Below are 115,343 nucleotides of genomic sequence, written 5' to 3' on the forward strand. Positions count from 1 at the left end.
TGAATGGGACCAAAAACGTGTCGGGTTGGTTTTTGGATGCGAGCGGAGTAGCAAATATTGATGTATTGGTGGACGGGGCTGTGGCAGGTCAGGCGTCCTATGGAGATGCCAGAACGGATGTCCAAAAAGCTTTTCCTGAATTCAACAACGGGAACGCAGGCTTTCATTTTGCTCTCGACACAACCAAATTTAGTGATGGACAACATATTGTTGCGATCAGGGAAACTGGAACGAACGGCCATGTTACTACATTGCCTGGAAGTACTGTTATGATTGCAAATGTCAAAGGGTTTGTGGACAATCCGGTTTCTGGCACAACCCTGAATGGGACCAAAAATGTGTCGGGCTGGTTTTTGGATGCGAGCGGAGTAGCAAATATTGATGTATTGGTGGATGGTACTGTTGCAGGTCAGGCGTCCTATGGAGATGCGAGACCGGATGTCCAAAAAGCTTTTCCTGTCTTCAATAACGGGAATGCAGGCTTTCATTTTACTCTCGACACAACCAAATTTAATGTTGGACAACATACTGTTACGATCAGGGAAACTGGAACAAACGGCCATGTCACAACATTGCCTGGATGTACTGTAACGTTCAAGCAACAAGGAACAGTATTTTTAGACCCGGGACATGGTGGGTCTGACCCAGGTGCAATGGCTGGTGGTTATAAAGAAAAAGACTTGAATTTGGCTGTTGCGAAAAAAGTTCAATCATTATTAGTAAACCGTGGCTATACAGTCTATATGTCTCGTACTGATGATACCTTCGTACCATTGCTGGATCGTTCTCAAATGGCGAATGATTTACATGCAGATATTTTCGTTAGTATTCATACTAACGCTTTAGGAACAGGAGAAACTTCTGCTAATGGCATTGAGTCTTACTTCTATCAAAATGATCCAGCGGACCCTCCAAAAATCAATGCTGGTATGGCTACTAACCCGGATAGAATTGCAAAGAGTGTGAAACTTGCAAACATAATTCAGGAAAAAATGGTTGCCTATTCAGGTGCGAATGATCGTGGAACTGTTGGGGAAGATTTTTCAGTCTTACGAGAATCAGCTATGCCTGCAACTTTAACAGAGATTGGTTTTATTAACAATTCAAGCGAACGTCAAAAATTAATTACAGATTCTTATCAAAATACATTAGCAAAAGCAATTGCTGATGGAATTGATACATACTTTGCAATTTATTAATTCATTTTTCAATCCGTTTGATAAAAATGAACAAAATTAAATAAGTGAATACGTATCAAATTTTAGGACTAGAAATCAAAAGTAGATTTCTAGTCCTTTTTCAGTATTTTAGAGAAAATGAAAGTAACATAATATAGATTTTGTTACATAAAAAATCCACCTGTGAAATAAATACACAGGCAGACGCTAGAAATATAACACTTTGTTAAATTCAGTTTTTAACACTTACATGTTCAATCATACGCTTCATTGCCTGAATTTGCCCCATATGAGCTGCTTCATGATTTAATGTTAAACCTGCAAGCTCTCCAACAGTCTTACACCCTAGGAATGGTGTATCCAAATTTTGATCTAGCTGTTCAGTAGGAATTTGTTTTAAACGAGTTAATTGATCTTTCAACTGTACAATAAGCTGATCCATAGCAGGTATATTCTCTGTCCAATCAGCTGGTTTTGTACCATTTCCGAATAATTCCAAATAATTCGTAGGAAGGTGAGTTGTTACATTAGGGAAACCAAACATAGTTTGTTCAGTAATTGTCAAAACGTGACCTGTATGCCAATGAATTGTGTTATTAAAACCATCTGGCTGCACATCACTTTGTTCCTTAGAAACGGACTCTACAGTCTTGATGAAGTATTCTCTTGTCATTTCAAATTGCTTGAATACAAGTTGATTCATCTTTTTCTCCCCTCTCGTTAACAAAATCATTCATATTATACTACTAAAAATTGGTAAAATATATAGTTAAAACGATTTTTTATGTAAACTCGTTATTGGGAGAGCTTGAAGTCTGTCAAAAATGAGTCCTTATGTATTCTTAAGTAATCGTACCGACAGCTCTCTTGAAAAATTGAGTCAGTTTAAAAATTACAACTTTTAGACTGACCTTTTTTTGAAATTGCGCGGATTCTTTCCTTTCCCCTTCACTTTCGAGTATAAGTTATGACACCTTTTTAAAGGAAACGGGTAATGTTCTACGATTCTGTTAGTTATTACGCTTCCAATGGTGTCAAAGGTTGTAGTTTGTCAGGACAATATGCCTCATTTCGTCGAGCTATTCCCACAAAAATCAAATCTAAAGATAAATAAATTACATAAAACGGTAATTTTGTAACTTGTTAGGCAATAAATGAAATCGTTACTATAGGTTTGTAACAGAAGACAATAGATACAGTTATTAGGAGGGACTGTTGGGAGATCCAATGTTACGAATCTTTATCTAGGAGGGATTTTCTTGAAGAAAATAGTTAGCGCATTACTGATTTTTGTTTTGATGATTCCTATTACTGCTTTTGCTGCTACGACACCAACCTCAGTTTCAAAACAAACGCCTTCAACACATAGTATGGTCCAATTAAAAGACTTGCCCGTTATGATTAATGGTGTTAAATATACACAAGACGATCTGCATGTTAAGAAGGTAACCCGGTTTGTTTTCGATGACGCAGCAAAGGCAGAGGGAGTAGTCTATGGGTTTACAAGTCAAGACCGCTTAAATGCTTATTTGCAGAGTGCTGTTACTGCGCGTAAAACGGACACTATAAGTAATACGATTACACCCCAAGCCGTTTACTATAATTCGTATTTTTATGAAGATGCTAACTATGGAGGAAATTACTTCGGATCTTCCAGTAATATTAGCTGGGTGGGCTCATATTGGAACGACAGAATCTCTTCGTTGACAGCGGGTTACAATCATAACTGGACAGTTATGTGTTGGGATATTAACTACGGAGGGGCAGAATTCTGGGTGCAATCTGGCATCATGTCGAGCAGTTTCCCTTTAAGGTTAGCTCCTTTACCAAATAATCATGAAATTTTGTCTTCACGCTTCATTTTTATATTTTTTCCGTTTAGTGTGCAGAAATCTCTCCCAAACGGTCTGGTTTCTTTGTTCTCCATTTCATCATCGAGAGGTTCAAGTTTTCTCCCAGTCTTTCGTTCAAACGCCTTTTCAATTAAGTAATCGGCAATTTTGGGATTTTTAGGTAGAATGGGACCATGAAGATATGTCCCAATTAGGTGATGGTAATGAAGACCCTCTTCTCCGCTTTCTTCATTATTTCCATATCCATTAATGACTTTTCCAATTGTCTCAAAATGATGGTAAGTTTTTCCCCCATGATTCTCAAATCCAACCACTTTCCCAAATTGTTTGGACTCTACTAAAAGGTTGGTCATGAGTCTATCTTCACCTGCCTTTGTGTAAAAAGGCAGAATACCCATTCCTTTTAATTTTTCTCCATTTTTCATTTCATAATAATCCCCTAAAAATTGATACCCTCCACAGATGGTAAGGGCAGAGACCCCATCCTCTATCCACGCCCTGATTTCCTTAACAAGGGGGGCAAGTCTTGATGTGACTATGGATTGTTCCCGATCGCTGCCGCCGCCAATCATAAATAAGTCACTGCCAGTCTTTCTCGCATCATCAGGGTTCTTGATTTCTTCGATATGAAGAGAGATTCCCCTCCATTCGCACCGCTTCTTTAAGCAAATAATATTTCCTCTGTCCCCGTAAAGGTTTAAAGTGTCTGGGCAAAAATGGTATAGTAAATGTTCCAAAATACCCATCTCCTTTTTTTAGCATTTCTTCTTCCCCCGTAAGAGTGGTAACTAAAGGTGAAAGACATGTATACGTAGCCATGATATAAGCAGGAAATCCCATCCGTTTGGCATAAAGAACTGCTTGTTTCAAGTTTGTCAAAATGATAATTTTTTTTTCATCAATACCGGCATATTTCAATCTAAGCGCAACATCATATGCTCTTTTACCGCTTGCAATAAACACCTCTACCTCTTCTTGGTTCGCCAATTCCATGTCGATATCCCAGATCCACGAAATGTCTTCCCCATCAGCAAGAAGGTCGTTTAAGCAAAAAATCAGTTGTTTCTTTTCTTTTGATTGAAAAAATTCTGCAAGCGTAACGTTCCCTCCAGCAGGATTCTTCACAAGATTGAGTTTCCATGTTTCATTACCGATGGAAAATTCCTGCATTCTTCCATCTGCTTTTTGATAGGACATTAACCCTTTCCGGATTGCTTTTGATTCCATTCCCAAAGCTTTACACACACTGATGGCGAATATGGCGTTATATGCATTATACTTTCCCATTAGGGTAGTGGGATATTTCTCCCCATCTAAAATGAGGTGAATCCCTTTTTTGCCTTGAAAAACCTTTTCTGCAGAAATGGTAGGCTGAGGGCGTTGAAACCCGCAGCTGCAATAATAATGTCCCAACTGGCCAAAATGTATATAGCTGTATGAGAGCTCTCTCTGGCAATTTGGGCAATATTTCGATTCTCCCATATTATATGAATGAAATCTGCAAGCATTGGCACTTAATCCGACATATATCATCTCTTTTCGAAGGTCAGAAAACCGATGAACAAACGGGTCATCCGCGTTCAAAATGAGCTTAACATTAATGGATTTCAGACAATCTTTCATTTTTTGAATTAAAATGTCAATTTCTCCGTACCTGTCCAACTGATCTCGAAAAAAATTGGTCAAAATCAGATAATCAGGCGGGCACTCCAACACAGCTTTAGGAAGGCTTGCTTCATCTACTTCCAAAACTGCCACATCATTCATCATCCATCCAATAATAGGAGCATTGCGAACCATAGTTGCAGAAATCCCAGTAACCATATTAGAGCCCTCGCGGTTGGCTATAACCGTTTTTCCAGAAGATTCTAGTAGATGAGTAATCAAATTCGCGGTAGTCGTTTTTCCATTGGTTCCCGTAATATAGATGATTGATCTGGCATTTTTTCTTAAATGGCGCAAAAACTTACCATCCAATTTCCTTGCCACAACCCCAGGGATGGTACTCCCTCCATAACCCATAATTTGACTCAATGTTCCTGCTGTCTTCCCTGCCCAAATGGCTAATTGTGTTTTCATGTCTATTCCTCCACAGGTTGTCACAATTTAATTTTAAACGAAACTAGCCATTCTACAAGAGTATTTCGATTATATTTATATTTCTAAATTTTAAGTAAATAAAAACAAAAAGTTTCAAAACGAATACTTTTCCTTTTCTCTTTAATTTTTTCTATTATTTTATATTTCCTAACAAATTCTATAACCATTGGAAGCAATGTTATAAATTTGGTTATTAATGGATTTTGTTGTTTATCAAAAATGAAAGTGGGAATTTCTGCCAGCTTTAATAGCAGACATTGACTCTTTCTTGTCATCATACATTTTAAGTTTTAAAGGTTAATAGTTTTTTGAATTTTTGCTCATATTTTCGTAATACTTTTTTTAATTATCTAGGGATACTTTAAATTGTTTCATGCCCTCATATAACACAAAAATTGAATAGACAGTATCTTGAATTAATAAAAAAATACATAAATAAAGCCGAATAAAATAATTTCCGGCTCTTTTTACATTTTATTTATTACTAGCAGTCAATGAATTTATATTTTTAGCCACCTTTTCACTATAAGAGTAATCACCATAACAATATGGATACCGCGATTTAAAAAGACTTTTTTTACAAGTATATATCTTAGGGTGCTTTTGAACTTGTAATAGGGAAAAATCTTTGGCTAATTCCTCTCTATGTTTTCCTCCATGTTCTGCTACATAATTAATGTAACCAATTCCCATATTATAAGCTTGAATAATGGTCGCGAAATCCACCTGTTTTTCCTGACCGTAAGTAAGGACTTTTCGAAAATGTTTTACTCCTATTTGGATACTTTCATTTGGATCTTTTATCGAATTCGGAGGTAATCCTATCGATTCAGATGATTGCATGGGGTCTCCACCTTTACCATGACTTTCTTGCTGCATTAAAGCAATGAGAACTGGGGTGTATTTTTCAAGATGGTACTTTGCTAATTCATTATGAATAAGCGAAGTATATTTTTTAACTTTTACAAATGGATCCCGTTGAAAATAAGGAATATCATTGTCCCAATAACAGTAAGTGAATAATACAACTAATGCAGAGAAAGACACAAGCAAGACGAAGCTGGATTGATTCTTATTCAGCCTTCGTATAATCATTTTTATTTCTCTCCTATTTTCTTTCCTCTATTAATTATAAGGGATGATTTCTCGATAGTATCTAGAAAAAACCTTCTTATTATGTCAAAATTAGGCGTCCTGTATATTCACTGAAAAACTAACATATGAAAGCACTCCCAGGTCGTAAAACAGATGTCAAAGATGCAGAGTGGATTCGAGAAAAAGATGAACTTGAGATCGCTCTTAAAGGGTATGTAAACCCCCATCAACGATTAATGTTAAAAACTATTTTAACGCACATTGATTTCCTAAGTGAACAAATCGAGATGTTAGATTAAGAGGTAGCCCAAAGAGTAAGTTCCTATCAAGAAGATATAGAACGGCTCGATTCAATTTCTGGCATTGCCACACGGATGGCTGAGCAAATCCTAGCTGAATTCGGAACAAATATTAAAAAACAGTTTCCTAGTTCTTCACATTTATGTTCTTGGGCAGCATTAGTACCAGGACATAATGAAAGCGCAGGTAAAAGGAAATCATCCAAAACAAAAAAAGGGAACAAGTATTTAAAATCCGCATTAACAGAAGCAGCTCATTCAGTTGGAGCATCTAAAAACTACCTTGGTGAACTGTATAGGCGCGTACAGCCTCACGAAAAGGAAGAAAACGAGTTGGAATTGTGGTCGCTCACGCCATGTTGAGAATTGCATATTCGTAAGGACTCGTTTCCGTTTTGTTTTTCGACCTTAATCCTTTTACATCTGCTAAATGCAAGGATGCCAATACACGTTTTGCATTATGCCACCTTAACCTTATATCACTTTTAGAGGGACAAATTATCGCTTCAAGTACATCGTTTTGTCTTAAACTCTCCATTACCAACACCTAACTATAAATTTAACATTTTCTTAAACTGCCCTTTAACTGTTTAAAGACCAAGAAAAATGGACTGCTGAAACAGTCCATCGTTGTTCAATTCTTGCGCCCGTTTGTTGAACAAAAATAAAATACTATTCTTAAATCGTACACACTATCGCAGATAAAAGATGTATTAGTATTTGAATCAAACCGTTTCATTGGCATGCTGGCCTGCCTTTTTACCGAAAGTTAAGAAGTAAAGCAGTATGCTGGATAAAACGACTAAGCTTAAAATCAGAATAAGATTTCCATACACATATGCACTCCCGTTTGATAGCAATGGATGCAGTTTGAATGCAAACAGCTTTTTCTGAATCGATTTTGCAACTAAAGCTGTCACTACCGCGCCAGATAATGTCGACATCATATTAAAAAAGCCCATACCAACACCTATTTGTTTTTCAGGCAGCACTTGTGTGATACTTTCTGCCAGTGCTGTCTGCATGAATGAAAATCCGATATACATCAATACCAGAGCAGCCCCGATAAACCACACCCAGAGTCCAATATATGAAGATTGGAGCAGTAGACTAATCGCAATTAAACCGAGCCCCAGATACATAACAAAATGACTTCCTCGTTTGACCGTCATATTACCAGCGACTCTTCCGAATATTACCGCACTAAAAGCTCCAGGAAACATAATAAGTCCTATCGTTTCAGTGTTTAATCCGTATATATTATGGAACATAAGAGGAATCACAAACATGACAGACATCACTGTTCCAAAGATAAGAAAACCAATAATAATACCGTTTCGGTATAGCGAATTTGCGAAAAGATTAGGTTCTACAAAAGGTTCCTTCACACGTCGAATGTGGAAAATAAATAAGACTAGTGCGATTAAGGTTACCAGTAAATATAGCCATTGCGATTCTGTCGAATACAAAACCAGCATTGTCACAAATATACCTAACAGAACTGCTCCCATGATATCAAGTGAACCTTTCTTGCGTTGTTCTTTTGGCAAATATTTTTGAAAAAATGGGATAGCAGCAAGGATAGGGAGTGGAATGAGAAACAAAAAGGACCAGTGCAACGATCCTGCGATATAACCACCTAGTACCGGTCCGATGCCAATCGCAAAAGATACTATCGATGTGATCATTCCAAACATTTTCCCTCTTTCTTCTGCTGTAAAAAATCTTGCCACCATAACAAAAACCAAAGCAGGAATTGCCGCACAGCCAGCCCCTTGAAGTGCTCTTGCTATAATAACTGTCGAATACCAAACATGTGAAACAAACCCCAAAATGGATCCAATGCTGTAAAGGATGATCCCCACTATTATTAATTTTTTGACACTGTAAATATCAGAAAGTTTTCCGAAAATCACCATTCCCAAACCTATGGTAATAAAAAAAGTGGTAACCACCCAACTAACTCCAGAAGCATCCAGATTAAATTGATTAGCGATATTTGGAGTGGACACATTAAAAACAGATTCGTTCAGTACGGCAAAAAAAAGCACGAAATAAATCCATGGCACACTCTTCTTAATTTCAGAATGAATTGGAGCTGAACTAGTTTGACTCTTGAAGTTTTTCATTACTTATGATCCCTTCCTTCCCTACTCCCTAGATAGATATTAATATGACCATGGCTGCAGAAAAATACTTTATTCCAGTAATGTGAATCCGTAGATTAAACCTCTGGTTCAAATTGATCAAAATATTTTATCTAATTATCGGTCTTCTTTAACTACGCATATATGTTCTTAGAACCCAAGGGAGTTCATGTACTTTAGGAATGTCATTACACATAATACAAACGTACATTCGCATTCAATGTATCATAAAAAGTTATCTTCCGCAATTGTAGCCCTATTAGGGGTAGCGTCAGGAAAATGCGGAATTACAACGTTAAGGAATTTTCAATATTAAAAAGCCCTAATTTCTCAATTTAATGCTGAGAAATTAGGCTTTTTTGTTACTACATAAACGCGCCCTTTACTGAATAAGTAAAATTTCTATGTTAGCGCCTATTTTAATAAAATTAAATTAGTGTTGCCGGCGGCTAACCATTTTAGTCAGTTCCGCCTCAAGTCGATCAAAGTTCTGTTCATTGGCTTCGTAACAAAAACTTCTCATTTTTTCGCATTCATTAACTGATTTGAAGAGCATTTGCCATATAAGTTCGGTTTTGCCTTCTTTCTCACCAAATGTAATGGTTAATAAAAATTCATGTATTGTCTCCAGATGGTGGATAACAATCTTTTCAGGTTCCATTATTTCTGAAAAGATGGATTTATTCTCATAATCTACACCATTGGGTCCATGCATAATGAAACGCCAAATACCGTTCGGTCGCATATCGAACTCATGAAACGTATTAGTAAAGCCCTCAGGTCCCCACCATTTTACCAAATGATTCGGGTCACTGAATGCTTTGAAAATGATTTCACGTGGCAAATTGAAGATACGTGTGTTGACAATCTCACGATCAGAGATTGGCTCAGAAGAGTTAATAATCTTCGATACCCCAGAGGATACTATTAACTCTTGGATATTTTTCAACTGTTCACCAAGCTGATCCAGCAAAATATTTGTCCCGTGCTCACGATCTGCTGCTGTATCATGGCCGTCTAGGAATGCGCCTTGCTCGGTAAAAATCAGGTGCGTTCCTTCATCAATTTGTTTAAACTCGACCGTTGCTACAGAAACGGAAATCCGCGTTTCATCGAGATCCATGGTGTAGGAATAGACAATGCGATGGTCAGGAATGATCTCCTGATAGTGAGCCTTAAATGTGTAAACAGGACCTCCTGGAGGGCCACCATGATTTTTCTCTTGTCCGCCCACTCGAAAATCAAACTCTTCCGCCTCAGTGAACCATTTTGCTTTAAGCTCTGGGTCCGCCCATGCAGCGAATACCACTTCAGGTGTGTAATTATACACCTTTTCAATGACAAAGGTATCATGTGTTACAAAGTGTTTTTTCATTCTCACTTCCTCCTTTTTTGATGAGACGGATTATTAGAAAGGAATTCGCCAAGTCGGTCAAATTGGCGCTCCATATTCTTTTGGCGCCCGTAAAAATAATTTTCATGACTTTTTTTCATCATTCCAATTGAATTTGTAAAATCTTCAACCGTCAATGTCTCTTTCGTTTGCAAAATTTCAGATACATTTTGCAAATCTTTTAACAGCTTCTGTTGAACTCTAATATTTTCTCTTAAACGTTCTATTTGAAGAGTCACCACTTCAATAGGGTTATACGTATCGTCAGCCAGGATCGATTTAATTTCCTCGAGCGTTAACCCTAAATCTTTTAAACTAAGAATTTGCTGCAACCGCGAAAGATCTGTTACGTTATATAGGCGATATCCTGCTTCAGAATAGTCTGATGGTGAGAACAGTTCAATTTGGTCATAATAGCGCAAGGTCCGAATCGTTAAACCTGTTAACTTTGCAAGTTCTCCTGTCTTCCATTTCTTCTTACCTGAAACTAAAATAACCATCCCCTTATTTCGCGCAAATTTTTACCGGTATCTTCACTATAAACCGTTACGTCACGTAAGAGTCAAGGGAAAATAAATTTTTTTGAATCCTGAGAAAATCTATATCCACCCCGTTCGCTTAAGTGTAACTTTTCACAAACAATCTTTAACCAGTATGTTTACAGTTCATGATTCCTCAACAATCTGGCACTTTAATGGACGGCACCCCATTCTTTGCATTTAAGTAAAAAATTATATCTACTATATTACATAATTACATAGCTTACCGATATTCTCTACTTTCACAGATACGACGGCCCCTGACTTCATTGGACAACTACCCGAAGGCGTACCAGTAGCCAAAACATCCACCCGGGCTCCAAAGTCATAACTTTTGAAATCCAACTGATAAGGAAAGGAATTGAGAGTGTCATCTGATTAGTATTACCTTCCTGAACAACTTTGCGTGCAAACCTTTAAGGCAGCTGAAACTTCAGTATATGCATCTGTGTTTTGCGTTGCATCAACAAGATGATTAGCCCCCCTTAGCGGTAACAAACTGATTTCAGCTAAGTGCTTCACAACCTTTTTAATATAACACGGGTCGGCATTTAATCCTGTTCCAACCGCTGTTGCCCCCATGTTTACTTCAAATAAATGCTCACGAGTTCCCTTAATCCGTTTTATATCCCGCTTAATTACTTATGATACAGTTTGTTGTTTAATAGATTCTGAATAATTTTTCGCTTTTTCCTTATCAAATAAGCCTACTGATTTTGACATAACGATGGAAGCTAATGCATTGCCAACAACATTCACAGCAGTACGAAGCATATCTAAAACGCGGTCAATACCAGCAATAAATGCCATACCTTCAAGTGGGAGTCCCATTGAACTTAAGGTTGTTAACACAACGACTAGTGAAGCACCAGAAACTTCGATAAATTTGTCTTTAAAATAAAAAAACAATAATCCGATTGACACATCATTCGGTTTATTGTTTTTCAAACATTTTATTTTTTAAAAAATCCATAAAAACAGATTTAGGTTTACCTTTTAAATAAATAAAGTCAATACTAATATTCGTTTTCACTGGAGGAGTCATTTCTACTCGAAATAACTCTTCATTTTCTAGTTCTTTTCTTACACAATGCTCAGGTAAAAAGCTAATGCCTAGACCTTGCAATACCAAATTTTTAGCCGTTTCCATATGATCAACTTCTACATATATATTCGGATTTACACCATTACTTAGAAAGAGACGATGAATGATAAGCCAATCGATAGATCCATAATCAAAAAAGATTAGAGGCTGTTTACTTACATCCTCTACTGTTACTCTTTCTTCTTTTAAAAAAGAATGATTTGAAGGGACGAAAAGGCTAATAGGATCATTGTAAAGACGAATTGATTCTACTTGAGGGTGAGTTTCTGTTCGTATTATACCAAAGTCGACTTCTTTGTTAATGACCTTGTGTAAAATGTCTTTAGAATGCCCCGTTAAAATTTTTATTCTAACGTCCTTAAACTTAGATTTAAAAGCCGGCAAAATATCAGGGAGAACGTTGTTGGAAATTGACAAAACACTCCCAAGGACTAGCTCATAAGGTACAGTTACTTGTTGTAATCCGTACTTTGCTTCCTGATAGGATTGAAGAATTTTTTGTGCATGTGGAAAGAAATATTCTCCCTTTTCAGTTAAGGAAATTTTGTTTCCATTTCGATGAAAAAGCTTTAAATTAACTTCACGTTCAAGGGATTGAATACGTGCCGTTACAGAAGGTTGAGTTAAATAAAGAGCCTCTGCTGCTTTATTGAAACTACCTAGTTGACAAACATAGATGAAGGCTTCAATATTTTCAATATTCATTTCGAACTGCTCCTTATTTTGGGTCACCTTTGCGTTTATCTACTATAACACATCAATAAATTTAACTTTATAAAAGTGAAAAAAGATATCGCTATCTCATTACATCTACTTTCATTTTTTAATTTACACCAATTGTATTTGCTGATACAGTATCAGAAGCTGTTTTAATTACGGTTTTAGCTAAAATTTCTGTTGGGTCAATGACACAAATATCTTGGGATGATTTAAGTACAAGAGGAATCTCTGTACAACCTGCTATTATAGCTTCCGCCCCTCTATTTATTAATTTATTAGCTACTTTTGAAAGATATAAACGCCCTTTCTCTAAATCACTCCCTTTAATAGCATATATTCCTTCCATCACTTCTTTTTGCATTTGTATATCAGGTTCTATGACATTAATATCATTGGCTTGACAACTATGTTGATACAGTCCTGTATTTATTGTTCCATCAGTAGCTAACAAACCTACTCTTCTAAGATTATTTTCATGTAAATAGCGAGCTGTTTCTAAAGGCATATGTAGAATTGGGATACTAACGGAATTTTTTATTGATTTAAAGTAAAAGTGAGCAGTATTGCATGCAATTGCCAGAAAATCCGCACCAGCATTTTCTAGTCTTTGTGCTGATTGTATAATAAATGGGGCAGGATCTGTACCTTTTCCCAAAATAGCTGTTGTTCGATCAGGTATTTGTGAATAATTGTCCACGATAATATGGATATGATCCTGGTCCTTCTTTGCAGGTGTATAAAAAATAATTTTATTCATTAGATCAACAGTTGCTAATGGGCCCATTCCACCAATAATCCCAACTACTTTTTGCATTTTCTTCACCACTTTATAATTAAATTTTTACAAATAGTTTTTTGAGTACTTTACTATATTGTAATTCTTATACCAGGTGGAGAATTATAGAAATAATCTATACACTAATAGAAACTATATATTGATAACCTTGTTTCATCGTTTCGTATTGTTAAAAACCTTCCTAGGCTGAAGTAAATTAGGGCTGGTGCAACAATAAGGGTTCCCCATTTTGCCGTAATCTCTCGTTTGTTCTGTTAGATTACAATAAGTGCTTATAGGTAATTTTTTTAGTTTAAGTCTCTGTTTTCAAACTGTTATCTTTCATTAACTAAACTGTAAACAAGCTATGATATGTTAGATACACCAAGGTATTCTCTAGCAAAAAGCCGACAATCCTTTATTAAGAGGAAAGTCGGCCCATTAAAAATATCGATGAATTAATTATATTAGCAAACAAAGCCTGTCAATAATTTTTTGTGTACTATATTTTAACCCATTGCAAGAAGGAAATCTGAAGTTCATCCAATGTAACAAAACCTCTATTATGTTACATTCGTTTTCTTTACCTGGTGGTACCCCATGTAGACTAAAAAGGATGAAATATAGGACGTGCTTTTATAAATATTTATTTATAGTTTACATAAAATACGGTTATCGGAAGTTACATGACTACATCCGTTCTTCTTGTCTTTTTAAATCTTACAACCACTAAATAAATAACAATACTTACTATCATCAAACAAAAGGTAACATTTTGCGAAATACCAACAATATCCCTCCAACTGCTTGCCCCATTTACAAATAACTGCAAGATTAACCCTACAAGTAAACTTAGTAATACATACGGTGTTTTTTTTATTAAAAATCCCACACTTCCACCAAGGGCACCACCGATAGTTGATGCCCCGTACCAGGTCGTATAAATGATTGCCTGTTCTTTAAACGATATCGTTACTGGTGGTACATCTTCATAAAAATGTCCAATCACGAAATAGAATGTAATGGCAGTGATTGTATAAATGGCACCAAGTAATACAGCGTTCTTAATATCCTTTGCAAATATATAGCCAACAAGCATAGCGAGTATAAACCAAACTGGTAAGGAATTAATCATTGCAGCTACATACGAAATGACGAATTCAAGAACTGTTACACCCTCGCCCAAATACGGTAAGTTATCAGAAACAACTGAAAAAATACCAACAATTAAACCAACGATACATGTAAAAATAATAAACCTTCTCCAATGTCCTCTATATTCTGGGTTCTCTTTCAACAAAATACGCTCCCTTTTTTCCTAATTGTACCATTTGGGAGAGGCGATTTGTTGCGTCTTTTTTGGATGTATATGGTATACATGTGAAGTTAACATAACATCTCAGTTCATGTCTCCTAAAAAGACAGAAACGGCAAAGGTTTTCTCCCCTTGCCGTTTTTCTTGTGTATGCACGTTTTAATACAGCCTCGTCATAGCAGCGTTTAACGGGACTGACAGTTCCAGCAGCCTGCATAAAATTTTGTATATCCTTACCGTATAATATCCGCGTTTTGCCGTCGGTACCCCAGGTATGGGTTCTATACTGTTAAAAAGTGACAGCAGATGAATAAAACTGTACTATCCCTTCTTACTTTTCTCTTTTTACTTCTGCAAAAGAAGAAATAATTAAATCAATGATCATTATTTAATCGAATTACACGAGAACTAAGTTTTTTCTTCCGTAATACACTAAAAATGTAACCACATAACCCGCCTGCAATAGCTGGAAGTAGCCAACCTAACCCTATATTATACATTGGGAGGAACCGAGTGAAAAAATTATTAATTACTTCAATTTGTATTCCAGCTGCGTTTAAACCATCAAATAGACTCACAAAAAATGTTAATATCAAACTACCTTGATACACTTCTGACCTACCATTAAATGTAGATTGTAAAAACGTTAAGAAAATTAAGCATATAGCAATTGGATACAAGGTCTGTAATACAGGGATTGAAATCGCAATTAGTGCATTTAATCCTATATTTGCAACAATTGTACTAAAAACAGACAAAATAATAGCAAATTTTTTGTAAGAGATATTCGGAAATAATTTATGGAAAAAAGAAGAACACGCAGTGATAAGTCCTACACTTGTCGTCAAACATGCCACTGTGATCATTAATCCCAATAAAATTTCACCATAAGAACCAAAATAATAGTCTGAAACTTTTGCTAAAACCTCAGCACCATTATCTAAACGACCTAATTTTTCAACACTAGAAGCACCCATATACGAAAGGGCAGTATAAATAAGAGCTAAGAGTGTGGCAGCAATTAACGTTGCTTTTGCACAAATAGTCATAATTTGCTTTTTAGTATTGGCCCCTTTGTCCTTAACTGCATTCACAATGATAATTCCAAAAACAAAAGCAACAAGTGCGTCCAGTGTTAAATAACCTTCTTGAAAACCTTTAAAAAATACATTTGCAGTGTAATCTCTAGATGGTGCTTGAAAGTTTCCAATTGGATGAATAACAGCTATTACTACAAGTGTTCCAATAAATGTTAATTTAATAGGCGTTAGGATTTTCCCAATTATATTGACAATTTTAGTAGGATTAAGTGACAAAAAACATGCAATAGTAAAAAATAAAATTGTAAATATAAATAAAGGGATGGAACCCGCATGATTAGATAGGAAAGGTTTAACACCAATGACAAAAGACACATTACCAGCCCTAGGTATAGCAAAAAAAGGGCCAATTGCTAGATAAAGTACAACCGTAAATACAATACCAAATAACGGATGTGCATGACTAGTAAAAGATAGTAAATCATCTTTACCTGAAAAAACAAATGCTGTGACACCTAGTAATGGTAACCCAACTCCAGTAACTAAAAAACCTGCATTGGCTATCCATACATTCGTACCAGCTGATTGCCCAAGCATAGGTGGAAAAATTAAATTTCCTGCTCCGAAAAACAATGCAAATAGCATAAAACCTAAAATTATTATAAAAGAAAAAGGAATTTTTTGTGACACTACAGCCCCTCCAATTTTGTATAAGGTCTTCATTTTGTATTGGAATAATATTAAAAATTGGGCTTCCCCTGCGTAGTGTATAGCTCCTAATAAAGCTATTTCAAATATACTCTAATTAATCAGTATTTCTCCTATGCTAGTTTCTAACCCAACTCTTGACTATCCTAACGATGATGTTATTAAATCTTTACTCTTACTCTTTTTCAACATGTTCCTCAAGTTCAATAAAATAATGATCCTTACGATACGACACTGCCTCCATGGTTGCTTATAAATTTGTTCGTAGTATTTTTCCTAAATTTGATTTTCAACAATTTTCTTTTTCACTATTACCTACCCCTTTAATTTGTTAAATGTTTTACTACTTAACCAGCATCGAAATGCACTAAAACAAATGTCGTGCATTCACCATTAAGGTTAGAAAAAGGGCGTTAATCGGATTAAACGCAACAAGCAATAAATTCGCTGCAACAAACTCCATTGATCCTGCAAATATTGTTAAACTCATCAGAATTGGGTAAATTGCACTGAAACCTAATGAATTCATGTAGATTCCATAAGCAATTCCCAAGAATACAAATCCTGCAAAAATGGGGACTGTATATGGGAAAGCCGTACGAAATGCAATCCATATTTGATTTCTCTTTTCATATGATTCACATCCTGAATGGCTAAATTTATTTTAATTTAACATATAAAATCCATACAAAAAACAAGATAATTATATGGATTACAATTATCTTAATATAGAATAAAATTCTCCCATTTTATCAAAATGGGGGTTCTGATAGATGTTTTTCTACATATATAAAACAACTCGTTAAGCCACCTTTTAGAACGTGATAAGAACATTTCTACGATTAAAAAAGAATTAGCGGTCATAAAGACAATAACATAGAAAACAATAATAAAGATAACATAAATTATAAGTTATATATCGAATATATGATATGACATATATGTTATATATATTTTAAAACTATTATTAAATTTAAGTAAGTGGTATCAAGGTGGAGTTGTAAAATAATACGAAAAATAAAATGGCCCCTTAGTGCTGAGCCATTTTATTATATTTATTTCAATAGCTTTTTTCAACAAATGCCCCCGTTTGTTTAAGTGCAATCCTTCATTATCTTTAATTTTATAAAGTAGTTCATCCTTATCTTAGTACAATTTAGTCGTTTGTCTGACAACAGCAAAAGTATTGCTATTGTTTTTAATGATTTTTATATAGTTTGTTTAACTTTTTCAACTTTTACTCCTGCCCATTCTTCGTAGCACTTAATGACTGCGCTCATATCTTCTGAACCATATCCTTTTGCTTTTGCCATTTGGAAGATTTCTTTTGCCAGGGCCAGCACCGGCGTTGAAATTTCTAATTCTTTTGCAACATTTGATGCAAGTCCAAGGTCTTTATGGATAAGTTGCGTCATAAAGTGTGGGGTAAAATCACGGTTGAATACTTTTGAAGCCTTATTATCAACCTGTCCGCTTCTTGCTCCACCGCCGCTCACAACATTTACAAAAATTTCCGGATCGATTCCAGCTTTTGTTGCCATTGTGACTCCTTCTGTAAAAGACAAGAGATTGATCGCAGCCATCGTGTTGTTTGCCAATTTTGTATAAGAACCTTTTCCATTTTCACCCATAAAATAGGCTGCTTGTCCCATTGCTAAAAACAGTGGCATGCATTTTTCATATAAATCTTTTTTTCCGCCAACCATAAAAGTTAAGATCCCTTGAATGGCTTGCGGTTCGCTTCCTGTAACCGGTGCATCCAGCATGTCAACTCCATGTTGGGAAAGTGCAGCTGCTAATTTTTTACTTGTTGAAGGAGATATTGTGCTTGAATCAACCACTATTAATCCCGAATGAACCCCATTTACAATCCCGTTTTCGCCAAGCACTACTTCCTCGACAGCTGCATCTGCTGTCAACATCGTAAAAACGATTTCACTTCGCAATGAAACTTCTTTTGGAGAATTGGCGACGGCTGCCCCCTGCTGTTTTAAAAGTTCTGTTTTTTCTTTTGTACGATTGTAAATTGTTAATTCATATCCCTTTTTAAGCAAATTTTGTGCCATTGGATGACCCATGGTGCCCAAACCAATAAACCCAACTTTCATCAAACATTCCTCCTCAAATACCGAAAATTGAAAAACTATGAATATTATTACTTAAATGGGATGTAATTACATTCTTGAATAACTGGCACCCAATCTTTTTTCGATTACATCACACCCTTTTTCTCCAAAATTCAACTTTTTCAGGATATTGTGCAAATTCATATTAAGCCATACCAGCCACCATCTATAAAGGAAAACAAATAGTGTATCTATCCTTCATTTGCCTTCTTTTTTATTATTTGGCTTTGTTAAACTTGTCTGTTGATTGGCCGAAATAAGCTGGCTTTCCATAGTTCTCTTTCATGCGTATTCCCCCTTAGCTGCATGTTAAATCTGTCATTTTATTGATAAAAAAATGACTGCATTCAACCATTTATCTGCCTTTTGAAATAACTGAGTTGTTTGGTGTTAACAGAGCAGTCTGTGGTTCGCCGTTGATAAAAATCAGGTCACTAGGGTCCAATAGCACCTCAATATTCGAGAGAGATTGCGCTTCGGAAAGCAGCGGTTCACTTATAATTATTTCCGATAATTCCAAGGTGTTTTTAATCCAAACAATTTTATGTTCAAATGGCTTTACACGATTGCACATTTTTACAGCCATTCTTAACGCATCTTCAGATGTTGCAGCAACCATAGGTATTTTAACAGTAGCTGCCTCAGTACTGGTAAAGGCATTCATATACATATATACAAAATTAGTTTTATCGAACAGCTTTCTTGTAGTTACATCAGCCATCCCAACACCTAGCGAATTGCCATGAGATTCTTCTGTGACGTCAAAGATGACACTTTTCTTAAACTCGGGTCCGCCGCTCATATGCTTTCCGAAAAAGAGACCTGTCACGTTCGGGTCTTGGCCGTCACCGCTAATGTTTTTGCCAATTTCTTCAATAACCAGAACATCAAATTTTGGAAAGGGAATGCTGGCCATAATATGCTTTGCTTCCTCCAGCAGGTCCTTTTCCCGTTCCATCGAGATTATATCAACTTTTGGAAGAACTTCGACTTTATATGTTTCATCAAACGCATTTTCTATCACTGAAACTGCGAAAAGCACGTTTGTTTTTTCAGCAACCATACACCCAGCTTTCGGTATCACCTCATGAAAACGAGCAAATCCTTGCATATGGAGGGAGTCAGCACCAATCTGTTTCCCAAGCCCAATACAAAGCATTTTCAGAACTCCACTTTCTATAGGCCCTCGGAAAGCAGTGTGCGGCTTGATTCTTGGAATAATCACGATTCCATCTGCTTCAAGGGCGCTTTTGCAAACATAAATTGGAAATCCCGACTCCAATTCCGCGATTGGCTCAACATCCATAGATGCATAAATAGGAACACCCATTGTTTCTTCGGAAATTCCAAAGCCTGCCAACATTTTCGCTTGACCTTCCGGAGTTGCCCCGCCATGACTTCCCATGGCAGGAATAATAAACGGAAATGCGCCTGCATCCTTTAATGTTTCTACTACTGTTTTGGTAATAAGGGCAATATTGGCTATTCCCCGGCTGCCTACACCGACAGCAATTCGTTTTCCAGCCAAGTTTTGCAAATAAGGTTCCATCTTAGCTCGAACCTCAGCGGGAATGTCTTCTACCTTTTGGGTGTTAAAATGTTGTTTAATTTTTAGAAAACGAGGTAACTCAATTTTGGGAAATTTGCTTAAATCTAGTGATTCCATTATTTTACGCCTCCTCATTTCAATCTGATAGTTAATCCTCAATACATCCAAATCGATATTGTCTTTCATCTTATCGTAGGTTTGTTTATTTGTTTTTCTTTTTCATTTACTATGTATACCGAAGATCCCCCACATTTAAGGCTTCAACTGCAACAGCAACGGAATCTTTTGGATGAATAAGGAGTGCATTCGTCTTAGGTTGGATCTTTCTCTTACTAATTCTAGAAGTCTGTTTTTTGTAAACGTTTAATTTTTTAGTTTATTATATTTAATAAAAGTACGGTGCAAAGTTAATAATCATTTGCACCGTTCCGTCGACTGTTGGGTTTTATTTCATTCTATTATTTCTATTGTGTTTAGTGGTTTTGCTGCACTGACCGTCTATCTAAAAAGGCTGATTTCTTTTGACCATGAGTACCGTTAACAGTGGCTGGAAGTGTAAACACCATCAAGGCACCAGCGACTGAGAAAAGAACTAAAGACCATGAACCTGCATCCTGATTGACGTATTGGACAAGGAAACCAACCATATATGGCCCGACAAATCCACCCAAGTTACCTAAAGCATTAATTAAACCGCGGCCAGTTCCTGCAATTTCTGCTGGTAAAAGCGATGGAGCCAGTGTCCAGAACGGGCCTGAAGGCGCTTGCAAGAATGTTCCAACAAGTACCATAAATGCGTAAGAAACCCAAACGTTACTCCTAGTGAGAATCGCCAATGAAAGGAACACGGCTAATCCAAGTATAGGAAGAGATGTGTAAAGTCTGCGGTTCCCTGTTTTATCACAAAGCGTTGCAAAGATGAATTGCCCAATAATACACATGATATATGGGAAGATACTTAAGAAACCAATCATGCCTATCCCGCTGCCAGTATTAAGATTTTTCAACAAAGTTGGTAACCATAGAGAGAAACCGTAGAAGCCTACTTGCATCAAGAAATAAACAAGAACTAATTTCCAAACATTGATGCTTGCGAAAACTTCTTTCATTGTTACTTTTTTAACTTCGCCAAGTGCTTTAACTGCTGCCTGTTCCGCTGCTAAGTTGGACTCAATATAATCCAATTCTTCTTTCGTGATCCATTTTGCCTCGCGGGGACGGTTGCTGATTAATGGTAACCAAACTGCAAGCAATGCAATAGAAATTACACCTTCAACGATAAATAAATTTCGCCAGCCTGCATATTGAATGAGTAAACCTGATAAAGGTCCATTAATAATATTAGCGATCGCTATGTTCATTGCGAACGCAGCATTTGCACGTGCACGCTCCTTCTCAGGGAACCAGTAGCTGATGATGGTAAGAATAGCAGGATATACCCCACCTTCTGCAACACCCAGTAAGAAACGAATCGTTAATAACTGCCATGTGGAGTGAACAAAACCTGTTAGGGTTGCGGCAAGACCCCAGAAAACGATCGTCCAGGCTATAAACTTTTTCGCGCTGCCGCTTTCAGCGGCATGCCCTCCAGGTATTTGCAAAGCCAAATAACCAATAAAGAAAATACCGGCTGCTAAACCGGATACACTGGCTGCCATCCCAAGCTCTTTACTCATACCTCCGGCAATGGCAAAACTGATATTCGAACGGTCAAGGAAAGCTACAATGTAAACAATTATCGTGGCAGGAATAATATGAAGCCAACGCCCATTAGGAACTTTCGTTTGAGTATTCGGCATAAATTTACCTCCATTATTGGAAAAGTTAATTTTTTTAAGCTTTGTTAATGTGTACTGTTAAAAATTCGGTTTGTAAATGTGCCAACTATTTATTTCATTCAGCATGAAAACCTAATGTCACATTCACTAAAGACTAACAATATAAAATTGGTTTTATCTTCTTTGCTATAATCCCGACAGTACACAGCGCAAATCTATCACCTGCTCCAACCGGAATATAGTCTACAATCTTACTAAATTTTTTTTAGTATGGAAAGAAGGTATTTCCGCATCCTCTTTGACTGCAAGCGGAACAACACCTTCAGATGCATCTGTACATCCGATGAAGCGGTTGGATGCGGCAACAAGACGTTGTCTTTGCTTCATCGCAGCATTTCTTTCTGCTCCAAATTCAGCTCTGTTAGCTGCCAGGTCGCCTTGATAAAGCACTACGTTACCATTAGCAAATTCAGTTGGATCAAGGAGTTCAATGTGTTTTGAACGGAAACGCAGAAGTAACAGGTCGCCCTCTTGTAAGTATAAGAGACCGCCTCCACGATATGCTTCAGGAGTCATATGGCCGATAGCCGCACCATAGGAAACGCCTGAATAACGTCCATCACTGATGAGTGTAGCAATGGATTGAATTTGACGGTTTGCATTAATATGCTGCATTGGTGTAAACATTTCAGGCATACCAAATGCTTCAGGTCCTTGTCCTGAAATAACAATGGTTAGCTTTAAGGTTCTATCCTTAACCATTCTATTAAACAATGCAACGTAATCTAAGCCTTCACTTTCATTGAAAGTTTCCGGTTGATTATGTTTCCACATTTGTAAAAGATGCTCATACCGGAAGCCTTTGCGTTCTCTTAATTCATCTAAAAGATGTTCATTAAGAAGCTGTTCATTAGCTGAACTTTCATTTTCAAAGTATAAAACAAAAGATGCTTTTTCATCAAATTGATCTAATTGTTTCGTAGTCATTCCGCTTATTTTTACAACAGCACTTTCAAAGAAGTTACCGCGTAATACATCTACGCCACTAAATGCACGACGAGGTTTGCTTAAGATGATTTGATTTTCCTTCACGCCATCTGCACTTAAATTTTCTGTGTTGCTAAGTCTTTCTCTCCAGGTTTGCCCTGTTACCGTGATGGCATCTACATCCATTGGCACACCGTTATTGATTAACTCATAGAATAGAGTTTCCATTCCGCGAATTAAGCCAGGGCATGTTTGTTGAGCCAGAACAAAGATATCTCTTCCTTCAGTCAAGCTGTAGCTGAATAAATCCGGAATCGGATGTTCTTGTTGAATTCTCTCTAAATCAAATAGACTGAAATTATATCCTGCATAGACCATCGCACCAACGATGTGCATTATTAAGTTGGAAGAACCTCCACCGGCACTGTGGATACGAATGGCATTGGCAATATTCGCACCGACGATATCCGCTACACCGCACTCTTCCCGGTTGATAAGCGAAAATAAAGATTCGATTGCTGGAGATAATTGTTCTTTCGTTGGAGGTGAAGTCAATAATTCCAAATTAGGGTGAACCATACCGAATCCAGCCATTGCATCACGAGAGCTGTTACCTGTTCCATGGAATGCACATACTCCGCCGGCAGCATCACATGTATGGATGGCTAATTGTTTTTCATATTCTTTATGTTGCTCATGTGTAATAACACCAACATTAACAGCTCTTTCCAGTACGCCTTGGAATTGTGTATTGGAGCTGCATTGTAAAATATAACTTAAAGCATCATGTAAATCATCTGAAATATTCTGATGTCCTATTTCTGTAGCTTTTGCTGCTACTGCACGTAATTCCTCTTGTAAAGCCTTTGGAACTTCTCCACCTCTTAATACATGGGAAGGTGAGAACGTAGCAAAAACCGGAGCTTCACCTCTGCGGCGGCGAACCCGGTCCAGATGTACCAATCCACTCAAAACTGCCAATGGCTGTTTATCACATCCTTGGATCACAAAAGCTCCATGATAGGAATGTGCTTCCATTTGGTTGACAACGATTTCCGCAATTGCATTTCTGCTTTGCAACGAATAAGACATTCCCATATTACTTTGCGCTGTTCCATCACATAGGACAGGTGTACTAAAGTAGAATGGAACACCGCCCTCTTCCCAGATCTTAATCGCAGCCCGTGAGACGGTTTGAATATCTAAAATATGGGCAGGATGATCGGCTGAACCGCCAATGATGGCAATTCGCGGTGCATTTTCTTCAAGACGATTGTAAATTTCCCCTAACGTCCAATCACCTTTTGGTGCTTCATCACCTAAAACCCGTTTTGCGCGGTCCAGTAATCCGGCAACGGTAATCGGTTCGTTTGCTTTCCCTTGAACATTATCGCGATAAGGATTAATTGGATTATTAATTCTAGGTTTTTTCATTAATGCTACCTCCTAAAACGATTGGGCCCCAAACTTTAAAACTCTTAATTTTCTGCCCTCTTAACCTCGCCAACAACTGAAAGGTTTGCGTGATCCAAATAATTGAAAACGGTTTCAAAAGATAATAGCGTTAATCCTATGTCTATGTATCTCGTACGTGTTGAATTGTTTAACGCCTTGGAGAACGGTTATTCATACTAACAGCTGGTTTACTCAGGTGGGTCTTCCTTCTTTATAATTGATGTTCACTGAATGACTATTAGATTAATAACCGTTTCAAAGAAATTGCAAACATTTAAATTATTAGAATATTGCTGAGGACCTAATACCGGTCAAATCACCTCCCCACCAAACATCATGTCTAGGAAAAGTGTTTTATAATATAAAATCATGTTCCGTTGCCAAAGCAAATCTTTCTTATAAACGGTGGCCTAATTCTATTGATATTTGCTTTCCAGCTTCCAACATCATCGGAACGATCTGCTTGGTTTGTTCATTAGATGCTTATATGAAGCTTACTATTTTGAGGAATAGCAGACAATGTTTCTTACATTAAATTGCTGTCGGAACCTTTTTTTCTGCAGGTACACCCTCACGCTTTGTGCACAAATCTGTTGTTTTTAGGTGCGGAGCATACCTTTGAATCATTTCATAACCAATTCTTGCACGCCGTACCCGTTCTTTTGAAAAAGCAATGGAGGTTTCTTCAAGATGTGTACCTGATGGATAAATATTTGGTGCATTTCTCAACCCGAATTTAATGTAAACAGGCGCTGCCACTCTGATAATTTCCGGAATATCGTAATGACGAATAAAACCGCCTAAATCATCAGGGACTTCCACATAAACATCGATTGGTATATCAACAGCTTGCCGGATTGCAGAAAGTTGGGCTAATGTTAAGTCAGTTGGTACATTAAAAGTATCCGCACCAATTCCCTCCATTAATTTGATTGAAACAGGATTCGATTGACCCATTTGCACCGAAATCTTGATAACCAAATCATTTGGAAGTTCACCCAGCTTTTTGAACTCATTAACGAGCCATAAAAGCCCTTCATCTGCAACAAGAATACTGCGCAACCCTGCATCGCAGCCCCGTTTAATATCTTCAATAGCATGAACCATTTGTTCCATGCTTTCAATCCGTTGTCCAAATATTTTACCAGCACTTGAGAATGGCATTGGGTTAATATCCCAGTTTCCCCTAGGTCCTACAAAAAGACTAAGTTCCCTATTTTCCTGTCTTGCCAGATCCACCATTTCACTCAGTTCAGCATCAGTGTAAAGCATAATGCCGCTTCCCTGAGAAATCCTGTGAATCGGTACATCCAGTTTTTCTGCTGTTTGAAGAACGGCTTCGAGTGATTTTACTCCTTCACAACTCGGAATTTCAATTCGGTATTGGGCCCCATCTGCAAACGTTTTTGTTGATGTAGGCAATTCATAATTTTCCTTCGTGATAAACCCCAATGTTTCAATAATTTGCCTCGTTTTTTCCAAGAATACCCCTCCTTATAATTTGTTCTATAATATAAAACCAAGTTTTACATTATTTCTTAATACGATGATAAATTAGGAGAAGCAAAAGAGTCAATAGCTTTCGGAAAATTTTAAAAATTCTTAACTACAGGAAAGAAAACAGCGAACGCGCTTTCGTTAAGCTTATCCAATGTGGTAAATTATTTTCATAATTGTACACTGGGGCTGCAAAACAATAGAATCCAAGCGAACTTTCTTGCTCTTCACAAATGTATCCTGTTTGTTTTGCAGACTCTAATTGCCGCCAAAGTTCATCAATATTTTTTATTGTATAAGGGCTCTTCTGTTCAAGTTCCTTTTCTGAATAAAGTTCCTGAAGCTCATGAAAACTGTATTGAGTTAATTGGATTTTTCCGATCGCAGATGCATGTGCCAAAAATTGCATTCCAGGGTCGGTTACTATCAATTACAGGAACCCAATATCGTTCAGTCACTCGTATCACCCCTTTCGAGTGAATGTAATCTTACCCGACCTCTGCTGTTTCAAATAAAATCAAATTTTGTAACCCTTTTCACATATTCACATCTTGAGGCGTTCTGCTATGTTCTCCCGTTAAGATTTCGGTAAAGAAAATCATCTAAAATATTAATGACAGATATATACAAGTTTTCTGGTATGCACTAGCAAAATTTAAAATATATTCATTGACAATAATGGAAAAGGGTACTAACTTTAATATTAAGCAACTATTGTCCAGGAGTTTTTCTAAGACTCTTCAACTTTTTGAAAACGCTTAAAAATAGAATGATCGAAGGGGGGAGTTTAATTCGTTTTCACCTGCATGTTTAAACACTTCACATAAATATTTTTATAGATTAAAATGAGAACGGAGTTTTATATTATAAAACAAAGGGGATTCTTTAATGAGAATTATTTGCGTTAAACAGGAGGAAAAATCAATCCAGCTGGCTGTACTGACTGACAGTGCCCAAATCTACCTTTTACAATATAAGAGTTTTTTAGAAATGATGAAGGAAGCAGAAATCAAAAATGAGACCTGTTTATCGTTAGTTCAACAGGCCATTCAAGATTCGCTGCCGATCGAAGCAAAGCTGGAAGACCTTACATTGACTTTGCCGATTCAGCCGGAAGAAGTCTGGGCTGCAGGGGTGACCTATATAAAAAGCCGGGATGCCAGAAATTTAGAGTCAAAAGCAACAGGTGAATCTTTTTATGACAAAGTTTATGAGTCTAAACGGCCAGAATTATTTATAAAATCAACCTTACATAGAACCGTGGGACCAGATGAACCTGTTTATATCAGAACTGATTCCAGTTGGCAGATTCCTGAACCTGAGCTGGGACTGGTTTTGAGCAGCAAGGGTGATATTGTCGGTTATACCATTGGAAATGACATGAGCAGCAGGGATATCGAAGGTGAAAATCCATTATATCTCCCGCAGGCAAAAATTTGGAAACATTCTTGTTCAATCGGACCAAGTATTCGTTTAGCTGAGACGGTCGAAGACGCTTATAATCTCGACATTACTTGCCGTATCTACCGAAATGCTGAAATGGTATTTAAAGGCCAAGCCAATACATCGCAATTAAAAAGAAAATATGATGAGTTAGTTTCTTATTTATTACGAGATAATGTGGTATTTGATGGGACCGTGCTACTGACAGGTACATGTATTGTTCCAGACGAAGATTTTACGTTGGCAGATGGCGATGTTATTGAAATTGAGATTTCAGGAATCGGTGTCTTACGCAATCCAGTGCAAATTGAAAAAAATTATTCACTTTTAAATTAAGAGGAGGAATCATCATGAAAACATTATCGCAAGCAAAAACATACTTGAATTATATTAATGGGAGCTGGCAAGCGGCTTCTTCTGAGGAAGTAATTGCAAGCATTAATCCTGCTAATAAGGAAGAAGTGGGATACGTACAAAGCTCAACAAGAGAGGATTTAAATGAAGCAGTCAAAGCAGCCAAGCAGGCTCAAAAACTTTGGAAAAAGCTTTCCGGAGCAGAAAGAGGCAATCTGTTATATAAGGCAGCAGATATGATCGAAAAAAACATCGATGTCATTGCCGAGACGATGACAAGAGAAATGGGAAAAACTTTCCCGGAGGCAAAAGGAGAAACTGCTCGCGGGGTTGCTATTTTAAGATTTTACGCTGGTGAAGGAATGCGAAAAATGGGTGATATCATTCCAGCATCAGACGGTACTGCCCTGCAGTTTAGTAAACGCGTTCCGTTAGGCGTTGTTGGTTTAATTACACCATGGAATTTTCCTTGCGCGATCCCTATTTGGAAAGCAGCACCAGCCCTAATTTACGGAAATACTGTCGTTTTGAAGCCTGCATCTGAAGCAGCCGTAACTGCTGCAAAAGTAGTGGAGTGCTTCGATCTGGCTGGTTTCCCAAATGGAGTTATTAACCTTGTAACAGGTAAAGGATCCGTAATTGGTCAAGGACTTGCCGAGCATCCAGATATCGAAGCTGTATCATTTACCGGATCAAACACTATTGGAAAGCAAATTGGCCAAGCGGCTACAGCACGCGGTGCTAAATACCAGTTGGAAATGGGCGGTAAAAATCCGATTATCATTGCCAATGACGCAGACATTGACCAAGCCCTTGCTGCCGTATTAAGCGGCGGACTAAAATCTACCGGACAAAAATGCACCTGCAGCAGCCGTGTCATTGTTCAAAGCGGTGTATACAATGAATTCAGAGAAAAATTACTTGCAGAAGTGAGAAAGATTAAAGTGGGAAATGGTTTAGATGCAGACACATGGATGGGACCATGTGCGTCTGAATCTCAGTATGGTACGGTAAAATATTATATTCAAAAAGGGATTGAAGAAGGCGCTGAATTACTTATTGGCGGCGACTCCCCAAAGTCTGAGGAACTAAAACAAGGATTTTTTATCAACCCAACGGTATTTGACAAGGTTACTCCAAGTATGACTATTGCCCAAGAGGAAATTTTTGGACCTGTATTGGCATTGATGAAGGTGGAAACGGTTCAAGAGGCAATTGAAGTAGCCAATGATGTTGAATTTGGACTAAGTGCTTCGATCTTTACAAAAGATATAGGCCAAATTCTTACTTTTATTGACGATATTGAGGCCGGCCTTGTGAGAGTAAACTACGAAACAGCTGGTGTTGAATTACAAGCACCATTTGGCGGAATGAAGGCTTCAAGTTCTCATTCACGTGAACAAGGAGAAGCAGCCAAAGAATTCTTTACCACTACCAAAACTGTCTTTATTAAAGGATAACATGGGTATAGTTATAAAAAGGCACACTGGCAGATAATAGCCAGGTGTGCCTCTTGCCTTTTGATTCTTTTTTATACCTTTGTTGCATTTTATAAAATATTTTTTTACTGATCCGTTCTTAATGATAAACGTGTGTTCACAAATGATGTTCATCACATAAAAGAACTAAAAGTCTAACCATTTGGTGAACCGACAAATTTTAAAAGAAAAAAATCAGGTCTTTTAAAAGTCAAACTTGAATGGCCTTTTTTGAATTAACGATTATAAAGAATATTCTGATTTTAAAAGTTTAATACTATCAATCTATGATATAAAATATGCATAAACATCCTCAACTTTTCTATTGGTGACCAGCAAAGATCCTGACTATGGGTTTATACATAACTCAAGTTAAATCTTAAAAAAGGAGTTAGAAATTTATGAACGCATCTTACAACTTTGATGAGGTAGCCAGACTCCCCTTACCCGGAGATAATGTTGCTGTTGCTACTCGCCAACTGGAAGTTGGTACAATCATTTACTTTCAAGGGAAAGCCCTTATCTTGGATTTCACCGTCATGGAAGGACATCGCTTCGCTGTGAAAGCGATCGCAATTGGTGAAGCTTTACTCTCATGGGAATTACCCTTTGGTTTGGCTTTGCAAGCAATTCAGCCTGGAAATTATGTTATCAACCAAGGTGCGTTGGACGCGCTTGGTATGCGTTCGCTGGACCTTGCGTTACCGGCAACGCCTAATTTTGTGGATTATTCTCAACCAATAAACCTTGACGAGACGAACTTCCAACCAGCTCCTAAATTGCCCGCTTACCCGGATACGCGCACCTTTATGGGATATCGGCGCAACCAAGCCCGCGGTGTCGGCACCCGCAACACGATTGTCCTGTTGGGTACAACTTCACTTACGGGGAGCTATGTTACCCAACTTGCGGCCAGTCTTCAATGTGAATTAAAGAACTATCCCCAAGTCGATGGGATTGTCCCTGTGGCTCATACTGAGGGGGGGGTTGAAGAACCGAATAACCTGGACCTATTACTGCGCACTTTATCTGGGTTTATCGTCCATCCTAACGTGGGTGCTGTCTTGATCGTAGACTATGGCAACGAAACTGTGACCAACAAGATGCTTGAGGCATATTTGCGCGAACACAACTATCCATTGGATGATGTTCTACATCAGTTCTTGTCAATCAAAGCCAGCTTTAAAAAAAACCTGACCATAGGGGAAGCGATTGTTCGTGATTGGTTACCAATGGTCAATGCCATGGAACGGACTCCTGAATCCATTCGCCATATAAAGCTTGCCCTGCAATGTGGCGGCTCAGACGCCTTTTCAGGGATTTCCGCTAATCCGCTGTTAGGTTGGATTTCACGGGAATTGGTTCGTTACGGAGGGTCCGCCAATCTAGCTGAAACCGACGAGTTAATTGGCGCTGAGTCCTATGTGTTACAAAAAGTACGAGACTTGGAAACCGCCCGCAAATTTTTAACCCTTGTAGAACAATTCAAGGAGCGTGCTGCTTGGCATGGCGCCAGCGCTGAAGGAAACCCATCCGGCGGCAACAAATACCGCGGCCTGTATAACATATACCTCAAGTCAATTGGCGCAGCCCGCAAGAAAGACCCGGCTACCCGCCTCGACCATGCTATTCACTATGCTGAACCAATGAAAGACTCAGGATTCCACTTTATGGATAGCCCTGGAAATGACCTTGAGGGTATCGCTGGGCAAGTCGCTGCTGGCTGTAATATGATTATGTTTACGACAGGTAACGGCTCGGTCACCAACTTTCCTTTTGTACCTACTCTAAAGGTGGTAACGACGACACGCCGCTTCCAATTGCTAGCCAATGATATGGATATCAATGCCGGTCTGTATCAAGAAGGCATGTCCATGGATGAATTAGGTAAGCAATCCTTTGAACTGCTGATACAGACTGCCTCTGGTCAGCTAAGCGTTGGTGAGAAGGCTGGCCATTCACAGGTGCAGATCTGGCGCAACTGGCGGCAAAACGATGCGAGCAAACTGGATACATTGCTCAATGCACCTCTACCGAAGGGGGAACCGATTGCAATTCGAACGGATGCAGGCGCCTACCCTATTCGTTTCACTCGCGACAGTGAGGGCATTGGCTTGATCCTGCCGACCAGTCTTTGTTCCGCTCAGGTTGCAAAGAAGATTGCAATACGTCTCAACCAACTGGAGTTTGGTCAACACAAGCATCTTTCGCGCTTTGTGGCCTTGGCTCACACAGAAGGATGCGGAAATAATGCCGGCCCATCTGAGCAGATGTATACTCGTACAATGGTTAGCTATATCACCCATCCGCTGGTCAGGCATTGTCTATTATTGGAACATGGCTGTGAAAAAACCCATAATGACTTTATGCGTCACCAGATGGAGGAGATGGGTGTTGACCCTGGCAGTTTTGGCTATGCCAGTATTCAACTTGACGGCGGAATTGAAAAGGCAACGGAGAAGATAGAAGCTTGGTTTGCTGATCAATTGTCTCAAACCGGGCCGACTACGAAGAAAACAGTTGGATTGGAATCTCTACGTATTGGAATCTTAAGCGATGGTTCTGTTACAAACGAAGCTGGTGATCAACTTGCATTGTTGACAAAAATGATTGTCGGCGCAGGTGGTACGGTGGTCGTCCCTGAGAACAGCGAATTGCTTTCAAAACCTGCATACAAGGATAATCTATTGGCAGTTCCTAATGTCCAGCCGTCATTGGCCTATGGCGAACATGCCCGAAACACCGGTTTCCACATCATGGAGACACCAACTGAGCATTGGGTCGAGACTATCACAGGCCTGGCAGCTACAGGTGTGGAGTTAATGATTGCACTGGTGAATCGTCTGCCAATGCAGACGCATCCATTTGTGCCTATGCTGCAAGTGGCAACAGAGCAGACCATGCAACAGACCTACACCAGTGATTTGGATCTGTTACTGACCGGCATTCCTACTAATTGGAACGGCCAGATTCTGGAGCGTTGCAAGCAAGTTATCGAGGAAAGCTATACTCCACGTCTCTTTGAACAGGGTAACGTTGATTTTCAAATCACCCGCGGATTGCTTGGCGTGACGCTGTAATTGGGACCAAAGCTGGGATAATCTAGTGTCCAAAAAGGACAATTTTATCTACGCTTTTTGATTTTTATGCAAAAGGAGAGCGGAAGTGTGTATTTCCGCTACTCTTTTTTTGTTTTGTTCGATTGTTGTTCTTTGAGTAAAATAAACTCAGGGTCATCTATTATGGTGAAACAAACTCCAGTGTCTAAGTGAATAGTTCTGACGAAATTTCTCCCTTTAACATTTCAAGCATCCAAAACGTTTTTTATTTTCTGACTCAAACTATTTTAAATACTCCATTTTAAGCCAAATTCCTCTTGGAATTTCTAATTCCACTAAAAACCCAAAAAGTGTAGTTCGGAAGAAAGTGAATACTCGATAATCTAAAAGTGGGTTCCATTTCTACATTGGCAGGAAATAACCATACTCATCAAACTGAAGTTCATGTAAGCCCTTTATGACTTCGATATTCTCTTTATTTTTCAACTCATTATAAATGACTTCTGAGACGAATAACTCTCCAATATGCAGTGTATTTGGAACACGGACAATTCTGGCCTCTTCAGAAGCAATTCCCCAGTTAGCCCTTAGTGCAGCATTTAATGCTTCCCTATCATTTTCTAGTACAATTGGAATTTTAGCACGATCCAAGAATGTGCTGGTAACAACATTTTCATTCATTTTTTGAAAATCGATTTTTTCAAATAAACGCTTCGTTGTTAAATCAGCCAAGCCAATCCCCAATGCATTGCCATGGCTCGCCTCACTTAAGTTAGATGCAATTACATATTTAATAATCGGCTTTTTCGGCTCTTCCACACCCAATACGCGAATACGGCCGATAATATTCGTATCCATACCTGTCCCACTGTAATTTTTGCCGATTTCATCAACTACTAAAATATCCATTTGATCAACTGGCAAGCTTGGCATTAGCTCAAAGGCTTTTACCAGCAACTCTTTCTCTCGTTCTTCAATTCGTTCAGTCTCAATTACCTCAATGATGGCGGTTTCCTCATGGGCATTTTCAACAATCGCTACCCCAAACAATGTATTTGATTTCCGGATCACCTCTTTTCCAACCTCAGGCATCATATCTCGGATTCCCTCAATACCGTATGTGTGCAATGCAAGTGCCTGTTTATGTTTTCCCATCCCAATCGAGGCCATTTTTAAAACGCCACTTTCAATATCTTTCTTAAAATCCGTATGCGGCTTAACACGTCCCATAATGATAATTCCATCAGCCTTATAAGCGTGTTGATCAATATAAACAGGAATACCAGCTGACGTTTCACCGATTTTAACAACATCCATGGAAGAACGAATTTCACAACCAGTTGTGACTTCCGTTACCCCTAATCCTTCAAGTACCTCGATTTGGCCTTCAGCTGTAGCTCCTCCATGGCTTCCCATGGCCGGAATAATAAACGGTGTCGCGCCTCTCATTTTGATTTCATCTGCAACACTTTTAACGATAAGTGGAATATTTGCAATCCCACGGCTTCCAACTGTTATTGCAATCTCCATTCCTGGCTTTATTTTTTCATCTGCTTTAACGAAATTAAATTGTTCTGATATCGTTCCAGAAATATTTTTTATACTTTCCACTACAAATTTTTGTTTTATTTTTGCGAATTTCGGAAGAGACATCCTTACATGCTCCTTTCAGTTTAAAATTGCTTTTTTATGTATTAATAATGAAGATTCCATTAAAAAGAGGTGTGGCATATTTACTATTTACCAAGATTATTAGAAATATATTGTCCTTCGATAAGTTCTTATAAAAATGATAGCAAGAGATCAATATAATAATCTCTTGCTGCCCTTTTTTATCTAAATCGTTTTGACTATTTTCTCAGGAGCTAATTCAATGGCCATCCTGATCGCTTCCTTGAGTGATAATTCATCCGCAATATTCTTCCCTGCGATATCAAAAGCGGTTCCGTGATCAACACTCGTACGAATAATCGGCAGCCCAACCGTGATATTGACGCCGGATTCAAGGCCTAATACCTTGATTGGCCCGTGCCCCTGATCATGATATTGTGCTACAACGATATCAAAGTCGCCGCGTCTGGCCCTAAAAAATAACGTATCTGCCGGAAGAGGCCCTTGAACATTAATTCCCTCTGCCTGCGCTTTTTTCACAGCGGGGATGATTTTTTCTTCTTCTTCACCATATCCAAAAAGTCCGTTTTCTCCCGCATGTGGATTAATGCCGCACACTGCGATTCGAGGGGATTTAATCCCTGCTTTTTGTAATGTATCATGGGCGAGTTTAATAACAGAATATTGCCGGACAACGTTAATTTTATTGATCGCATCGATAATTCCGACATGTGTTGTGACATGGATTACTCTTAACTCTGGAGCAGATAACATCATCGCGAAATCTTTTGTATTTGTTAATTCGGCTAATATTTCTGTGTGGCCAGGATAAATATGCCCAGCTTTATGAAGCGCTTCTTTATTTAACGGCGCTGTACAAATCCCCTGGATTTTTTCTTCATTTGCTAGGGCAATTGCCTTTTCTAAATAACGGAAAGCCGCATTGCCAGCTTCTGAGGAAACCATACCCCATGGTAAATCTTCAGAAACCAAATCTAAATCAATCACATCAATTGTCCCAAATTTAAACTTGGATTCTTCAGGTTGTGTAATCCTATTTAAATCAAGTTGGATTTTGGTTACTTCGAGTGCCCTTTTCAAAATTTTAAGGTCGCCGATTACAAACGGGCAGCATTTATCATAGATGGTCTCATCATTTAATGATTTTACAATCACTTCAGGACCTACTCCTGATGGGTCCCCCATTGTAATAGCAATACTTGGTTTATTGGCAGACATAATTACATTCCTCCCGTCATCATTCCTCGTTTCACTTATCCTGGTTCTGTTTTTACATACAATTATGCAAAACTTCCTTTTCATAAAAGATTTAGCGAAGACGATCTAATTATCCTGCAACCTATGATACATATTGTTCCCCTTTGTTCGTATAAATATAGTAAACTTCAAGTCTATTAGAATACGCTTTCATTTGAGCGTAACATCGATACTCTCCAACGGTGAATGGCAATCAGAGTTGTTCAATCATTTATCGGATACATTTACAACATGTTTGCAAAATAATAGTACTTCTTAAATTTAAAAAAGCGTTTTCATAAAATACTAATTAGGACGGTGATACATGTGTATGCTTTACTGTCGCCGATTCATTTCCATTTATCTCATTGCAGCTGCGGCACCAATAAATAGTTTCCTGCTCATCATGTATTTCAGTTAATGTTTGCAGTGCCTTAACCAATGCATGCTCGGTACCAAACGCCCCCGCTTTCGTCACAAGCGGCAGACCGTCAAAAAAGCCGCCGAACACCTTTCCGTATGGCAGGCCGTCTTCCACTTCACCGATGACCCGAATTCCTTTTCCATTTAATACTTTACAGGTAGCCCCAGCAATATCTCCTCCCGTTAAAACGGCACCGGATATGTTCCTGCTTTCAATTAATAGACCGGCGATCAACCCCATAGATTGGGCAATTGCACTGCTAGCTTCAAAGTTTGTTAAACCAAGTGAATGCTGAATAGCTCTTACCCGATCAATTGCTTCACTGCTGCGATTTGTAACTATGACTAAATCGCCTTTTAGCAGTAATTCCTGTCCTTCCTTGACAACACGTTCAATTTCTTGCGTACGCATATGGTCGTCGAGAAATTTCTCTGGAGAAATAACGATTTCCCCAATTTTCTTTTGCCTTTTCAACTCTTGAACCTGCAGATAGGTTACTGATGTCACACTGCCCGCTACGACGAGCACTGGAAGCCGATTGCTATCCTGACCTTTACGAAATGGTTCTCTCCGTTGCTCGGTACTGCAAAGATGGTACGCTATGCCTGCTGATCCTACCCAGAGTACATTTTCCTTCAGGAATTGGGCAGCTTTGACAATCGTCTTAAGTTCCTCCTCTGTTGTTGCATCAACCACAACAATTTTAGAATCTTCCCCCGAAGTCAACTGGTTCATTATTTCAGCTAGGTGTCTTTTGCCTTTTTTCACATCTTCAAGGGAGATTAACTCTACTTTCCGCTTACTTTGCTCCTGTACCAATTTTGGCAGGTAACTTTCATTTACCGGGCAGGTGGGGTCATTTGCAATTTCAGTTTCCTCAAGCGGCACACCATAAACATAATGTTTCCCATAAACTGTAATTCTCTCACTCTTCGGAAAAGCCGGAACCAAGAACGAGGTTTTAAACTTAAATACATCCATCACAGCATCTATTTCCGTGCCAACATTCCCTCTCATCGTTGAATCTATCTTCTTCAACACTTTTTTGATGCCTTGCTTTTTCAATTGCTCAGATAGAGTACAGACTGCCTCGTATGCCTTTTGAGAATTTAATGCGCGGCTTTCTGAATTTAATACTATGATATCGCTAGTTAAATGTGGAGCCTCCAATTGTGTGTCGGAAAATAACACAGTCGTATCCAAACATTTTTTTGCAAATTGTACACCAGTATCGTTCGCACCCGTTAAATCATCTGCTATAACCGCCAGTTTCACCATTCTTCTACCCCCCCTTGATTTATTTTCTACCCGCTTCTGTTAAGTATGTCTGCTCTAGCTGCTGTTCATAAGATCGTTAGATATTTCCGCCTAACTGTTTCATTTCGCAACAACCTATTGTGTCGTTTTCAAACTATTTACAACGTTTACATTTAATATAATACTCAAATTGGTTGCATTTAGCAATATATATTTATTAAAATTTCAAAATAGCCGCTAATTAATTTCTTGGTAAGTTAAAATTGTTGCATTATTAATCACGTTTGAATATTTTTACAAAAAGCTTGTTAATAAAAGTGTTGCTATTCAACATTTTGCTCTCTTAAAAGTGCCCTACAAAAAAAAGAAGCAAGCTTTTATTTAAGCTTGCGCCACAGTGTTGACCGGTTAATACCTAAACGTTTAGCCGCTCTGGATTGGTTCATCTCCTCTGCCTCAAGGACCCTGGTAATCACCTGTTTTTCAATCTCTTCTAACGTCCCACTTATATCAATAGTGGTAATTGAAGTATTGTTATTTTTTTGCTGATGTTCTAATTGATTAAGTACCGTTTCAACTTCTTTCTTTTCAATATAATAAGACTGCGATTGCGTTACTAGTTGTTCAATTACATGTTTAAGCTGTTCTACATTTCCTGGCCAATTATAATTGGCTAGTTCCTCGAGTGCATCCTGTCTGATCCCCACTACTTCATTTCCATATTTAGGATGCAATTCAGAAATAAATACATGCACCAGCTTTTCAATATCTTCGCTGCGTTCTCTTAATGGAGGTATATAGATCTTTAATTGCGCCAATGAATTATAAAAATCCCGTATAAATGTACCATTTTTAACTTTTTCCTCAATGGTATCCTCAGAAGAAACAACCCATTTCGACTTTTTTGCATCTTCCTTTTTGAGAAAATGATACAACTCTTTTTGGGTAATCGGGGTAAGTCTTTCGATGTTTTTTAGGTAAATTACACTATTTGCATACTTTTGAAAAAAGCCCTCGCTGATTAAGTTCTTAAGCAGTTCCTCGCTCAAAAGATCACTATTCAATGTGATAAATGGTTCATCATTGCTTTTACGTTTTAAATGAATAGACTGGGCAATTAATTCTTTTCCATTTCCCACTTCTCCCATGATCCAAACAGGTTCATCCATACCGCTGTATTTATCAATCTGCTGCAATATCTTCTGAATGGGCTCGCTTTTTCCAGCAATAGGGGTATAAGATACAGTCTGGTTAAATTCCAGAGCATGTGGATTTCCGTTAACCTTCTTGTCCGCTACATCGGCTTTAAAGTCTTTTTCGAAATATATTATAACAGTATCCTCATATGGACAAGCCGTTAATTTCCATAATGTATGATCGAAGTGAAGCGTTATCGTTTTCTTTTCTCTTGTTAATTCCGTTTGTTGTACCATCCTTTTAACACCAGGCGAGTTATATAGTTTTATCCAATTAAATTCTTTATTAAAACGCTCGTTTCCATAAATGATTTTCTCTTCACGTATTATTCCAATTGCCTGCTCACTGCAATCCAGAATCGATTGATAAATAGAAACATCCTGCTGCAGCCTCGAATATAATTGAATTGCCCTTCTCGCTTCTTCCAGTGAATCCATAATTGCTTCTTTACCCGATGTGATTAGCACTCCAGTCAGGCCTAATTGTTTCGCTGCCTGAACGGTTACTACATCTCCTATGACCACTTCATATCCAAGTTTTTTTAAATTCGCTAATTTTTCTTCAACCTCGGTATCCTTCGTGATCGTCAACGATTTAATGTCCAAATCAAGAAGTTTGCATATCGTAACTGCGCCTTGAGAGATATTTGGAAACCCGACGATTGCTGCTTTGCCTGAAAATCCTTTAACAAGTGTCAGAATACGCAATACATCATAGCCGGATACCTGAATATCAATCACAGGTATTGACGATTCCTCCTGAATCATGGAAGCAGTACCGCCGCGGCTGATAATAATATGATATCCTCTTTTTTCAGCATCCTTCGCTATGTTTGCACCCTCGTATAAATTACCTAATTCAATATGTAATTCAAAATCGTCCACTTCTTGTTGAATTTCTTTCATCATTTCAAACAAGCCCTCATAAGGGGCAATTACCAAAGCTTTAATCATTTTCCCTTCACCTTCTGTTGCAAAAATCAACACAGTTTTTCCCCTATCATAGCTCAACAAGTTTATTAAGTAAAGGTCTTAGTTGCACAGTATAGAATCTCTGCTACGATCGAAAAAATCCCTCCCAGATTGAAGATAGAGGACTTCCCTTTACCTGCAGACCTGAGAGGGATTCTTTAAAAGAAAAGTATAAAATTTTTGAATTTGAGAACTGTCTAGCTCCAGCGACAAGTGTACCTCACTAAACGGGAGCCCAGCGGTTTTCTTATTCCCATTGGTTTGTGCCAATTTTTCCCCATACTTTTTGGTAAACTTCTTTTATGGGAACATTATTTGCCTTTGCAATTTTTCTGCAATCCTCGTATTCCAGGGCATTTTGAACGATTTTTCCCTCGTGTAAGCCTTGTTTGACTGTCACTTCTCCCCATTCGGTCTGGACTTTATAAAATTTTCGGGCCAGGCGGTGAACGTATAACGGATAGTAGCGTATACCAAGTGTTGTCGTTTCAGCAAATACTATTTTTTTCATCTCATTGATTTTCTTCTGTTCACATAATAGCTGAAGCATAACTCCCGGGCGATTTTTCTTCATATATATAGGGGTATAAAACACATCATTGGCACCGGCTTCAAATAATCGGTCCATCACATATCCAAGCCATTCCCCCGGAATATCATCCAAGTTTATCTCCATCTTGACCATATCGTGATCAACATGTTCTTCAGTATGCGGAAATTGCTGCTGCATATAAGCTCCCACCTTTTGGATTAAGAAGTGCCCAATATAATACGTAAAACATTCGGATGTTCAGGGAAATCTTTCGTTCCTGCTCCATATCCTATAGAATCAACATTAAAAGACGGAATTGGCCCAAATTCCTCTATGAGGGCTGACAAAATACCAGCGCCTGTCGGGGTTGTCAATTCTCCTTCAATCTCCGTTGCCTTAATTGGCAACCCTTTCAAAATTTCTAAAGTAGCCGGTGCAGGTACTGGGTATCTTCCGTGTGCAATCTTAATATGACCATTCCCAACAGGAACAGCTGAAGAGACAATTTTGGTTACCTCCAATTGATCCAGAAGAATGCATGTCCCAACAATATCTATGATGGAATCAACAGCACCCACTTCATGAAAATGGACCTTTTCAAATGGGATATTATGGATCTTTGCTTCTGCCCTTCCAATCTTTTCGAAAACAGCCAGCGCCATCGTCTGAACATTTTCATTAAAGGCTGCGTTTTTAATGATGGTGACAATATCGGAATAATGTCGGTGGTGATGTGCATGATGGTGATGCTCATGAGTATGATGATGTTCGTCCTGATGATGACCTTGATGGCGGCTGTTATCGGTTGCATTTTCAGTCAGGATTACATCAAATTTCGTTGCAGAAATTCCTTTCTTAACAACCTTTTCCCAGTTCAGTTTATATTCATCATTTAAATCAAGTTTTTTTAATTCTTTTTCGAGCAGATGAATGTCGGCTCCTAAATCGATAAGCGCCCCGATGGTCATATCCCCGCTAATTCCCGAAAAACAATCAAAATAGAGTGTTTTCATTTCCTTCCATCCTCTTAATCTATTTTATTTTTATTATGATTTTTATGAATTAATGTTGCATAATAACCTGCTCCAAAGCCATTATCAATATTTACAACGCTGATTCCCGGGGAACAGGCATTGAGCATCGATAATAAAGCCGAAAGACCTTGGAAGTTCGCACCGTAACCAATACTTGTCGGAACAGCGACAATCGGATTGCTAATTAAACCGCCAACCACACTTGCAAGTGCCCCTTCCATTCCAGCAACTGCAACGGTCGCTGTTGCGTTCTCAATTTCATCAAGATGATGAAAAAGACGATGAATTCCGGCCACTCCTACATCGTAAATTCGTTTTACCGAAGCTCCAAATGCTTCAGCTGTAACTGCGGCTTCCTCAGCAACCGGCAAATCAGAGGTTCCTGCACACACAATGGCAATATAGCCTTTATATAAAACAGCCGGCTCAGCTTCGTGCTTCCAAAATAGCGTTCTTGCCACTGGATTGTAAGTAAGGCCTGGAACGGCATCGATGACTTCAGCCGCTTTTTGCTCGTCTACTCTTGTAGCCAGTACACGATTAATATTTTGCTTTAAGGCGGAAATGATCGAAATAATTTGTTGCACGCTTTTCCCTTCACCAAACACCACTTCGGGAAAGCCTGTACGTTTCTGCCTTTGATGATCTAATTTAGCAAAGCCCATGTCCTGAAATTGGGCCAGCATCGTTTTTGCCTGCTCCACATCTACCGTTCCATCTCTCACTTGCTTTAATATCGCTTCAATATTCCTATTTTCCATTGATGACTCACCTTTAGTTCAGACTTGTTGTTAACACTTTATTCATGCTGCCGCTCTTATAGCCTTGCAGATCAAGGGTAACATAGTTATAGCCAAAACCTTGAAGGTTTTCTATGATTTCTTTATGATGAGTTAAAACTAGCTGCATGTCTTGAGGCTCTACTTCAATCCTGGCAATCTCCTGATGTGTTCGAACACGCACTTGTCTGATTCCCAAACCTTTTAGATAAGCCTCTGACTTATCAATCTTTGTTAGTTTTTCTTGAGTAATTTTTTCACCATAAGCAATTCGTGATGATAGACAAGCAAACGATGGTTTTTCCCAAGTAGGCAAGTTTAGCTGTTTTGACAATTCACGAATTTCTTCTTTAAAAAGATTCGCCTCTTGCAGCGGCCCGCGGACTCCATGTTCTCTGGCAGCACGGACACCGGGGCGATGTTCACTCATATCATCAGCAATCAAACCATAAACGACGTTTTTAAAACCCTTTTGCTTCATAATCGGGACAACTTCTTCAAACAATCCATTTTTGCAGAAATAACAGCGATTCAGGTCATTTTCGGCATATCCGGGAATATTCAATTCAGAGGTTTCAATTACAAGGTGTGCTGCACCAATTAATCCGGCCAGCATTTTCGCCTCTTCTAATTCACTTGTAGGGTATGTTTCAGAATCTGCTGTAACTGCAAGAACGTTTTCAACTCCCAAAACATCTACCGCCACTTTTAAGAGAAGTGTACTATCGACACCGCCGGAAAACGCAATAACAACATTTTCCATTTCTTTTAATATTTGTTTAAGGCGTTCATATTTCTCTTTCAATCGTATTCCCCCCATTACAGCTGCATGTTCAATCTATACTGAAATTAAAACCTATAGTTGCAAAATTAATCTGATGTGAAAATTATTTTCTCTGATTCGGTATGTAAGTTATGCATTTTGCAACATTATTTTATTATAAGCGAATTTTTGCAAAAGTAAAAGAAATAATAAAGCGATTACAAAAATATTAATATAGGTTTATGTAATTTACCACAATACATTTTATTAAAAGCCTTTTTTATGAGTGGTATAGACTCTTATAAATGAAAAAAGAGCAGTTTCAGCAGTAACGATCTTAACTGCTTCTGCCCAACCCGTTTGACTCCTGTTTAAAAGTTCTACATTTTCCGGTATTGCCCCCATTCGAGGGGGCAAAAACATAGGATGCCCTATCCGGAACAATTAAAGGGTTTTGTACATCAGAATCATCAGGAATGTATCCGTTTTAAGAGGTTAGAATTGTATTTCCCTTTTTATGCAGTTCTTTATTTGAAATATGTTTTTTAACATGGTTGGATAAAGTGCCAATTTTTTCAATCGTAATGGACAGCTGATCTCCATCTTTTAACCATACTTGTGGATTTCTTCCCATTCCTACTCCCGGTGGAGTGCCTGTTGCAATTAGATCGCCTGGCTTTAAGGTCATTGACTGGGATAGAAAAGATACAATGTATGGAATATTAAAAATTAAATTCTTCGTATTGGACTGTTGCATGATTTCATCATTCAAGCATAAAGAAATATCCAAATTATGCGGATCTCCTACTTTGTCTTTCGTTACGACCGTTGGCCCAATTGGAGCAAACGTATCAGCTGACTTTCCGCGGGACCATTGACCATCGGTAAATTGAAGATCTCTTGCACTAACATCATTCATAATGGTATAGCCAAAGATATAATCTTCCGCTTCTTCTTTAGAAACACATTTGGCTTCCTTCCCAATTACAATTGCCAACTCCGCTTCAAAATCAACTTGATTGGAGTTGATCGGAAGTTCAATTGCAGCGTTTTCTCCAATAATTGCATTCGCATATTTTGAAAAAATAACCGGTGATGCTGGCGGTTCCAATCCTGTTTCTTTGCAATGGTCCAGATAGTTTAAACCTACACAAATGATTTTTTCCGGCTGGGCAATTGGAGCTAAAATCTCCACTTCAGAAATGTGAAATAATACATCTCCGCTCTTTTCCGAAACTTCATCTTTATTCTTAAGAAGCGTTCTAACATATGGAAGAACTGTTGCACTTTGTTCAATAAGCTGTTTCAAATCATTGGGGATAATAAATTCCGTAGAATTGTTTTTCTTAGACAGTTTTTCTAAAGCACGTAAGTCTAAAATATGATTCTCTTTTACTACACCAAGATGTGTTTCCGATTGGGTTCTAAAAGCCACAAATTTCATTTAAATCACTCCCTTTTATTAATTTGCTGCAGCTGCAGCTGCAGTGAAGGTCCGGTAGCTTCAGATATAACATGAATGCAAATAAAGCTTCCACTCCTAAGAAGGACTCAGCTTTATGTATGCGAAAAACTACTTGAAGTATATTTTTGGTATATCCGTGTAGAACTCCTGAATGGGCTATGCTATCAATCGCCTGTTAAACGTTTCTGGTCCATGTTTCTTTTAGTGATCCGTGTTTTGTACTACCTCAAAATTGTTCGATTCTAATTCAAGTGCCTTTTTACCAGCTTCTATTACTTTAATAATCTGGTTTACATCATAGACGCTCCCTTTCCATATTCCACCGCTGACAGATTGCAAAGCAGCCCACAAGCGAGTATCATCCGGTAAATCCGGATCCGGTTCTAAATTTGGATGGGGTTCCCGCTCTGCTAGAATCAAAGTTCCTTCTTCCGGAGTAAAGGTTCGTTTCCCTTCCCCAATAAAATTAATGCTTCCTTCCAGCTTATTGCGGTCTACGATAATCGTAATCACATCTCCTGTCCGTAGTTTTCCTACAGGTCCACCTGCTAACGCCTCTGGACCTACATGACCTATACAAGCACCGGTTGAAACTCCTGAAAAACGAGCATCCGTTATGAGCGACACATACTTCCCAAACGACAAGTGCTTTAAAGCTGATGTCAGCTGATAGGTTTCTTCCATTCCTGAACCGGAAGGCCCGCGGCCGATTACGACCATGATATCTCCAGCTTCAATTTTCCCGCTTTTAATTGCCGTAATAGCAGACTTTTCAGAAGTAAAGACTTTCGCTCTTCCTGTGTGGCGATAAATTCCGTCTTCATCTACAACAAATGGATCAATTGCAGTGGACTTAATTACAGATCCCTCAGGTGCAATATTTCCGGTTGGAAACGTTACTGTAGAAGTTAATCCACGTACTTTCGCTTGATCCGGGCTCATGATCACATCATCCGGATCTACTCCATCTGTTTCTTTAAGCCGTTTTCTGATTTCAGCGCGTCGTTCTGACGATTCCCACCAGTCTAATACTGTACCCAACTTCTCTCCCGTGACGGTAAGAACAGACTCTTCCAAAACACCCAGCCTGCGAAGATGAAGCATGACCTCCGGCACCCCGCCAGCCATGAAAGCCCGAATGGTAGGATGGTGTTCGGGTCCATTAGGCAAAACACTTACTAGCCTGGGAACTTCTTTGTTAATGCGAATCCAATCCTGAACCGTTGGAATGTTTAACTTGGCTGCATGAGCAATTGCTGGAATATGCAGCAACAAGTTTGTCGATCCTCCAAAAGCGGCATGAAGGACCATCGCGTTTTGGATAGCTGCATCTGTTAAAATATCCTTCATCCTCAGGCCCTTGGATTCCATGGTAATCACTGCACGAGCAGATTGACGGGCCATCTCCTCCCAAATCGGCTGTCCAGATGGTGCCAAGGCCGAATGTGGCAAAGACATTCCTAAGGCCTCAGCTACTACTTGAGAGGTAGCCGCTGTCCCTAGAAACTGACATCCGCCTCCTGGTGTAGCACAAGCTCTGCATCCTAAATCAGCGGCATCCTCTAAAGACAACTCATTCTGTGCATAACGCGCACCAATCGTTTGAACCTTACCAGCATCCTCTCCATTCGTAGGCGGAAGAGTTACCCCACCAGGAATAATAATGCAGGGTAAATCATGCATTGCGGCCAAGGCGAGCATGGTCGCCGGAAGACCTTTATCACAAGTGGCGACACCAATAACCGCCTTGCGGGTTGGTAAGGAACGGATTAATCTGCGGTAAACGATAGCGGCATCGTTACGATAAGGGAAAGAATCGAACATCCCTGTGGTGCCTTGGGATCTTCCGTCACATGGATCACTCACAAATCCGGCGAATGGTACGCCTCCTTTCTCTCGAATTTCTTCTGCGGCCGCCCGCATAAGCAATCCTACCTCCCAATGCCCTGTATGATACCCTAAAGCAATTGGAGTTCCATCCTCAGCTCGAATGCCTCCTTGCGTACTAAGGATAAGAATTTGTTTTCCTAACAATTCGCTGGGCTTCCATCCCATACCGACATTTTGAGATAATCCGAATAAATCTCCACTTGGAGAATGTAACAGCATATCCGGGGTTAATGGAAGAGAACCGGTAGGACCAGGGGCATGAGGATGAATCCGATACAACTCCTCCTTGTCCCTTCCCATAATATAGTGTAATCGCTCGCTCATCGTATCTTTCTCCTTTCTCAAAATCTATAAGGTTAGAATGTTATAAATTCATGCTCCGCTTTTAAATAATCGTTTTGAAAAATTCAATCCGCAAGAGATCCATTTTACCCCTAATTCCCCTTGCTGCCCGCCATAATCGTATCGCTCTATCTTGCTGAATGCGTCACCCGGCCGATTCTTCAATTGGCTTTTTCACGAGGAACCAGTAACACAAGGCCGAACAGCCAGCTATTATTCCACCAGAGATAAAAGCCAAAGAATACGATCCTGTAGAATCAGCAATCATTCCGGCAATAACCGGAGAGAAAGCGCCTCCAAAATATCCCCCAAAGTTTTGAATAGCTCCTACAGAACCGACCATCGAAGCTGGGGCAATATCACCGGCAAGCGCCCAAGCACTTCCAGTAATCGCAGAAATAAAAGCAAGGGCAAATGTAAACAAGGTAATGGTAATTGCCAAGCTATGAACAAATGGAACCATGATGACCAGAATAGCCGACACAATCGAGCAAACAGCAATCATGCCACGCTTTGCATTAATGGGAGAGGCAATTCCTTTATCAGTAAGCAACTTCGTAATATATCCTCCGAGGATATCCCCAACAATACCGCCAATCCAAGGAATGCTCGCGTATATTCCAATATCTTTCAACAGAACATGATGAGTTTTCAATAGATAAAGAGGAAGAAAATTCAGGAAAATGTTCCAGATCCAAATAGTGCAAAAAAAGCCGAGGATCATTCCCCACATACTGCGATGTTTGAACAGTTGCCCCCATTTAATTGGTGACCTTTGCTCCGCCTCTCCTGACCCTCCTCCTCCAGCCTGAATATAATTCAGCTCTTCCTTGGAAAGACCTTTACTTTGCTCGGGGTTTCGGTAGAACTTCATAAAGAAAAGAATGAATATAATTCCTATTAATCCTGTGAGGTAGAACATGATTCTCCAACCATATGCCATCATGAGGGTTACAAGAATAGGTGGTGCTAAAGCTGGACCCCATTTCGATGATGAATCCCAAATTCCTGTAGCCAACCCACGCTCCTTTTTAGGATACCAGTAAGAGGTAATTTTAGCATTTGACGGCATACAAGGAGCTTCACCGACTCCCAACAAGAATCTTGCGCCTAGTAAAGTTCCCAGTTTATTACACGCACCTGTTAAAGCTGTCGCAATACTCCACCAAATAACAGCAATAGAAAAGACACGCTTTGCGCCAAAACGGTCAATCAACCATCCAGAAGGCAGCTGCATCATGGCATAGGTCCAGGAGAAAACTGTCCCCATCAGACCAATATCAGTGTTATTCAAATGCAGCTCCTTAATCATTTCCGGGGCAGCAATCGATAGGTTCGTTCGATCCAAATAGTTGATTACCCCTCCAATCAAAAGCCAGATAACAACTGTCCAGCGGAAATTGCCGTTAGACTTCACAGATATCTTCGTTGGATGATTCTTCAGTTCAATCCTCATAATATCCCTCCTCAAAATATTTCTTTATTGTGTCTTTTGTTAGGCCTACTCGTTTCTGCTGCCCCTCATACACAAGGTAGAATAATCACGATTGAAAGAGGGATTCTTTCTTCGATAACGCTTTTATTTTGGTTATATTATTAAATTGTTTTTTAGTGAAGGTACATACTAATCAGATCATTTAAGTCCATATAAAAATATTGATTGTCTTTCTATTTAATAAAATCAGGTTCTCACACCTCTGAGTTCATCGACAATGTTTGGCGGCTGTTCTCCCTTTAAAGCCTGAACCATGTTCTTCGCAGCAAGCATCGCCATATCTAAACGGGTCTTTTCCGTAGCTGAACCGATGTGCGGCAGTGTCACGACATTCGGCATTTTTAATAAAGGATGTTCTGGATCTATCGGTTCCTGTTCATACACATCGATTCCTGCCCCACGGATCTTTCCTTTTACAAGAGCCTCCAACAAAGCCTGTTCATCAACCGTTTGACCTCGGGAAGCATTAATGAAAAAGGCGGTATCCTTCATGAGCGAAAATTCCCGATGTCCCATGATACGTGTTGTTTCAGGGGTTAAAGGGGTCATTAGCACAACAAAATCGGATTTTTGCAGGAGCTCCTCCATGGTACAGTACTGGGCACCAAGGTTTTCCTCAGCTTTGATTTTTCTTGTCCGATTATAATAAAAAACATTCATATCAAATCCATATTTAGCTCTTTTGGCGATCGCTTCACCAATTCGGCCCATTCCAATGATCCCTATCGTGGCATGATGGACATCTACTCCATACAAATTTCCATCAGACCCTTTTTTCCACTTTCCATCCTTTACGTATCTATCCAATTCTGGAATCCTTCTTGCCGACGCCAGCACCAATGCCAGCACCAAATCCGCAACCGTTTCATCCAACACAGAAGGAGTATTTGTTCCTAACATAGATCTTTTCTTCATGGCTTCCAAATCAAAGTTGTTGTATCCAACGGAAATATTACTGACCACTTTTAATTTTGGAGCACAGTTGAGCAGCTCCTGATCTATATCCCCTCCGACCATAAGCAATCCGTCCATATCCACAATCTCCTTCAACAAGGTTTCACGTGGGATCGGTTCTTTAAAATCCCATTTTCGGTACTCGCAATACTCAGCGATAAAAGCCTCTGCCTGTGGAGGAATCGGCAACGCAATAAATACTTTTGGTTTCATTTTCAATCTCCTCGTATATTAGACTTCAAAAATGAAATGTTCGCATACAAAAACCCCTTATTTGTTTTACATTATAAAACTAAGTTTTTATATACATATAATAAATAAGGGACCCATTCCGACCGATTGGATTATAAAGAAACACTAGATTTATCTAAAACTTGATTTAACATGCTTTTTACTTGTTCTTTCTTTTCATCGCTAAGCGGACGGGCCGGTGCTAAAACCTCTGTGGAAACTTCTATCCCCCTTTGACATAGTGCCTCTTTAACAACACCTACAAAGGGTGAATCAAGTTTATATAAAAGCGGCAAATGAGCCAACTTGCGGTGCAATTCAATTGCTTTGCCATAGTTTCCTTGCTTAAAAGCTTGATAGATACCTATTGAAAGTTCTGGCGCGAAATTCGCAGTTGCAGGAATTGAACCATCTCCTCCAAGGGATAATGTATTTAAGAAGTGATCATCATATCCAGAAAACACAGCAAAATCGGGTTTTCTTTGCTTTACTTTTAGAATCATTTCCCTTGTATGTCCCACTGCTTCAACGGTTTCCTTAATACCGATGATATTCGGATATGCCTCCACTAGCTTAAGGACAAATTCCGGCGATAAATCTTGCCCAGTCAATTGCGGAAAGTTATATAAAAGAATCGGTAAATCAACACTTTCAGCAATTTCAGCATAATGTTGAAAAAGATGGTCTTCAGTTAGTGGCCAGTAATAAGGATTAATGACAATAATGCCATCTGCCCCTATCTCTTTTGCATGTAAGCTTAGTGAAATGGTCTCCTTTGTACTTGTACTTCCTGTTCCGATTAAAACAGGTACCTGCCCATTTACATACTGAGTCGCAAATTCCGCTACTTCTTTTCTAAAATCAACAGACATTTGACTGAATTCACCACCAGTACCTAGAAAGAACAGTCCATCCACTTTAGAATTGATGAGGAAATCGATAAGGTTTCCCATTCCCTTTTTATCAATCCGTCCATCTTTATGTACTATTGTAGATACTGGTGGAATGACTCCATGAAATTTTGTTATTGATTGCATAATATCTCTCCTCGAATCTTTTTTTCAATAAAAGGGAAAAGTTCGGAGTATTAGAATAAAGTTATGATTAGTAGATTTATAATGATGAAATGATAAATTCGATCGTAATCTCTTTCACTTTTTCTAGAAGTTTTTCTTTTAAAATGTCTAAAGAGCAGCTTACAAATTGGGTACAACTGTGTTTGCCAAACGTACAGTATTCTGTAAAACACCAATATCAGAAATTTCAATCTCAATTCGGTCCCCATCCGCTAGGGTAAATTCATTTGGAGGAACAATACATGTACCTGTCAATAAAACAGTGCCGTCAAAAATCTGATTGTCTTTAAGAAGGTAAGAAACAAGTTCATCAAATGTCCGTTTTAATTGGCGGGTATTAGCGCTCCCTTCCACTACTTTTTTATTCTCTCGGTAGATTCTGCATGTGATTTCAAACTGATAAGGATCTTTTACCTCTTCTGATAGAAGAATGGCTGGACCAATAGAGCAGGAATTTCTCCAGATTTTTGCTTGAGGCAAATATAGTGGATTTTCTCCCTCGATATCACGGCAGCTCATGTCATTTCCGATGGTATATCCTAATATTTCTCCTTGGCCATTAATGACAAGCCCTAACTCTGGCTCAGGGATTTGCCAATTGGAATCGTTTCGAAGATTGACTTTATCGTTTGGACCAACAGTTCTTGTCGCAGTGGATTTAAGGAAAATTTCAGGGCGTTCCGCATCATAGACTTTGTCATAAAAAGTAGTTGAACCTATTTTTCCGTCTGCAGACTCAAAGTTTCTGGCATCTCTGCTTCTTTCATATGTAACGCCGCACGCCCACACTTCAGGTGCTTCAATAGGGACGAGCAATGATAGTTTTTCAAGAGGCTGTGGAATTGGATCTAAAGCATCGATAGCGCTTTCAACAAAGTGTAGTAAAGTAGTATTTTGATCCTGGGCTTGCTGGGCTAACTCCAAAAAGTCTTTTTGCGGCAGCGGATAGATAAGCCCCTCCTTTGTTAAAGCGGCTAGAACAGGAACTGACTTTTCATTTACATAACGAATAATACGCATATTGCTATCCCTCCACATTAGGGATGGGCCCCTTCTTATTTAAGAGGTGTCCCATATCCCATTTGTTCAGATAATTCGGAGCCTGTTTGCTTAAGTAAAACAACAAACTCCTCTAACTGAGTTTCGTCTATACGAGCGATAAGAGTTGAAAGGCTGATCGCTGCAATCACCTGATTTTCATGATTGCAGATTGGCACAGCAATACAGCGAACGCCTGGTTCATTTTCCTGGTTGTCGATTGCGTATCCTTGTTGGCGAACCTTTTCAAGCTCAAGTAAAAAATCTGCTTCATTTGTAATAGTAAATTCTGTTTGCTTCGAGTAGGTATAGCCATGTAAAATCTTTTGTATTTCTTCTTGTTTCCTAAAGGCTACCAAGGCCTTTCCAACGGCAGAACAATGAAGAGGAATACGTCTTCCTATTTTGGAATAAAGGATCGTCGCCATAGGACTTTCCACTTTATCAACATAAACACCTTCATTGCCATCCATTATGACGAGATGAGTGGTCTGTCCTGTTTTTTCAGATAAATCGAGTAAATACCTCTTCGCCAATCGTAGAATATCCAAAGAGTGTATAACGTAATTTCCTCTTTCAAACAGCTTTAATCCCAACCTGTATTTACCACTTTCCATATCCTGATCGATGTATCCATGCATTTGAAGCGTTTTCAACAAAGAATGGGCCGTACTCTTGTGGAGACCCATTCGCTCACTTATTTGTGTGATCTTGAGCTCGCTTGTATGCCCATCAAATAAGTCTAGCATTCGAAGGGCACGATCTAAGGATTGAATTATGGGCATAATCATTCACTCCTTTAGTTTTATAATATAAAATAGCAGTCTACTATTCCAAACGATGCAGTTTAACTATATTATAGACCATTCCCAAAATCAATTATTTTTTAATAAAATATTTTTAGAATTTTTTAATTATTCTATTGTTTAGTTTTGTAAGCGTGTGCTATAGTGGATGCATCCAAATAAAAAGTTTCGGTCTTAATTTTTTGACTATATTACAGAACGCAGTTTTATAATATAGAACAAATTGGGTTTTGAGATTATAGAAAGGAGGAAATGTGTTCCCTATTCAGTATATCATAACCATTCTCATGTCTATAATACAAAAATTAGTTTTATATTATGGAACAAAATCCAAACCAAGCAAAAGTCTTCTTTATAAATTGGCATAGTTAATAGGATTAGGTATCAGAATTAGACTCTGAATGATTATTATATTTTTTACTTCAATTAAAACAGTTTTTGTTAGACCGAAAGATTGGGTCTTCAAACATATATCCTTTCAACAACATTAGCGGAAACTTTAAAAAATACCCCAATACTAAGTGATTTAATACCATTTTCATTTAGAAATTAAATGAAAGCGCATCCAAAAATAGTTTTATAGTCCTAGCCTGGTGGTACCTTTATGACATTACAATTTATCAACAATGTTGGATTGTTACTAGCTTTTGCATTCCATCACATTGTCAATGTGAGTATGGAGAAGAAGATTGTATGTAGATTCAAAAAATGATTTGTGACGTTTATCTACCCTAAGACGACACCACAAAACAATACATCTTTTACTACATAAACTCAAAAGGTTCAGGGAAGGGAGATGATTAGAAAAGTGCCCATCGTGTCGGAATGATGAAACCGCTTTATAATTCATAAGTCTTACCAAGTATATCGAGTGGTGCAGATTTAAGTGCCTATCATTGAATTTGAACACAAAAATATATCTATTTTACAGGAGGTTAAATTGATGACAAACCTATCGAAATCAATTCCAAATGGACGCTGGCTTCACATCATTCCCCCATGCATCATTATTTACATTGTAGCTTTTATGGATCGCACAAATATTGGTTTCGCTACGGCAGGTGGCATGGACAAGGCCTTAGGGATATCCGCGACTGTTTCTGGTATTGCTGCTGGAATTTTCTTTTTTGGGTATCTATTTCTCCAGATTCCTGGTGGAAAAATGGCTGAAAGGGGTTATGGTAAAAATTTCATCACTATCAGTATCCTTGCATGGGGGCTAATCGCAGTTTTAAACGGTTTTGTTCAAAACACGTGGCAATTGCTTTTGGTACGGTTTTTGTTAGGGGTTGCCGAAGGTGGCGTTTGGCCCTGTATCTTGGGGATCCTTGCTAACTGGTTTCCAAGCAAAGAGCTGGGACGTGCAAATGCCTACTTTATTATGAATATTGCAGTCGCTTCCATTATTACAGGGCCGCTTTCCGGCTGGATTATTTCTGTTTCCAATTGGAGATATGCCTTTATCGTTGAAGGATTACTTACTTTGGCTCTTCTAGCTGTTTGGATACCATTTATGAGTGAAACTCCTCAAGATGCTAAATGGCTTTCGAAAGAGGAAAGAGATTATATTGTTAATACAATTTCATCAGAAAGAGCTCTAACAGCCAAACAAGAAAAGCAAAACATTACTCTAGGGCAAATTTTCTCGATTGCAAATATATGGAAACTAATCGGTATTTATTTCTGTTATCAGGTTGGTATTTATGGATTTTCCATGTGGCTTCCAACATTGCTTAAGGAACTTACTCATTCAGGTATTGCTGGAGTAGGTTGGTTGTCGACTATACCTTATATCGGAACAATTATTGGTCTATTTGTATTCGGAAACCTGTCTGATAAAAGCGGGAACCGAAAACTCTACGTTTCCATTCCGCTCATTGGGTTTGCTATTTGTTTTATGCTAGCAACTGCAATGAAGAGTAATATTTGGTTATCCTTCGCGTTTTTGACGGGGTGTGGTGTGTTTCTCCAAAGTGCATCTAGTGTATTTTGGACAATTCCTCCATTGTTGTTCACGGGTGAGGTATGCGGGGCTTCACGGGGCATTATTGGTGGTCTAGGTAACCTTGGAGGATTCTTAGGCCCCTACATTGTTGGTTGGTTTATTACCACAACGGGTAACAGCAGTGCTGGAATTTATATCTTAGTGGTGTTCTTACTGGCTGGATTTTTAATCACGTTGATGTTACCAAGTGTCACAGTTGGGAAATCATCAATGGTTACAATTGGAAAATCATCAACGGTTCCATCAGAGAATGCAGCAAATATGAAATAAGGTGTTGCAAATGAATCAAAGGTCAGGTAACTTTATTAGAATTTGGGGGATCTACACGTTAGATCCCCCATTGCCCTTGCGGATTTAGTTTTCCACCATTAAGACAAGACCGTTTATGAAAAAAGTTAGGCACCGTAGGTGGTCAAATACTTTTTATGATGCCTCTCCTTTCATTCTTAAAAAATCTCTAAAATACTCTGGTAGTGGGTAGTGACAGTCACCTTTAAATCTTTACCGCTCTAAAAACTCGATACCCTAATTTCTCCCCATAAGAGACTAATAACCTTTGATGGGTTTGTATAACTTTATCTACCTCTGGGTTTACATCTTCGAATGGTATTTCACCTTTGTTTATTTCATTGTCATCAAAGTTATATTCTTCTAATGCATCAAAAATAGACGCCGATTTTACGATTTGGCATCTTTTGAATCCGGACTTTTGAATGGACATGAGCCATTCTTCCTCAGTTAAAATTTCATTTATTTGATAAAATTTCATCAGCTCTGCCTTTTCTTTTCTGGACAACATTTGTTCTGACGTCATATCAATATTCAACAATACCCCACCATGCTTTAACACCCGGAAATACTCACTCATCACTTTAGAAATATTACCAAAAACAGTTGATGATTCTGCTATGATGTAGTCGAAGGTATTGTCTGGAAATGGAATATTCTCAATACTTCCTTTCATTGCCTTAGCAGAAATTCTCTCGTTCAAAAATTTTTCCGAGGCTTTCTTCACCATTTCTTCATGGATATCAATTGAATTAACCTTACAACGAAACGTTTTAGCCAAATACGACGAGGTTTCCCCAGTACCACATCCCGCATCAAGAATGATCATCTTGGGGTTAATTTTCTCATTTTCTAAAATCTCTTTCGTTAGTGACATTCCACCTGGATGGGCCCCATCTATACCGTAATAGGCTAAAGCATCTTGATAGGAAATTTTCACAGAACCACTCCTCTAGCTTAATAGGATGTTCCATCTTATGTTTAAAACCGAATGAATGATACATCTTACAATCAAGCAGATTATAGTTATTTCTTTTTACTTTTCCACTTTCGCCGTGTGCTGATGACTACTCCAGTAACCAACCATGGACATACAATAATAGAGACCTGTAACTTTACTGGTACAATCATGGAGGTGTAATAAAATGTCAGCAAATTATTATCATATGTGTTCACGGGGCATTGGGAGAGCAGTTCACATTCGTACGTTTGATGGACAAGTTCATCGAGGCATTATTCACAGAGTATCTCCAAATAGAGTATTCCTTCGACCGTTAGGGGGCCCCCGCAGTTATGGTGGCTATGGATATGGTTGGGGCGGGGGCTTTGGTTTCGGCTTTGCGACGGGCATTGCATTAGGAGCAATTGTCTCATTTGCCTTTATTCCATTTTTCTTTTAAGGATTAATGGATAGAATAAGAATAATTCATCACTTTTGCTATTACTATGTATTCCTGACTATTTATAAAATATAAAGTTATACGATTTGCAAAGCAGGCTGAATGGTCTGCTCCTTTTCTCTTTTTCTAATCAAGTTATAATTACATCATCATCTACAATAAATTGAGAGGCAATCTTCGCCCCATCTTCAGGAGAGCGAACGATATATTCTTCTCCCCCTCCATTAAGTGATATTGCTCATTCACTTAATAATATTGCTTTTTAAATCAAATAAATTTCCAGATATTTTTATTGAACATAAATAGCTAAGTGGATTAAAAATATCCGGATGAATAAAAAGGACCCTTACTATAATGTAAAGGTCTTTTTAAAAGTAAATCATTCATTCAATTAACTTTATTTAAAATTAAACACTCTTCTTTTCAAGTTTCTGAAAAAAAGGAGTGACTTTTTTAAGAGCCACCCCTACAAACTTTTTATCCAACTGTGACAGTATCAAATTGAAAATACTTTGATATGACCTTAATCGTTGTTTCCTTAGCTGTCTTAATGGCTTCTTCCGCGTCTAATTTATAATATTCAGGGCGGAACAATTCAACAGATACAACATCAGAGAATCCAATTTCCTTTAATGCTGATAAAATACCATTTAAATCAATTGCACCTATTCCAGGCCATACTCGATCTTCATCTGTTAAGAAACCAATTGGAAAATCTTCGGTATCATCAATGTGTAAAATAAAGATTTTCGATCCATCTGCCTTTTTTAGATCTTCGATTTTTGATCCCATTGCATGGAAGTGGAAACAGTCAAGAACCAAGCCAACATTCTTGCGATTAACGGTTTCAACAATATCGTAAGCTTGACCAAAAGTATTGACAGTACATTCTGGATGACCAACAAACTCCACGGCAATTTTAATCCCATATGGCTTTGCTATATCAGACAGCTCTTTTAGTACTTCGACACAGCTGTTTTTAATATCTTGTTTAAGAATTTTTTCTTTAGTAACTAATGGAACCGCCACAACATATTTAACACCTAGTTTGCTCCCTGTTTCCATCATCTGTTTGAATTCGCTAATAATTTCCTTGTATCCGGCTTCATCACGATTATTGAAAAACACTAGTGCATTAAATGCCAGCGGTTTAATATGATGTGTTTGAAAATACTCTACTAGTTCATCAAGAGAGTGGTCTTTTAAATACTCAGGCAATTTATCCATTGTGCGAATTTCAATTGAATCATAGCCGTGTTTTTCACAGTATTCCAAATCCTTTACAAGATTAGAGTTTTCTAGTGTGGTTGCTTGGTTAAAACATAATTGCATCGGTATCATCTCCATCAAGGTTGATCTTTTCTAATAATAAATAGTCAAGTATTGCTATCTAAACTTATACCAATACTTGACCGAAAATACTTCTGATTACTTTTAAAGATTACACAGTTTGTAGTCCTTTTTCACTATAAAAAGCTGGTCTTTCTTGAAGTGTAATGGCTTCTTTTTCACCTGTTTGTTGGGCTTTTACACATGAATCAGATGTTACTGCCGCAATATAGCCATCCCATGCTGTTGGCCCTTGAGGTTCACCCGTTTTGGTGATGGAATCAATAAAGTCCTGAATTTCAACATTGTATGCATCCATAAAACGGTATTTCCAATCATTTAAAATGCTAGTGCTTAGTTTTTCGTTTTTTCTCATGACAACACTTGGGAACTCAGGTAATTTTACAATTCCATCTTCACCAATGACTTCACATTGGATGTCATAGCCATATTTGCAATTGACAAACACTTCCACATTCATAACAATTCCACTATTTGTTTCGATCGTAAATAACTGTGGATCTTGTAATTTATCATGAGCGTTTTTGGTTTTCTTAGGAAAAACAACTTGAACTGATTTATAGTCATCATTTACTAACCAGTGAAGTACATCAATTTCGTGAATTAATGTATCGGTTACAGCCATATCGGTTGTATAGTTTTCTCCGACTGTTGGATTACGGTGTGCAGCACGAATCATTAATGGCTCACCAATTTCATTGTTGTCAATCACTTGTTTTAATTGAACATATCCGCTATCATAACGGCGCATAAAACCGACCTGAACCAATTTCTTCCCCCGCTTCATTTCTGCATTGACGATTCTCATACAGCCGGCAGCAGTAGTGGCTAAAGGTTTTTCACAAAATACATATTTACCAGCCTCAACAGCAGCTACTACAGTTGCTTCATGAGCAGGGCCCCAGCTTGTAACAAGTACAGCATCAACATTCTCATCAGCAATAAGTGCTTTATCGTCTGGATAAATGACTGCATCTAATTGATGTTTTTCAACAGTTTGTTTTGCAGAATCTAGATTAACGTCTGTTACAGCTACAATTTTTCCACCTGATAATTTATTGGTAATTCTATCAATATGCTCTCTTCCAATTGCACCTGTTCCTACTACACCAAATCTTAAAGTCATGATGATCTATCTCCTTTTTGTTCACCTATTTATTCGAAATACCTAGATAACGCTTTCATTTTTTAGTTAATTCATAATTCAATCATTGTTCTATAAAATTATTGATTTGAAGCTTGTTTTTCACTTTCTTGTCCATAGTTACGGAAATAGCTTTCTAACTGCTCAAGTGACTTTCCTTTTGTTTCTGGCAAGAATTTATTCACAAATGTAATGGCAGCGATTCCAAAAACAGCGAAAATAAAGAATGTTGTTGATAAACCTACTGCACTTAGTAATACAGGGAATGAAAGCCCAATAAGGAAGTTTGTGATCCACAAGCAAAATACCGTTACACCCATTCCAAGACCCCGCAGTTTTAACGGGAAAATTTCGGATAGCATCAGCCAGGTTACCGGTGAAATAGCCCCTTGTTGGAAAGCAAGGAAGGTAATAGTCAACGTAAGGACAACAAACGGAAGGGCTGACGATCCTCCAAGTACTAAAGAAAATAGTCCAATTAATGCAAGTGCTGAAGTTGTACCGACCAATCCAAGGATTAGCATTGGGCGGCGGCCGATTTTTCCTAATAGCCAAATCCCAACGAAAGTTGCTAATACAGAGATGGCTCCATTCGCAATATTACCGATAAGTGCCGCGTTTGTTGAAAAGCCGGATTTCTGAAGAATTTGAGTGCCATAATACATAATTGAGTTAACACCGGTGATTTGCTGCACAATCGCGATGCCAATCCCAAGCGCTATAATGCGGCGTACCCACGGAACGTTTAAGTCCCCAAAGGTTGCCTGTTGAATCTCTGAGTCTTGGTCGATATTATCCCGAATCACTTTAAGTTCTGATTCCGCACGATTTGCTTCACGTATTTCATTAAGGACACGAAGAGCATCCCCCAGTCTTCCTTTCGATGCAAGCCAACGTGGACTCTCTGGAACCGCCATCATTCCAAACCATAAGACCACAGCTGGAAGTGATGCAATCATTAACATGTAACGCCAAACATGTGAAGCTCCTTCACCAATCGTATTTCCAAGTATCGCATTAAATACAAACGCTAATAGCTGACCGGAAACAATCATTAATTCATTCTGGGTTACCATCCTTCCCCGCAGCTCTACCGGAGACATTTCGGCTAAAAAGGCTGGTACCATTACGGATGCAGCACCTACCGCGAGACCCAACAAGAAACGGAAGACAATCATCACACCAGCAGTCGGTGAAAGCGTACATCCTATTGCTGCTATAAAGAATAGTAATGCGAGATTAAGAATCATTTTGCGGCGGCCAAACCGATCTGATAAACGCCCACCAAATACGGATCCAAGTGCCGCTCCGAATAGTAGTGAACTTGTAACGAGACCTTCAGTAGCCGGGGTTAAATTTAGCTGGTCCGGTTTAGCCATAAATGGCAATGCTCCGTTGATAACACCTGTGTCATATCCGAAGAGAAGTCCTCCGAAAGTGGATATAACTGTAATCCTTTTTAAAGCCTTTTTGTAATCACGTGGTTTTTCAATCGCCTGATTACTCATGTGCTCCCTCCCCAGGGTTCGTTTTTTTTATTAACCTTTAATCAATGAACCATTTTCTAATGGAATTAATTCTTCATTAATATATTTACGGGCTTTTAAAGCATACTCTAACGGATGTGCAACTGAGGGGTCCTGTTCTGCTTCAATGACAATCCAGCCTGAATAATTCGTTTCCAGAAGCCTCTTGAATACTTCTGTAAAATCAATGCAACCGTCACCAGGGACAGTAAACATTCCTGCTAAAAAGGACTGTAAAAATGATTTTCCTTCTTTTTCACCTTGTTCTCTTACTTCTTGGCGGACATCTTTAAAATGAATATGTTTGATGCGATTCAAATGCTTATTTAATAGAGTCATATAGTCCGAATCGGAAACATAGATGTGACCTGTATCATAAAGCAGATGTACGTGCTTAGGATCGGTATTTTCCATTAGTCTGTCAACTTCGGCTAATGTTTGAATACCAGTTCCCATATGATGGTGGTAAACTAATTTCAAATTATATTGTTCTGCAATTTTTCCTAATTCATTTAAGCCTTGACATAGTAGATTCCATTCTTCATCCGTGAAAAAAGGTTTTTCCTTGAAGACATTTTTCTCTGTTCCTTGAATACTGTAAGTTTGTTCTGATACAACCGCAACAGCTGCATTAACCTCTTTTAAATACTCACAATGTTTAAGGAAAGCTTTAGAGACTTCTTCCACACCATCTCGAATGATAAAACCGCTGAACCATTGTCCTGCAATTTTTAAATTTCGAAGCTGGAGTTCTTTATTTAGCACTTTAGGCTCTGGAAAAAAGCCCCCAACTTCTGTTCCTACAAAGCCTGCTACTACAATATCACTTAATAAATGTGATATTGTATTTTCTGCACCAATTTCTGGAATGTCATCATTTCGCCAGCCAATTGGAGCGATTCCCCATGAAATTTTTTTATTTCCCATTGTTGAGCCCTCTTCCAAATCAAAAATTTGACCATTCTAGTTCATCAGGATAAGCGAATACAGAATTTGTTACCATTCCATCAAATTTCATTGTGGAACATCCTCCAATTATCGTCTGCAGACATAAGTGAAGTTCGAAAATGCTTACAAGGTGTAATAAACCCCCTTGATTAGTTCCTATTTTATAGATTATGTACAATCGAAGTACTATAAAAAATTGCTATCAAATGATTATTTCTTGCTAAACTTTTCAGAAGAGCACCAAAATCTAACAAAGAGTTAGTAGTCCCAAAAGGGATATCTCTAAAAGCACATAATTAAAAACAAAGTTTTCTAAACTTTCCAGGAGTTATGCCGTCAGTAGATTGAGAGAACACTTTAATAAAATGGCCTACACCATAAAATCCGCAATCAATACTTATTTCCTCGATTGAAAGATTGGTTTCCACCAATAGATTCTTAGCCTGGATCAATCTGTAATTTAATACATATTGGTGTGGACTGGTTCCTATATATTTTTTAAACGTACGACAAAAATGATAAGTACTTAAATTAGATATTTCACTCAACTGCTTGACGGTTATTTTAGATGAGAAGTTTTCACTTATATAAGTCAGTACTGCTTGAATTTCCGTTGGCGCTTTTGCAACGTTTGCATCTCTGCTTTCAAAAGTACTACGGGTGCTTTCTAATAAATTTCCCAACAGTTCATAAATTTGTAAAGATATTTTAAAGTCTATTTCCTGGTTTGACGCTATAAGCGATAAAATATTCGGGATATTATTTTTTTCAGCGGGCAGTCTAAAAATACATCCTTTTCTTTTGTATAATTCGTTATACATACCCTGCGTGTGCTTTCCTGAAAAGTGAAAAAATTGGAAGGTTGTTTCTTCCGTTACATAATAGTTATTCTTTTCTTTGCAATCCAAAAGAACAATATCATTTTTTGAGGCAACAAATGTTTTGTCTAGATAGTGGAAATGCATTGAACCTTTTTTAATAAAAAAAATGATAAAGGAATTCATGTAATCACGTTTGATGCTGTAGGGAACATCTACAATATATTCACCGCCCCATAGTAAATAAAAATATAATTCTTTCGTTAAAGCGGAAGGTTCATAAAAATATAATCCCTTTTTTGACTTGATGCCTGGTTCTACCTTTGGAATATAGAAATTCATTTTCTCACCTCTGAAAATTGTAAACTTTAATTTAACATGATTAAATATAGTATATTTTAGACTGATTCAAAAGGTAATTATCTAATTTTTGGCAACAATTTGAGTATTTTTATAATTAGGATATTGGATAACTATTGATTATTAATTAGGGCGTTTTCGAGGATGATATTGGTTTTTTTATGTCCCTTGATTCAAGTTTACGAAGGATTATCAAAATGAAATACCCAGAAAAATAAAGATTAAAAGAGAAATATAGAGGTATAACCACATTTTTTACGCTTACATAGCAATTGTTTCCGTTTTCAAGCACTTTGTCAATAATTACTCAACATATTACAATTAATTTATAATTATTTGATAGGAGGCAACGAAAATGAAAAAATTCATTAAATTAATTTCAACAATGAGATTGGAACTAACAGACTCCATGGATCAATATGGATCTAAACTTGCTAAATTGTACACCCATTTATAAAAAGGTGACAAAACACTGTACTAAATCATTTGCAGGTTAGGATGGATGTTAATTGTATAACTTTATTAAATATCAATTTAAATCTCCAACCTATTCTCGAAAATAAAATGAGAATGGGTTTGTTTTTTATTTCGGCTCTTTTCTTAAAAACTTGTTACTATTTGAAACTAATTTGTAAAACAAAATGGATACAAAGCTATTAACTTTGTATCCAGTGTGATTTACCTTATATATTATCTACTTTTAGGGCTACTATGCAACCTTATAATAAATCTTACTAATTTATTGCCCTCATTTTAAAGTTATCCTCTATTTGTTCTAATGATAGACCTCTTGTCTCTGGTAAGTTTTTCGCTACAAATGCTATCCCAATGAACCCAAACACTGCAAATAAGAAAAATGTTCCAGAAAGTCCAAGTGTACTTAAAAGAGTAGGGAATAATAGTCCTACTATAAAATTGCAAAGCCATAAGAATAATGTAGCAATTCCCATACCAACACCACGTAAACGAGCAGGGAAAATTTCAGCTATAATGAGCCAGCCTAAAGGACCAATAGCCCCTTGAAAGAAGGCTAAATATAGTACAGTCAATGATAATACTACAAATGGTAAGGCCGGTGAACCAGTAAGCACAAAAGTAGAAATTCCTATCGCAATAAGAACAACTGTAACACCAGATAAACCTGTAAGTAACATTGTCCGTCTATTCACTTTGTTTGTGAGGGTCATACCAACCATAACAGCAATAACGGCGATTAATCCATTGGCTACATTTGCAATCAAAGCTGTTTTTGTTCCAAAGCCAGCATTTTCAAGAATTTGTGTTCCATAATACATTATAGAGTTTATACCAACTAACTGGGATACTCCCCCAATTACAACCCCTATTACTATAATACGTTGGACCCAGGGTACCCTTAAATCTTTTAGTGATACTTTTTCTATTTTATGCTCTGCTTGAATATGTGCTTTTATTTCATTTAATTCTTGTTGTGCTACACTCTCATTACGAATCATTTGAAGTACTTTTAGTGCTTCAGCTATTCTTCCTTTTGACGCTAACCATCGAGGACTTTCAGGTAAAACAACCACCCCAATCCACAAAGCCACAGCTGGTAATGTCGCAACAACTAACATGTAACGCCAAACATGTCCTGTATCACCCAAGGTATTTCCAATAACTGCATTACATATATAAGCTAGAAACTGCCCAGTAACAATCATCAATTCATTTCGAGAAACCATCATGCCTCGCTGGTCCGAAGGAGACATTTCTGCAAGATAGGATGGGATTATTACCGAAGAACCGCCGACTGCAAGACCTAGAAAGAAACGGAAAATAATCATGATTGATGCATTTGGTGCAATAACGCAGCCTATTGTTGAAAATAAAAATAAAATAGCTAGATACATGATTAGACTTCTACGCCCTTTTTTATCAGATAACCGGCCTCCCAATAATGAACCAATAGCAGCACCTAAGATTAAAGAACTTGCTACTAAACCTTCTGTAAGAGCGTTAAGATTTAATTGGTCGGGCTTAGCCATAAATGGAAGTGCTCCATTAATAACTCCAGTATCATATCCAAATAATAGCCCACCAAATGTTGATACAGTAGTAATTAATTTCAAAGCCTTTTTTGGGTTCTTTTTCTTGACATGTTCCAGTTGAACTGGATTTTCAGAAACTTTGAGATTTTGCATGTTAAATTCCCCCTTTGTTTAATTGTTTTTTACAACTTGCTTCTCCAGATTCCTTGATTAGGTCAGGTTGAAATATTGGACTCCGATAAAAATCATCTGAGAAGATTCTTGCTCATTTAGGATTAATTTAAAACGCTTTCATTTTATTTGATTTTCAAATTTGTAATCCATCCAATTAGTATTACCTATCGTGGTGCTGTAATTTTGAAAAGCAATGTTGTGGTTTTTTGGGGATAATGATCTTTCATTGTTACTTTTTGTAGATTACTTGAAATTTTTAATTATTGATATATTGACACAACACAAGGAAAGACTCCCGATGTAACGGCCTATTCAAGGTATTTTATTTGAAACCGTGGAACAGTCTCAATAACTGTCCCCACGGTTTTATATGTTAATCTTTCTATCTCTTCTATTTAACGGAGTGGTTTTTGGAATCTCTAACTATTAAACCAACACTGTTTTTTTGTTTTCATACTCTACCCAAACCGCTCCGTTGTCTGCAGAACGAACACAATTTTCAATCCAGCGAATACCTTCAATTCCAGCATTAATATCAGGGTAAACCAGATTTTTTAATGTTTCCTCATCACCGCGATTTTTGGCATCAATAGCAATGGCAAATTTAAGATAAATGTTAGCCCAAGATTCCGACAACCCTTCTTGATGCAGTGCTCCTAAACGCTCATCAGCATTACAGGATTCGTCTAAGTAAGGCATTGCACGTATTAGAGTTTGGATAGGTTCTCCCTGAACTTCAAACTTAAGTTCATTTGGTTTGCTATCCCACCATTCTAAACTTGCTTTAGATCCTACTATGCGAATTCTATGGCCGTCCATACAACCTGCATTGATGGAAGATGTCCAAAGTCTTCCTACCGCTCCGTTTTCATATTGCATAAAAACAAAAGCATTATCCTCTAAAGGAGCGCGGGATCCAACAAAACTTTGTCGGTCACATAATAATCTATTAATTTTCATTTTTGGCATAATCAACTCGGACATATAATACGTATGAGTTGAAAGATCTCCCAAAACAAAACTTGGCCCGGCAACCTTAGGATCGACACGCCATTTTTGTGCAGCATTTGTTTTATCACCTTGTTCTGTGGCACTAAAACCATGTGTGTACTGCAAATCAACCACACGTATTTCACCAATTTTGCCTTGTTCAATCATTGCCCGCATTTGCAGCAGCATCTGATTTCCAGAGAAACCATAAGTAACACCTACAATTTTTCCTTTTTTCTCTGCAAGGGCCTTAATCTCTTCACCTTCCTCAGAGGTAAAAAACAAAGGTTTTTCACAAATAACATGCAAACCGGCTTCTAATGCTGCCTTACAAATTTCATAGTGGGTTCCGTTAGGAGTTGCAATGGATATAACCTCAATTCCATCCTCCCTCTTTGCTTCTTCTGCAAACATTGTTTTATAATTAGGATACAAGCGGTTTTCATCTACCCCTAAATTTATACCAAAATCCTTACCTCTTTCGGAATCGATATCAAATGCACCTGCTACCAATTGATAAGCTGTGTTATCTCTTAGTGCACCAATACGGTGTTTGTAACCAACCTGACCAAGTCGGCCTCCTCCAACCATAGCCCAACGAAGTGGTCTTGCAATTTTTTTCTCTCCATTTAACATTGTAAAAACTCCTCTCTGTTGAATCATTTTTATTTGGAATCTATCTAGTAAAAAATCTGGATTTTAAAAATTCAATCTTTTTTAAATAAAGTTTTTCTGTTAATCTTAAAAGCTAAGAGTTTGTTTTAATGCATCTATTGACGTTCTTATTCCTGCCTCAACTGACATTGTAAGATCTTCCATTTCGAGAGAAACTTCACCGTTATATCCCATCATTCTGATGACGGAGAAGAATTCCTTCCACCATTGCAAATCTTGGCCGCATCCTACTGCTACATAATTCCAAGCTCTATTTGCCGTATCAGTAACCACTTTTGTTTCCAATACGCCATTAACAGCTGATAAATGTCTTTCAATTCTGACATCTTTACCATGAACATGGTGAATCGCTGCTCCCAGTTCTCTGGCTGACAAAATTGGATCAGCACCCATCCAGATTAAATGGCTTGGGTCTAAATTCAAACCAACCATCGGTCCAACTGCATTCCGTAATCTAAATAATGTTTCCGGATTATAAACTAACATAGAACTGAAATTTTCAAGGGCAATTTTTTCTACCCCGCATGATTCAGCCTTTTTAACTAACTCTTTCCAATACGGAATGGCTACCTCATTCCATTGATAATCCAAAATATCCTTTAATATAGGAGGCCAGCTTACTGTATATGTAATCCAGTTAGGAATTTTATCTTCTGGGCTTCCTGCTGGTAGACCACTCATCATAATGACCTTCTTGACACCAAGTAATCCAGCTAATTCCATTGTCTTTTCTGTTACTTCTCTATGTTCTTTGCCAAGTTCACCTGGATCTAAAGGATTTCCAGAACAGTTCAGTGCACAAAGCTTTATATTTCGCTTTTCTAATTCACCTAAAAAATTACTTCTTTTTGCTTCACTTTCTAACAACTCATTCAAACGCAAATGTGGAGCCGGTGACCATCCACCTGTTGTCATCTCAATTGTATCAATACCCATTTCAGCAACAGTATCCAACATTTTTTCAAACGGCAAATGGCCTAAACTATCTGTTACATATGATAATTTCATAAAATTTTTTCCTCCTTGTCTAGGTAGTTACATATTTGTGTAAATCCTATCTCTTTATAGCATAAAAGATTTTGTTGTTTTTACATTTAAAGACATCTTACAAATTAATTTGTCTTTAAGAATTCGCTTTCAATTTTATTTGTAATGAATCACCTTCTTATTATTGGAATAACCTTGTTTACATAGCTAATTATATAAAACATTTTCAGAATAGTAATTAAATTTTGGAGACACGTTTTTATACTTTAAGGACATCTTCTTAAAGGGAAACTCAAAAAAACACCCCCACATAAAAAAGTGGGGGGTCAGATTTCCGAATATGTAGTTGTATTTTTGTCAACAAATAGTGAGCGAAACCGCCCAGGTGAAGTTCGCATCATCGAAGTAAAAACACGTGTAAAATATTGAACATTCATAAAACCCGTTTCCTCAGCAATTTCTTTTAACGATAAATTCGTTTTTTTGAGTAATATAATCGCCTTTTTTATCCGTTCGTCTTGAACATATTTTGAGAAACTTACTCCTAATTCTGCTACAAAAATTCGCGACAAATGTCTGCCGGATATGTGCAAATGTTTTGCGACTTCTGTTAGTTTCAAGGAATTTGATAAATTGTCATGAATAAATAATTGCGCTTGAATAAGAAGTACAGAAAACTGTTCGGGATCATGCTTATGATTACTTTTATTCAAAGCAGGAATAAAATCTTGCAGTATTGAAATGATGAGGGAAGATGCAATCGTTGAAAGCATTTCTTCAAAAAACTCATTATTGCGCTTTGTTGCTTGGATAAGAAGCGACTTCCACAATAATGCTGTTTCCATTTCATATTGATCGTGTAAAATTATTTCGGTGCATAGTTTTGCTGTCTCCATGATTCTGATCCAGCTCTCACTCGACTCTGATTCGATTAGTTCAAATGCAACGTATAATAGAGACAGCCCCTTTTCGCTTTTTATTTGGTGCAACACTTCTGGTCTGGATAAAAAAAGCGTATTCTCTTGAAGCGAATAAGTACAATGATCATCAATATAAGTTCCTTCCCCCTCAACGACATAACATACTTCAAAAAAAGAATGCTTGTGTAATTGATTATCATAATGTTTTGGCATGACCCCCCAATAATGAATTTGAAAAGAGGCGCCATTTTGGTTTAAACGATGAACATAATCATTCAAAGAAGTTTTTCCAGATAAATATTTATTTAAATCCAACAAAAGCACTCCTATTCAAAGTGATGTAAACGTTTTATATGAAACTTTAATTAAAACTGGATAGCCTTTTGGACTATCCAATTTATCTTAATTATTAAATTTTTATAGTCTATTGATCTCTTCTTATTCCGTCTTGACTTGTACATTTGTTTAATGGTTCAACTACATTCTAGACGCCAGCCTTACTTTTTTCAACAGATTGTTCGACACAAATTGCTGCAGATTCCCCATGACCTCTGCTCCAAATGATAATAAGGAATGTAGCCACTAATCCCAGTATACCTACAAAATAAAATCCGGCAGCAATTCCCATCATTGAATTGAATATTCCTGCAAAAAATGGACCGGCAAAGATGCCGATAGCATAAAGTGCCTGGTATGTCCCCATCGCAGTAGCTCTTTTTTCTGGTGCAATTTTTTCAATCGACATCCCTAACAGCAGAGGGAAAATCAACCCTAATGAAAAACCGCTAAATCCTTGAAAGACCAAGAAAAAACCTTTTGTATGAACAAAAGGGAAGACAATTGTAAAAAGGGAAGCAAGGAAAAAAGCGATTTTCAATGCATTCCATTCACCAAGGTGCGGAACAAGCACTCTTCCCATAAAAAGAGTCGCAATTGCGTGTGGAATCATAAAGGAAAACACAAGCCACGTAAGTTCACTTTCCTTAAAGCCAATTTTTAAGGCATAGTTGGATGTAAATCCAAACATAGTCGAAAAGATAATACTATGTGCTATAATCGATAAAAGGGCCACTTTTAACAATGTAGATTCTTTCACTACAATCGCTAGATCCTTTAACTTGATGGGCTCCCTCTCAATTCCTTCTTTTGGTTCAAAAATAAAGAAAGAAAGAATTACGCCGATAATACTAAATAATCCGCCTATCAAAAATGGAGCTTTCCATCCCCATTCACTTACGATATAACCACTGAAGCTCATCCCTATAAATTGTGCTAAGACAACAATAAAGGAAATGCTCCCCATTGCAAGGTGAACTTCCTTTTCAGTAAAATAACTGGGATATAAGACCGTAAATGCAACCCACGTTGCCGCCGAAAGCCCTGCAAGTGCACGGGCTGCCAGAATCCACCCTAGGTTATCTGTAAATAAAAAGATCAGACAACTTAGCATACTCACGAACATACCAAAAATAATAAATGGCTTCCTTACTCTCCTAAGGTCGGAAAAAATCCCGATCGGCAGCCTGCATATAAGCTGCATAAGGCCATAGCTGCTTAATACAATCCCAATAAAGGTATATTTTCCACCCAACGATTCCATATAAGGAGAAAAAATAGGAACATATAGAAATTGCGGAAACCACAATAGGAAGGATACAACCATGAAAAGATATTTATTTCTAGCTCTCAACATGCCACCTCCATACTTTAAATTAAGAAGGCTGTGTTAAACTTGCCTGTCGATTTCCGCTCCAGGCGCTTCGCTTTCCGCGGGCGGTTCGGGGAGCCTCCTCGGCGCTGAAGCGGCCTGTGGGGTCTCCCCTGTTCCGTACTCCCGCAGGAGTCTCGCGCCTTCCGCTCCAATCAACATGGTTACAAAATCAACAATGACCTTTAACAAAGCCATTAAGAAAAACCAGAGTATAAAATAACATGGGGACGGTTCTAACGCTTCTATTTATAGAAAGCGAGCAGAAGAACCGTCCCCATGAAGACTATGCTTTCTTGTTAGATTTAAATTCTTTTATTTTGACTTTTACTGTTTGTTTTACTGCTTCTTTACCTGGTGTGAGAATTGTCCGTGGGTCGTAAACTTTACTGTCTTTTTCCAGTACCTCACGAATTGCCTTTGACCATGCTTGCAAACATTCTGTATTCACATTAATTTTGGCATGGCCCAGTTCGATTGCTTTATGGATTTGGTGTAAAGGGATGCCTGAGCCACCATGTAATACCAGTGGTATATTGGTCAACTCTGAAATCTCTTTCATTTCCGCGAAACCTAATTTTGGTTCTCCTTGATAGGGACCATGAACAGAACCAAGAGCCGCCGCCAATGCATCAATGCCTGTTTCTTTAACAATTTGTAAGCATTCCTCTGGATCAGCATAGTTAATTCCACCGATAAGACCATCTTCATTCCCGCCAACGGTTCCAACTTCGGCTTCAACTGAAACACCGTGAAGACGTGCATAGTCAACAACTTGCTTTGTCATGGCAATGTTTTCCTCAATTGGATGGTGCGATCCATCGATCATAACAGAAGTATACCCGGCATCAACTGCTTCTTTACATCTTTCCACACTGCTTCCGTGATCTAAATGTAAAGCAACCGGTACTGTAATATTCATTTCCTCTACAAGACTATTAATTACTGTAGAAATAGTTCTAAATCCGCCCAAATAATCTACAAGCCTATCTGAAGAAGCTAGAATGACAGGAGCTTGCTCCTCTTCAGCTGCTTCTAAAATAGCTTCTGCCCATTGGAAGCTGTTAATATTAAATTGCCCAACGGCATATTTTTCTTCTTTTGCTTTCCTAAGCATTTCTTTCATTGTCACTAATCTTCTTGTTGTTATCATTTCCATCCCACCTCTCTTTTAAAAATACCAATATAAGCTTGAATGAGGTTGGACCATAATCAATCGGATTCTGATCCAACCTCAATGATCTTTTTTGGTAGATGCCAAGTCCTTTTTATTAGTATTGTTTGGCTGTTTCTAATTTTTGTTTTCTAAATTCGGCTGCTCTTTGGATACTTTCTTTATTTGAAACCTCTGCAACACCGACATTCCACCAGCTCTCATAGCCGTCCGTCATGGTTTTTGGCAGAACTTTAATATCGATCAGTGTAGATACTTTCTGCTTTTTGGCATCTTCCAGCGCCGCTTTCAACCCTTCTACTGTATTTACCCGGTAGGTCTTGGCACCATATCCTTCGGCCACTTTTGCATAATCGATAGTTAAAATTTTATTATCATGGGTCCTGAATTCGCAGAAATAACTGCCGCCGCCATGATCCATTTGTAAGTTATTGATACAGCCAAATCCTGAATTATCAAAGAGGACAATATTGATTTTTTGTCCATATTGAATGGACGTAATAAATTCAGAATGCAGCATTAAGAAGCTGCCATCACCTACAAGGGAGTAAACTTCTTTTGTTGGCTCCGCTAATTTTACCCCTAGTGCACCAGATACTTCATACCCCATGCAAGAGTAGCCGTACTCAACATTGTAAGTATTAGGTTCAGCTGTATTCCATATACGCTGTACATCTCCTGGAAGAGATCCGGCTGCAGTGATGATGACGCTGTCAGGCGAAATCGTATCATTCACAGCCAGCAATGCTGTTGTTTGAGGAAGCTCTGTGTTAAGGGCATCAGCATATTCATTCAATACTTCTTGAGAAAAATGATTTTTCACTTCCGGAACGAAATTTTCACTGTTGAAGGTTACTTGACTCAAACGGTTGCGTTCTGCGGTCCATTCTTCTTTTAATTGAGCAATTTCATTGCCAAAATCACTTTCATATCCTTCTAATAATGGGGCCAATTGCTCCAATGTTGTTTTTGCATCGGCTACAACCTGGAAGGCATCCATTTTATACGCTTGCATACGGCTGACATTGATGTTTAAAAACTTTGTCTGCTCAAAGTTAAAGGCAGTTTTTGAAGAAGTTGCGAAATCTGTGTATCTTGTACCGATCCCAATAAATAAATCGGCTTGTCGTGCCGCTTTATTGGCTGCCAATGTACCAGTAATCCCCATTCCACCCAGATTATTTTTAAAATTTGATTCTACTGTTGCTTTACCTGCTTGTGTTTCTACTAATGGAATATTATGCTTTTCAGAGAGTTCAACTAGTATATCGCGAGCTTGTGAATATTTTGCACCTCCGCCAACTAAAATGACCGGTTTTTTGCTTGCTCTGATCAGATCAGCAGCGCCTTTTAGTTCACGCTCTACCGGAGCTTTCCGATCGATATAGTGGATGCGTTTTTCAAAGAATTTTTCATCATAATCGAACGCTTCCCCTTCTACATCCTGTGCAATACAAATTGTTGCCGGACCAGCTTTTCCCGGGTCAGTCATCACTTCAAAGGCACGAAGCAAACTTGACATTAACTGCTCAGGGCGGGTAATTCGATCCCAATATCTTGAAACTGGTTTTAATGCATCATTTGTTGTAACAGCCAAGCTATATTCTTGTTCAACTTGTTGTAAAACCGGATCAGGTTGTCTTGTTGCAAAGGTATCCCCTGGGATAAACAATACAGGGATGTTATTTGCCAAGGCAGTACCAGCAGCTGCTGCTAAGTTGGCTGAACCTGGTCCAACTGAAGTTGTAACCGCATAAATTTTTTGACGCAACATTTGCTTGCTATAGGCAATCGCTGCATGCGCCATCCCTTGTTCATTTTTTCCTTGAATAACCTTTAAATGACCAGAGTATTCTTCAAGTGCCTGCCCAATTCCCAAAACATTACCGTGTCCAAAGACATTAAAAATACCTTCCACGAATGGAAATTCTTCTCCATCTACATGGATATATTGTTGATTTAAAAATTTAATTAATGCCTGCGCTGTTGTTAATCTAATTTTTCCCATGGCTATTCTCACCTCAAACTGTTTGTTCAGCTTTTTCAGATCTTACCGCAATTAATTGTTCAATTTCAGATACGGTTGGCATCGCTTCTGAGGAACTGTGTTTACTTACCACAATGGCTGCAGAGGCACTGCCAAATTTTAAAGCAGTTTCGATATCCTTGCCTGAGATTAAAGCATATAAAAATGCTGAAGCGTAAGAGTCTCCTGCGCCAAACGTTTTTAATACTTTTGTTAGATATGCTTTGCCTCTATAGGTTGCTCCTGATTTTGTATATGCATAGGATCCTTCAACACCGTGCTTAATCACAACTAATTCTGGAGAGTATTTAAACAAATGGTTAATAGTCTCAGAGTTGCTGCCCTCTGCAACGTTTTCCATCACATCGAATTCATCGCGTGTACCGACGACAACATCTGACTGCTCTGCCACTAATGAATAATAAACGGATGTTTCTTCAGGTGAAGCCCATGTATAACCGCGATAGTCCAATTCAAAAACAACTTTCACATCATTTTTCTTCGCAAAATGGATTGCTTTCAATACTGCTTCACGGGAAGGGCTTTTTGCCAGGGCTGTTCCTGAAACAAGCAGGACTTTTCCCTTTTTAATGTAACTCTCTTCTACCTCGGATGGCTGCAAATAAAGATCTGCTACTTCATCACGGTACATTAAAATACTGCATTCTTCCGGACTTTTAATTTCTGTAAAGGCTAATCCTGTCTTATGTCCTTCTGTATCAACGACCATGTTCGATGTATCAACTCCAACACCGCGCATATACTGCTCAATAAAACGTCCGTGCTGGTCATTGGCAAGTTTTCCAATAAATCCTGCTTTTAAGCCCAATTTCGATGCTCCAATTGCAATATTTGCCGGCGAACCGCCTACGTATTTTTTAAATGTCATTGTTTCTTCCATTGGCCGGTTATATTCCACTGCATTTAAATCGATACAGGCACGGCCGATGGCAATAATGTCAAACTCTCTATCTGAATTAAATTGAACTTTCATTTTTAATCACAACCTCCTTTTATTTACGGTTTAATATCCATTCATGTGTTGGTTCGTTATGGAATTTCCAAATGCGTTTTGGCCCTGCCATTACATTTAGGTAATAGGATTCATAACCATCAGGAACTCCAACTGGATGGTATCCGGCCGGTACTAAAACGACATCACCATTCTCAACCGCCATCGTTTCATCAAGGGAACGGTCATCTGTATAGACGCGTTGGAATACAAATCCTTGCCGTGGGTTCATTTCATGATAGTAGCTTTCCTCTAAAAAGGATTCATCCGGCAAGTTATCTTGATCATGCTTATGCGGCGGATAGCTTGACCAGTTTCCGCTTTCTGTGAATACTTCTACAACTAGCAAACTATTTGCCGACGGGTCTGAATCAGGTAAGATGTTGTGCACTAAACGTTGATTGCTATATTTTCCTCTGTGCTCAATTCCATTGTCTTCCGCTTTAATCAGCTTTGTTGGCAATTGTTTATAGGACGGAGAGTAGCAAAGAACGACCCGGGCTTGACTGACAGCCTTCACTTCAAACGTTCGATCATTCGAAACATATACACTATCTGTTGGTTTTTTTTCGAATACGCTTTCTCTTGTTCCAATGTTTTCAAATACTTGATCGTGATCGGAAACAGTTATTTTTCCTGTCAGGGCCACTATGCAGCATTCTACTTTACCTAGTTCTTCTTTATATGTACTTCCTGGAGCTAAGTCCACTACCTTAAATCCAACATATTCTAATGGGGAATTTTCACTCGTTACTTCATGGACATTGATAACACCAGGTGATGTTTCTTTTGGATTTGGTTTTCGGAGCAATTTACTCATGTCGGTCTCCTCCTATTTATGAAAAATGCCATGATTGGCTATTATCCATGCAGGTATTAGCAGGATAATAGCCAAAGTTTACAAAATGATAGAAACTTATTCAAATGATGGAGCTTTATAATTTGCTGTAACGACTTTTTTACGTGTATAGAATTCAACGCCGTCTTTTCCGTTTGCAGGTAATGTTCCGTAGAAAGAGGATTTCCAACCTGAGAATGGGAAGAATGCCATTGGCGCCGGAACACCCAAGTTAATTCCGAGCATACCTGCATCGATATTTTCACGGAAGTAGCGAATGGAGGAAGCGTTTGAAGAATATAGGCATGCACCATTTGCAAATTCTGATTTATTCGCTGTTTCAACAGCTTCTTTTAAATTTTTAACGCGAACGATTGATAATACTGGAGCAAAAATTTCATCTTTCCAGATGGCCATATCGGTTGTTACATCATCGAAAATAGTTGGTCCAACAAAATATCCTTCTTCTGGTGCATTTTCGCGGCCATCACATACTAATTTTGCACCCTCTTCAATCCCTTTTTGGATATATCCCAATGTACGATGTTGATTTTGTTCGCGGATAACTGGACCTAAGAATACTCCCTCATCCAAGCCGTGGCCAATTTTTACTTCTTTTGCCGTTTCTACTAATTTATCAAGAAATGCATCTGCAATTCCTTCTTCTACTGTTACAACTGAGCATGCCATGCAGCGTTCACCGGCTGAACCAAAGGCTGATGCAATAACGTTTGAAACGGCAAGTTCTAAATCGGCATCATTTAAAACAATGGAATGGTTTTTAGCACCTGTTAAAGCTTGAACGCGTTTTAAGTTTTGGCTACCGCGCTGATAGACATATTCTCCGACTGGTTGTGAACCAACAAATGAAATAGCTTTTACTTTAGGATGGTCTAAAAGTCCATTTACAACATCATGTGCACCATGAACAACATTGAATACACCTTTTGGAAGACCAGCTTCTTCTAATAGTTCAGCTAATTTTTGAGCTAATAATGGTGTTCTTTCAGATGGTTTAAGAACGAATGTATTACCTACTGCAATGGCCATTGGGAACATCCAGCATGGCACCATCATTGGGAAGTTAAAAGGTGTAATGCCGCCAACAACACCAATTGGGTAGCGATAATTTGTGATCTCAACATCTGTTGCAATCGTAGTAAGAGAATCTCCCATCATGAGTGTAGGGGCTCCTGCAGCAAACTCCACATTTTCAATTCCGCGTCCTACTTCACCTAATGCTTCGGAAAGATTTTTACCATTTTCAATCGTAATGATTCGAGCTAATTCTTCTTTATTTTTTTGTAATAATTGTTGGAAATCGAATAAAATTCTTGCACGTTTTTGAACAGGTACGTTTTTCCAGCTTTCAAATGCCTTTGCAGCCATTTCTACAGCATAATCAACCTCTTCTTTTGTTGAAAGGGGAACCTGGGCAATGACTTCTTTTTTAGCAGGATCGTATACATCTTCGAATTGAGTCGCTTTACTTTCAACCCATTCACCATTTATGTAGTTTTTTAGTTTCTTTACCTGTGTTAATACGTTAGACATATTTTTTCCTCCTTAAGAAAAACTTCTTATAGTTTTTGAGTAATTTTTACTTCGAAACAATCTAATACTCTAGTGAACCGGTAAATTTTTTTAACTCTTTGTTACTTGTTGGTTATCTTTTGGTAATCTTTGATTATATATTAATACTAAAAACGCTTTCAGTCAACTGTTTTTTCATATTGTTTAAATATGAGAATAATATGCTGCATACCAGAAGCTCATTACAATTTACCAGTTAAAAACTGTGCTTCACCGAACCCAAAGCTCCAGTCAGCCGCCCCGTTGGTAACAATGGAAACCATAATATCATTTGGGGAAATTCCACAACTTTCTCCTAGCTCTTGTACCAAAAGTTTATAAAAGGTTTTCTTTTGCTGGTCACTTCTTTGGGTACTTGTTACACTTACAATAACTAAATCCCGGCTCCTCTCAAATCCTAAACCAGTATCTTCAATGATTAATTCATTGACAGAATGCTGATTTATAATTTGGTAACGATCTCTTTCAGGTACACCAAAGGCCTTAACAACTGCTCGGTGGGAAGCATCTAATAATTGTTTTAAAGCTTTATCATCTCGGCCCTGTATTAAATCAAATCGAATTAATGGCATATTTTCTCCCCCCAATTAAAAGTAGTATCCTAATCAACATATCAACCAAATAGTAACTAATGGGTATATGTTTATTATATTATGGTTATATCATAGTATTAATTAGGGCTTCAGTCAATACTTTTTCTTCCACTTGAAAGTATTGAATGATTGGAATGCAGTGACTGACTTAGGGATTTGTGAAAAGAGATAGAATATAAAAAAGCCTTTCCTCATCTGAGAAAAGGCTTTATATTTATGAAATTTTTCAATTTAGTTCAGGACTTCAACCATCCTCTATAACGTTATGTTGTACCTTTAAAGATATAATCCCTCTTTAATGGATTTCAACGTTACATCATTTGACCACTCTGGTTTATCAGGATACGCAAATACTGAATTTGTTACAATTCCATCAAATTTCATTTCTCTTAATTTCCGATATAATTCATCAAAGTTTACTTCTCCTTGACCAGGATTCAAATGTTGATGGATTGTTACTTTTGCATTAGGTGGATTAATAATATATCGTAATCCAAATGCTGCTTTATGATTAAGAGTATCAGCAATTAGGACATGTGCAAGTAAATCTCCAGCTTCATCTAAATGCCTAGCTACATCACCAATACCATCATCATAAAAAAAAGCATGTGCTACAGAATAGACCAACTTAATCCAATCTTTATCAAATGCACGAATCATTCGAATTGCTTCGATGTTTAACTCAATAAAATCATTAGGATGAGATTGTAAATTTAGTTTAATACCTTCCTTTTCAAATATCGGCATTAGCTCTTCCATTGATTTTATAAAAGCTGCTTCACTTTCAACTGGACGGCTTATGTCGCCGCTAAATTCGCTGTTCATTAAATCTACTCCTAATTCAGAAGTGATTTCAATACAACGTTTCCAATTTCTTACTGCAGCTTGGCGTTCTTCTTCGTTTGGTGAAGACCATTGTTGAACAGGAAGTACGGAAGAAATTTGAACGCCGGTATCTGAACAATATCTTTTTAAATCTTTTATCAGCTGCTTATCAACCTTTGGATATTCATAAAACCAAATAAAGTCTTTACGTGGAGATAACTCCACCCATTCATACCCTAATCTGGCAACAGCATCGATTGTATCTTTTAAATTAGTATTGTCACGATAATGTGACGGATCGTAAGCTAAACGCATTCTCATTTTCCCCTTTCTTTTGTAGGCACAAAACATATCTTTTCTGTTTTATATTAATATTTAAAAAGTAATTACTCCTTATTAATCCTACTATGTAATGTAGTTCTCTACCCCATTTCTCAATATTTTTAGCAAAATACAAATTCCATATTCCAAAGCGCTTTCATTATTAATAAGCAGCATATACTCAATATATTATAATATATTGAGTATCTTTTGGTTATCTATATGTACATATTAATACTATTAGGACCTACAATCAATATATTTTTATCATTTTTTTTTTGAGAAAAAGTGAGAACTATAAATATTCCCTCTAAAGGTTTCAAAAAAAACCCCCTTCTTTACGTGGAGTTAGCCATTAAAGAAGGGGGTTCAGATCTAGTCAGCAATAACAAGTTGTATGCCATTTTTCATAGCGTATTCCTGATAAGTTTCATTCGGCAGCTTATCGGTAACAATATAGTCAATTTCATCAAAACCACAATAGGTCATTAAGCCATATTTATCAAATTTATCGTGGTCTACCAATAAATAGACCTCTGCACTTCTATTCACAACTATCTTTTTCAATTCACTTTCTAGTGGTGATGCATTGGTTACACCGTTTGATAAGGAAATACCCGTAGAAGCCATAAACGCTTTCTTAATATTATAATCTTTTAGGAAATCCATATTTCGCGGGTTAACAAATGATTTGGTTTTACGTTCAAGCATTCCACCGATTGTGATAACACTTAATTTTTCAAATGGAAGTGAACCAACAATAAAATCAATGTTATTTGTAAAAACGGTCAATTGTTTGTCCTTTAAATATTCAAGCATTTCAATTGTAGTCGTCCCTGAATCAATAAAAATAAAATCCCCATCTTCCACATAACTTGCTGCCTTTTTTGCTATTAATTCTTTACGTTCCTGGTTTCGCACTCTTCTCTCTTGAAAAGATTCAAGCTTTTTATGAACGACGGATACCCCGCCATAAACTTTTTTAAGTTCACCACGATCCACTAATTCTTGGACATCACGTCTTATCGTATTTTTAGATACATCAAAAACTGTAACCAATTCGTCTAATGACGCTGATTGATGCTCAATAACATATTCTTGAATTTTCTTTATGCGCTTTTCTTTAATCATTTCAGTTTCACCCTAGTTTTCAGCATGATATATTGTTATCGTTTTCATTATAACATATATATTACCAACAAATAACCAAAACTTTGGTTATATTTTATAAAAAGGGGAAGTCATTCATTTATAAATGCTTTTGGAAGATGCCATCCATCTGTTTGCATTCTCTTCCTACTCTTCACATTTTAACTTTTAATAAATGCTACTAAAAAAATAGATAAATGCAGGGGTTCTTTTAATTGGCTATTACAAGTTGTATACCATTATTCTTAGCGTATTCTTGATAGGAATTATTCGGGATCTTATCGGTAACTAGATAATCAATCTCATCTAAACTGCAATAGGTCATTAAACCATATTTATCAAATTTGTCATGGTCTACCAATAAATAAACCTCGGAACTTCTGTTAACAATTGTCTTTTTTAATTCACTTTCTAGAGGGGATGCATTCGTTACACCGTTTGATAGTGTGATACCCGTAGATGCCATAAATGCTTTCTTAATATTGTAATCTTTTAGTAAATCCAAATTTCGTGGGTTACTAAACGAATTGGTCTTAGGATCAAGCATCCCTCCGATTGAGATGACATTTAAATGCTCAAATGGAATGGCACGAAGAATAAAATCAATACTATTCGTAAAAATGGTCAGGTGTCTTTCCTTTAAATATTCAAACAATCCAATTGTCGTGGTTCCTGAATCAATGAAAATAATATCGCCATCTTCCACATAACTTGAGGCTTTTTTCACAATTGATTCTTTTTGCTCTTTGTTACGTATTTTTCTATCTTGAAAAGATTCAAGTTTTTTACGAACGGCAGAAACCCCACCATAAACTTTTTTCAGTTCTCCGCGGTCAACTAATTCTTGGACATCACGTCTAATAGTATTTTTAGATACATCAAAAACTGTAACTAATTCGTCTAATGACGCTGATTGATGCCCAATAACATATTCTTGAATTTTTTTGATACGCTTTTCTTTCATCATTTTAGTTCACCCTTGTTCTAGCTTTATAGAATCTTAATATCGCTTTCATTATATAATAATTAAACAAATGTCACCAACACTTAACCAACACTTTATTAACTTTTTCAAAAAAGTGATGGAATTAATTTTTTTTGTTGTTCCTGGATTAAGTCCATGTGGTCAGCAATTTCTCCAATGATTCTTTTGGTTTGTAAATGCTTGAAGCAAATAATTTTCTACTTCTTTTTGAGCAGCGGTCACGTTGTTCAAACTGTTTTTCCAATTGTTTAATAGAGATTCACCTAAATTAGAAACAAACTCATAATAAATGTTTAAAGTATTTGTTACTTTTACTTAATATTTTTACGTTATCTTTATGTATAATTAATTGGGTAACCTAAGTGTTTGCAAAAATGGGAATAGTGGAGGAGACCAATATATGACTCAAACCGTAGACATGTTTGAAATGTGGAAAAACTATTTTAACCAGTCTAGTACCCTAATTGATGAAAAAATGAAAGAACAATTTTCATCTCAGGTTATAGGGCAGCTCTTAGATATGTATCTTCTGTACCAGAAAATGTTAAATGAAACAACAGAACGTTATTTGGAGCAGATGAATGTCCCAACCCGTACAGACATTACAAAAATCTCGTCCCTAATCGTCAATGTGGACACAAAAGTTGATGACTTAGAAGAGCTTTTGGAAGAAGCTAGATCTAAACAACTAAACCAAGCAGAACTGCAATCCGAAATTAAAGATTTTGGAAAAGAACTAAAAAGTATAGACACTAAACTTAACCAAATCCTTATTCAAGTAAATTCTCTAATCGAATTAAATAATAAAAAAGCTGTTGATAACAAGGAAGCAGCTAAGATTACCACGGATGCCAACAACAAAGAAGTGACAAAGATCACTGCAGCCGCAAAAAACCGGAGAACAGCAAAGAACAAAGTATCTGCTAATAAAAAAAGAGCAGCAAGTGACAAGGATGATTAAAACAGCCTGTAAAATTCTTCAACATTTAAACAAAAATAGTTTCTTAATGATTTTATCGTTTATTTTATAGATTAAAATTTATATGATTGTTAAAAGTTATTCCAATCAAAAAATTGGTACTTTAGAGAGATTCCTTACTACAAAACTATTGATAATGGAGGGAATTATATGAAGAAACATCATCCTCATTTTGGGCATACGATAGCAGATTACCCTATGTACCACCATCGATTACCACTTTCATTACACGGTCCAATTGTCCATATTAATGCAATCATAAAATTGGTTGAAGAAGATGATATAGATCTTACGGGAGGTATGCACCAACATTTTTTAGTTAACCAAATTCAAGTCATCGATATACAGGGTGCAGAAAGAACATTAGTTACAGATGAGGCCTTTTGTGCAATTCGTTATGGTGATGCATTAGGATTAAAACAACGGATTCCTGGACTTGTAGAAGGGGAAAAAATTGAATTAAAAGGGGAATATATTGATAAAAATCATGTGCTAAAAGGTATCGGAAACCCTGGGGATCCTGTCATTCATTTTACACATCATCCTGTAGGATTTGTTAATTATCAAGGAAATCATTACGAGTGATTCATGAGTTAAAGCCCCTCTATTTATTAAAGGGGCTTTAAAGTTCCAGTTCCAGCGATTTCCACCCTGTCAGTACCTACTTTACAATGGATTTCCCTCGATTCTTGGATTTCCTGATACTAGAAATAATCCCCATTCATAAATTATATCCGTGTCACGACCACGACACCCCTCCCCTGAGCATCGAGAGTTAAAAAATTTTAACCTTCTATGTACTTAACATTATCAAAAGGAACTAAAACCGTATGTCCAAAGCTATTGATTCCTACAAAATAAGTAACATGTAAGGAAATAAATTTAAATTCTACCGCTGTCCCGTCAGTAAAATGAACCGTTACATAAGAACCTGGAATAAAATCGGACATACATTTTCACCTCCCTTTTTTTTATCATATTCCTTAGTGTTAAATATTGTTAAATAAAAAAAAACACCGATTAAGGGAGCGTCATGTTATCGTTTAATCTTTCGCGGTTTATTTAATTTTCCCGTTATCTGATTCATTGCGGAATACTTCTCATGCTGATTAATTAACGACTCTTTCGAAAAGTGTGTATATCTCATTACCATACGTAAATCTGCATGTCCAAGTATCATTTGAAGATGACGTATATCCCCACTAGCTTCTAAGAACAGAGTTGCACCAGGTGTGTCTAAAGAGATGTGGGTGAACGTTTTTAATAATTCCAGCTTCTTGGTTCCCCATAATTGGTAATAAATATATGCTCAGAATCGAACCCCTGTTTTCCTCAATTAACTCACGTAACAAATTGGCTGTTGTACTATTCATTGGAGGAAGATTAACATATATTTATAAAATATTATTAAATTATTCTAAATAAGACATGTTTATTTATTTAATTCTAGCCAATGAAAAAACAAAAATGAAAACATGAAGCTTTAGCAACCGCTTCTTTTTCCATCATTTATAACCTAGTATCCTTCCAAAAATTAACCATATAATCCAAATCAGGATTATAGGTTTGGAAAATATACCCTCTATCTTTAAACAATTTGATAATACCTGGTAACGATTTTACAGTATAACCATGGTCGTGCATTAGGACTACTTCATGCTGTCTTTTGATTTGGCTACTTACCTGGTTAATAATGAGATTGGTATGATCCTTATACCGCCAGTCATTAGAGTCAATAGTCCAGTCCCAGAGTTTCATATGCGCGTAAAAAATTTGATCACGATAAGGTTGAGTCAAAAGAGGTTTACTTCCGTATGGAGTTCGACTTATATTGGTTTGAACACCTAACGACTGAAGCAAACTTTGTTCCTGTTTATACTCGTTTATATAACTCTCCGGACTTAGAAATAATAGTTTTTCATTATGTGTCATGGAGTGAAGCCCAATTACATCCCCGTCATCCTTTATTCTTTTAACTGTCGTTTCTTTCCCTTTGATATAGTTTCCTACTAGAAAGAATGTTGCCTTAATGTCATTTTGTTTTAAAATATCCAAGATTTGAGGCGTATATTTCGTTGGTCCATCATCAAAAGTTAAATATACAATTTTTTGTTGACTCCATTGAGCCTTTTCTTGTTCAATTATCTTTTTCTTTGTATCTTGAGCTTTAGACTTCTTTGCAATAAAAAGCTGTTCTTGCTGAACTATCTCTTTTATGGGATCATTTATCAAAGGATGATGAGGATGCTGAGGATTCGTTTTTTGAATGTCAAAAGAAGAACTGAAAATTAGTGATACTATACCTAGTAATACAAAACAAATTGTTTTTACCATGTTCCACTTCCCCTTTTGTTTTTCTAATAAATTGGCAAAAGTATTTTCCTCTCTTACAATAGAATTTATTCCCAATAACTCAAATCAAACAAAATCAAAATTTGCTCGTATTCTATCCCTTTATATGCCATTTTTACACAATTTTTATTTAATTCTATTATATATTAAATAAATATTTAGAAAATTATTTTTTTGTAACATTTGTATTTACCATTCGCGCATAAAATTGAAGTTTTTCAGGATAAATTCTTCATCTAATATGATTCAATAAGTCGCAGTTTGGGATTTACTCCAAGCATAACCTTCTGTCTGGTGAAGAACAGGTGTAAGTAGAAGACTAATTAGAGATGTAATAAGCAGAAATGCACCTGCCCAGTCAATGCTCACTTTTCGATCGACTTTCGATTCTCCAAGGCCTAAAGATAAAATAATAGCTGCAATTACACCAACCGGAATATTAAGAGGAATATCCAGTGCCAAGAAATATGTTGGACAAAATAACCACCAATTAATGGGCCAACTAATTGTGGAATAAACATAACCGCACCAAAGATTCCTTGAATTTTTGCCCGTTGTTCTACTGGAAATGAATCACCGAAAATAACCATGCTTTCTTAAAAAATCACATCCAATAAAAAGACACCTATCATAATAAGCTGAATGATCGCTTTTGCAAACGTTCCGCTTAAAAAGGCAATTAAGGTAGCAAACGCCACTTTAATGGATTCTTGGAATGTTTTCTTTTGAATCATTTCAGCAATTAATACGAATGCAAAAGGGACCAAAATGACGCCAAAAGGCGGAATCACAAAGCTTCCAATAATTAACCCAATTGTTGCCGCTCTCATCCCCCATTTTGATCCTCCTGCTTTACCCACAAAGTGAAGGTTCGCAAAATAATCTGCTAAAAATAAAAAAATCGTCAATAATATAAGCATGGTCCACGAAATCCAAGAAAGTTCATTTGGATTAATCCCAAAATGATATAATACGACTCCAATCCAAATCACCAATACCGACGGTATAATCGGATAAACGAGTCCTACGAAACTAAAGATAAAACATGCAATAATAATAATCCAAAATATTATGTCCAATATACTGCTCACCTCTTTTTCCTATTATCTAAAATTATATGTACTATTTAAAAATTACAAACCTCTACTTATCCTTTCGCAAATACTTATTCCATTATCCTGACCCTTTACTTCAACAAAAAAGAGTACCTTCTCCTTCTTAAAGAAATGCACCCTTCGTTGAAGAAGAAGAGGTTAGTATTACGATAAATTGATGGAAAACATGGCTCAAGGAGCCAATGTCATCTGTTTAGCTATATCAACTAACTTTTGTTGTTTCTCATTAAATATTTTAAATAAAGACTTCATAAACTAAGACCATTATTAATGAGGAGTACATCTAATGAAAAAAATATTGTTCTTTACAGTTTTTTTATTATTTCCTTTATTTTCTTATCAAACAAATACTTTCGCATCCACTAAAAGTCGCGAGGAATATGAAAAAACAGGGCGGGTTATTTGGGAAGTTAACACCAAGGAAAAATTAGTTGCCCTTACTTTTGATGATGGACCTCATCCTGTTTTTACTCCTCAAATACTTGATAAATTAGCTAAACATGATGCTAAAGCTACTTTTTTTGTAGCTGGCAATAAAGTAATAAGATTTCCTGATATTTTAAAACAGGAAGTAAAAGAAGGGCACGAAATTGCCAATCATACTTTTCGCCATATATATGGTAAAAATATTACTTCTGCAAAACTAACATCAGAATTAGAAGAAACAGATAAAATTATACAGAAGATTATTGGTTTTAAACCGTCACTCTATCGTCCAGTTGGAGGCTTTTACAATGATTTAATTATTAATACAGCTATAAAAAATGGTAAAGAAGTCGTATTATGGTCATGGTATCAAGATTCTCGTGATTGGGCTAATCCGCCCGTAAGCCAAATTTGTAACAATATAACAAAAGGCGTAAAACCAGGTAATATCATCTTATTTCATGATTGGCATGGTAGTGAATTTACTCAGACTTGTCAAACTGTTAAGGCATTAGATACCATTTTGGACTTTTTAGACAAGAACGGGTATAAATGCGTAACTGTAACTGAATTGCTCTACCGTTCGACACAAATAATTCCTGACTCTTTTGAAATTTATCCTTCAAAGAGGGAAAAATCGTCTCACATTGAATTAATGTTTTAAATGCTTTAGTGTATAAAAATCACAAACTTTCAAGATGGTACACTAAAAAAGGATCGCTGCTGCAAACCTTGTTTAACTCTTACACCTTTTCGTATTATAAGGTCAGCCAGATTTTCTGGTTGACCATTTTTTATATGGTTTTATTATAACGGTAGCCGGGGTGGAACGTAAGTACCCGTTGGACTTGATCCTGTCAGATAAACTGTTCAACCCCTACTTGTTTTCTAATGAAATAAAATCTAAAAATCTTTGATTAATCTTTTAGGGCCTATTGGTTCTTATTTTTGCAAACCTAAATAAACTAATCATAACGTTGCATTCGGTAATAAAAAGCCATAATTATTAACTTTGGACCATTCTCATAAAGTGTAAAAAAGAATAAAAAAGGTGGTAAATCATATGAAAATACAGGTTACCGGATTTGTTGTTCATTCAGCTGATTCAAATTTGGATTCTGAGCATTCTCATACTTTATTTCTAACTTCATGGGACGGAAGACCAATTCATAGACATCATTTTTCAGGAGTAACCTCCATTAATGATGGGCACGATCATCGATATGCAGGTACAACTGAACCTGCTCCCAGTGGAGTGCACCATAACCATAAATACTATACCGTTACTTTCATGAATGATGGGCATAAACATGAAATTCGAGGCGTTACTGGACCTGCAGTCCCCTTGCCCAATGGTGGACATTTTCATAATTTTCATGGAGTAACGACAGTTAATGGCTCCCATCCTCATTCTCATAAATATAGCGGCAAAACTAGTCCTAGTGATTAGGAATACCCTTTGAAAAGTCACCTTAATTCGCTAACACAAGACCATCCAATCAAAAGTGAAAAAAGAATAAACAAAATAACATTTCCCCAGATTGAAGAGAAAGGGAGATTTTTTCTACAATCTTTTTTTATGCCTATTTTTAATATCAATAGAACCGATTTTGTCAAGAATACTTCACAAAATATTTAGTTCAATAAAGTCAGGCCACTTGGTAATATCAGGTAGGGACGTAACCTTATAATTTAAATGGTAATGTGGGTATACAAATCGTCAACGTATGATCTGATGCCTGGTATCTTCTATAATGCCCATCTGCCTAATTTATTTTTAATCAGCACTTGTCCATTCACTTTTATTCTGAGTGCATATGTTATTACTACCACCGAGCCAGTACATCTAGCATATAGAAATACCTCCAAAAAGCGTTTGCATGTATTGCAGACGTTCTTTTATTTTAAGAAAAATTTTTAAGTAAATGGCTGATTATGTCCTAATACTATGATGATTGTCCAATCGATTCTTATCTTTTGAAATATATTTCCCCACCAAGAGACCGGCCCGGAACCAATCCTAAAATAAAAAAAGTTGGTCCCTACCATTTGTAGAAAACCAACTTATTATTATTTACAGTATATATCTTGTAATAGGTGAAGGAACTGTCCTCAAAAACCATAACCCAGAAACCTAGTAGAGTGTCTCCGATTCTAGTCGAAATCCTTCCACGACCACCTCTTCATCGATTTCCAACAAGAGGCACCGTTTTCCTTGGTAGGTAATATATTTTACATTTTTTAGGTCTTTCGGGCTGATGGATAGATCTGCCACCTTCGTATTGATTTTTATCGATTTAGGAACTAAACTGCTTGCTTTGAATTCATGTTTTTCGTCATCTACGACAGCTTTGAAGGCATGTTCCACTTTTGCAGTTTCTACATTTTCAACCCCGCTTTCCGTTAAAATGCGTTCGACGTCCCGATAATCCAACTTAGGAGATTCACTTTCTTCATTTTCTTCATTCTCCTGTACTATCTTATCGATTTCCTCATAGACATTGGAAATGACCCTGGAATCCACTTCGTCTCCCATCACTTCTTTTAAGATCTGTTCGAAGCTGTCCTTATCTTCCTGGGCAGTAATAATCTCTTCACAATTGAGAACCTCTTCAATAAATGTTCCATCTGGTTGATTTACTTTCCCTGCACAATATAGAATATGGTTCACATCTACAGAATTATCATTAAAAGCGGGGAATAGAAATCCTGACAATGGAGATTTTAAATTAATAATTGGATCAAAGACGTTATTAGATTTGAATTCTTTCTCGATATAATCAAACAGCAAGGCTTTTTTCGGCTGATCAGTTTTATTGAGACTGCAAAGGATAAACTGATTGGAATAGACTTCATCATCCCCGCCTTCTTCGGATTCCGGATCCCTTTTCTGCGTTGGTTTTCGATATTCTCCTCGAATAAACGTAACCACCGTATCAAATTCATAAACAGTATGTGCAAACATTTTTCCGACAATTTGCAGCATGTTTTCTTTCCAATCTTCCGTTAATTCTGCTCGTAATCCTTCGAAGAGGACAATTTGTGTACTGTCTTCCACATCCCGGATAAATTTCAGCTCAAACAATTTGGCATCAAGATAACCTGTCAAAACCTTTTTAAAGTTTGCCAAAAACAATTCTTGTGCTTCTTGTTCTAACATTTGAAACGGTTGACTGACATGATGGTAAATCTCACCTGATTCTTTCTGAACATAGACATTGAAGATTTCTCGAATTTTCATGAGATCATTATCTAATTTAAATTGCTTTCGGATATTAGCGATGTCTTTTTTATTCATTTGTCTCACTCCCCTTCATGATTATACTGTTCAGACAGGAAATTAGGAATACTCAATAACTCCTACTCTCAGTTTCTATTTTTCAAATTTAAGCTATTAAAAAAAATAAACCATTCGTAAAAGTACACTTTTACGAATGGTAACCTGACATAGCCCAATTGTTAATCAGAAAAAATACTTAAGAAAAATCCATAAATATTGTTAATAACTAATAAATCTAGGCTTTCATCCAATCATATTTAGGTGAACGCTCATAGTCTGTTGTAACTATAAGTGAAAGGAAGCTATTTATGTATCACTACATAATTATGTATCACTACAATCCGTGGTATAGACCGATAGTAGTTCCAATCATACCTCCACCACCGGTACCTCCTGTTATCTCACGGAATTTGTTGGATGGATTATGGTATACAATGCCATGAGTTGTGTTGCTATCGGGCATATGCAAAAATTATAATTCCAAATACCACACACCCAATACTTGTCAAATCCGTTTTATTCTGAGTGCATATTTTATTACTACCACCGAGCCGGCAACATAAATAAGCTACCAATTGATGGGACGTTTGCGTGTATAGCAGACTTCCTTTTATTTTTAGAAAAATTTTAGGGAAACGCGTTACCTGCCCCTTTGATCCTACTTGTAAGACTCTTAAATCGATGTGATTCATAAACAATCTCTCGCTTAAATTTTAATTTTTATCTAGTTGCGATCCCGCGCGTTGTACCCTACACATATACTTTGATGCATGACTTTTAGCACTTTTTATCGGAATTTTTCTGCCTTCACTATACTATGAGGACGTCGAAAGAATATCACACTGCCTTACCACATTTTTTATTTTTTGAAAAATTAAAATATTTAGTTATAATTATTTATAAGTTCAAATGTATAAAAAAACGGAGGTTAGGTATAGTGCACAAGAAAAATAATATTGTTAAATTAAAAACCTATAAAAAATTAAAAAAACGAAAAAATAAACGTGGGTATGTCTTACTATCCGTCTATCTGTCCATTGTTTCGGTCTTGTATGCTTTTCTATATTTTAATGTTAAATCGCATGACACCTTGGATATTAAAACATTTACTGAAACTCACGCTTTTCTGTATAAGTAAAGAATCTATAAATATAAAACGTAAAAACATGACCATTTGAGCTTATTTAAGAGTGGAGTGTTTTCAGTGAAAAAAATTTTTAAAATATAAGACTGACTCGAAAAAATCATTTTGAACGATCTTTCGAGTCAGCCTCTTTAAAAATGATTCGAATTCAATTGCTTAAATGTCTCCTAATTGATTAAGTCTGTTCCATAGGAGTTATCGATTGCACAAAGCCAATCACCTTGTGAATTTTTCTTAAACACATATGTTGCCCTTCTATCCATAGAGTATTCCGACTCCTTTTTATCGGCATCAAGTAGCGTTTGGGAAATAACTAACGCGGTGTCTCCTGCTTCCAAAATAATCATTTCCCCTTGTGTCGGTACAAGACTGTTATTGAAATATTTTGCAATTGCAATAAACGCTCTTTTGATTTCCTCTTTACCTCGTGCAATCATTCCCGGCTTTACAACTAAAATTGCATCATCAGTATAGTAATTCATTAGAGTATCAAAATCTTCCTGCTTAATCGCAATGTCACACTTCTTGATAAACTCTTTTAATTCGTGTTCCATAATATATCCCTCCGAAGATATAAAAATCTACATTCCTATTATTTTACAATAAGTAGATATTAATTTAGACTATTCCGTTATATTAAATATATCATATCCTTGTTCACTATCCTGCTCGTTCATATGCATCTTTATTATTTGCAGATCTTATTGTGTAACGGGTCCCATTAACATTAAATTCCCTCGGATTAATTTTTATTCCCATTTTCCCCTTAACCATTTAATTGTTTATCCTTTTTTAAAATAATCCCTATTCCCTAATTTGGATAATTACCGTACCAAAGAAACTGGTTTATCTTTTCTTTATATCGGCTCTGTTCTTTTAATATTAAATTCTATATTCTTTATTTTCTTCCTTTATTTCCAACTTCAATATGTTTGGTTTCATACATGCCTAAAAGAAATCTGTATTTAGAATGATGTAAATTTACTTATGCCATTATCTTTATTTCAATCTTTGTAATAACCCACTAAATAATCTTATATCTTAAAATAGTTAACCAGAAAAATTGGAAAGTCCAGATTATAAATATTCAAATCAGATAAACCGTTAATTATACAGGGATACCCCCGCAAGGTGATTGTGGTAACCGGAAAGGAGAAAATGGATGTCCATTTATAGAGATCCTCCGTTATCAACTGAACAAATGCTGTCGACGATTCGAAATGGAATTGGATTATCGCAGATTCCCAAAAAAATTATCGTCGTTGGAGCTGGTATGTCAGGATTAGTTAGCGCATCACTTCTGAAGGACGCAGGACACGAAGTGACGATTTTGGAAGCCACCCAAAGAGTAGGAGGCCGTATATATACTATGCGGGCCCCTTTTATGGACGATATGTACTTGGATGTCGGTGCTATGCGTATTCCTAATACTCATTATTTAGCATTAGAATACATTAAAAAATTCGGTTTGCATGCAAATCCATTACATTTATTTTTACGAAGTAGAAGGTGATAATGACAGGCTGCCGAATGCTTTTCTTCCGCAATTAAAGAAAAACCTTTATTTCGGCTATCAAATGACAAAAATAGTGCAGCAGAATCATCAAGTAACGATTCATTCCAGACATACGCTGAGCCAAATACCGCTAATTGTTACCGGTGACCTTGCCATAATAACGGTGCCTTTTTCACTGCTGAAATTTGTGGAAATTGAACCCCGCGATTCTTTTTCGCATAACAAATGGAAAGCCATTCGCGAACTTCACTATGTTGCCTCTACCAAAATTGGTCTTCAGTTTAAACGTAGATTTTGGGAACAGGAAGGGATTCGCGGCGGTAAAATGATGACCGATTTACCCATCAGATTTGCTTACTACCCTAGCCATCTAATTGGCTCAACCGGGTCCGGAATTATTTTGGCGAGTTATACGTGGGAGGATGATACCTTGTCATGGGATAATCTGCCGGAAGGAGATCGGATTCGAAATGCACTTGATAACATGGCTGCTGTCCATGGAAAACAAATTTATGATGAGTTTCTAACAGGTGCCTCTCATAGCTGGTCCCAATACCGCTATTCCGGCGGAGCTTTCTCCATGTATAAACCAAGTCAGGAAACAGAATTATTTCCTTATATCCCTGTTCCCGAGGGAAGAGTACATTTTGCTGGCGAACATACATCTACAGTCCCTGCCTGGATTGAGGGTGCCATCCAATCCGGAATCAGAGTTGCCCATGAAGTAACGAACCTGCCGAAAACACTTTAGTAGGTTAAGAATAGTGTATTATTTTTTAACGTGGTAGACTTGCTTCAAAAGAGTCCTAACTGAAAAGGAATGCAGAACCAGATGAACAAGGATAAAGCGTACCTTGAAGAAATACTTGCCCTATACTTCCCTAGTCACTGTTCACAAAAATAAGCAAGAAGGACCTGATTCTATTCAACATATTCATATAAAGTAACACTTTCAATGTAGTTTACAAATCTCCTTAATTCCTTCGCTTGTTCTCTGCTAATTTCACCGGATTCATACATTCCTTGAATTTCTGTTCGTTCTATATCCATCACTTTGATACGTAATTCCTCTTTTTGCTCTTCACTTTTTGCATTATATTGTGCAGTAGGTGTTTTTAATCGATTTATCATTCTTTTATAATCTAAAATCACCGTATTAACCATTTCTGCTTTTTTTTCATATTGCTTTGCAAATTCTTCTAAACACTGAAGGGCAGCCTGCAAAGCCTTTAATTGAATATCTAGTCCAAATTGTAATTTGGTAATTCTTTTTCCTTTCTCTTTATCATAATAACCGATATATCGCTTCCAGCGTCTTTTTGCCTTACCTATTAGATACATAAATCCAAAACGAACGTTGTTTGACAGGGCTTCTTCTCGAAGGTCAAGAAATTTTTCAAATGTTTCAAAAGCCGCTTCCTCCATCCCGCCTTTATCCCTTGCAACCTGTATATAATGTCTTTCTACTTTTAATGCCATTAACCGTATTTCTTTCATTTTTAGAAGATAATTATTTTTGTTTTCTGCTGCCAAACCCTGTTCCGGTTGAAGTGTATTAAACATAATCGTATACTCGTCCATTAACTTATAAGCTGCAGCAGAATTTTCCTCATTTATTTCTGACTTTATCTTTTTAATCGCTTTCAGCAATATTTTTTTCTTGGCCAAACTTAAATCCATTTGCATCGGGTTTTCTCCTTCAACTGAATCGCCTTTGCTTAAAATTGGCAAGAACATAGTTGCAATGATTAAGGTGAAAAGAATAACACCTGCAGCTAAAAAGAGGATAAGCGAACGTTGTGGAAATACCTTCCCACTGATGGTTAGAAACGGAATCGAGAGTACGCCTGCCATGGTAACCGCACCGCGAACTCCCGTTAAACTGGTGAGCATACTTGTCTTAAAATCGGGTTTTGTCGCCTCGTTTGTTTTCTCGATACGATATTCATAATACGAAAAGAAATACGACCATACAAAGCGGATACCCATGATGACAACCCCAATGGCAATCACATAACCGACTGCTAACCAATTCCCGATATTCGGATTAGCAACCGTTTCTATCATGGATGAAGGTATATTTAATCCAAGCAAGAGAAATACAACACCGTTTAAAACGAATAGAACAATGGACCATATATTTTCCGTAAGCACCTGCTCCTCGGCTATCAAGGTTACAGTTCGTTCATTTATTAATGCATGAATAATTCCTGCTACGACAACTGCAATCACTCAGGAAGCATGCAAAAGATCTTCAGTCAGAATAAAAATCACGAACGGGGTCATTATTTGTAACAACGAATGAAAGGTTACATCATTAATTCCTTGTTTTCGTAAAGAGAATCGTATCCATGTTAGTAGTAAACCAAGAATTAAACCAACTATGGCACCGGCTAAAAACATAAATGAAAATTCAAAAATCGCTTTCTTTAATGAAAAAAAACCCGTTACTACAGCAGCTATCGCATAGTTAAAAGCCACTAAACCGGAAGCATCATTGATTAGTGATTCACCTCGAACAAGATTTAATACTTTTTCAGGAATATGTATCCGTTTCGCAATCCCATTAACAGCTACAGGATCCGTAGGTGATAAAATAGCCGCAAGTGCAAAAGCTGCAGCAAGCGGAATATCGGGAATCAACCAATGAATAAAATACCCTCCGCCTATGGTTGTTAAAAGAACAAGAATAATGGCATTCCCAAAAATAGATGCTCTCATCCTCCACAATTCTTCCCGTGGAAAATGTCTTCCATCATTGAATAAAAGGGGTGCGACAAATAGTAACAAAAACCATTCCGTCTCAATTTCGAGTGAAATCTCCCTAAAAACAATCGCAATAAATATCCCAAAAGCAATTTGAATTAACGCAGTCGGAATAGATGGAATGTAATGACTAATGATATTTGAAATTAATAAACATACAAGTAATAATAATACTGTTAGCAATAAATCCATGGATGCTCCCCTTTTTTCTAAAATCCCTCTAATTATCTATACTCATTATGGATTTATTGAATTATATCAATGCATATATCACATAATTAGATAAAACCTTTGACATACTGATAAAAATAAGGTAAAACTCATATGTACGAACAAATTTGGTTTAAATCAATTTAATATTCGTGTTTAGGAGTGTAACTAATGGATAATGTGTTTGATTATGAAGATATTCAACTGATTCCTGCAAAATCTATCGTAAAAAGTCGATCCGAATGTGATACATCTGTAACTTTTGGCGGTCGGACATTTAAGCTGCCAGTGGTGCCTGCCAATATGCAGACCATTATTGATGAAAAGATTGCAATTTTCTTAGCGGAAAATGGTTATTTCTATATTATGCATCGTTTTGAACCGGAAAAGCGGCTAGCTTTTGTGAAAGATATGAAGTCACGCGGTTTATTCGCATCGATTAGTGTTGGTGTCAAAGAGGAAGAATACAGATTCATCCAACAATTAGCAGACGAACAGCTTTCACCGGATTACATCACGATTGATATCGCTCATGGACATTCCAATGCGGTGATCGAGATGATTCAGCATATTAAGAAACTCTTACCTTCAAGTTTTGTTATTGCTGGAAATGTCGGTACTCCGGAAGCAGTCAGAGAATTAGAACATGCCGGTGCCGATGCCACAAAGGTAGGGATTGGACCTGGAAAAGTATGTATTACTAAAATTAAAACGGGATTTGGAACCGGCGGTTGGCAATTAGCTGCCCTTCGTTGGTGTGCAAAGGCCGCAAGTAAGCCGATCATTGCCGACGGAGGTATTCGTACACACGGTGATATCGCGAAATCCATTCGATTTGGTGCCTGCATGGTCATGATTGGTTCATTATTTGCCGGCCATGAAGAATCACCAGGTGAAACCATTAATAAGGACGGAAAGTGCTTTAAAGAATATTTCGGTTCCGCTTCGGAATTTCAAAAAGGTGAAAAGAAAAATGTTGAAGGCAAAAAAATGTATGTTGAGCACAAGGGACCTTTAATGGAAACGTTGATCGAAATGGAGCAGGATCTTCAATCTTCTATTTCTTATGCAGGCGGAAACAAGTTAGAGGCCATCCGAACTGTTGATTATGTCGTCGTTAAGAATTCAATTTTTAATGGTGATAGGGTATATTAAAGGCTTGAAAAATGCTAAAGAGAGCAGCACCCTTGCCGCTCTCCTTTTCTATTTTTAATAAATTAAACATAATGAATGAGCTCAGTTTAGTATTATTTAGTTTTGTTGTTGAAACTAACTGCAATTTGGGTTCCTACTTTTGCATTGTGTTTTACTAATTCAATATTGGCATCTAGGCTCTTACCGTCCGTTAATTCTTTAATTTTTCCGAGCAGGTATGGTGTATTATCTTTACCGATAATATGTTTTTCTTCTGCTTCTTTGATTGCCTGATTAATAATTCCATTGATATATTCTTCATCCATAGCATATTCTTCAGGAATTGGGTTAGCGATTACTGCCCCGCCTTTAAGGTTTAATTCCCATTTAGTTTTTAATGTTTCTGCAATGACATCGATTGAATCTGTCGAGAAGTTTAATTTATGTTCACTATTTCTTGTGTAAAATGCCGGTAGGTACTCAGTTTCAAACCCGATTACAGGAACCCCTTTTGTTTCAAGGTATTCTAGAGTTAGCGCTAAATCCAGGATTGATTTCGCACCTGCACAAATTACCGCTACATCCGTTTGTGCTAATTCTTCAAGGTCGGCAGAGATATCCATAGTCGTTTCTGCACCTTTATGGACCCCGCCGATTCCACCTGTTACAAAGATTTTAATGTCTGCCAGATCTGCACAAATCATTGTTGTTGCAACAGTCGTTGCACCTAGTTTTTTTGTAGCAATAATTTGAGCTAAGTCACGTCTTGATACTTTTGCAACATCTGAACTTTTACCAAATAACTCCAATTCATCATCTGTTAAGCCAATTTTAATTTTTCCATCAATGATCGCAATGGTTGCCGGAACAGCACCGTTATCACGGACAATTTGTTCTACTTCACGAGCCATTTTTACATTTTGCGGATAAGGCATACCATGAGATATAATAGTAGATTCTAACGCAACGATGGCTTTTCCTTCCTCTTTTGCTTGTTGTACCTCTGCAGATAATTCAACATATTTCTTCATTTAAATTGCCTCCATATCTAATGTAAATTGGTTTTGTGATAATTCTTGTCTAACTGTATACTTTGACATAATTGTTTTTTGGGCATTGACCAAACCGGATTTTATAATGTAATCGAATTCTTTCTTTTGTAACCAAGAATAAATAACCCCTGAACAAAATGAATCTCCTGCACCTGTGACATCAACAACCATTGGTGTTTCGATAGCCGGGAAATAACGAATCTCTCCATTTTCAACACCTGTGAAGACGCCCTTTGATCCATTGGTTACAATTACATTTTTTATGCCTAACCCCAACCACTTCTTAACTGAATTTTCCCAATCATTCTTATCATTTATTTTCATATTCATAAAAGTTTCTGTTTCATCTTTATTTACGATAAGCCAACTGACTGCGCTCAAAGTTTTGGGAAGCCGATTCATTTTTGGTGACGAAACAGGGATAATGACTAATGGAATATTATGTTTAAATGTGAAAGAACAAAGAAAATCAATCGTTTCTCTTGGACAATTTAAATCCACTACGATGCATTTAGCTCTTCTAAGAAGATTACTGTTTTTTATCAACAATTCAGGTGAAATATTTTCAAAAATATCCATGTCTGCTAAGGCAATTAATAAATCACCGTTCTTATCTAAAACTGCTGTGTAGGAACCTGTTGACGAATTTTCAAATTGAGCAACATGCTCTAAATTCATAAAAGAGGACGATAAGCCATAAATGTCTTCCCATTCTGAATCTTTACCGCTTGCTGAAATTAAGATCACTTCCTCACCCAATCTCCCCAAGTTTTCAGCTATATTTCTTGCAACACCGCCAACCGATCTAGATGATTTTACTGGATTAGACGTTCCATTCATAATTTTATATTTCGAATAAAATTTCCGATCTACGTTCGCTCCACCTATACAAATAATAGGGTTTGTTTCATTTAAAACGTAAGCTTTGCCGAAAACATATTCTTTCCTTATTAGTCCGGAAATAATATTAGCAATGGAGGATCTTGATAATCCGACAATATCTGATAACTCCTGTTGAGAAATAAATGGATTTTCTCTAATCAAACCTAAAATTAATTCTTCATTTTCATTCATATCATTAGCCATTTTTACACCTCTCTTTTCAAACAAATGTTTATTTATTAAACATAAGTTTAGTATACGCTTTCATTTTTTATTGTCAATAGTTTTATAACTTAATAATAAAAACAAAACCTTTCTATTAAACCGGAATTTTAGCATGACATAAAGGTAGGCGATATTTCCATAGCTATGAAATATCGCCTAGCTTTACTTACATTTGTTTATATATTAAACTTTTTTCTAAAGAGAAATGAGGTTGTTTCATGGATAAAGAGAAACAAATTTTATATCACATAAGAATGAATCCTTTCATTTCACAGCAAGAATTATCAAGTAAGGTTGGTTTATCACGACCTGCGGTTGCTAATTATATTGCTAACCTGACGAGACGCGGTGAAATCAAAGGACGTGGCTATATTCTCCGCGATGAATCATCAATCGTGTGTATCGGAGGGGCAAACACAGACCGAAAAGCGCGAACAAATCAGAAGGTGCGGTTATATTCATCCAATCCGGTAAAAATTACTGAAGCCTGTGGCGGTGTTGCACGTAACTTTGCCGAAAATTTAAGTCGACTAGGACTTTACACATCTCTTATGACTTGTGTCGGTGACGACAAAGAAGGTGACTGGTTGCTACATAAAACGAAAAGTCAGGGTGTGGATGTTAGCCAAGTATGGGTGTTCCCAACTGAACGTACAGGGACTTTTACCACTTTGTTAGATATTAATGGTGAAAGTATTGTCTCCATGGCTGATATGAATATATACGAAAAGATAACAACCTCGATGTTTGACGAAAGATGGTCTTATATTGTTGCCTCACAGGCTGTTTTTTTGGATACGAATATTCCTAAGGAAAGTATTAGTTATTTAATTAAACGCTGCAGCGATGAAAACATTCCTTTATACATTGACCCAGTATCTCCAGCCAAAGCACGAAAACTTCCTTTTCGTCTTGACGGTGTAGAACTGCTGATCCCTAACCGGGAAGAAGCAGAAATACTTGCTGAAATGAAAATCGACTCCATCGAGGATTGTCAATTAGCTTGTGAAAAAATTAGACTACGCGGCGTTCAAAAAGTTATTATTACGCTAGGTGACCAAGGGGTTTATTTTTTCTCTCCGGAGGAATCCGGACATTTGCCTTGTTTCAAAACGGATGTTGTAGATGTCACGGGTGCAGGTGATGCATTTGCTTCCTGTGTAATATATGGGATCATGAACGAAGAAACACTACTTAATGCTTGCCGACTAGGACTTGCCGGTGCTGCTCTTACACTTCAAACAGAAGAATCTATTTCATCATTTTTAAAACCCGAAAAACTTAAAGAAATCGTTAAAGAATTTTCGTGATGAAATCAGACTTTTACCGTAGGCATGCCCTTATTCTACGTTTTAGGAGATAGTTTTTTAATCAAAAATGTTATACTAAGGATTTACCAGATTAATACAACAAGTTTAGCATTGTTAGGAGTGTATTTTATGAATTACAAGGTTGTCATCTTAGATATAGACGGAACCATCGTACCGCATGGAAAAACGGTTAGTCATGCTACAAAGGATGCGATCCGTCAGTTACGAGAGAAAAATATGAAAGTTGTCATTGCTACAGGGAGAGCTCCCTATTTTTCTGCGTCCATTATTCAGGAAACAGAAGTCGACTCCATGGTCTTTTTTAATGGTGCGTATGTCTACCATGAAGGAAAAGAACTATACCGGAATGCAATTGAGAAAAATATCTTAAAGAATGTGTATCTATTGTCTCATGAGTATCAACATCCTCTTACTTTTTTAGGAGGTACGAGCTTTAAAGCTACCGATCTAAGCCATCCATTTGTAGTGGAAGCGTTTCGGCGTGATCCGTGGAAGCCTGAACTTGCACCGCCGCAGTTTTGGATGGAACAGGATATTTATCAATTGTTCCTTCATTGTGATCATGAAGAAGAGTTATTTTATCAATCAAAAGTTCCGGAATTAGACTTCAGAAGATGGAGTTCGACAGGATCAAGAACTTGTGATGTCAATTTGTCCAATTCAAATAAAGCTGTGGGTCTCACTAAATTGTTAGAAAAACTCGGGGTTGCTCCAGATGAAGCAGTGGCATTTGGGGATGGGTTAAATGATATTGAAATGCTTTCTTTAGTCGGAATGGGTGTAGCTATGGGGTCTGCCCGCGATGAAGTGAAAGAGGCGGCAAATATGGTAACACTCTCTGCAGAAGAAGATGGTGTTCGATACGGTTTGGAGTGCCTCGGGTTAATCTAATGTTTGGCTCTTTCTTTACTTTTCATTTTAAAAAAGCTTGTAGAATTCGTCCAAATGGACTTTTTTCTACAAGCTTTAATCTTTTAATTAGCTTTTTAGGAACCTACCTTGATTCCCTCGATGCGTTCCCCTAACTCAATCCTCGTTCTATTCGAAAAATGGTCATTAAATAATCCGTGCTGAAACGATGCCTTCGATTTGATTGATTTTTTCCTCCAAACCGGGAATGATATCGCCGGTTACTTCATTATCAATGTCTATCAATGTATAAGCGTATCCACCGCGGCTTCTGTTTATCATGTCAGCGATATTCAAATGATAGTTTGATAAAGCTGTTGTGATCTGCCCAACCATGTTTGGGACGTTTTGGTGGAAAGCTGCTACACGACGCTTTCCAGTGTAAGGAAGAGAAGCGTTTGGAAAATTGACTGAGTTTTTAATGTTTCCTGTTTCCAAATATTCCTTTACCTGACGAGCCGCCATAATCGCACAGTTTTCCTCTGATTCTTGTGTTGAGGCACCAAGATGCGGGATTGGAACAGCATTTTTCATTTGCAACACATTTTCATTCGGGAAGTCTGTAATATACATACCAACTTCTCCGTCTTCAAGTGCAACTGCCATATCAATTTCATTCACTAGCTCCCCGCGTGAGAAATTCAAAATATAAACACCCTGCTTCATGATGCTAAATGTTTCTTTGTTAAACATTCCTTTTGTGTCATCAGTTAACGGAACGTGTACAGTAATATAGTCAGCGTTAGCAAACAACTGCTCAATAGTCATTGCACGCTGAACATTTCGGGATAAGTTCCAAGCTGTATCGACTGAGATAAACGGGTCAAACCCGATTACATCCATGTCTAAATCGAGCGCGTCATTCGCTACAAGCGCACCGATCGCACCTAAACCAATAACACCAAGCGTTTTTCCCTTAATTTCTTTTCCAACAAATTGTTTCTTTCCTGCTTCAACAAGTTTTGGAACTTGTTCGCCTTCACCTTCTAACGTCTTTGTCCAGGCCACTCCGGCAAAAAGGTTTCGGGATGAAGCCATTAATGTGGTTAGGACCATTTCTTTTACTGCATTAGCATTTGCACCAGGGGTATTAAACACAACGATTCCTTGCTCAGTACATTTGTCGACCGGAATGTTATTGACTCCCGCCCCGGCCCGTGCGATTGCTTTTAAATTATTGTCGAATTCGATTGTATGCATGTTAAAGCTACGGACAACAATTGCATCTGGATTTTCACTGTCATTGTCAATCGTAAAGTGATCGTTATTGAATACTTTTAAACCTCTTTCCGCAATATTATTTAAGGTTTTGATTGTTTTCACTTTATCTAAAGTTATTGTGCTCATATTTATTCTCCTCTTTTTTTATTATTTTTTCAAATTCCCAATTTTACGAAAAATATTAATTTATCGCCCATCTCCTCCTAAAAAACAGAAAGAGGTAAGGGATAAATCCCTTACCTCTGCCCAGGCGAACGGCTACGAACCAATGTGCTCCCTCACGGTTATCCGTGTTTCGCCAGTTACACATTGTCTTTTCATTTGCTTTATTCTATCAATTTCTCTCGTAACCTTCAACCCCAAATTTATTTTTTTTTAAAATTATGCTATTTCAGTTCTATTAGCTGAATGAAATAAGGAATTCTATATTCCTAATGTATGGTTCAAAGGTTAGCAAACACAGTTTTTTGACCTACATGGAGAATTTTGTCCTTCAACTGGCTTTTCAAGAACAGTTTGTCTCTCCACCTGATGAATTTTGTCCTTCAAATACCTTTTCAAGGACAATTACCTTTTTCAAAACCTCAATAAAAAGCCAGCCCCTAACATTTGTTGCTAAATCAAAGTGGGAAACTGACTCTATTATTGCTTTTTCAATCAGCTCTTAAAGTGAGCACAGTTACTAAACCTAATTGATCTTTCTTACAAAGGAAAATAAATTTCTAATCGGCTGGTGTTGTTTCGCAATATGTAGAAGTTTTGAAAATCAGTATTTACGCACTTTTCTGGATAGTCTTTTAAATTAATCGTAAAATCTCCACCGTTTTTCCCCAAAAAAGAAAGACAGTCAGCAGTTATTTGGATGGATTCAAAATGAAAACCATCCCTTTGAACTAACATGTCTTCATCCAGATAGTAGTTTAAAATCACTTGAAGGTGTTGATATTTCGTAAAAATAGTTAAATTCTCTATTTTCTTTTCCATACTCTTAACACATAGCCTCCGCATCCGCATTGGTCAATAAATTTCACATCAATTTCGTTTCCGAAAATGAATACTAATTCTTTGGTTAAATAATGATCAGGATTCCCAAAATTTTCGGGCGTGACAACATTGACATAAAATCCTTTTGTTGTTTGTTTTACGGCATTAATTGCATCCTTTATGACTAATTCGACATCATTTTCATATTCCTCATGTTCAAGTGCTATAGACCAATTCTTTTCCATAACCATCACCTCTTCCCGCTCTATTTTAATATGAATACAGCTTGCAAGAGGTGATATACATCACATTAGTTACTAGAGGGGGTGCCGCCCACTCTCCGCATTTTCTTGTTTCCCACCAGGGATCCAAAAAAATAAGCCAGCTTAAAATGCTGACTTTTACCATAATTTCGGTTCTATCAATATATCACTTTATCAAATTATTCAGAAAATCTAATCTCTGCTTTGCATTCTCCTTAATGATGATATCTACACCGGTATTTACGAATTTTTCAACATTTTCTCCCTTAGTTACTTTTAATGCATTTTCAACGCTTAAATAGCCCATATCATAAGGGTTTTGTGCTACTGTACCGGATAGTGTGCCATCCTCGATTAACTTCAGTATATCGGGAATTCCGTCTGCACCGATGACAGGAATCGTAAGACCTTGTTCCTTCAATACCTCTGCTACTTGTAAAGCGACAATGTCATGTGTGGTTATGACTCCTTTAATATCAGGATGATCACTCAAAATCTTTTTCATTTCTTTATTTGCCGTCTTACCATCATCCGGTATCCCTACTTTTTCTGCCGCTACGATGATCCCTGCATCCTTTAAGGCCATTTTAGCTCCATTTACACGTTCTTTAAAAACTGAGATGGATAAATCTCCACCGATAATAGCCACTTTATCTCCAGGTTGAAGCTGCGTGCCTAAAAGTGAGCCTGCCCTTTTGCCCAGCTCTACATTATCGGTCCCAATATAAGATGTTTTATTTTTCCAAGGCTCATCTTGATCGACTAACAATACTGGAATTTTTTTGTTTACTGTATACTTATCCAAGATCGGGATAACAGATGAATCAACGGGTGCGGTAATTAATACCTTCGGGTTTTCTTTATAGGTCTTCTCTAATAATCTACCTTGTTCTTTAGCAGATCCATCACTTGGTCCGATCACTTTCCCATCGATCCCAAAGTCTTTGAACGCTTTTTCAGCACCTGCTTTCACTATTTGCCAATATTGTGAGTTTAAACCTTTTAGAACAAGAACCACTTTTGGCTTATCATCTACTAATGATTTAGAAATAAAACCGAAAACTATGACAGAAATAATGACTGTTACGAGTAAAACCAATTTTCCTTTTTTTACCACTGTATCCTCCCCTCTCTCTTCGTTAAGGTTTAAAAACTATGTGGTCGTTAGACAGGGATTTATAGAAAAACGAATCGAGAAAATGGTCCCCCCATCCCCCGTTGTTATATCTATTTCAGCGTTGTGCCGTTTTGCTATACTGTAGCAAATGGCTAGGCCTAATCCAGTTCCATTCTCCTTCGTCGTAAAGAAAGGTGTTCCTAATTTTTCTAATACTTCAGGGCAAATACCTTGACCTTGATCTTTTATTTCCAAAATGACTTCCTTGCCTTCTGTATATGTTTTTATCGTAAGTTTGCCATTAGGCGACATGGCGTCAAGTCCATTTAGGGTAATATTTAAAATAAGCTGACGAATTTCTTTCTCATCCAGCAATATATCAGGACACGTATTTAAAACTAGCTTAACATGTTTACTGGAACGTAAAGCTTCCGCTTGAATCAGTGGAGATAATGCTTCAAGGATCGTATTTAAGTTTTGTTTTTTCTTCAAGCTGATCTTATTTTTGGCTAAATTAAGAAATTCTGTAATGATCGAGTTCGCCCTATTTAATTCTTCTAACATTAAATCAATGATATCCAGTGATAAATTATCTCTGTTTTTCCTCGATAATTGTAAAAACCCTTGAACTGTCGTCATTGGGTTTCTAATTTCATGGGCAATTCCTGCTGCCATCTCACCAATTAAATTCAAACGATCTAACCGAGACATCTCCTTCTCTAAGTGGACCCTTTCCGTAACATCGGTTAACACAATAAGCGTACATGGTTCAGGATAGATATCAATCAATTCAGTCGATAATAAACCATCGCGAATATCCCCGTTTTTCGTCTTATAGTTAATTTTCCTATTACGAATCGTTCGATCAAGATTAATCTGTTTCCCCGTTGATTCATCCATAAAACTAATTTTTTGGTAATCCACTTCATCAATGTTATAACCGGTATAATTTATCCAACTGGTATTTACATCAATAAATGCTAGATCCTTTCGCGAAAAAATCGCCATTAAACAGGGACTAGATTCAAAGATTTTTCGAAATCGTTCTTGGGAACGGTACAGATGATCGGCTATTCTTTTTCGCTCCTCTATTTCTTGTTGAAGTTTCTCGTTTGCCGTTATAAGGTCTAGCGTTCGTTTTTCTACGATATGTTCCATATTAATGAATTGCAGTTTTTTAACTTCCTCTATCTGCTTTCTTTCCGTGATATCACGTATCGTACAAACAAACATTTGTTGATCCTCGACTGTAGCTTCGCCAATTAGGATGTCCGCATGAAAGTGACTCTCATCCTTCCTTAATGCAACCGATTCGATCACCTTACCTACAGCTTGTTTAAGGGAAGCTAAGAAAGAAAAAGACGAGTCCCGTACATCGTCTCCCTTCCATTGTAGAAAAAGCTTCACAACATGTTTTCCGATCAATTCCTCAGCTTTGTAGCCAAACATGCTTTTTATTGCCGGATTCACCGATAAAATGGAACCTTGATCGTCAAACGTAAGAATCGTGTCGACGATTGTTTCACCAATGACTTTAGATAATGCCTCTGTCCGCCGTAAATTTAATGTAGTTATATCCAATTTTTTGTTTACTTCATTAAGTTCAAGTTTCCGTTCCCGATCAGTATTAATAATAGTCTCTCGATGATTTTGGTGAATTTTTACAAATTGTTCAATTTTCTGTTTCAAGGTTTCCGGTTGAAAAGGTTTAAAAATATAATCAATCGCCCCTGATGAATACCCTTTTTGAACATGTTCTATTTCTTGATTAATCGCTGTAATAAAAATAATCGGAATATGTCTTGTTTTTTCTCTAGCTTTAATGAGCTTCGCGGTCTCAAATCCATTTAGACCAGGCATCTGTACGTCCAGCAAAATAACAGCAAAATCTTGTTTTAACATACATTTTAGCGCTTCTTTTCCTGAGTTTGCACTAACCAATTGATAATTCGGAGAAGCAAGTACAGCTTCCAATGCTAATAGATTTTCCGGATGATCATCCACCATTAAAATATTAACCTTTTTAAAAGGGGGACTATTTAACTTTTCGATAGAGTTTTTCTGATGCATCAAATTCTCCGTAACAGTTTTCATAGCTAGTAAATTTTATCCCCTCTCTTTTACCCAGCCCAAGAAAACCTGATAGGCATAGGCTATTATATAATAATTTATGGACATGATTTTGAAGAACTTTATTAAAATAGATTAAAACATTTCGGCATATAATAATATCAAACTCGTTAAATGATTGATCTGTTACTAAATTATGCTGTGCAAACACAACATTTTTTCTTAGGAAGGGATGAAAAAAAACCTTATCATCTACCGCCTTATAATATTCTGAAAAGGCTCTTTTCCCGCCAGCCTCAAAATAATTTTTGGTGTAGATTTGCATCACATCTAACGGAAAGGTACCTTGCTTCGCCTTATCGATAATACATTTATTTATATCAGTTGCAAAAATTCTCGTTTTTTCGTAAATCCCTTCTTCATGGAGGAGAATAGCCATGGAATAAACCTCTTCACCGGAAGAACAGCCAACATGCCAAATTCGAATTTCAGGATAATCCTTGACTAAAGGGATGATCTTTGTTCGGAATGACTTAAAGAATGTTGGGTCCCGGAACATCTCCGTAACATTTATCGAAAAATCAGAAAGCACCCCTCTCATGACTGCCGGATCCCGAAGTACCTTTTCCTGTAGAGCCGAGATACTGGTAACATTCTCCTTACGAACACGATAGCTTATTCTCCTTTGGATGAAAGGGAAGGCATAGTTACGAAAATCATATCCATAATAACGAAAAACCGCTTCAAGAAGTAAATCGATTTCAATTCTTTCGATCTCTTCTGATTGTAAAATCATCTGCTTTGTTGTCCATTTTTCCTGTGTAATTTTCTAGCCCTCCTTACGATACAGCCATACCTGCATTAAAGAAAATAACTGATCTAAGTTAATCGGCTTACTAATATAATCTGTTGCTCCGGCATCTAAACATTCTTCTCTACTGCGTTTCATCGCTTTTGCAGTAAGGGCAATGATTGGTAATGTTTTAAATTCCGGTAGTTGACGAATATACCGCATTGCCTCAAACCCATCCATCTCAGGCATCATAATGTCCATTAATATCAGATCTGTATCCGGGTTGTCCTGTAATACCTCTATCCCCTCACGGCCATTTTCTGCGACAATGATATCCATTTCATACTTCTCAAGCGCAATCGTTAAGGCATAAACATTTCGGATATCATCATCTACGATGAGAATTTTCTTGTTTTTTAACAAATTTTTCCCATGGTGTTTGATTCGATCTTCTTCATCATTTTCGGGAATATCCTCATAAAGGCTTATGGCGACTTCTTCTATGGCGGAATTTTCCACTAGTTTGTTCCTCATTTGATAGTAAGGCAAAAATAAAGTAAAGGTGCTTCCTTTTCCTTTTATACTTAATACCTCTATAAAGCCTCCTAATAACTGGGCGATTTCCCGGCTGATGGAAAGTCCTAATCCAGTGCCTCCGTATTGACGGCTTGTCGTTCCATCTGCTTGTTTAAAAGCATCGAATATTGTTTCCTGTTTGTCTTTATCTATGCCGATTCCCGTATCAATTACAGAGAATGTCAGCATCGGTTTCACTTGAGATTCTCTCTCGGAAAGATTCCCGCTGACGTCTTTTATTACCTTCCGAACAACTAATGACACACTGCCACTCTCGGTAAACTTAAAAGCATTTGAGAGTAGATTTTTTAAAATTTGCTGTAACCGTTGTTCATCCGTATAGAAAGCCTCTGATAAATTTGCGTCCATTTCAACCGTAAACTGCACATTTTTCTGACTCGCAATCGGAGTAAATTGACGATCGATAAAATCTCGTACATCATTGAACGAAACCTCTTTAGGGATAATATCTAATTTACCTGACTCTACTTTCGCTAAATCTAAAACATCGTTTATTAAATGGAGTAAATCATGACCGGATGAGTAGATCGTCCGAATATATTCCTCCTGTTTCGCCGTAAGATTTCCATCCCCATTTTCAGAGAGGATTTGCGCTAAAATTAGTAAACTATTAAGCGGTGTTCTTAACTCGTGGGACATATTGGCTAGAAACTCAGATTTATATTGTGAGCTAAGTGCCAGTTGTTGAGCTTTCTCCTCAAGCGCCTCCTTAACCTTTTCTATTTCATTGTTCTTTTGTTCAGAGGCTTCATATTGCTCCTCAAGTTTTTCATTCGTCGTTCTTAGCTCCTCTTGTTGAACCTGCAGTTCTTCAGACTGAGCTTGGAGTTCTTCTGTCAATGCTTGTGATTCTTGTAATAATCTTTCTACCTTCATATGACTTACAATACTATTAATCTTGATCCCAATATTATTATTTACTGCTTCAAGAAGCTTGACCTGCAAGGGACTATATGTCTCAAATGAAGCAATTTCAATGACAGCAAGGACTTCATCTTCAAATTGTACAGGTAAAATCATTATATTTTTCGGTGAACCCTCACCCATGCCTGAACCTATTTTAACGTAATGATCCGGGACATCGTTTAGTATGATTGAACGCTTTTCAAGTGCACATTGTCCGATAAGACCCTCACCAAAACGAAAACGCATATAATCTTTAGAATCATCTAAAGAGGCATAGGCAGAAATCCTCTTTAAATACTGTTGCCCCTCTTCTACATCCTTAACATAGAAAACTCCAAAACTTGCACCTACCATCGGTACAAGCTTCGTAATTAGCAATTCTGCTAACATAGAAACATTTTCTACTACAGGGTAAATCGTAGCAATTTCGGTAATTTTTAAATTTAGCCAGCTTTGCTCTTCTGTTTCTTCCTTTAATTGCTTTTCTACCTTACTATGTTTCTCAAGCGCATGTGCCATTTTATTAAAAGCAACAGCGATTTCACCCAGTTCTCCCTTAGCGGAAATCTCAATTCGCGGCAATGATTCAAAATCACTTTTCGAAGCACTTCTCATTACAGCCGTCACTTTGTTAAGGTTATTTGTCATACTTCGAATAATCCATACCGTGAAAGCAATTCCAATACATAAGGCTATGGCAAGATAAATGTAAATACTCGTGACTGCCCAATTATATGTATCTTTAGATCTTAAAAGTTCATTTTTCATCTCTTGTTTTTGCAAACCATAGAGAAGATCGGCCATTTGCATCATTCTTTGCCTAATAAGTTCTGAATCTGTCCAAAAAGATGCAGGAATTTCCATTTCATTATTTAGTTTTTTGGAAGTCAATACCTGCTGACCCATATTTTGATAGGATTCCTGCAATGTTTTAAACTTTGCCATTAGGTCTTGAGATTGCTCTTCCGTGTCCGTTTTTTCAAGTGATTCAATCGCAGCTTGCATCTTTGTTTGGGAATCTTCCCAAGCATTTGATGCCATTAAATCGATTGTATTTCCACGACTCGTTAGCATTGAGCTTAACTCAAGACCGATTCTGGAAGTCTCATATTTAATATCGGAAGCCATTTCAATTCTCTGATTTAGATCATTAACAACAACGTTCATATTTACTTGTGACTGTTCGAGCATATTCATTAAAATGACTGCAATAATAAAAAATAGCACCAATAATGACCCTATGCTCGTATAGAGCTTTGTTTTAAATTTCATATGCCCCCCTATTTCCTTTCCGTTTTTACAGGTTACTATATTAAAGTTGAATTTGAATTATCATAAAATATCGAATATTCAAACATTTAATCTTTTGTTTTTGTCGGGTAATCTTACCTATATTTTATTTCTTATCATACTTTAAGAACATAATTATCGTCTACAAAATATTTTTTTAAAGGAGGAAAGTGCCTGGAAGAGTATGTTTCACATTCAACCACATGATGATTAGTTGATTCTATCTAGGTGTCATGTAAAAACTCTTCCATTTCTAAAAGTATTGAGTCATTAACTTAAATGAAAATGCTTCACTCGGACAAATTATTTTATTATTCTAATATAACAACATAATAAGATCACCTACAAAAGTAATCATTTAAATTATATATAGAATACAGATAAATTTTTTTAAGATAATTCTCTGGTAAAATATTCAGCAACTAGTAAAAGGAACCCACATTTTATTACAGGTCCCTTACAATCTTCTTATTCGGTTAATTAATTATTTTTAACAACTATTACAGGAGTTTTTTCAGATCCTCAACAAAAGCGGCTACCTCTTCCTCTTTTGTTGCCCAAGAGGTTACGAGACGAATGGCAGAGTAATCTGAATCGACCTTTTCCCAAATATGAAAAGCATACTTACTTTGCAGTTCGTTAATGACCCCATTAGGTAAAATCGGAAAGATTTGATTTGAGGGCGACTTGGTCAAAAACGTGATATTGGCTTCACATATTTCAAATCTAAGCATGTCTGCCATCTTATTCGCATGCATGGCTAAATCAAAGAACAGATTGTCCCGGAAAAGTTCAAGAAACTGGATGCCCATAAGTCTCCCTTTTGCTAGCAGTGCGCCTCTTTGCTTTAAATGGTAGCGAAAATCCTCCTTAAGAGAATCACGGCAAATGACCAAAGCCTCGCCTAAGAGTGCCCCATTTTTCGTTCCGCCAATATAAAAAGCATCTACAAGTGCAGGAAGATCACTCAACTGAAGGTCATTTTCAGCTGAACACAGAGCTGACCCCAATCTAGCCCCATCCATAAATAAAATTAGATTGTTCCTTTCGCAGAACTCTCTTAATTGCACCAGTTCGTTCTTTTGATAAATGGAACCTATTTCTGTTGAATTCGATATGTAAACAAGCTTAGGTTTAACCATGTGCTCATCAGGATGACCGTTGAGTACTGCCTTTAAGTGGGAAGGTGTAAGTTTCCCATTTTCAGCCTCAATCGATATGATTTTATGTCCTGTAGCTTCGATGGCACCTGTTTCATGCCCAAGAATATGTCCTGTGCTGGCTGCCATTGCAGCTTCATGCGGTCTTAAGAAAGCTCCAAGGGCGGTCAGATTTGTTTGAGTCCCCCCTGATAACAGGTGAATATCAACGTCTGTCCGCCCCATTCGTTCTTTTAACAGTTCAACCGCTTTTCGGGTATAGCGATCCTCCCCATATCCCTCCTCCTGCTCAAAGTTGGATTCTACTAAGGCATTCAATATTCTGGGATGTGCCCCTTCACTATAGTCGTTCTTAAAGCTGTACATTTGATAGCCCCCTGTTTCATTTTTTTACCATTGTATCATCATTTTTATCGAAACGTAGCATTTAATGAATCCAAAAATGAAATCAAGACAGTCTCAGGGAATAAAAACTTTCTAATTCTTATCGAGTAATTCACTTAAAAATAACCAAAAAGAGGTGATACAAAATCAGTCGATGGTATCGACCATTCTGCAATCAACCTCTTACTTTTAATGGAGACTTTTTATTCATTCCTCATGTGCAGAGTGTATGTGGCAACACAAGGGTGCTGGTGGGTTTATTACATAGTTACATCATTTCACTGTCCCCGTCCCATCAACATTCTTTTCCAAAGTTATCAAGCAATGCACGCACTTCATCTGTTGATTTCGTGTTCATCAATTGATTTCTTAATTCACCAGCTCCACGGAATCCTTTGACATAAATTTTGAAAAAGCGATGAAGCCCTGTGATTGAACGTGGCAGTGCTTCAGCATATTGATCTTGAAGATCAAGCTGCAGTCTTAAAAGATCAAGGTATTCTTTACTGCTATGCTCTTTTGGCTCTTTTTCAAAAGCAAAAGGATTTTTAAAAATACCTCGCCCGATCATAACGCCATCAATACCATATTGTTCAGCAAGCTGCAGCCCAGTTTGACGGTCGGGAATGTCTCCATTGATTGTTAGTAGAGTATTTAGTGCGATACGGTCACGTAATTTTTTGATTTCCGGAATTAGCTCCCAATGCGCATCTACTTGGCTCATTTCCTTTCTTGTACGTAAATGAATAGAAAGGTTCGCAATATCCTGTTTTAAAATATGCGTTAGCCACTCCTCCCACTCATTTACATCCTTATAGCCAAGTCGTGTTTTCACGCTGACAGGCAGTCCGCCCGCTTTTGCTGCTTGAATAAGTTCTGCCGCAACGTCTGGACGCAGAATAAGGCCACTACCTTTCCCTCTCGATGCCACATTCGGTACAGGGCAGCCCATATTAATATCGATGCCTTTAAATCCTAGCTCTGCCATGCCAATACTCATTTGACGGAAATATTCGGGATTATCCCCCCAAATATGTGCCACCATTGGCTGTTCATCTTCTGTAAAAATCAAACGGCCACGCACACTTTTCATGCCCTCTGGATGACAATAGCTATCCGAGTTTGTAAACTCTGTGAAAAATACATCCGGTCGACCGGCTTCACTTACTACGTGACGAAAAACAACATCTGTCACATCTTCCATTGGTGCAAGTACAAAAAATGGTCGTGGTAAATCACGCCAAAAATTATCTATCATTTCAAACTCAAATCCTCTCACTATGGATACAACTTCAAACTCTCGATCAAAAAATATAAAGCCAAATGTTCCACTTCTTTTACACTTATATCATGCTTAATAACTTATTATCAAACACATGTACACTTGGACATTTATAATTTGTGATAAATCTATTGTAAAAATCGGCAATGTTTATTTTAACGAAAATCGGTCCTGAATGGTATTTTTATAAACAAAAAAGCAGATGGTATAGATTTTTTCTATATCAACTGCTTTTCTATTATACCAACTCCAACCGCGCGACCGCTTCACAATGTCCAGACTGTGTAAACAATTTCTCTAATTGAACAAACAAAAATTTACTTTTAAAAGAACACTATCATCTTCTTTGTCTTTCATTATTGGGCTTTATCCATTAAATTAGATTCATCTGATTGATTTTGAAGATTTTTTTTAATAATCAAATGATAGTAGACATAACAGAAAATAATAAATGGTACGCCGCAATAGATGCCAATTCGTTGGCTTGGAATGAACATGAGAGAGACTAAAATGAGACCGAATAAGACAAACCCAAGAATAGGAACAATTGGATATAAAGGAGTTTTAAACCGTAACTCTTTTACATCTCCGCCCTCAGCGATAAAGCGCTTACGAAATAAAAATTGCGAAGCACAAATCGACATCCACACGACGATTGTGATCATTCCTGAAATCGAGATCAGCCATAAATAGACCGTTTCTGCCGCTACCACACTCGTAAGTAACGAACACGCTGAAATCGAAATGGTAACCAGTAGCGCATTAAATGGTACCCCTTTTTTGGATAATTTCGTTAAACGTGCAGGTCCCATCCCACTTTTTGAAAGAGACCACATCATTCTCGATGCTGCATATAAACCGGAATTCGCAACTGATAAAACAGCCGTTAAAATGACAAAATTCATGAGATCTGCCGAGTAAGGAATACCGATTTTATCTAATACCGCCACAAATGGACTTTCAACAATACCTGCTTTTTGATAGGGAAGAATCGCTACTAACACAAACATAGCTAATACAAAGAAAAACAGTGTTCGCCACACAACATTCCGAATGGAACGTGGAAGCGTTTCCCCTGGATTTTCACTTTCTCCTGCCGCAATCCCGACAAGTTCAGTCCCTTGAAATGAATAATTGACAAGTACCATTGTAAAAAGTACGGCCAGCAGGCCATTGGGAAACAAGCCGTATCCCGTTGTGAAATGGGTAAAGAAGGGTGCAGGTTGTCCATTTTTAAAGTGAACAATGCCAAATACAGCCGCAAAACCAATGGCGATAAATAAGACAATTGCCGTTACTTTAATACTTGAAAACCAAAATTCTGTTTCGGCATAACTACGTGCAGACAACGCGTTGATTGAAAAGATAATGACTCCAAAAATCAAACACCACACCCAAATAGGGATATCAGGGAACCATCGTTTCATTAAAAGGCCTGCAGAGGTAAATTCTAACCCGATAGTATTTGCCCAACTAAACCAATACAACCATCCGATCATAAACCCGGTAGAAGGCCCTAAAAATTTTGTAGCATATACTTGAAACGATCCGGATTCAGGCATCGCAACTGCCAGTTCACCAAGACATAACATAATCAAATACGTTAAGAATCCGCCAATTATATAAGCAAGAATGGCTCCTCCGGGTCCTGCTTGACTAATCGTAAAACCAGAACCTAAAAATAAACCTGTCCCAATGACCCCACCTAATGCAATCATAAAAAGATGCCTACTTTTCATCGTTCGTCTTAATTCATTTTGGTTATCCTCTATATTTATTGCCATTGCCTTCTCCCTCTCTTCCAAAACATTCGTTTATATCTACCGTAACTCCTTTGGAACTATCAACCAAATCCTATTTTTTTATCATCTAGATTGCGTTCTGCATATGGCTGATTGATAACTTTTCAATATATGAACAGATGTTTGTTGTATAAGCTTTGGCAATACATCAAATGTATATGGCTTGTAGACCCGCTCTGTCCATTTGTGACCATCTTTTCCGTATACGCCCATATTTATAGAAGGAATATTTAATTCGCGAATTTCTTGAAATGGAATCGTACCTATTATTTCCCATCCCGGAAAATTTCGAGTAAAGGCTGATAATTCTGCATCCGTTTCATGTATAGATAAAAAGCTCCCATCTGCTAAATAAGGGAAAAACTTTTTGAACGCAAATGTTTCTCCCGTTGAGATTCCTACATTTTCAACCGCCTCTTTTACGATCCCAAGTAATTGTTGATCACGTGTACTTTCGTCTTTCAAATAGTTATGCGGTAAATATGGCGGTGCATAAAAAACAATCACTCTTGCCCGTTGTTCAGGATCTAACTTTTGCAATTCTTCTACTACTTTAAAACACCTCATTCGTAATTCCAGTTGTTCATACTGTTTAAATGTTTCTTGTATACACGGAGAAGGATCGATTCCTTTGTTTATTAAACCTTCCATGTAATCTTCCAAGCTAACAACTTCAATATGCCATGATAGATTTTTCTTCGGTAAATTTGTACGTTTTAAAAACTCTTCATAGTAGCCGGATAGTTGATTTTCTACATAGTCGCAAGCATCTACCGAAACATGAATCAATTGATCCATCACTTCTTTGGCCGTTTTTTCATAGATAAAATAATTAAAATATAAGTAACTGCTCACAGCCGTTTGGACATTGTAAGCTTCTTTCGTGTCACGTTGTTGCAAGCAAGATGGAGGTAAAATTAATTCCCCCTCAATATCTTCTGCCAAATTAATGTTATTGTGAATTCTTCTCGTTAGCTCGGATGCGATTAAGTTGGGATCTATTCCTGCTAATGTATCTCCTACGTGCACTTCACGTCCATATATATAGAAACAAGGCAGCAGCTTTCCTGCGGCTCCTGTGTAAATGTAACGAGTAGAGTCTCCATCGTATAAAGGTGTGATAAAATCCGTATTAATCGCCGCTAAATAATTTAAATTTTTTTCTTTTTTTAAGCGATTTAACTCTTTAGTAGCTGACAGAATGCCTGCATGCTGACTCTCTTCATCAGGGTTTGACATAAATAATAGGTTCCCCGGTAACTGGTTTCTATGTTCTGTGAAATATAACACATTGGCCAAATGCACCGCGATTCCACTTTGCATATCGACAGATCCTCGCCCAAACATCCATTCACCGGATTGGGCATCTTTTTGAACATCTGTATTAAACTCATAAGTAGAAAAATATTTTACTAGTTTATCTGAATCTAAGGCATGTTCTTTTAAGTGTCCGAAATCTTCTATTCCTACGGTATCCATGTGTGCATGAAAGATAAGTGTTTCTTGACTATCACCATTTCCTTTTACAAATGCAAAAATATTTTTCCGACCGAGAGGATCATTGGGAATCAGCTGTTCCCATACTTGGGAGGGATGTTGTTGAAAATAGGGAAAGCTTAGAAGCGATTCTTTTATAAAATCGGCTACTTCCACTTCTCCGCTTGTTCCGTTAATACTATTTATTTTGACAAGTTCACGGGTAAGCATTTCGACTCTTTCAGGCATTTTCATATTGCAAATTCTGTTGTACATACAATTTCCACCTTTCAACTGGTTTTTGATTTTTAATGTTAGCGCTTTATTTTTTTGAATAACAGATTGATGGTTACCATCATATAAATACCCCTATTTTTACAGGTAAAAACTTAAAAACATTAATAAATGTGCATGTTGTATTAAATAGGTATAATATATGTATACAACGTAAATGAGATTAAGTCAATATTTTCTGAATTTTATGTGCTGATAAAAAATTCTTTGATAGGACTTAAAATCCACCATCATCGAAATGCTTCGTTCACCCTATCAACCAAATCACGAAAACTGATATTCTTGATTGGAATTATCATGAAGTTTTGCACTAGTTAAAAACTTAATTATGTATTAAAAAAAAGGTTGTAATGTTAAAATGATAAGTAACTAAATTAAATTTCTTGTTTATGCACTTATTATGTAGTAATAAAAACTGATCGAAGGATAGATAATATGGAAAAAATGCCAGCAAAAAAGGGCTTTTTAAAAGACCATGCTTATGAAATGATAAAAAAACTGCTTATGAACGGTGATTTATCACCTGGAGAATTTCTTTCCGAAGGGTTTTTGAGTGAACAGTTAGGAATGAGTCGTACCCCTATTCGTTCCGCTCTACAGCGTTTAGAGTATGAAGGTATTGTTCGCATTCATCCAAAGCAGGGCATCTATATTTGCGACGTTTCTGTTCAACAAGTAAATGAAGTCTATGAAATAAGAATGGTTTTAGAAACATTTGCAATCAGAAAACTTTCCGATAGTATTAATCAACATCAGGTAAAGGAACTAAAAGAAATTTTAAATCAACAAAACGAACAGATAAAAAATCAAGATCTGTATTTATCTCTAAAATACGATACGGCATTTCATCTTAAAATTATGGAGTTTATAGGAAATAAACAAATGCTTGAGATGTTTAAAAGTATCGAAGAAAAACTAAGTTTTTATGGAAAAAAAGTGTTATCAAAAAAAGTTGACCGCTTGAAGGAAACATATGAGGAACATCTTTTAATTTTAACAGAACTGGAAAAAGGAAATACTGAAGCTGCCGTTCTTCATATGGAAGAGCATATACAAAGAGGTAGAAAAACACTTTTAGGCTCATAATTAAAAGTTAGTTCTGTTCTCAAGTCATGATTTATATCCAGAAAAAATAAAGGTAGAATAAGTGTTTCATTTTTAAATTTATCTCTCAAAGATTTTTTCAGTTTATTTTTTGAAAGGGAAATTAATATGAGTATCCATTATGAAGTTATTTCTGATGATGATATTAGTTGCTTAAAGGATTTATGCAATGAATTAATGTCTTATCAAAAATCTAAATCAACGATTCATTCTGAGTTGTTTGATAGTATGAGTTTTGAAACCAGAATGATTCCTTCTGTCAAGAGTGCTAAAAAGAACTATATTCTAGTAGCTAAAGATGATAATGAAATTGTGGGATATGTGTATAGCAATATTTCATCAAAGG

The 115,343-nt window shown here is 37.3% G+C and carries 92 protein-coding genes, 5 pseudogenes and 1 riboswitch (1 of these 98 running past the window's edge); of the genes and pseudogenes, 18 read left to right on the plus strand and 79 right to left on the minus strand.

Annotated features, from left to right (window positions below; all coding sequences use genetic code 11):
• Positions 1-1,199, plus strand: a 1,199-nt coding sequence (locus J2S10_RS12475; RefSeq protein ID WP_307408153.1) for an N-acetylmuramoyl-L-alanine amidase, incomplete at its 5' end; no start/stop codon positions are given.
• A gap of 211 nt (positions 1,200-1,410) precedes the next feature.
• On the opposite strand, the gene J2S10_RS12480 is transcribed toward J2S10_RS12475, so the two are convergent.
• From J2S10_RS12480 to J2S10_RS12495, 4 genes and pseudogenes are all read right to left on the minus strand, one after another.
• A complete protein-coding gene (locus J2S10_RS12480; protein WP_307408155.1) occupies positions 1,411-1,881 on the minus strand; it encodes a DinB family protein in 471 nt (156 codons plus the stop codon).
• A 1,131-nt stretch (positions 1,882-3,012) separates the two neighbouring features.
• Positions 3,013-3,777 carry a type 1 glutamine amidotransferase gene (locus J2S10_RS12485; RefSeq protein ID WP_307408157.1) on the minus strand — a complete coding sequence of 255 codons (765 nt, stop codon included), beginning with the start codon at positions 3,775-3,777 and terminating at the stop codon, positions 3,013-3,015.
• A gap of 64 nt (positions 3,778-3,841) precedes the next feature.
• A pseudogene (locus tag J2S10_RS12490) lies at positions 3,842-5,110 on the minus strand (MurT ligase domain-containing protein); the annotation flags it as partial.
• A gap of 495 nt (positions 5,111-5,605) precedes the next feature.
• On the minus strand, positions 5,606-6,226 hold the full coding sequence (locus J2S10_RS12495) for a lysozyme family protein (protein WP_307408159.1): 621 nt from the start codon (positions 6,224-6,226) through the stop codon (positions 5,606-5,608).
• A 125-nt stretch (positions 6,227-6,351) separates the two neighbouring features.
• Here J2S10_RS12495 and J2S10_RS12500 point away from each other — a divergent pair, with 125 nt between their 5' ends.
• Together J2S10_RS12500 and J2S10_RS12505 are read left to right on the plus strand one after the other, a co-directional pair.
• Positions 6,352-6,525, plus strand: coding sequence for a hypothetical protein (locus tag J2S10_RS12500; RefSeq protein WP_307408161.1), 174 nt, complete (start codon positions 6,352-6,354; stop codon positions 6,523-6,525).
• A gap of 75 nt (positions 6,526-6,600) precedes the next feature.
• On the plus strand, positions 6,601-6,888 hold the full coding sequence (locus J2S10_RS12505; protein WP_307408163.1) for an IS110 family transposase: 288 nt from the start codon (positions 6,601-6,603) through the stop codon (positions 6,886-6,888).
• A gap of 362 nt (positions 6,889-7,250) precedes the next feature.
• On the opposite strand, the gene J2S10_RS12510 is transcribed toward J2S10_RS12505, so the two are convergent.
• The 18 genes and pseudogenes from J2S10_RS12510 to J2S10_RS12590 form a co-directional block, all read right to left on the minus strand.
• Positions 7,251-8,654 carry an MFS transporter gene (locus J2S10_RS12510; RefSeq protein WP_307408165.1) on the minus strand — a complete coding sequence of 468 codons (1,404 nt, stop codon included), beginning with the start codon at positions 8,652-8,654 and terminating at the stop codon, positions 7,251-7,253.
• Positions 8,655-9,105: 451 nt separating this feature from the next.
• Positions 9,106-10,047 (minus strand): SRPBCC family protein, encoded by a 942-nt coding sequence (locus J2S10_RS12515; RefSeq protein WP_307408167.1) that lies wholly within the window; start codon positions 10,045-10,047, stop codon positions 9,106-9,108.
• A 2-nt stretch (positions 10,048-10,049) separates the two neighbouring features.
• Positions 10,050-10,565, minus strand: coding sequence for a MerR family transcriptional regulator (locus J2S10_RS12520; RefSeq protein WP_307408169.1), 516 nt, complete (start codon positions 10,563-10,565; stop codon positions 10,050-10,052).
• Positions 10,566-10,805: 240 nt separating this feature from the next.
• Complete coding sequence (locus J2S10_RS27435) at positions 10,806-10,874, minus strand: hypothetical protein (RefSeq protein WP_370876213.1); 69 nt, start codon at positions 10,872-10,874, stop codon at positions 10,806-10,808.
• A complete protein-coding gene (locus J2S10_RS12525; protein ID WP_307408171.1) occupies positions 10,871-10,978 on the minus strand; it encodes a hypothetical protein in 108 nt (35 codons plus the stop codon). The genes J2S10_RS27435 and J2S10_RS12525 overlap by 4 nt, the downstream gene beginning before the upstream one ends.
• Before the next feature lie 19 nt (positions 10,979-10,997).
• A pseudogene (locus J2S10_RS12530) lies at positions 10,998-11,246 on the minus strand (lyase family protein); the annotation flags it as partial.
• Positions 11,247-11,480, minus strand: a pseudogene (locus J2S10_RS12535) (cation:dicarboxylate symporter family transporter); the annotation flags it as partial.
• Positions 11,481-11,538: 58 nt separating this feature from the next.
• Positions 11,539-12,414, minus strand: coding sequence for a LysR family transcriptional regulator (locus tag J2S10_RS12540; RefSeq protein WP_307408173.1), 876 nt, complete (start codon positions 12,412-12,414; stop codon positions 11,539-11,541).
• Positions 12,415-12,532: 118 nt separating this feature from the next.
• Positions 12,533-13,243, minus strand: coding sequence for a cysteate racemase (cuyB, locus tag J2S10_RS12545; RefSeq protein ID WP_307408175.1), 711 nt, complete (start codon positions 13,241-13,243; stop codon positions 12,533-12,535).
• A gap of 643 nt (positions 13,244-13,886) precedes the next feature.
• On the minus strand, positions 13,887-14,501 hold the full coding sequence (locus J2S10_RS12550) for a hypothetical protein (protein ID WP_307408177.1): 615 nt from the start codon (positions 14,499-14,501) through the stop codon (positions 13,887-13,889).
• 392 nt (positions 14,502-14,893) lie between these two features.
• A complete protein-coding gene (brnQ, locus tag J2S10_RS12555) occupies positions 14,894-16,282 on the minus strand; it encodes a branched-chain amino acid transport system II carrier protein (RefSeq protein ID WP_442417889.1) in 1,389 nt (462 codons plus the stop codon).
• 355 nt (positions 16,283-16,637) lie between these two features.
• Positions 16,638-16,883: pseudogene (locus tag J2S10_RS12560) on the minus strand (AzlC family ABC transporter permease); the annotation flags it as partial.
• Between the two features lie 592 nt (positions 16,884-17,475).
• Complete coding sequence (locus J2S10_RS12565) at positions 17,476-18,375, minus strand: NAD(P)-dependent oxidoreductase (RefSeq protein ID WP_307408181.1); 900 nt, start codon at positions 18,373-18,375, stop codon at positions 17,476-17,478.
• Positions 18,376-18,748: 373 nt separating this feature from the next.
• Positions 18,749-20,059, minus strand: coding sequence for a nickel pincer cofactor-dependent isomerase, group 22 (locus J2S10_RS12570; RefSeq protein ID WP_307408183.1), 1,311 nt, complete (start codon positions 20,057-20,059; stop codon positions 18,749-18,751).
• Between the two features lie 356 nt (positions 20,060-20,415).
• Positions 20,416-21,741 (minus strand): MFS transporter, encoded by a 1,326-nt coding sequence (locus tag J2S10_RS12575; protein WP_307408185.1) that lies wholly within the window; start codon positions 21,739-21,741, stop codon positions 20,416-20,418.
• A gap of 222 nt (positions 21,742-21,963) precedes the next feature.
• Positions 21,964-24,141 carry a dihydroxy-acid dehydratase domain-containing protein gene (locus tag J2S10_RS12580; protein WP_307408187.1) on the minus strand — a complete coding sequence of 726 codons (2,178 nt, stop codon included), beginning with the start codon at positions 24,139-24,141 and terminating at the stop codon, positions 21,964-21,966.
• 552 nt (positions 24,142-24,693) lie between these two features.
• Positions 24,694-25,644: a U32 family peptidase gene (locus J2S10_RS12585; protein WP_307408189.1), complete on the minus strand. Its 951-nt coding sequence runs from the start codon at positions 25,642-25,644 to the stop codon at positions 24,694-24,696.
• A gap of 124 nt (positions 25,645-25,768) precedes the next feature.
• Positions 25,769-26,089 (minus strand): IclR family transcriptional regulator domain-containing protein, encoded by a 321-nt coding sequence (locus tag J2S10_RS12590; protein WP_307408191.1) that lies wholly within the window; start codon positions 26,087-26,089, stop codon positions 25,769-25,771.
• A gap of 458 nt (positions 26,090-26,547) precedes the next feature.
• Between J2S10_RS12590 and J2S10_RS12595 the strand changes: the two genes are divergently transcribed.
• The 3 genes from J2S10_RS12595 to J2S10_RS12605 all read left to right on the plus strand — a co-directional run bounded on the left by J2S10_RS12595 (position 26,548) and on the right by J2S10_RS12605 (position 32,014).
• Positions 26,548-27,438 carry a fumarylacetoacetate hydrolase family protein gene (locus tag J2S10_RS12595; RefSeq protein WP_307408192.1) on the plus strand — a complete coding sequence of 297 codons (891 nt, stop codon included), beginning with the start codon at positions 26,548-26,550 and terminating at the stop codon, positions 27,436-27,438.
• A gap of 14 nt (positions 27,439-27,452) precedes the next feature.
• A complete protein-coding gene (gene gucD, locus J2S10_RS12600; RefSeq protein ID WP_307408193.1) occupies positions 27,453-28,916 on the plus strand; it encodes an alpha-ketoglutaric semialdehyde dehydrogenase GucD in 1,464 nt (487 codons plus the stop codon).
• A gap of 419 nt (positions 28,917-29,335) precedes the next feature.
• On the plus strand, positions 29,336-32,014 hold the full coding sequence (locus J2S10_RS12605) for a UxaA family hydrolase (RefSeq protein WP_307408196.1): 2,679 nt from the start codon (positions 29,336-29,338) through the stop codon (positions 32,012-32,014).
• A 381-nt stretch (positions 32,015-32,395) separates the two neighbouring features.
• Here the strand turns inward: J2S10_RS12605 and J2S10_RS12610 are convergent, their stop codons facing one another.
• The 15 genes from J2S10_RS12610 to J2S10_RS12680 all read right to left on the minus strand — a co-directional run bounded on the left by J2S10_RS12610 (position 32,396) and on the right by J2S10_RS12680 (position 51,094).
• A complete protein-coding gene (locus tag J2S10_RS12610; RefSeq protein WP_307408200.1) occupies positions 32,396-33,646 on the minus strand; it encodes a nickel pincer cofactor-dependent isomerase, group 22 in 1,251 nt (416 codons plus the stop codon).
• Between the two features lie 183 nt (positions 33,647-33,829).
• Complete coding sequence (gene pdxA / locus J2S10_RS12615) at positions 33,830-34,843, minus strand: 4-hydroxythreonine-4-phosphate dehydrogenase PdxA (RefSeq protein WP_307408202.1); 1,014 nt, start codon at positions 34,841-34,843, stop codon at positions 33,830-33,832.
• A 328-nt stretch (positions 34,844-35,171) separates the two neighbouring features.
• Positions 35,172-36,563, minus strand: coding sequence for a four-carbon acid sugar kinase family protein (locus tag J2S10_RS12620; protein WP_307408204.1), 1,392 nt, complete (start codon positions 36,561-36,563; stop codon positions 35,172-35,174).
• Between the two features lie 356 nt (positions 36,564-36,919).
• A complete protein-coding gene (locus J2S10_RS12625) occupies positions 36,920-38,725 on the minus strand; it encodes a PrpR N-terminal domain-containing protein (protein WP_307408206.1) in 1,806 nt (601 codons plus the stop codon).
• Between the two features lie 232 nt (positions 38,726-38,957).
• Positions 38,958-39,440: a nickel pincer cofactor biosynthesis protein LarC2 gene (gene larC2, locus J2S10_RS12630; protein WP_307408208.1), complete on the minus strand. Its 483-nt coding sequence runs from the start codon at positions 39,438-39,440 to the stop codon at positions 38,958-38,960.
• Positions 39,441-39,460: 20 nt separating this feature from the next.
• Positions 39,461-40,255, minus strand: a complete 795-nt coding sequence (gene larC, locus J2S10_RS12635) for a nickel pincer cofactor biosynthesis protein LarC (protein ID WP_307408210.1) — start codon at positions 40,253-40,255, stop codon at positions 39,461-39,463.
• Positions 40,256-40,269: 14 nt separating this feature from the next.
• Positions 40,270-41,037 (minus strand): nickel pincer cofactor biosynthesis protein LarB, encoded by a 768-nt coding sequence (gene larB, locus J2S10_RS12640; RefSeq protein ID WP_307408213.1) that lies wholly within the window; start codon positions 41,035-41,037, stop codon positions 40,270-40,272.
• Between the two features lie 13 nt (positions 41,038-41,050).
• Complete coding sequence (larE, locus tag J2S10_RS12645) at positions 41,051-41,860, minus strand: ATP-dependent sacrificial sulfur transferase LarE (protein ID WP_307408215.1); 810 nt, start codon at positions 41,858-41,860, stop codon at positions 41,051-41,053.
• Between the two features lie 445 nt (positions 41,861-42,305).
• A complete protein-coding gene (locus tag J2S10_RS12650) occupies positions 42,306-43,262 on the minus strand; it encodes a fumarylacetoacetate hydrolase family protein (RefSeq protein WP_307408217.1) in 957 nt (318 codons plus the stop codon).
• Positions 43,263-43,484: 222 nt separating this feature from the next.
• Entirely contained in the window at positions 43,485-45,497 is a 2,013-nt protein-coding gene (locus tag J2S10_RS12655) for a YjhG/YagF family D-xylonate dehydratase (RefSeq protein ID WP_307408219.1), read from the minus strand.
• Between the two features lie 163 nt (positions 45,498-45,660).
• Positions 45,661-46,971 (minus strand): MFS transporter, encoded by a 1,311-nt coding sequence (locus tag J2S10_RS12660; RefSeq protein WP_307408221.1) that lies wholly within the window; start codon positions 46,969-46,971, stop codon positions 45,661-45,663.
• Positions 46,972-47,196: 225 nt separating this feature from the next.
• Positions 47,197-48,177: a 2-hydroxyacid dehydrogenase gene (locus J2S10_RS12665; RefSeq protein WP_307408223.1), complete on the minus strand. Its 981-nt coding sequence runs from the start codon at positions 48,175-48,177 to the stop codon at positions 47,197-47,199.
• Positions 48,178-48,308: 131 nt separating this feature from the next.
• A complete protein-coding gene (locus J2S10_RS12670) occupies positions 48,309-49,232 on the minus strand; it encodes a dihydrodipicolinate synthase family protein (protein ID WP_307408225.1) in 924 nt (307 codons plus the stop codon).
• A 159-nt stretch (positions 49,233-49,391) separates the two neighbouring features.
• Positions 49,392-50,291, minus strand: coding sequence for a fumarylacetoacetate hydrolase family protein (locus J2S10_RS12675; RefSeq protein WP_307408227.1), 900 nt, complete (start codon positions 50,289-50,291; stop codon positions 49,392-49,394).
• Between the two features lie 35 nt (positions 50,292-50,326).
• Positions 50,327-51,094 (minus strand): IclR family transcriptional regulator, encoded by a 768-nt coding sequence (locus J2S10_RS12680; RefSeq protein WP_307408229.1) that lies wholly within the window; start codon positions 51,092-51,094, stop codon positions 50,327-50,329.
• 964 nt (positions 51,095-52,058) lie between these two features.
• Here J2S10_RS12680 and J2S10_RS12685 point away from each other — a divergent pair.
• The gene (locus tag J2S10_RS12685; protein WP_307408231.1) at positions 52,059-53,390 is read left to right on the plus strand and encodes an MFS transporter; all 1,332 of its coding nucleotides are present in this window, start codon (positions 52,059-52,061) and stop codon (positions 53,388-53,390) included.
• Between the two features lie 223 nt (positions 53,391-53,613).
• On the opposite strand, the gene J2S10_RS12690 is transcribed toward J2S10_RS12685, so the two are convergent.
• On the minus strand, positions 53,614-54,348 hold the full coding sequence (locus J2S10_RS12690; RefSeq protein ID WP_307408233.1) for a class I SAM-dependent methyltransferase: 735 nt from the start codon (positions 54,346-54,348) through the stop codon (positions 53,614-53,616).
• Positions 54,349-54,553: 205 nt separating this feature from the next.
• Here J2S10_RS12690 and J2S10_RS12695 point away from each other — a divergent pair, with 205 nt between their 5' ends.
• Positions 54,554-54,808, plus strand: coding sequence for a hypothetical protein (locus tag J2S10_RS12695; RefSeq protein ID WP_307408235.1), 255 nt, complete (start codon positions 54,554-54,556; stop codon positions 54,806-54,808).
• A 477-nt stretch (positions 54,809-55,285) separates the two neighbouring features.
• Here the strand turns inward: J2S10_RS12695 and iolI are convergent, their stop codons facing one another.
• The 19 genes from iolI to J2S10_RS12790 form a co-directional block, all read right to left on the minus strand.
• A complete protein-coding gene (gene iolI, locus J2S10_RS12700) occupies positions 55,286-56,140 on the minus strand; it encodes a 2-keto-myo-inositol isomerase (protein ID WP_307408237.1) in 855 nt (284 codons plus the stop codon).
• Positions 56,141-56,249: 109 nt separating this feature from the next.
• Entirely contained in the window at positions 56,250-57,284 is a 1,035-nt protein-coding gene (locus J2S10_RS12705) for a Gfo/Idh/MocA family protein (RefSeq protein WP_307408239.1), read from the minus strand.
• A 98-nt stretch (positions 57,285-57,382) separates the two neighbouring features.
• Positions 57,383-58,810, minus strand: coding sequence for a sugar porter family MFS transporter (locus tag J2S10_RS12710; protein WP_307408241.1), 1,428 nt, complete (start codon positions 58,808-58,810; stop codon positions 57,383-57,385).
• A 30-nt stretch (positions 58,811-58,840) separates the two neighbouring features.
• On the minus strand, positions 58,841-59,755 hold the full coding sequence (iolE, locus tag J2S10_RS12715; protein ID WP_307408243.1) for a myo-inosose-2 dehydratase: 915 nt from the start codon (positions 59,753-59,755) through the stop codon (positions 58,841-58,843).
• A gap of 317 nt (positions 59,756-60,072) precedes the next feature.
• Positions 60,073-60,936 (minus strand): AraC family transcriptional regulator, encoded by an 864-nt coding sequence (locus tag J2S10_RS12720; RefSeq protein ID WP_307408245.1) that lies wholly within the window; start codon positions 60,934-60,936, stop codon positions 60,073-60,075.
• 752 nt (positions 60,937-61,688) lie between these two features.
• Complete coding sequence (locus J2S10_RS12725) at positions 61,689-63,116, minus strand: sugar porter family MFS transporter (RefSeq protein WP_307408247.1); 1,428 nt, start codon at positions 63,114-63,116, stop codon at positions 61,689-61,691.
• Between the two features lie 447 nt (positions 63,117-63,563).
• Positions 63,564-64,763 (minus strand): Gfo/Idh/MocA family protein, encoded by a 1,200-nt coding sequence (locus J2S10_RS12730; RefSeq protein WP_307408250.1) that lies wholly within the window; start codon positions 64,761-64,763, stop codon positions 63,564-63,566.
• A gap of 105 nt (positions 64,764-64,868) precedes the next feature.
• On the minus strand, positions 64,869-65,810 hold the full coding sequence (locus J2S10_RS12735) for a sugar phosphate isomerase/epimerase family protein (RefSeq protein ID WP_307408252.1): 942 nt from the start codon (positions 65,808-65,810) through the stop codon (positions 64,869-64,871).
• A 305-nt stretch (positions 65,811-66,115) separates the two neighbouring features.
• Positions 66,116-67,024, minus strand: coding sequence for an AraC family transcriptional regulator (locus J2S10_RS12740; RefSeq protein ID WP_307408254.1), 909 nt, complete (start codon positions 67,022-67,024; stop codon positions 66,116-66,118).
• A 169-nt stretch (positions 67,025-67,193) separates the two neighbouring features.
• The gene (locus J2S10_RS12745; RefSeq protein ID WP_370876195.1) at positions 67,194-68,402 is read right to left on the minus strand and encodes an MFS transporter; all 1,209 of its coding nucleotides are present in this window, start codon (positions 68,400-68,402) and stop codon (positions 67,194-67,196) included.
• A 301-nt stretch (positions 68,403-68,703) separates the two neighbouring features.
• Positions 68,704-69,570, minus strand: coding sequence for a class II fructose-1,6-bisphosphate aldolase (gene fba / locus J2S10_RS12750; protein WP_370876196.1), 867 nt, complete (start codon positions 69,568-69,570; stop codon positions 68,704-68,706).
• A 118-nt stretch (positions 69,571-69,688) separates the two neighbouring features.
• Positions 69,689-71,599 (minus strand): 3D-(3,5/4)-trihydroxycyclohexane-1,2-dione acylhydrolase (decyclizing), encoded by a 1,911-nt coding sequence (iolD, locus tag J2S10_RS12755; protein ID WP_307408259.1) that lies wholly within the window; start codon positions 71,597-71,599, stop codon positions 69,689-69,691.
• 13 nt (positions 71,600-71,612) lie between these two features.
• Positions 71,613-72,611: a 5-dehydro-2-deoxygluconokinase gene (gene iolC, locus J2S10_RS12760; protein ID WP_307408261.1), complete on the minus strand. Its 999-nt coding sequence runs from the start codon at positions 72,609-72,611 to the stop codon at positions 71,613-71,615.
• Positions 72,612-72,630: 19 nt separating this feature from the next.
• Positions 72,631-73,449, minus strand: a complete 819-nt coding sequence (gene iolB / locus J2S10_RS12765) for a 5-deoxy-glucuronate isomerase (protein WP_307408263.1) — start codon at positions 73,447-73,449, stop codon at positions 72,631-72,633.
• Between the two features lie 96 nt (positions 73,450-73,545).
• A complete protein-coding gene (locus tag J2S10_RS12770; protein WP_307408265.1) occupies positions 73,546-75,021 on the minus strand; it encodes a CoA-acylating methylmalonate-semialdehyde dehydrogenase in 1,476 nt (491 codons plus the stop codon).
• A 221-nt stretch (positions 75,022-75,242) separates the two neighbouring features.
• Positions 75,243-75,632 carry a tautomerase family protein gene (locus tag J2S10_RS12775; protein ID WP_307408267.1) on the minus strand — a complete coding sequence of 130 codons (390 nt, stop codon included), beginning with the start codon at positions 75,630-75,632 and terminating at the stop codon, positions 75,243-75,245.
• Between the two features lie 297 nt (positions 75,633-75,929).
• Entirely contained in the window at positions 75,930-76,793 is an 864-nt protein-coding gene (locus tag J2S10_RS12780) for a sugar phosphate isomerase/epimerase family protein (RefSeq protein WP_307408269.1), read from the minus strand.
• A gap of 381 nt (positions 76,794-77,174) precedes the next feature.
• Positions 77,175-77,930: a DeoR/GlpR family DNA-binding transcription regulator gene (locus J2S10_RS12785; protein ID WP_307408271.1), complete on the minus strand. Its 756-nt coding sequence runs from the start codon at positions 77,928-77,930 to the stop codon at positions 77,175-77,177.
• Between the two features lie 229 nt (positions 77,931-78,159).
• Positions 78,160-78,915: a DeoR/GlpR family DNA-binding transcription regulator gene (locus tag J2S10_RS12790; protein ID WP_307408273.1), complete on the minus strand. Its 756-nt coding sequence runs from the start codon at positions 78,913-78,915 to the stop codon at positions 78,160-78,162.
• Between the two features lie 418 nt (positions 78,916-79,333).
• Here J2S10_RS12790 and J2S10_RS12795 point away from each other — a divergent pair, with 418 nt between their 5' ends.
• Together J2S10_RS12795 and J2S10_RS12800 are read left to right on the plus strand one after the other, a co-directional pair.
• Positions 79,334-79,894 (plus strand): hypothetical protein, encoded by a 561-nt coding sequence (locus J2S10_RS12795; RefSeq protein ID WP_307408276.1) that lies wholly within the window; start codon positions 79,334-79,336, stop codon positions 79,892-79,894.
• Positions 79,895-80,062: 168 nt separating this feature from the next.
• Positions 80,063-80,497 (plus strand): hypothetical protein, encoded by a 435-nt coding sequence (locus tag J2S10_RS12800; RefSeq protein ID WP_307408278.1) that lies wholly within the window; start codon positions 80,063-80,065, stop codon positions 80,495-80,497.
• A 200-nt stretch (positions 80,498-80,697) separates the two neighbouring features.
• On the opposite strand, the gene J2S10_RS12805 is transcribed toward J2S10_RS12800, so the two are convergent.
• The 5 genes from J2S10_RS12805 to J2S10_RS12825 all read right to left on the minus strand — a co-directional run bounded on the left by J2S10_RS12805 (position 80,698) and on the right by J2S10_RS12825 (position 83,343).
• Positions 80,698-80,862 (minus strand): hypothetical protein, encoded by a 165-nt coding sequence (locus J2S10_RS12805; protein WP_307408280.1) that lies wholly within the window; start codon positions 80,860-80,862, stop codon positions 80,698-80,700.
• Between the two features lie 86 nt (positions 80,863-80,948).
• Complete coding sequence (locus J2S10_RS12810) at positions 80,949-81,092, minus strand: hypothetical protein (RefSeq protein WP_307408282.1); 144 nt, start codon at positions 81,090-81,092, stop codon at positions 80,949-80,951.
• A gap of 329 nt (positions 81,093-81,421) precedes the next feature.
• A complete protein-coding gene (locus J2S10_RS12815; RefSeq protein ID WP_307408284.1) occupies positions 81,422-82,246 on the minus strand; it encodes a polysaccharide deacetylase family protein in 825 nt (274 codons plus the stop codon).
• 440 nt (positions 82,247-82,686) lie between these two features.
• Entirely contained in the window at positions 82,687-82,854 is a 168-nt protein-coding gene (locus tag J2S10_RS12820) for an MFS transporter (RefSeq protein WP_307408287.1), read from the minus strand.
• 6 nt (positions 82,855-82,860) lie between these two features.
• Positions 82,861-83,343, minus strand: a complete 483-nt coding sequence (locus J2S10_RS12825; RefSeq protein WP_307408289.1) for a DUF456 domain-containing protein — start codon at positions 83,341-83,343, stop codon at positions 82,861-82,863.
• Between the two features lie 322 nt (positions 83,344-83,665).
• Between J2S10_RS12825 and J2S10_RS12830 the strand changes: the two genes are divergently transcribed.
• Both J2S10_RS12830 and J2S10_RS12835 read left to right on the plus strand, forming a co-directional pair.
• Positions 83,666-84,469 (plus strand): polysaccharide deacetylase family protein, encoded by an 804-nt coding sequence (locus J2S10_RS12830; RefSeq protein ID WP_307408291.1) that lies wholly within the window; start codon positions 83,666-83,668, stop codon positions 84,467-84,469.
• A 399-nt stretch (positions 84,470-84,868) separates the two neighbouring features.
• Positions 84,869-85,255: a YmaF family protein gene (locus J2S10_RS12835; RefSeq protein WP_307408293.1), complete on the plus strand. Its 387-nt coding sequence runs from the start codon at positions 84,869-84,871 to the stop codon at positions 85,253-85,255.
• A gap of 684 nt (positions 85,256-85,939) precedes the next feature.
• On the opposite strand, the gene J2S10_RS12840 is transcribed toward J2S10_RS12835, so the two are convergent.
• Together J2S10_RS12840 and J2S10_RS12845 are read right to left on the minus strand one after the other, a co-directional pair.
• The gene (locus J2S10_RS12840) at positions 85,940-87,103 is read right to left on the minus strand and encodes a DUF4317 domain-containing protein (protein ID WP_307408295.1); all 1,164 of its coding nucleotides are present in this window, start codon (positions 87,101-87,103) and stop codon (positions 85,940-85,942) included.
• Between the two features lie 1,293 nt (positions 87,104-88,396).
• Positions 88,397-88,783 (minus strand): YybH family protein, encoded by a 387-nt coding sequence (locus J2S10_RS12845; RefSeq protein WP_307408297.1) that lies wholly within the window; start codon positions 88,781-88,783, stop codon positions 88,397-88,399.
• A 608-nt stretch (positions 88,784-89,391) separates the two neighbouring features.
• Between J2S10_RS12845 and J2S10_RS12850 the strand changes: the two are divergent.
• A pseudogene (locus J2S10_RS12850) lies at positions 89,392-90,496 on the plus strand (flavin monoamine oxidase family protein).
• A gap of 170 nt (positions 90,497-90,666) precedes the next feature.
• Here J2S10_RS12850 and J2S10_RS12855 read toward each other — a convergent pair.
• Together J2S10_RS12855 and J2S10_RS12860 are read right to left on the minus strand one after the other, a co-directional pair.
• Entirely contained in the window at positions 90,667-91,977 is a 1,311-nt protein-coding gene (locus J2S10_RS12855) for a cation:proton antiporter (protein WP_307408299.1), read from the minus strand.
• Positions 91,978-92,703 (minus strand): cation:proton antiporter domain-containing protein, encoded by a 726-nt coding sequence (locus tag J2S10_RS12860; protein WP_307408301.1) that lies wholly within the window; start codon positions 92,701-92,703, stop codon positions 91,978-91,980.
• 189 nt (positions 92,704-92,892) lie between these two features.
• Between J2S10_RS12860 and guaC the strand changes: the two genes are divergently transcribed.
• The gene (guaC, locus tag J2S10_RS12865; protein WP_307408303.1) at positions 92,893-93,876 is read left to right on the plus strand and encodes a GMP reductase; all 984 of its coding nucleotides are present in this window, start codon (positions 92,893-92,895) and stop codon (positions 93,874-93,876) included.
• A 92-nt stretch (positions 93,877-93,968) separates the two neighbouring features.
• Here guaC and J2S10_RS12870 read toward each other — a convergent pair whose 3' ends face one another.
• The gene (locus J2S10_RS12870) at positions 93,969-94,886 is read right to left on the minus strand and encodes a pseudouridine-5'-phosphate glycosidase (protein ID WP_307408304.1); all 918 of its coding nucleotides are present in this window, start codon (positions 94,884-94,886) and stop codon (positions 93,969-93,971) included.
• Positions 94,887-95,981 (minus strand): carbohydrate kinase, encoded by a 1,095-nt coding sequence (locus tag J2S10_RS12875; RefSeq protein ID WP_307409235.1) that lies wholly within the window; start codon positions 95,979-95,981, stop codon positions 94,887-94,889.
• A 251-nt stretch (positions 95,982-96,232) separates the two neighbouring features.
• Between J2S10_RS12875 and J2S10_RS12880 the strand changes: the two genes are divergently transcribed.
• Both J2S10_RS12880 and J2S10_RS12885 read left to right on the plus strand, forming a co-directional pair.
• Entirely contained in the window at positions 96,233-97,324 is a 1,092-nt protein-coding gene (locus J2S10_RS12880) for a carbohydrate kinase (protein ID WP_307408306.1), read from the plus strand.
• Positions 97,325-97,453: 129 nt separating this feature from the next.
• The gene (locus tag J2S10_RS12885) at positions 97,454-98,236 is read left to right on the plus strand and encodes a Cof-type HAD-IIB family hydrolase (protein ID WP_307408308.1); all 783 of its coding nucleotides are present in this window, start codon (positions 97,454-97,456) and stop codon (positions 98,234-98,236) included.
• 165 nt (positions 98,237-98,401) lie between these two features.
• Here J2S10_RS12885 and J2S10_RS12890 read toward each other — a convergent pair whose 3' ends face one another.
• The 11 genes from J2S10_RS12890 to J2S10_RS12940 form a co-directional block, all read right to left on the minus strand.
• Complete coding sequence (locus tag J2S10_RS12890; protein WP_307408310.1) at positions 98,402-99,601, minus strand: phosphoglycerate dehydrogenase; 1,200 nt, start codon at positions 99,599-99,601, stop codon at positions 98,402-98,404.
• A 111-nt stretch (positions 99,602-99,712) separates the two neighbouring features.
• Positions 99,713-99,791, minus strand: a riboswitch (ZMP/ZTP riboswitch).
• Between the two features lie 386 nt (positions 99,792-100,177).
• Positions 100,178-100,459, minus strand: coding sequence for a hypothetical protein (locus J2S10_RS12895; RefSeq protein WP_307408312.1), 282 nt, complete (start codon positions 100,457-100,459; stop codon positions 100,178-100,180).
• Positions 100,444-100,704, minus strand: coding sequence for a CGCGG family putative rSAM-modified RiPP protein (locus J2S10_RS12900; protein WP_307408314.1), 261 nt, complete (start codon positions 100,702-100,704; stop codon positions 100,444-100,446). Before J2S10_RS12900 ends, J2S10_RS12895 begins: the two co-directional genes overlap by 16 nt.
• Before the next feature lie 184 nt (positions 100,705-100,888).
• A complete protein-coding gene (locus tag J2S10_RS12905; RefSeq protein ID WP_307408316.1) occupies positions 100,889-101,839 on the minus strand; it encodes a sugar ABC transporter substrate-binding protein in 951 nt (316 codons plus the stop codon).
• A 36-nt stretch (positions 101,840-101,875) separates the two neighbouring features.
• Positions 101,876-103,909: a PAS domain S-box protein gene (locus J2S10_RS12910; protein ID WP_307408318.1), complete on the minus strand. Its 2,034-nt coding sequence runs from the start codon at positions 103,907-103,909 to the stop codon at positions 101,876-101,878.
• Positions 103,875-104,705 (minus strand): CheR family methyltransferase, encoded by an 831-nt coding sequence (locus J2S10_RS12915; protein ID WP_307408320.1) that lies wholly within the window; start codon positions 104,703-104,705, stop codon positions 103,875-103,877. The genes J2S10_RS12910 and J2S10_RS12915 overlap by 35 nt, the downstream gene beginning before the upstream one ends.
• Before the next feature lie 33 nt (positions 104,706-104,738).
• Positions 104,739-107,477 (minus strand): response regulator, encoded by a 2,739-nt coding sequence (locus J2S10_RS12920; RefSeq protein ID WP_307408322.1) that lies wholly within the window; start codon positions 107,475-107,477, stop codon positions 104,739-104,741.
• Between the two features lie 518 nt (positions 107,478-107,995).
• Positions 107,996-109,021 (minus strand): threonine aldolase family protein, encoded by a 1,026-nt coding sequence (locus J2S10_RS12925; protein ID WP_307408324.1) that lies wholly within the window; start codon positions 109,019-109,021, stop codon positions 107,996-107,998.
• Between the two features lie 313 nt (positions 109,022-109,334).
• Positions 109,335-110,297, minus strand: coding sequence for a tRNA dihydrouridine synthase (locus tag J2S10_RS12930; protein WP_307408326.1), 963 nt, complete (start codon positions 110,295-110,297; stop codon positions 109,335-109,337).
• A gap of 380 nt (positions 110,298-110,677) precedes the next feature.
• Positions 110,678-112,105, minus strand: coding sequence for an amino acid permease (locus tag J2S10_RS12935; RefSeq protein ID WP_370876197.1), 1,428 nt, complete (start codon positions 112,103-112,105; stop codon positions 110,678-110,680).
• Positions 112,106-112,186: 81 nt separating this feature from the next.
• Positions 112,187-113,875 (minus strand): M20/M25/M40 family metallo-hydrolase, encoded by a 1,689-nt coding sequence (locus J2S10_RS12940; protein ID WP_307408328.1) that lies wholly within the window; start codon positions 113,873-113,875, stop codon positions 112,187-112,189.
• Positions 113,876-114,328: 453 nt separating this feature from the next.
• On the opposite strand from J2S10_RS12940, the gene J2S10_RS12945 reads away from it, so the two are divergent.
• Both J2S10_RS12945 and J2S10_RS12950 read left to right on the plus strand, forming a co-directional pair.
• Positions 114,329-114,979, plus strand: a complete 651-nt coding sequence (locus tag J2S10_RS12945; RefSeq protein WP_307408330.1) for a GntR family transcriptional regulator — start codon at positions 114,329-114,331, stop codon at positions 114,977-114,979.
• A gap of 126 nt (positions 114,980-115,105) precedes the next feature.
• On the plus strand, positions 115,106-115,343 hold the 5' end (the start) of the coding sequence (locus tag J2S10_RS12950; protein WP_307408331.1) for a GNAT family N-acetyltransferase. 290 nt of this gene lie beyond the right edge of the window; the window shows 238 of its 528 coding nt (coding positions 1-238); the start codon lies at positions 115,106-115,108; the stop codon falls past the right edge of the window.

Source organism: Neobacillus ginsengisoli (assembly GCF_030813055.1).

Excerpts from the sequence above, each read along its gene's own strand:
- J2S10_RS12870 (WP_307408304.1), bottom strand. The coding sequence starts at position 94,886 with ATGAAGAAATATGTTGAATTATCTGCAGAGGTACAACAAGCAAAAGAG.
- J2S10_RS12820 (WP_307408287.1), bottom strand. The coding sequence starts at position 82,854 with ATGGTTATTTTCGGTGATTCATTTCCAGTAGAACAACGGGCAAAAATT.
- cuyB (WP_307408175.1), bottom strand. The coding sequence starts at position 13,243 with ATGCAAAAAGTAGTTGGGATTATTGGTGGAATGGGCCCATTAGCAACT.
- J2S10_RS12685 (WP_307408231.1), top strand. The coding sequence starts at position 52,059 with ATGACAAACCTATCGAAATCAATTCCAAATGGACGCTGGCTTCACATC.
- J2S10_RS12875 (WP_307409235.1), bottom strand. The coding sequence starts at position 95,981 with ATGAATGAAAATGAAGAATTAATTTTAGGTTTGATTAGAGAAAATCCA.
- J2S10_RS12780 (WP_307408269.1), bottom strand. The coding sequence starts at position 76,793 with ATGCGTTTAGCTTACGATCCGTCACATTATCGTGACAATACTAATTTA.
- gucD (WP_307408193.1), top strand. The coding sequence starts at position 27,453 with ATGAAAACATTATCGCAAGCAAAAACATACTTGAATTATATTAATGGG.
- J2S10_RS12515 (WP_307408167.1), bottom strand. The coding sequence starts at position 10,047 with ATGAAAAAACACTTTGTAACACATGATACCTTTGTCATTGAAAAGGTG.
- J2S10_RS12775 (WP_307408267.1), bottom strand. The coding sequence starts at position 75,632 with ATGCCATTAATTCGATTTGATTTAATACAGGGCCGAGATGATAAAGCT.
- J2S10_RS12890 (WP_307408310.1), bottom strand. The coding sequence starts at position 99,601 with ATGAGCACAATAACTTTAGATAAAGTGAAAACAATCAAAACCTTAAAT.
- J2S10_RS12830 (WP_307408291.1), top strand. The coding sequence starts at position 83,666 with ATGAAAAAAATATTGTTCTTTACAGTTTTTTTATTATTTCCTTTATTT.
- J2S10_RS12925 (WP_307408324.1), bottom strand. The coding sequence starts at position 109,021 with ATGTACAGCTTTAAGAACGACTATAGTGAAGGGGCACATCCCAGAATA.
- J2S10_RS12565 (WP_307408181.1), bottom strand. The coding sequence starts at position 18,375 with ATGAAAGTTGGGTTTATTGGTTTGGGCACCATGGGTCATCCAATGGCA.
- guaC (WP_307408303.1), top strand. The coding sequence starts at position 92,893 with ATGGATAATGTGTTTGATTATGAAGATATTCAACTGATTCCTGCAAAA.
- J2S10_RS12650 (WP_307408217.1), bottom strand. The coding sequence starts at position 43,262 with ATGAAATTTGTGGCTTTTAGAACCCAATCGGAAACACATCTTGGTGTA.
- J2S10_RS12815 (WP_307408284.1), bottom strand. The coding sequence starts at position 82,246 with ATGGTAAAAACAATTTGTTTTGTATTACTAGGTATAGTATCACTAATT.
- J2S10_RS12790 (WP_307408273.1), bottom strand. The coding sequence starts at position 78,915 with ATGATGAAAGAAAAGCGTATCAAAAAAATTCAAGAATATGTTATTGGG.
- J2S10_RS12665 (WP_307408223.1), bottom strand. The coding sequence starts at position 48,177 with ATGAAACCAAAAGTATTTATTGCGTTGCCGATTCCTCCACAGGCAGAG.
- J2S10_RS12595 (WP_307408192.1), top strand. The coding sequence starts at position 26,548 with ATGAGAATTATTTGCGTTAAACAGGAGGAAAAATCAATCCAGCTGGCT.
- iolC (WP_307408261.1), bottom strand. The coding sequence starts at position 72,611 with ATGAAAGTTCAATTTAATTCAGATAGAGAGTTTGACATTATTGCCATC.
- J2S10_RS12895 (WP_307408312.1), bottom strand. The coding sequence starts at position 100,459 with ATGGAAAAGAAAATAGAGAATTTAACTATTTTTACGAAATATCAACAC.
- larB (WP_307408213.1), bottom strand. The coding sequence starts at position 41,037 with ATGGAAAATAGGAATATTGAAGCGATATTAAAGCAAGTGAGAGATGGA.
- J2S10_RS12810 (WP_307408282.1), bottom strand. The coding sequence starts at position 81,092 with ATGATACTTGGACATGCAGATTTACGTATGGTAATGAGATATACACAC.
- J2S10_RS12675 (WP_307408227.1), bottom strand. The coding sequence starts at position 50,291 with ATGCGTATTATTCGTTATGTAAATGAAAAGTCAGTTCCTGTTCTAGCC.
- J2S10_RS12680 (WP_307408229.1), bottom strand. The coding sequence starts at position 51,094 with ATGCCCATAATTCAATCCTTAGATCGTGCCCTTCGAATGCTAGACTTA.
- J2S10_RS12660 (WP_307408221.1), bottom strand. The coding sequence starts at position 46,971 with ATGAGGATTGAACTGAAGAATCATCCAACGAAGATATCTGTGAAGTCT.
- J2S10_RS12860 (WP_307408301.1), bottom strand. The coding sequence starts at position 92,703 with ATGGATTTATTGCTAACAGTATTATTATTACTTGTATGTTTATTAATT.
- J2S10_RS12495 (WP_307408159.1), bottom strand. The coding sequence starts at position 6,226 with ATGATTATACGAAGGCTGAATAAGAATCAATCCAGCTTCGTCTTGCTT.
- J2S10_RS12900 (WP_307408314.1), bottom strand. The coding sequence starts at position 100,704 with ATGGAAAAGAATTGGTCTATAGCACTTGAACATGAGGAATATGAAAAT.
- J2S10_RS12725 (WP_307408247.1), bottom strand. The coding sequence starts at position 63,116 with ATGCAAAATCTCAAAGTTTCTGAAAATCCAGTTCAACTGGAACATGTC.
- J2S10_RS12835 (WP_307408293.1), top strand. The coding sequence starts at position 84,869 with ATGAAAATACAGGTTACCGGATTTGTTGTTCATTCAGCTGATTCAAAT.
- J2S10_RS12880 (WP_307408306.1), top strand. The coding sequence starts at position 96,233 with ATGGATAAAGAGAAACAAATTTTATATCACATAAGAATGAATCCTTTC.
- J2S10_RS12845 (WP_307408297.1), bottom strand. The coding sequence starts at position 88,783 with ATGGAACACGAATTAAAAGAGTTTATCAAGAAGTGTGACATTGCGATT.
- J2S10_RS12885 (WP_307408308.1), top strand. The coding sequence starts at position 97,454 with ATGAATTACAAGGTTGTCATCTTAGATATAGACGGAACCATCGTACCG.
- J2S10_RS12730 (WP_307408250.1), bottom strand. The coding sequence starts at position 64,763 with ATGTTAAATGGAGAGAAAAAAATTGCAAGACCACTTCGTTGGGCTATG.
- J2S10_RS12655 (WP_307408219.1), bottom strand. The coding sequence starts at position 45,497 with ATGAGCGAGCGATTACACTATATTATGGGAAGGGACAAGGAGGAGTTG.
- J2S10_RS12485 (WP_307408157.1), bottom strand. The coding sequence starts at position 3,777 with ATGGGTATTTTGGAACATTTACTATACCATTTTTGCCCAGACACTTTA.
- J2S10_RS12805 (WP_307408280.1), bottom strand. The coding sequence starts at position 80,862 with ATGTCCGATTTTATTCCAGGTTCTTATGTAACGGTTCATTTTACTGAC.
- J2S10_RS12540 (WP_307408173.1), bottom strand. The coding sequence starts at position 12,414 with ATGAATATTGAAAATATTGAAGCCTTCATCTATGTTTGTCAACTAGGT.
- J2S10_RS12940 (WP_307408328.1), bottom strand. The coding sequence starts at position 113,875 with ATGTACAACAGAATTTGCAATATGAAAATGCCTGAAAGAGTCGAAATG.
- J2S10_RS12520 (WP_307408169.1), bottom strand. The coding sequence starts at position 10,565 with ATGGTTATTTTAGTTTCAGGTAAGAAGAAATGGAAGACAGGAGAACTT.
- iolI (WP_307408237.1), bottom strand. The coding sequence starts at position 56,140 with ATGCAATTATGTTTTAACCAAGCAACCACACTAGAAAACTCTAATCTT.
- J2S10_RS12620 (WP_307408204.1), bottom strand. The coding sequence starts at position 36,563 with ATGGTGAAACTGGCGGTTATAGCAGATGATTTAACGGGTGCGAACGAT.
- iolE (WP_307408243.1), bottom strand. The coding sequence starts at position 59,755 with ATGGGAAATAAAAAAATTTCATGGGGAATCGCTCCAATTGGCTGGCGA.
- J2S10_RS12945 (WP_307408330.1), top strand. The coding sequence starts at position 114,329 with ATGGAAAAAATGCCAGCAAAAAAGGGCTTTTTAAAAGACCATGCTTAT.
- J2S10_RS12800 (WP_307408278.1), top strand. The coding sequence starts at position 80,063 with ATGAAGAAACATCATCCTCATTTTGGGCATACGATAGCAGATTACCCT.
- larC (WP_307408210.1), bottom strand. The coding sequence starts at position 40,255 with ATGAAAACACTCTATTTTGATTGTTTTTCGGGAATTAGCGGGGATATG.
- J2S10_RS12785 (WP_307408271.1), bottom strand. The coding sequence starts at position 77,930 with ATGATTAAAGAAAAGCGCATAAAGAAAATTCAAGAATATGTTATTGAG.
- J2S10_RS12745 (WP_370876195.1), bottom strand. The coding sequence starts at position 68,402 with ATGTTGAGAGCTAGAAATAAATATCTTTTCATGGTTGTATCCTTCCTA.
- brnQ (WP_442417889.1), bottom strand. The coding sequence starts at position 16,282 with ATGAAGACCTTATACAAAATTGGAGGGGCTGTAGTGTCACAAAAAATT.
- J2S10_RS12795 (WP_307408276.1), top strand. The coding sequence starts at position 79,334 with ATGACTCAAACCGTAGACATGTTTGAAATGTGGAAAAACTATTTTAAC.
- J2S10_RS12580 (WP_307408187.1), bottom strand. The coding sequence starts at position 24,141 with ATGAAAAAACCTAGAATTAATAATCCAATTAATCCTTATCGCGATAAT.
- J2S10_RS12920 (WP_307408322.1), bottom strand. The coding sequence starts at position 107,477 with ATGAAATTTAAAACAAAGCTCTATACGAGCATAGGGTCATTATTGGTG.
- iolB (WP_307408263.1), bottom strand. The coding sequence starts at position 73,449 with ATGAGTAAATTGCTCCGAAAACCAAATCCAAAAGAAACATCACCTGGT.
- J2S10_RS12610 (WP_307408200.1), bottom strand. The coding sequence starts at position 33,646 with ATGTCTCTTCCGAAATTCGCAAAAATAAAACAAAAATTTGTAGTGGAA.
- J2S10_RS12840 (WP_307408295.1), bottom strand. The coding sequence starts at position 87,103 with ATGAATAAAAAAGACATCGCTAATATCCGAAAGCAATTTAAATTAGAT.
- J2S10_RS12500 (WP_307408161.1), top strand. The coding sequence starts at position 6,352 with ATGAAAGCACTCCCAGGTCGTAAAACAGATGTCAAAGATGCAGAGTGG.
- J2S10_RS12910 (WP_307408318.1), bottom strand. The coding sequence starts at position 103,909 with ATGCATCAGAAAAACTCTATCGAAAAGTTAAATAGTCCCCCTTTTAAA.
- J2S10_RS12605 (WP_307408196.1), top strand. The coding sequence starts at position 29,336 with ATGAACGCATCTTACAACTTTGATGAGGTAGCCAGACTCCCCTTACCC.
- J2S10_RS12915 (WP_307408320.1), bottom strand. The coding sequence starts at position 104,705 with ATGATTTTACAATCAGAAGAGATCGAAAGAATTGAAATCGATTTACTT.
- iolD (WP_307408259.1), bottom strand. The coding sequence starts at position 71,599 with ATGGGAAAAATTAGATTAACAACAGCGCAGGCATTAATTAAATTTTTA.
- J2S10_RS12505 (WP_307408163.1), top strand. The coding sequence starts at position 6,601 with ATGGCTGAGCAAATCCTAGCTGAATTCGGAACAAATATTAAAAAACAG.
- J2S10_RS12735 (WP_307408252.1), bottom strand. The coding sequence starts at position 65,810 with ATGAAATTATCATATGTAACAGATAGTTTAGGCCATTTGCCGTTTGAA.
- J2S10_RS12770 (WP_307408265.1), bottom strand. The coding sequence starts at position 75,021 with ATGTCTAACGTATTAACACAGGTAAAGAAACTAAAAAACTACATAAAT.
- J2S10_RS12695 (WP_307408235.1), top strand. The coding sequence starts at position 54,554 with ATGTCAGCAAATTATTATCATATGTGTTCACGGGGCATTGGGAGAGCA.
- J2S10_RS12525 (WP_307408171.1), bottom strand. The coding sequence starts at position 10,978 with ATGACACTCTCAATTCCTTTCCTTATCAGTTGGATTTCAAAAGTTATG.
- J2S10_RS12710 (WP_307408241.1), bottom strand. The coding sequence starts at position 58,810 with ATGAGTAATCAGGCGATTGAAAAACCACGTGATTACAAAAAGGCTTTA.
- J2S10_RS12720 (WP_307408245.1), bottom strand. The coding sequence starts at position 60,936 with ATGAATTTCTATATTCCAAAGGTAGAACCAGGCATCAAGTCAAAAAAG.
- J2S10_RS12670 (WP_307408225.1), bottom strand. The coding sequence starts at position 49,232 with ATGCAATCAATAACAAAATTTCATGGAGTCATTCCACCAGTATCTACA.
- J2S10_RS12930 (WP_307408326.1), bottom strand. The coding sequence starts at position 110,297 with ATGATAGATAATTTTTGGCGTGATTTACCACGACCATTTTTTGTACTT.
- J2S10_RS12705 (WP_307408239.1), bottom strand. The coding sequence starts at position 57,284 with ATGACTTTAAGATTTGGTGTAGTAGGAACAGGTGCAATTGGAAGAGAG.
- J2S10_RS12575 (WP_307408185.1), bottom strand. The coding sequence starts at position 21,741 with ATGCCGAATACTCAAACGAAAGTTCCTAATGGGCGTTGGCTTCATATT.
- pdxA (WP_307408202.1), bottom strand. The coding sequence starts at position 34,843 with ATGTCTGCCAATAAACCAAGTATTGCTATTACAATGGGGGACCCATCA.
- J2S10_RS12510 (WP_307408165.1), bottom strand. The coding sequence starts at position 8,654 with ATGAAAAACTTCAAGAGTCAAACTAGTTCAGCTCCAATTCATTCTGAA.
- J2S10_RS12480 (WP_307408155.1), bottom strand. The coding sequence starts at position 1,881 with ATGAATCAACTTGTATTCAAGCAATTTGAAATGACAAGAGAATACTTC.
- fba (WP_370876196.1), bottom strand. The coding sequence starts at position 69,570 with ATGATAACAACAAGAAGATTAGTGACAATGAAAGAAATGCTTAGGAAA.
- J2S10_RS12935 (WP_370876197.1), bottom strand. The coding sequence starts at position 112,105 with ATGGCAATAAATATAGAGGATAACCAAAATGAATTAAGACGAACGATG.
- larC2 (WP_307408208.1), bottom strand. The coding sequence starts at position 39,440 with ATGCAGCAGCAATTTCCGCATACTGAAGAACATGTTGATCACGATATG.
- J2S10_RS12570 (WP_307408183.1), bottom strand. The coding sequence starts at position 20,059 with ATGGAATCACTAGATTTAAGCAAATTTCCCAAAATTGAGTTACCTCGT.